This window comes from Butyricimonas faecihominis (assembly GCF_033096445.1).
GTDB lineage: Bacteria > Bacteroidota > Bacteroidia > Bacteroidales > Marinifilaceae > Butyricimonas > Butyricimonas faecihominis.
Genome location: NZ_AP028155.1, coordinates 4,116,495 through 4,231,837, shown reverse-complemented (window position 1 = coordinate 4,231,837; position 115,343 = coordinate 4,116,495). Strand labels below are relative to the sequence as shown.

General features: G+C 42.7%; 93 protein-coding genes and 3 rRNA genes (2 of these 96 cut by a window edge). 19 read left to right on the top strand and 77 right to left on the bottom strand.

What is annotated here, in order from left to right; genetic code table 11:
* A protein-coding gene (locus R8806_RS17515) for a DEAD/DEAH box helicase (protein ID WP_164719602.1) crosses the window boundary here: on the top strand, positions 1 to 512 show its 3' end. 2,713 nt of this gene lie to the left of the window's left edge; 512 of the gene's 3,225 nt are visible here — the last part of the coding sequence; its start codon lies off the left edge, out of view; it ends in the stop codon at positions 510 to 512.
* Between the two features lie 66 nt (positions 513 to 578).
* Here the strand turns inward: R8806_RS17515 and R8806_RS17510 are convergent, their stop codons facing one another.
* The 12 genes from R8806_RS17510 to R8806_RS17455 all read right to left on the bottom strand — a co-directional run bounded on the left by R8806_RS17510 (position 579) and on the right by R8806_RS17455 (position 17,937).
* Positions 579 to 2,963, bottom strand: a complete 2,385-nt coding sequence (locus R8806_RS17510) for a zinc-dependent metalloprotease (protein ID WP_124316414.1) — start codon at positions 2,961 to 2,963, stop codon at positions 579 to 581.
* Between the two features lie 7 nt (positions 2,964 to 2,970).
* On the bottom strand, positions 2,971 to 5,463 hold the full coding sequence (locus R8806_RS17505) for a zinc-dependent metalloprotease (RefSeq protein WP_124316415.1): 2,493 nt from the start codon (positions 5,461 to 5,463) through the stop codon (positions 2,971 to 2,973).
* Positions 5,464 to 5,494: 31 nt separating this feature from the next.
* Positions 5,495 to 6,430, bottom strand: a complete 936-nt coding sequence (locus R8806_RS17500; RefSeq protein WP_124316416.1) for a hypothetical protein — start codon at positions 6,428 to 6,430, stop codon at positions 5,495 to 5,497.
* A 4-nt stretch (positions 6,431 to 6,434) separates the two neighbouring features.
* Positions 6,435 to 8,000: a RagB/SusD family nutrient uptake outer membrane protein gene (locus R8806_RS17495; RefSeq protein ID WP_151411540.1), complete on the bottom strand. Its 1,566-nt coding sequence runs from the start codon at positions 7,998 to 8,000 to the stop codon at positions 6,435 to 6,437.
* Between the two features lie 10 nt (positions 8,001 to 8,010).
* Complete coding sequence (locus tag R8806_RS17490; protein WP_221230325.1) at positions 8,011 to 11,670, bottom strand: SusC/RagA family TonB-linked outer membrane protein; 3,660 nt, start codon at positions 11,668 to 11,670, stop codon at positions 8,011 to 8,013.
* Between the two features lie 108 nt (positions 11,671 to 11,778).
* Positions 11,779 to 12,930, bottom strand: a complete 1,152-nt coding sequence (locus R8806_RS17485) for a FecR family protein (protein ID WP_164719761.1) — start codon at positions 12,928 to 12,930, stop codon at positions 11,779 to 11,781.
* 42 nt (positions 12,931 to 12,972) lie between these two features.
* Positions 12,973 to 13,557: a sigma-70 family RNA polymerase sigma factor gene (locus tag R8806_RS17480; RefSeq protein WP_124317568.1), complete on the bottom strand. Its 585-nt coding sequence runs from the start codon at positions 13,555 to 13,557 to the stop codon at positions 12,973 to 12,975.
* Between the two features lie 50 nt (positions 13,558 to 13,607).
* Entirely contained in the window at positions 13,608 to 14,210 is a 603-nt protein-coding gene (locus R8806_RS17475) for a rhomboid family intramembrane serine protease (RefSeq protein ID WP_124317569.1), read from the bottom strand.
* Positions 14,211 to 14,234: 24 nt separating this feature from the next.
* On the bottom strand, positions 14,235 to 14,930 hold the full coding sequence (locus R8806_RS17470; protein WP_124317570.1) for a murein L,D-transpeptidase catalytic domain family protein: 696 nt from the start codon (positions 14,928 to 14,930) through the stop codon (positions 14,235 to 14,237).
* A 15-nt stretch (positions 14,931 to 14,945) separates the two neighbouring features.
* A complete protein-coding gene (locus R8806_RS17465; protein ID WP_229782953.1) occupies positions 14,946 to 15,389 on the bottom strand; it encodes a L,D-transpeptidase in 444 nt (147 codons plus the stop codon).
* Between the two features lie 7 nt (positions 15,390 to 15,396).
* Entirely contained in the window at positions 15,397 to 15,867 is a 471-nt protein-coding gene (locus tag R8806_RS17460; protein WP_229782952.1) for a hypothetical protein, read from the bottom strand.
* 123 nt (positions 15,868 to 15,990) lie between these two features.
* Entirely contained in the window at positions 15,991 to 17,937 is a 1,947-nt protein-coding gene (locus R8806_RS17455; RefSeq protein WP_124317784.1) for an alkyl/aryl-sulfatase, read from the bottom strand.
* A gap of 175 nt (positions 17,938 to 18,112) precedes the next feature.
* On the opposite strand from R8806_RS17455, the gene R8806_RS17450 reads away from it, so the two are divergent.
* Positions 18,113 to 18,964 carry a helix-turn-helix domain-containing protein gene (locus R8806_RS17450; protein WP_124317785.1) on the top strand — a complete coding sequence of 284 codons (852 nt, stop codon included), beginning with the start codon at positions 18,113 to 18,115 and terminating at the stop codon, positions 18,962 to 18,964.
* A gap of 67 nt (positions 18,965 to 19,031) precedes the next feature.
* On the opposite strand, the gene R8806_RS17445 is transcribed toward R8806_RS17450, so the two are convergent.
* The 38 genes from R8806_RS17445 to R8806_RS17260 form a co-directional block, all read right to left on the bottom strand.
* Complete coding sequence (locus R8806_RS17445; RefSeq protein ID WP_027201691.1) at positions 19,032 to 19,487, bottom strand: ATPase; 456 nt, start codon at positions 19,485 to 19,487, stop codon at positions 19,032 to 19,034.
* A gap of 41 nt (positions 19,488 to 19,528) precedes the next feature.
* On the bottom strand, positions 19,529 to 21,376 hold the full coding sequence (locus tag R8806_RS17440) for a V-type ATP synthase subunit I (protein WP_124317786.1): 1,848 nt from the start codon (positions 21,374 to 21,376) through the stop codon (positions 19,529 to 19,531).
* A 3-nt stretch (positions 21,377 to 21,379) separates the two neighbouring features.
* Positions 21,380 to 21,970, bottom strand: a complete 591-nt coding sequence (locus R8806_RS17435) for a V-type ATP synthase subunit D (RefSeq protein WP_027201693.1) — start codon at positions 21,968 to 21,970, stop codon at positions 21,380 to 21,382.
* A 36-nt stretch (positions 21,971 to 22,006) separates the two neighbouring features.
* Positions 22,007 to 22,387 (bottom strand): four helix bundle protein, encoded by a 381-nt coding sequence (locus R8806_RS17430; RefSeq protein ID WP_118260754.1) that lies wholly within the window; start codon positions 22,385 to 22,387, stop codon positions 22,007 to 22,009.
* 35 nt (positions 22,388 to 22,422) lie between these two features.
* On the bottom strand, positions 22,423 to 23,745 hold the full coding sequence (locus tag R8806_RS17425; protein WP_118260753.1) for a V-type ATP synthase subunit B: 1,323 nt from the start codon (positions 23,743 to 23,745) through the stop codon (positions 22,423 to 22,425).
* Between the two features lie 102 nt (positions 23,746 to 23,847).
* Complete coding sequence (locus tag R8806_RS17420; RefSeq protein WP_124317690.1) at positions 23,848 to 25,608, bottom strand: V-type ATP synthase subunit A; 1,761 nt, start codon at positions 25,606 to 25,608, stop codon at positions 23,848 to 23,850.
* 9 nt (positions 25,609 to 25,617) lie between these two features.
* Positions 25,618 to 26,457 (bottom strand): DUF2764 family protein, encoded by an 840-nt coding sequence (locus R8806_RS17415; RefSeq protein ID WP_124317691.1) that lies wholly within the window; start codon positions 26,455 to 26,457, stop codon positions 25,618 to 25,620.
* A gap of 55 nt (positions 26,458 to 26,512) precedes the next feature.
* Positions 26,513 to 27,121 (bottom strand): V-type ATP synthase subunit E family protein, encoded by a 609-nt coding sequence (locus tag R8806_RS17410; protein WP_124317692.1) that lies wholly within the window; start codon positions 27,119 to 27,121, stop codon positions 26,513 to 26,515.
* A gap of 284 nt (positions 27,122 to 27,405) precedes the next feature.
* Entirely contained in the window at positions 27,406 to 27,570 is a 165-nt protein-coding gene (locus R8806_RS17405; protein WP_158571966.1) for a hypothetical protein, read from the bottom strand.
* A gap of 10 nt (positions 27,571 to 27,580) precedes the next feature.
* Positions 27,581 to 28,213 (bottom strand): hypothetical protein, encoded by a 633-nt coding sequence (locus R8806_RS17400; protein ID WP_124317693.1) that lies wholly within the window; start codon positions 28,211 to 28,213, stop codon positions 27,581 to 27,583.
* 215 nt (positions 28,214 to 28,428) lie between these two features.
* Complete coding sequence (locus R8806_RS17395) at positions 28,429 to 29,034, bottom strand: N-acetylmuramoyl-L-alanine amidase (protein ID WP_124318494.1); 606 nt, start codon at positions 29,032 to 29,034, stop codon at positions 28,429 to 28,431.
* 155 nt (positions 29,035 to 29,189) lie between these two features.
* Positions 29,190 to 29,564, bottom strand: coding sequence for a 3TM-type holin (locus R8806_RS17390; RefSeq protein ID WP_151411541.1), 375 nt, complete (start codon positions 29,562 to 29,564; stop codon positions 29,190 to 29,192).
* Positions 29,561 to 30,196, bottom strand: a complete 636-nt coding sequence (locus tag R8806_RS17385; protein ID WP_124318362.1) for a DUF6266 family protein — start codon at positions 30,194 to 30,196, stop codon at positions 29,561 to 29,563. The genes R8806_RS17390 and R8806_RS17385 overlap by 4 nt, the downstream gene beginning before the upstream one ends.
* A 200-nt stretch (positions 30,197 to 30,396) precedes the next feature.
* Positions 30,397 to 30,804 carry a HEPN domain-containing protein gene (locus tag R8806_RS17380; RefSeq protein WP_124318363.1) on the bottom strand — a complete coding sequence of 136 codons (408 nt, stop codon included), beginning with the start codon at positions 30,802 to 30,804 and terminating at the stop codon, positions 30,397 to 30,399.
* Positions 30,801 to 31,109, bottom strand: a complete 309-nt coding sequence (locus R8806_RS17375; RefSeq protein ID WP_124318364.1) for a nucleotidyltransferase domain-containing protein — start codon at positions 31,107 to 31,109, stop codon at positions 30,801 to 30,803. The genes R8806_RS17380 and R8806_RS17375 overlap by 4 nt, the downstream gene beginning before the upstream one ends.
* Before the next feature lie 184 nt (positions 31,110 to 31,293).
* On the bottom strand, positions 31,294 to 31,674 hold the full coding sequence (locus R8806_RS17370; RefSeq protein WP_124317132.1) for a hypothetical protein: 381 nt from the start codon (positions 31,672 to 31,674) through the stop codon (positions 31,294 to 31,296).
* Positions 31,568 to 31,909 carry a hypothetical protein gene (locus tag R8806_RS17365; RefSeq protein ID WP_124317131.1) on the bottom strand — a complete coding sequence of 114 codons (342 nt, stop codon included), beginning with the start codon at positions 31,907 to 31,909 and terminating at the stop codon, positions 31,568 to 31,570. Before R8806_RS17365 ends, R8806_RS17370 begins: the two co-directional genes overlap by 107 nt.
* Positions 31,910 to 31,997: 88 nt before the next feature.
* A complete protein-coding gene (locus R8806_RS17360) occupies positions 31,998 to 32,696 on the bottom strand; it encodes a tyrosine-protein phosphatase (RefSeq protein WP_124317130.1) in 699 nt (232 codons plus the stop codon).
* A gap of 5 nt (positions 32,697 to 32,701) precedes the next feature.
* The gene (locus R8806_RS17355) at positions 32,702 to 35,041 is read right to left on the bottom strand and encodes a GumC family protein (RefSeq protein WP_229782951.1); all 2,340 of its coding nucleotides are present in this window, start codon (positions 35,039 to 35,041) and stop codon (positions 32,702 to 32,704) included.
* A gap of 18 nt (positions 35,042 to 35,059) precedes the next feature.
* Positions 35,060 to 35,830: a polysaccharide biosynthesis/export family protein gene (locus tag R8806_RS17350; RefSeq protein ID WP_124317133.1), complete on the bottom strand. Its 771-nt coding sequence runs from the start codon at positions 35,828 to 35,830 to the stop codon at positions 35,060 to 35,062.
* Between the two features lie 48 nt (positions 35,831 to 35,878).
* The gene (locus tag R8806_RS17345; RefSeq protein WP_124317129.1) at positions 35,879 to 37,030 is read right to left on the bottom strand and encodes a DegT/DnrJ/EryC1/StrS family aminotransferase; all 1,152 of its coding nucleotides are present in this window, start codon (positions 37,028 to 37,030) and stop codon (positions 35,879 to 35,881) included.
* Between the two features lie 108 nt (positions 37,031 to 37,138).
* Positions 37,139 to 37,747 carry a sugar transferase gene (locus R8806_RS17340; RefSeq protein WP_124317128.1) on the bottom strand — a complete coding sequence of 203 codons (609 nt, stop codon included), beginning with the start codon at positions 37,745 to 37,747 and terminating at the stop codon, positions 37,139 to 37,141.
* 8 nt (positions 37,748 to 37,755) lie between these two features.
* The gene (locus R8806_RS17335; protein ID WP_124317127.1) at positions 37,756 to 38,742 is read right to left on the bottom strand and encodes a glycosyltransferase family 2 protein; all 987 of its coding nucleotides are present in this window, start codon (positions 38,740 to 38,742) and stop codon (positions 37,756 to 37,758) included.
* A 147-nt stretch (positions 38,743 to 38,889) separates the two neighbouring features.
* Positions 38,890 to 39,810, bottom strand: a complete 921-nt coding sequence (locus R8806_RS17330) for an ATP-grasp fold amidoligase family protein (protein WP_124317126.1) — start codon at positions 39,808 to 39,810, stop codon at positions 38,890 to 38,892.
* Positions 39,811 to 39,814: 4 nt separating this feature from the next.
* Positions 39,815 to 40,828 (bottom strand): CapA family protein, encoded by a 1,014-nt coding sequence (locus R8806_RS17325; RefSeq protein ID WP_124317125.1) that lies wholly within the window; start codon positions 40,826 to 40,828, stop codon positions 39,815 to 39,817.
* 1 nt (position 40,829) lies between these two features.
* Positions 40,830 to 41,870: a glycosyltransferase gene (locus R8806_RS17320; RefSeq protein WP_164719686.1), complete on the bottom strand. Its 1,041-nt coding sequence runs from the start codon at positions 41,868 to 41,870 to the stop codon at positions 40,830 to 40,832.
* Entirely contained in the window at positions 41,867 to 42,406 is a 540-nt protein-coding gene (locus tag R8806_RS17315) for a hypothetical protein (protein ID WP_151411543.1), read from the bottom strand. The genes R8806_RS17320 and R8806_RS17315 overlap by 4 nt, the downstream gene beginning before the upstream one ends.
* 522 nt (positions 42,407 to 42,928) lie before the next feature.
* Positions 42,929 to 44,050, bottom strand: a complete 1,122-nt coding sequence (locus R8806_RS17310) for a glycosyltransferase family 4 protein (RefSeq protein ID WP_124318397.1) — start codon at positions 44,048 to 44,050, stop codon at positions 42,929 to 42,931.
* Between the two features lie 67 nt (positions 44,051 to 44,117).
* On the bottom strand, positions 44,118 to 45,383 hold the full coding sequence (locus R8806_RS17305; protein ID WP_151411544.1) for a hypothetical protein: 1,266 nt from the start codon (positions 45,381 to 45,383) through the stop codon (positions 44,118 to 44,120).
* 115 nt (positions 45,384 to 45,498) lie between these two features.
* On the bottom strand, positions 45,499 to 46,422 hold the full coding sequence (locus R8806_RS17300) for an ATP-grasp fold amidoligase family protein (protein WP_124317967.1): 924 nt from the start codon (positions 46,420 to 46,422) through the stop codon (positions 45,499 to 45,501).
* Positions 46,419 to 47,576: a hypothetical protein gene (locus R8806_RS17295; protein WP_124317966.1), complete on the bottom strand. Its 1,158-nt coding sequence runs from the start codon at positions 47,574 to 47,576 to the stop codon at positions 46,419 to 46,421. The genes R8806_RS17300 and R8806_RS17295 overlap by 4 nt, the downstream gene beginning before the upstream one ends.
* Entirely contained in the window at positions 47,576 to 48,103 is a 528-nt protein-coding gene (locus tag R8806_RS17290) for an acyltransferase (protein WP_124317965.1), read from the bottom strand. The genes R8806_RS17295 and R8806_RS17290 overlap by 1 nt, the downstream gene beginning before the upstream one ends.
* Positions 48,104 to 48,118: 15 nt before the next feature.
* Positions 48,119 to 49,555 carry a lipopolysaccharide biosynthesis protein gene (locus R8806_RS17285; RefSeq protein ID WP_317715723.1) on the bottom strand — a complete coding sequence of 479 codons (1,437 nt, stop codon included), beginning with the start codon at positions 49,553 to 49,555 and terminating at the stop codon, positions 48,119 to 48,121.
* A 321-nt stretch (positions 49,556 to 49,876) separates the two neighbouring features.
* Complete coding sequence (locus R8806_RS17280) at positions 49,877 to 51,142, bottom strand: nucleotide sugar dehydrogenase (RefSeq protein ID WP_124316033.1); 1,266 nt, start codon at positions 51,140 to 51,142, stop codon at positions 49,877 to 49,879.
* A 25-nt stretch (positions 51,143 to 51,167) separates the two neighbouring features.
* On the bottom strand, positions 51,168 to 52,139 hold the full coding sequence (locus tag R8806_RS17275; protein WP_124316031.1) for an SDR family oxidoreductase: 972 nt from the start codon (positions 52,137 to 52,139) through the stop codon (positions 51,168 to 51,170).
* A 10-nt stretch (positions 52,140 to 52,149) separates the two neighbouring features.
* A complete protein-coding gene (locus R8806_RS17270) occupies positions 52,150 to 54,066 on the bottom strand; it encodes a polysaccharide biosynthesis protein (RefSeq protein WP_124316030.1) in 1,917 nt (638 codons plus the stop codon).
* A gap of 137 nt (positions 54,067 to 54,203) precedes the next feature.
* Positions 54,204 to 54,959, bottom strand: a complete 756-nt coding sequence (locus R8806_RS17265; protein ID WP_124316029.1) for a hypothetical protein — start codon at positions 54,957 to 54,959, stop codon at positions 54,204 to 54,206.
* Positions 54,960 to 54,968: 9 nt separating this feature from the next.
* Positions 54,969 to 55,490, bottom strand: coding sequence for a UpxY family transcription antiterminator (locus R8806_RS17260; RefSeq protein WP_118260720.1), 522 nt, complete (start codon positions 55,488 to 55,490; stop codon positions 54,969 to 54,971).
* Positions 55,491 to 56,224: 734 nt separating this feature from the next.
* Between R8806_RS17260 and R8806_RS17255 the strand changes: the two genes are divergently transcribed.
* From R8806_RS17255 to R8806_RS17215, 9 genes are all read left to right on the top strand, one after another.
* Complete coding sequence (locus R8806_RS17255; protein WP_124316028.1) at positions 56,225 to 57,127, top strand: LysR substrate-binding domain-containing protein; 903 nt, start codon at positions 56,225 to 56,227, stop codon at positions 57,125 to 57,127.
* A 102-nt stretch (positions 57,128 to 57,229) separates the two neighbouring features.
* Positions 57,230 to 58,171, top strand: a complete 942-nt coding sequence (locus tag R8806_RS17250; protein WP_124316027.1) for a YeiH family protein — start codon at positions 57,230 to 57,232, stop codon at positions 58,169 to 58,171.
* A gap of 245 nt (positions 58,172 to 58,416) precedes the next feature.
* Positions 58,417 to 59,562 (top strand): COG1470 family protein, encoded by a 1,146-nt coding sequence (locus R8806_RS17245; RefSeq protein ID WP_124316026.1) that lies wholly within the window; start codon positions 58,417 to 58,419, stop codon positions 59,560 to 59,562.
* A 3-nt stretch (positions 59,563 to 59,565) separates the two neighbouring features.
* Positions 59,566 to 60,306, top strand: a complete 741-nt coding sequence (locus tag R8806_RS17240) for an ABC transporter ATP-binding protein (RefSeq protein WP_124316025.1) — start codon at positions 59,566 to 59,568, stop codon at positions 60,304 to 60,306.
* Complete coding sequence (locus R8806_RS17235) at positions 60,299 to 61,255, top strand: ABC transporter permease (protein ID WP_087422533.1); 957 nt, start codon at positions 60,299 to 60,301, stop codon at positions 61,253 to 61,255. Before R8806_RS17240 ends, R8806_RS17235 begins: the two co-directional genes overlap by 8 nt.
* Positions 61,256 to 61,519: 264 nt before the next feature.
* On the top strand, positions 61,520 to 62,188 hold the full coding sequence (locus R8806_RS17230; protein WP_124316024.1) for a MotA/TolQ/ExbB proton channel family protein: 669 nt from the start codon (positions 61,520 to 61,522) through the stop codon (positions 62,186 to 62,188).
* A 31-nt stretch (positions 62,189 to 62,219) separates the two neighbouring features.
* Complete coding sequence (locus R8806_RS17225) at positions 62,220 to 62,612, top strand: ExbD/TolR family protein (protein WP_027201730.1); 393 nt, start codon at positions 62,220 to 62,222, stop codon at positions 62,610 to 62,612.
* A 195-nt stretch (positions 62,613 to 62,807) separates the two neighbouring features.
* A complete protein-coding gene (locus R8806_RS17220; protein ID WP_027201729.1) occupies positions 62,808 to 63,464 on the top strand; it encodes a DUF4136 domain-containing protein in 657 nt (218 codons plus the stop codon).
* 41 nt (positions 63,465 to 63,505) lie between these two features.
* Positions 63,506 to 64,114 (top strand): outer membrane beta-barrel protein, encoded by a 609-nt coding sequence (locus R8806_RS17215; protein WP_087422527.1) that lies wholly within the window; start codon positions 63,506 to 63,508, stop codon positions 64,112 to 64,114.
* 80 nt (positions 64,115 to 64,194) lie between these two features.
* On the opposite strand, the gene R8806_RS17210 is transcribed toward R8806_RS17215, so the two are convergent.
* From R8806_RS17210 to R8806_RS17115, 20 genes are all read right to left on the bottom strand, one after another.
* A complete protein-coding gene (locus R8806_RS17210; protein WP_087422521.1) occupies positions 64,195 to 64,929 on the bottom strand; it encodes a LytR/AlgR family response regulator transcription factor in 735 nt (244 codons plus the stop codon).
* Between the two features lie 153 nt (positions 64,930 to 65,082).
* Entirely contained in the window at positions 65,083 to 66,426 is a 1,344-nt protein-coding gene (locus tag R8806_RS17205) for a RagB/SusD family nutrient uptake outer membrane protein (protein ID WP_229782950.1), read from the bottom strand.
* A gap of 13 nt (positions 66,427 to 66,439) precedes the next feature.
* On the bottom strand, positions 66,440 to 69,760 hold the full coding sequence (locus R8806_RS17200; protein ID WP_124316023.1) for a SusC/RagA family TonB-linked outer membrane protein: 3,321 nt from the start codon (positions 69,758 to 69,760) through the stop codon (positions 66,440 to 66,442).
* A gap of 37 nt (positions 69,761 to 69,797) precedes the next feature.
* The gene (locus R8806_RS17195; protein WP_124316022.1) at positions 69,798 to 72,368 is read right to left on the bottom strand and encodes a zinc-dependent metalloprotease; all 2,571 of its coding nucleotides are present in this window, start codon (positions 72,366 to 72,368) and stop codon (positions 69,798 to 69,800) included.
* Positions 72,369 to 72,492: 124 nt separating this feature from the next.
* Positions 72,493 to 74,022 carry a histidine kinase gene (locus R8806_RS17190; protein ID WP_151411545.1) on the bottom strand — a complete coding sequence of 510 codons (1,530 nt, stop codon included), beginning with the start codon at positions 74,020 to 74,022 and terminating at the stop codon, positions 72,493 to 72,495.
* A 94-nt stretch (positions 74,023 to 74,116) separates the two neighbouring features.
* Positions 74,117 to 74,227: ribosomal RNA gene (gene rrf / locus R8806_RS17185) — 5S ribosomal RNA — on the bottom strand.
* Between the two features lie 142 nt (positions 74,228 to 74,369).
* Positions 74,370 to 77,256 (bottom strand): 23S ribosomal RNA (locus R8806_RS17180).
* 307 nt (positions 77,257 to 77,563) lie between these two features.
* A 16S ribosomal RNA gene (locus tag R8806_RS17175) occupies positions 77,564 to 79,088 on the bottom strand.
* Together the 16S, 23S and 5S rRNA genes form the textbook arrangement of a ribosomal RNA operon.
* An 808-nt stretch (positions 79,089 to 79,896) precedes the next feature.
* The gene (locus tag R8806_RS17170; RefSeq protein ID WP_229783042.1) at positions 79,897 to 81,009 is read right to left on the bottom strand and encodes a TlpA disulfide reductase family protein; all 1,113 of its coding nucleotides are present in this window, start codon (positions 81,007 to 81,009) and stop codon (positions 79,897 to 79,899) included.
* Between the two features lie 56 nt (positions 81,010 to 81,065).
* Entirely contained in the window at positions 81,066 to 82,211 is a 1,146-nt protein-coding gene (locus tag R8806_RS17165; RefSeq protein WP_124316473.1) for a hypothetical protein, read from the bottom strand.
* 155 nt (positions 82,212 to 82,366) lie between these two features.
* Complete coding sequence (locus R8806_RS17160) at positions 82,367 to 83,038, bottom strand: hypothetical protein (protein ID WP_151412230.1); 672 nt, start codon at positions 83,036 to 83,038, stop codon at positions 82,367 to 82,369.
* A gap of 253 nt (positions 83,039 to 83,291) precedes the next feature.
* Positions 83,292 to 83,945, bottom strand: coding sequence for a hypothetical protein (locus tag R8806_RS17155; protein WP_151412229.1), 654 nt, complete (start codon positions 83,943 to 83,945; stop codon positions 83,292 to 83,294).
* Positions 83,946 to 83,963: 18 nt separating this feature from the next.
* Positions 83,964 to 84,692, bottom strand: coding sequence for a hypothetical protein (locus R8806_RS17150; RefSeq protein WP_124316475.1), 729 nt, complete (start codon positions 84,690 to 84,692; stop codon positions 83,964 to 83,966).
* A gap of 23 nt (positions 84,693 to 84,715) precedes the next feature.
* Positions 84,716 to 85,801: a TlpA disulfide reductase family protein gene (locus tag R8806_RS17145; protein WP_124316476.1), complete on the bottom strand. Its 1,086-nt coding sequence runs from the start codon at positions 85,799 to 85,801 to the stop codon at positions 84,716 to 84,718.
* Between the two features lie 71 nt (positions 85,802 to 85,872).
* Positions 85,873 to 87,576, bottom strand: coding sequence for a DUF4998 domain-containing protein (locus tag R8806_RS17140; RefSeq protein ID WP_124316477.1), 1,704 nt, complete (start codon positions 87,574 to 87,576; stop codon positions 85,873 to 85,875).
* Between the two features lie 12 nt (positions 87,577 to 87,588).
* The gene (locus R8806_RS17135; RefSeq protein ID WP_164719609.1) at positions 87,589 to 89,067 is read right to left on the bottom strand and encodes a DUF4959 domain-containing protein; all 1,479 of its coding nucleotides are present in this window, start codon (positions 89,065 to 89,067) and stop codon (positions 87,589 to 87,591) included.
* 27 nt (positions 89,068 to 89,094) lie between these two features.
* The gene (locus R8806_RS17130) at positions 89,095 to 91,047 is read right to left on the bottom strand and encodes a RagB/SusD family nutrient uptake outer membrane protein (protein WP_124316479.1); all 1,953 of its coding nucleotides are present in this window, start codon (positions 91,045 to 91,047) and stop codon (positions 89,095 to 89,097) included.
* A 19-nt stretch (positions 91,048 to 91,066) separates the two neighbouring features.
* Positions 91,067 to 94,531, bottom strand: a complete 3,465-nt coding sequence (locus R8806_RS17125) for a TonB-dependent receptor (RefSeq protein WP_124316480.1) — start codon at positions 94,529 to 94,531, stop codon at positions 91,067 to 91,069.
* 64 nt (positions 94,532 to 94,595) lie between these two features.
* Complete coding sequence (locus R8806_RS17120; protein WP_124316481.1) at positions 94,596 to 95,759, bottom strand: FecR family protein; 1,164 nt, start codon at positions 95,757 to 95,759, stop codon at positions 94,596 to 94,598.
* Positions 95,760 to 95,779: 20 nt separating this feature from the next.
* On the bottom strand, positions 95,780 to 96,361 hold the full coding sequence (locus R8806_RS17115; RefSeq protein ID WP_124316482.1) for a sigma-70 family RNA polymerase sigma factor: 582 nt from the start codon (positions 96,359 to 96,361) through the stop codon (positions 95,780 to 95,782).
* 198 nt (positions 96,362 to 96,559) lie between these two features.
* Here R8806_RS17115 and R8806_RS17110 point away from each other — a divergent pair, with 198 nt between their 5' ends.
* On the top strand, positions 96,560 to 97,351 hold the full coding sequence (locus R8806_RS17110) for a 4Fe-4S binding protein (protein WP_124318407.1): 792 nt from the start codon (positions 96,560 to 96,562) through the stop codon (positions 97,349 to 97,351).
* 65 nt (positions 97,352 to 97,416) lie between these two features.
* Here R8806_RS17110 and R8806_RS17105 read toward each other — a convergent pair whose 3' ends face one another.
* The 4 genes from R8806_RS17105 to R8806_RS17090 all read right to left on the bottom strand — a co-directional run bounded on the left by R8806_RS17105 (position 97,417) and on the right by R8806_RS17090 (position 103,286).
* The gene (locus tag R8806_RS17105) at positions 97,417 to 98,034 is read right to left on the bottom strand and encodes a cytidylate kinase-like family protein (protein ID WP_151412228.1); all 618 of its coding nucleotides are present in this window, start codon (positions 98,032 to 98,034) and stop codon (positions 97,417 to 97,419) included.
* Positions 98,035 to 98,113: 79 nt separating this feature from the next.
* The gene (locus R8806_RS17100) at positions 98,114 to 99,463 is read right to left on the bottom strand and encodes an MATE family efflux transporter (RefSeq protein ID WP_124317694.1); all 1,350 of its coding nucleotides are present in this window, start codon (positions 99,461 to 99,463) and stop codon (positions 98,114 to 98,116) included.
* Positions 99,456 to 101,312 (bottom strand): (E)-4-hydroxy-3-methylbut-2-enyl-diphosphate synthase, encoded by a 1,857-nt coding sequence (ispG, locus tag R8806_RS17095; protein WP_124317695.1) that lies wholly within the window; start codon positions 101,310 to 101,312, stop codon positions 99,456 to 99,458. Before ispG ends, R8806_RS17100 begins: the two co-directional genes overlap by 8 nt.
* Before the next feature lie 57 nt (positions 101,313 to 101,369).
* Positions 101,370 to 103,286, bottom strand: a complete 1,917-nt coding sequence (locus tag R8806_RS17090; RefSeq protein ID WP_373289787.1) for an AMP-dependent synthetase/ligase — start codon at positions 103,284 to 103,286, stop codon at positions 101,370 to 101,372.
* A gap of 81 nt (positions 103,287 to 103,367) precedes the next feature.
* Here R8806_RS17090 and R8806_RS17085 point away from each other — a divergent pair, with 81 nt between their 5' ends.
* Positions 103,368 to 103,526 (top strand): thioredoxin-like domain-containing protein, encoded by a 159-nt coding sequence (locus R8806_RS17085; RefSeq protein ID WP_262707607.1) that lies wholly within the window; start codon positions 103,368 to 103,370, stop codon positions 103,524 to 103,526.
* A 274-nt stretch (positions 103,527 to 103,800) separates the two neighbouring features.
* Here R8806_RS17085 and R8806_RS17080 read toward each other — a convergent pair whose 3' ends face one another.
* From R8806_RS17080 to R8806_RS17070, 3 genes are all read right to left on the bottom strand, one after another.
* Positions 103,801 to 104,940, bottom strand: coding sequence for an AAA family ATPase (locus tag R8806_RS17080; protein ID WP_124317697.1), 1,140 nt, complete (start codon positions 104,938 to 104,940; stop codon positions 103,801 to 103,803).
* A gap of 278 nt (positions 104,941 to 105,218) precedes the next feature.
* Positions 105,219 to 106,607 (bottom strand): MFS transporter, encoded by a 1,389-nt coding sequence (locus R8806_RS17075; RefSeq protein ID WP_124316930.1) that lies wholly within the window; start codon positions 106,605 to 106,607, stop codon positions 105,219 to 105,221.
* A 208-nt stretch (positions 106,608 to 106,815) separates the two neighbouring features.
* Positions 106,816 to 107,361, bottom strand: coding sequence for a cupin domain-containing protein (locus tag R8806_RS17070; protein ID WP_124316928.1), 546 nt, complete (start codon positions 107,359 to 107,361; stop codon positions 106,816 to 106,818).
* Between the two features lie 155 nt (positions 107,362 to 107,516).
* Here R8806_RS17070 and R8806_RS17065 point away from each other — a divergent pair, with 155 nt between their 5' ends.
* The 6 genes from R8806_RS17065 to R8806_RS17040 all read left to right on the top strand — a co-directional run.
* Positions 107,517 to 108,029: a TlpA family protein disulfide reductase gene (locus R8806_RS17065; protein ID WP_124316927.1), complete on the top strand. Its 513-nt coding sequence runs from the start codon at positions 107,517 to 107,519 to the stop codon at positions 108,027 to 108,029.
* 7 nt (positions 108,030 to 108,036) lie between these two features.
* A complete protein-coding gene (locus tag R8806_RS17060; protein WP_118303970.1) occupies positions 108,037 to 108,612 on the top strand; it encodes an RNA polymerase sigma factor in 576 nt (191 codons plus the stop codon).
* A gap of 119 nt (positions 108,613 to 108,731) precedes the next feature.
* Entirely contained in the window at positions 108,732 to 109,907 is a 1,176-nt protein-coding gene (locus R8806_RS17055; RefSeq protein ID WP_124316926.1) for a FecR family protein, read from the top strand.
* A 69-nt stretch (positions 109,908 to 109,976) separates the two neighbouring features.
* The gene (locus R8806_RS17050; protein WP_229783043.1) at positions 109,977 to 113,525 is read left to right on the top strand and encodes a SusC/RagA family TonB-linked outer membrane protein; all 3,549 of its coding nucleotides are present in this window, start codon (positions 109,977 to 109,979) and stop codon (positions 113,523 to 113,525) included.
* Positions 113,526 to 113,530: 5 nt separating this feature from the next.
* On the top strand, positions 113,531 to 115,096 hold the full coding sequence (locus R8806_RS17045) for a RagB/SusD family nutrient uptake outer membrane protein (protein ID WP_164719653.1): 1,566 nt from the start codon (positions 113,531 to 113,533) through the stop codon (positions 115,094 to 115,096).
* 27 nt (positions 115,097 to 115,123) lie between these two features.
* Positions 115,124 to 115,343 carry the 5' end (the start) of a hypothetical protein gene (locus tag R8806_RS17040; RefSeq protein WP_124316924.1) on the top strand. It continues 431 nt past the right edge of the window, so 220 of the gene's 651 nt are visible here — the first part of the coding sequence; it begins with the start codon at positions 115,124 to 115,126; its stop codon lies beyond the right edge, outside the window.

Sequence of the window (115,343 nt, the reverse complement as noted above, 5' to 3'; positions counted from 1 at the left end):
CCTCCAAGGTGGAAACCTTTTTAAACATCGTCAACGAACTCAAGGCAAACAATCACCGGGCTCTCGTGTTCAGCCAGTTCACCTCCCACTTGGCACTTATCCGCCAAGCGCTTGACCAAACGGGTATTTCCTATTTATACTTGGATGGTAGTACGCCTATCCGTCAGCGGGAGCAACTCGTGGCTCAATTCCAGGAGGGAACATCCCTACTGTTTCTCATCAGTCTCAAAGCGGGGGGATTGGGACTAAATCTCACGGCAGCCGACTTCGTGATCCACATGGACCCGTGGTGGAACCCCGCCGTCGAGGATCAAGCCTCAGACCGGACCTACCGGATCGGCCAAACCCGTCCGGTAACGATCTACCGCCTGATAGCCAAGGGTACCATCGAAGAGAAAATCATCCGCCTGCATCACACGAAAAAAGATCTCGCCGATTCCTTACTCGAAGGTACGGATCTTTCACACAAGCTGACACGGGAAGAGATTCTGGAGCTGTTGAGGCAGGAGTAGGTCATAAAAGAGACCGAGGATCAAATCCCCGGTCTACTTTATCTGTTGAAACAAACACTAAACATTTTACTTCGTAACAGAAGCTATTAATTTCATATCCTGTTCTATCCGGTACATCATCGCTCTGTAATGATCACGCACGGTTTGATTAACATGTTGCTCCGAAAGTAATTTTGCCTGTTCATGAATATCATTTATCCAAGCAATCATATTTACCCCGTAAGTTGTCAACTTGTTATTATTGGAAAGAACCATATGTTTTACCATCAAGTCCATGAAAGTCATGATAAACATGTTCTCCACGTGACATTCATACTCTGACAAAACCATGTCTTTACTAAAATTTTTAAAGATCAGACGACGTATATCCTCCCAATAATCAATCAAAGAATATGCTTTATCTCCCTCCACACGGGTAGCCCGTTCCATGTTTTCAATCACTTTGGGATTCAGTAAATAGCTAAAAACAATCTCTTGCAAACCAAAACGTATGCCTTTAGGCCCAATCCCAAATTCTTTCGTCAAAACCTCATCATACATCCATTCCTGTGGTTCGGCAAAAACATTTTCAGCTAAGAATTCCATGGTTTGTTGCTGCAACTCTTTAGAAGCAAAAACTTCATCCCGTTCTAATTTCATCCGGGAGCCCAAGTTCTCCATCACCTTATACACCAGATTCTGGTACAACATTCCCAAGGCATTTTGTCCCCCGGTCATGTAAGTTTGCCAATTATTCGCTTTCAAATCCTCCGTGGCAGAGAGTTTGTTTAAGTTCTTGATAAACCTTTCCATATTACGAATCCCCAACCGGGAAGCCTCGATTTTATCGGAAGATAAATCCGAAGGTAACGCCCGCAGGTCGTAACTGGTATTTTTCATGTAAAGAAGAGTTTTATTCGTCAAACGCTTATCTGCCAAATTCTTCAATAATTTTTTATCGTTATCGGCAGTCTTACTGTTCGGGAACACCCGGTATCCCCATTCAATCGCCCAACGATCGTAAACCCCCACGTGGTATATTAATTCATCCGTGGTCATCTTGTCTTCCGGCTGAGCAATAAAATTGAACGAGCAATCGTCTAAGATAGAAGCTGAAAAACTATTTTTTTTCACGAAATTACGATCCCGAATCTGGGCTGGGGTATAAGCATAGCTACCCGCCGCATTAGGAAGTAATCCTAAAGCGAAACCGACCTGTCTCGCCACGAACATGCGAACAATTGCCCCAGCAACATGAGGATCATAAATATTCTTTGCCATACGAGGATCAATGGCCCCACAACGGGCAAAATAAGTATCCAAATACCCCCCAAGAGTCACGTGATTCAGGTTCACGTTACATGCCAATATCTCCCCTGTACGAATATCCCGTTCAAAAGAAGTAGAATTGGTCCCGGCATTGATACTATAAGAAATGACCGCTTTGGCCGAAGTCATCTCGTCTTCATTCTGAGCCTCTCTTACTTGAATTGCATTTTTAAACCCGGCTTTCTCAAAAGCAGACTGCCACTCCAAAACTCCTTCTTTGGCATATTTTTTCAATTCTTTGGGAAAGCAATTATCCAAATAGAACACGATCGGCTCTTTAGGTTCAGTCAAAATTCCCTTGACATAGCGATTCATATCCTTCGGCTCCAGATTCCATTTCGCAATGATCGTTCTTTTTTTGATCCCGTAAGGATTACTTCCGAAATCATAATAATCCAACGTCTCGTACCCCACCCGTTCATCGGCATAACGAACTCGCATACGTCTTTCCGGCAAAAGATCGACATGACATTCAATCCCGGCAACATTTTGATCCACGATCCAGGTCAGCGTGAACTTCACTCCATGATTTTTTTTCAACACTTCATTCACGAAAATCATTTCTCCACCACCGGATTGTTTGTTCCCTTTCAATGCAGCACTGGTTCCTTCATCTGACAAGCGATACCAATTCCCGGTTCCTTTTATCAAGTTGGTAATCTCGATAATCACGCCCGTTGAATCTTTTCCCCAAGCCACGATAGGAAAGACGGCATCTACCGGTAACAATGTTTCTTCTTCTAGAATACGGGCCACTTCCGGTTGTTGTTCTGATCCCCGGACTCCCCCGAACTCACAATACATATACAGCTTATCCTGAGGGCCTTTCTTAAAATTTACCACCCCGGCAGATTCCAAACCTGAAGCACGCACCCCGATACCTTTCACCATTTGTCCGGAGATAAACATATCCCTTCCAAGGTATTTCTCTGCTATCTCCATGTAGTATTTATCATCCAACTCGTACACGGGGAAGGTGGCATCCACTTGCTTCATGCCTTTTTTAAAGAATTTATCAAAGGACATGGGCCCCTTTTTCTCTGCCGCAGTCGTTTTTTTATCTTCCGAAGCCTTTTTCTCCTGCCCAATTCCAGGCAAGCAAACCATAAGGCACAGTACAATACTTAATATACAATTTCTCATCCTGGCTTTATTTTAGATACAGACCACTTTTTTCTCCATTCAACCAAGCTTCCACCGTCTTCACGATTGTCTCCGCATGCATCTCGGAAGCCTTGTCCGGAGCCTTCATCTTATACGCCTCGGCAGTTTTAGCAATATTCTCCAACTGCAACGTAAACAGGGTTAACAAATTAGAAGTTTTCCGAACCTCCGAATATTGTGTAATTGCCATCACCTGGCGAAGGTATTCCATTTGCAAGTCACGACGATAAGCCGGAATAGCCTCTCCATTCTTCAAATCTGAAAAAATTCCGTTTTCCAAATCATTGAAATAATCTTCTGGGGTATAATTTCCTTCACGTCCATATAAATCCATACAAGAGGACAAAAAGGCTGTCTTTGGCAATAAGTTCTGGATAACGAATCGTTGAATATTCCCCTGAGTTCTCAATTTATCGATACCCGACAAGCCAACAATCCGTTTCTCGAACAACCATTCCGGACTCGTGAACACGTGTTTTGTCAAAAATTCCATGGCCTCTTGTTGCCGTTCCTTTTCCACCATTCGAGATTCTGCCTTACCATTTGAACGTAAAGGCATCTCGCTATAACGACCTCCTACATTTTTCAAAACATGAGAGATGAAATACATGTATTGATTTAAAACTCCATTATACATCATTTTCAAGTAAGTAGCGTCATCGTCATCGCCCTTTGTCCAGCCTTCCAGATTATTCATGATCAATTTCAGGTTTTTGATACCGTACTCGCCTGCCTTCATGCTATTATCTCCTAAATCCTCATTTTGGAAACGGGGATCAGACATATCCAATTCGGTTCCAAACATACATTTCGGTTCTTCTTTGTACTTCTGAGTTACCCAATTCCGAAGATACTCCGTTTCCTCCTTCAAGTCCATACCCGGGAAATAACGATATCCCCATTCAATAGCAAATTCATCATAGATACCAATGCGCGGAATCAAATCTTTCACATCGATATGATCTTCCGGTTGCGCAATATAATTCATACGGGCATAGTCCATGATAGAAGCCGTGTGGCCATTCTTTTTCACGTACTCTTTATCTCTTAATTTTTCAACCGGGTACAAGCTACTAGCACCAAAGTTATGACGCAATCCCAAAGTATGTCCCACCTCATGAGCGACAACAAAACGCATCACGTCACCCACTACATTTTCCGGCATAGGACATTGACGTACTCTAGGATCAGAAGCCGCAGCCTGACAGAAATACCACTGTTGAACCATCTCCATCACGTTATGGAAAATACCAATGTGTGAACAAAGAATCTCTCCCGAACGCGGGTCTGCCATATGAGGGCCATATGCGTTAGGAACCAAAGAAGCCTTGTAGGAAATCACGGAATAACGCACATCTTCCATCGAGAAATCCGGATCTTCTTCCGGGGTTGGAGCCATCTTTCCGATAATCGCATTTTTGAAACCGATTTTCTCAAAGACAGGTTGCCACAAATTTACAGCCTCAACGAAATAAGGTTGCAAAAATTTGGGGGTATTCCGGTCAATATAGAAAACGATCGGTTTTACAGGTTCAACCAGTTCTCCACGTTTATATTTTTCCATATCTTCCGGTTTCGGTTCCAGTCTCCAACGACTAACAAGATACGTCCGTTCAGCTTTATACGGATTAGCTCCCATATCCGATTTCATGTTCGTGAAGTATCCCACCCGGATATCTTCAAACCGGGGTCGCATGGGTTCCTCAGGCAAGAGGGCTATGGACACACCGATTTCCCAACGCGTAGGAGGAGTTGGTTCACTCCCCCCCTTCGGATTTGCCGGACTAGGAGGCAATGATCTGGATCCCGCAGCATAACTCTTCACGGAACGGAAAATGATATTGTTTTTGAAACAACTCGTTTTCGTCATATAAGAACGATCTGCCTGAAAACCTCCCAATCCCAATTTTCTAGCAGAAGCTTTCAACGAAAAGATATCATTGTCACCCGTCAACGCCGCAGTCATATCGATCAACACGGAGTTTTCACTCTTAGCTTTCACATCGAACACGTATAACACGGGAATCAACGTGGAGTTCTTCACAGCCTGATATACCCCCATCGTCGTATCGGTTACAGCATAACCATAAGATGGTTTCTTCAAAAAGATTTTATCTTTCGGCCCTTTCTCAAAACTGATAATCGTGTGAGACAAGGCATCACCCGCATAACCATACATTTGAGTCGGTGTCGGCTTGGGCATCTCAGACCCTTTGATAATAGAAACCATCGTGACAAATTCCCGTTCCATCATCGCATCGGAAATTTCCATGTAATATTTATCATCCTGCTCGTACACGTTGAACATTCCTTTATGTACAACGGCCTCCGGTTTGATAAATTCCGATATTTCAGGTAACCCTTTTTTCTGTTGTGTTGTATCAGTCTCCACGCTCTCTTTCTCTTGAGCAGAAACCATGGGCGCACACATCCCCCAATAGCATATGAACAATGCTATTAATTTACATACAATTTTCATACTGTGATATTTATTAATTACTTTCTTTTATTTATTGCAGTCTTTCTATAATTTCTTTTATAAGACCATATTTTTTAAGAACATGCGGTTTATTTCCATAGGTTTCTTGTACTTCTGCCTCCGTGAAACCTAAATACAAAGCCACATAATCTTTCACATCTTGATCTCGTGAAGGGAAATAATATAAACTTCCTTCTATAATTTCCTTGTCTTGAGCAGGTTTCAAGAAACCATAATCTTCACAAGGCGCATAATAAGGGTTATATTTACTCGTATTATTAATATCCACCTTTTGCCCATAACTATAAAATTGATTTACATCCTGGGTCAAAACTTTGAAAAATTTAGCATCAAGATCGGATTTATAATCGGAATAAATATCTGAAGCAATAGGTGCAGCCAAAACTTCACCACCGAAAAGCTGTTTTTCTGAAGCAGTCATTTCCTTAATCTCACCCAACTTTCCAACAGCAACAGCAGTCATTCCCGCATATGCAGCAGAAGAATAACGCACTTGTCCTGTTGCAAGTCCTTGCCACAAAGTATCAACTAACAAATAACTTTTCGGAGCTGGAAGATAATCCGGCAGTTTGGGCAACACATAATCTCGTAGAAATTCAACTCCATCCATGATATCTTCCTGATTTTTTGACAAAGAATACTCTACAACTTTAGCATCACTAACTCCACCTAAAATTGTGTAATCCAATTTAATGGTCTCATAATAAATGATAGAATTGCCAAAAGCATCTTTCTCCTCCCGTGTCCCCACGGTATCTGTATAGAAAATAGGAACGTTATATTGTTCATATACCCCAAAGATGAAGTGATCCAACGGATCATCCGGATTATCAACATTTACCCACCAGTTGTTGTCCAGTGAACTTGGAGTCAAGTCATCTTCGCCACTACAAGCTACCATGCACATCAACACAACAAATCCTAATACATATATTATCTTTTTCATAGTCTTAGTTATTTATTTTACGATCTTCTCTCTCGTTTTGTACTAACGCACCATTATTATATGTCATGGCATACTCGGGGATTGGTAACACATAAGCCGTTTCCTCGTTATATTTTTTCAATCTATAATTCCCGGTAAATTGATATTCATTTCTTTCATCCCCTACACCGGAACCAGAACCTGCCCAACGGTCATAATGTGGGTGAATGATCTCTTTCGTAAAAGGATGTGTAGTAGATACGGCATAACGTCGTAAATCAAACCAGCGATGTCCCTCGAAACATAATTCCCGACGACGTTCATCCCGTACAAAAGTGATATAATCATCTCCCGTTTCAACCACAGATTGCAAATCCGCCCCTTTGAATCGATTACTTCTCAACTCTTGCAGACAAGCTTTAGAGTCATTCTCCCTTCCTAACATAGCAAGAGCCTCAGCCTTATTCAATATCACTTCCGGATAACGCAACAGAAACATATCAGACACGTATCCATCTTTATTCTTATCTTTCAACTTGATACAACGGAAAGTTCCGTCAGTTGTTCCCTCCACTCCCGGCATTCTTGTCGGAGTATGATAAATACTTCTACGCAAATCTTTTTCGTTATAGATTTTCAACAAATCATCTGATACCACCCAACCATAATGGTAATAAGGACTATAGTTCGTTTCAGACATGATAAAATCCATACTGTAAGTTCCTTGTGAAAATATTGTTTCGGGAGAACCTGCATACGTACTACTTTTAGACGCATCTACCGTATTAAAATCCAAACAAGAGTATTTATCCAGAAGCATGATAGAATCACATTGAGCCACGGCATTCTCCCAACGCTCCATGTAAAGATACACACGACTTAACAATAGACGGGCAGCAGCCTCGTTTGCTTGATAAACAGTAGTTTGTTCTACTCCTTTCAAAAGAAGGACCGCTTGTTTCAAATCATTCTCTATAGACTCGAAAACTTCCTTTACCGTATTACGAGAATAATATTTATCTTCAATATATTCAGTCAATTTTAAAGGTACAGACAAATCCGTGGTTGCCGAAGCCTCCCGGTAAGGAAGTCCATAAAAATTCGTCAACAAGAAATAAAATCCTGCACGCAAGAAAAGTGCTTCCCCTTTTATCCGGTTACGTTCCTCTTCCGGATCATCCAGCATATCATTAACTTTAGGAATTACCACGTTGGCGATAGCGATACGCGCATACCAATCTTTCCATGCAGCATCATCAAATGTCTTTCCCTCATTCTGGAACGGATTCTTTGCCCAATGATGAAACTCTTCAAGTTGATATACAGCTCCCGAGTATTGTTGTTTCCGATCCGGTTCGATAGCATCATCATCCATAACATGAATCCATGGACAAGAAAAACTATTGTCTCCAGTCACCGTAAAAGATGTTGACACATTTTGTTTCATGTAGCCATTCCCGATAAGTAATTCCTCCAAATCAGCACAAGAAGAAGCATAGGTCAAATCTTGAGAATAATCTTCCAAAAAATCACCACACGAAATGGTAAATAGTCCCAAACACACGATCCAATATAATATTTTCTTTTTCATAACTCTAAACTTAGAAAGTGATGTTAATACGACAAGAATAAGTAGGACGAAGGCTCATGTTAATTGTATTTGCCGACCCGGATTGAGTGGCTGGATCCTGTCCTTTCAGTTCTTTAGCACTAATTGTAAATAAGTTTGTTCCCGTCAATTCAAAATAAGCCGATTTTAAACGTAAAGCTTTCAATACTTTTTCCGAGAAAAGATAACGAAAACTCACGGAAGATAATTTCAAATAATTACCACTCACAACACGTATATCTGAATTATCATACATCGACCAAATATTATCCGCAAAAGAGTAAGAATACCCCGACCACCAGTTGGAAACGATTGTTGCACGGAATGCTTCTCCCGATAAAATACCCGGAATATTCGTGTAGGCCTCATCACCCGGATTTTGCCAACGTTTCAAAAATTCCCGACGAGCATTCTCGTGTGGCTGCGGAGCAATTGTACCATAAGAACCATTCACGTTCGGGTATAATTTCAACAAACGGATCTTGGAACCCAAACTATAAGCCAAGTTAAAAGCTAATACACAACGTTTATATGACAATTTATTGGAAATGCTTCCTTGTAACGTCGGTACTCTACATCCGGAATAATCCATCACGTACTTATACACCTCTTCTTTATCCATATCCGCAAATTTTTCCTTATTTTCCACGTCCACATCATAGAACATGGGACGGCCGTCAATTGGATCCAATCCTTTGAATTTATACGAGTAAAAAGAATCCAACGGGCGTCCAGGAATTTCCACGTTACCAGACAAATAATCAGCATATTTTACCTCATCACGAATTACTTTCTCTTGATTATTAATCGCTTTGGCTATCAATTTATTCAATACCTGACCAATCTGTGGGTCTATACTCCAACGAAAACTATCCGTCCCACCCTGCGGATTAAAGGGTACAAAATTCAAAGCGAACTCCCATCCCTGATTTTCCAAAGTTCCTTTATTTACCATATAATTAGTAATACCATTGATCTCGGAAATGGTTTTACTCAAAAAGGCATCTTTTGTCTTTTTGTAATAGTAAGCAACAGTTCCTTTGATTGCATCATTCAAGAACGAGAAGTCCAACCCAATATTAAAAGAAGCCGTTTTTTCCCATTTCAAAAATGGATTCGGGAATGAACTCACGGTCGATTCATATTTTCCGAATTGCGTGTTCATCGTTCCTTTCTTAATGATCAACTCGGGTGTTTGCGAGTCCAACATATTTCCTTGATAACCGAAAGAAAGACGCATTGCCAATAAATTCACCCAACTACGATTGGCAAATAAATCATCCTTCACATTCCAACGTCCCGCAATAGCCCAAATAGGTAAGAATTTATCGTTACTCTTGCTACCAAATTTATTGGACGCATCTCCACGCATGTTGAATGTCAAAACATAACGATCTCGATAACTATACGATGCCGTGAAATACCCAGATATCATGTTCGTTAACGAGTTTGTACGTTTTCCTAATGCCGCTTCATCATTAGCCAACCATTCCATGTACAGGGGATAAGCCGCCACGTCCACGGGAGCGTAAGATTCTCCTCTTTCCGGCATATAACAACGACGTGTTTGCGAGAAACCGCGGTAACGTGAAGAAGAAAGTTCTCCTCCCACGGAAGCCGTAATCATGTGAATATGATTTTCATCCAAGAATTTATTGAAGTCCAATTGTAAACGAGCCGTATAAGAGTTATTTCGAGAATCTAACAATTGTAATTCACCTCCATAAGGCATGTAATTTGCTACTTTTCCCTGTTCTGTGAATCCTCCATCACGTAAACAAGCTGCATAAAAACTCTTTTCCCCAAAATAAGTTTCCTCGTTCGTATTACTAACCTGATAGGACAAAGTGGCCGAAGCCTTTAAATAATCTGTAAATTTATAATCGACAGAAGTATTTACAGACAACGAACTCGAACGAATCTCGTCTGAAGTATTTTCTATTTCATTCAAAATACTGAAAGGATGCGTAGAGCTAGAACCTCCTTCCAACGTGGAAGTTCTATCGTAATAAAACAACGTCCCATCTTCATTGTATGCCGGAATTGTTCGAGAAGTATTGAATGCATAACTAAACAATCCTACATCTGACGGAGTATATTCTTTTTCTCCTACGTTAGCTTGAAACGCAAAACGGGCAGAGAAACGATTATAATTAGCAGTCAAATTCAATGCCGCTGAATACGTTTTATTTTGTTCTCCCTTATTGACCCCTTTCTCGTCATTAAATCCCAAAGACCCATAATAACGAATATTATCAGTACCTCCGGAAAGACTCAACGTATGCTTATGAGAAAAAGCATCCCGAGTCAACAAATCGAACCAATCCGTGTTAACCGTTTCATAACGATCCACCGTCTTTTGGAATTCATTATAATTCATTTTTCCATTCCAAAAATCATAAATCGCAGACTCGTAACCAACCCAAGAATTTAATGCTGTAAACTTGATTCCTTTCTCCACCAATTCACGAGAAAAAGCCATACGTTCTTTGGAGTTCATCACATTCACCTCCCGATCCGTATATCTTGGACGACGAGATAAACTTCCGGTAAAAGAGTAGGAAATTGAAGGAGGTCCGATCTTACCTTTTTTCGTGGTAATCACAATCACACCATTTGCTGCACGCGTACCATATAATGCCGTGGCAGAGGCATCCTTCAACACGTCAATTTGCTCAATATCATCCGGATTCAAGCCTGAAATAGCATTACCCAACAAATTCACAAAATCCAAATCATTAATTTGAGAAGGATCAACATTTACCGGATCATGTAAAATGATTCCATCCAAAACCCAAAGCGGTTCACGAGAACCCAACACAGTCGAAGAACCACGGATACGTAATTTCGGAGCCGCTCCCACCTGACCTGAATTTTGCATGAAAATCATACCCGGTACGTGTCCCTCCAACATCTTGTCAATAGTCGATATACCGGCCACATTAATATCATCAGCCTTCAAAGTTGTCACGGCACTGGTTAAATGACGTTTGTCAATTTTCTGGTAACCGGTAATCACAACCTCTTCCATCTGCTCCACATCATCCTCCATTACAATGTCTAACTTTTTGCCCGGCGTGTACTTTACTTCCTGTCTTTTCATCCCCACAAATGAAAAAACAAAAGTCACGGTATCCTTGGGTAAGGTAATCTTAAATTTTCCGTCTACATCCGTAACCACCCCTACTGTAGTCCCTTTTATCAACACGGTAACCCCCGGAAGAGGATTTTTTTTGGTATCTTTCACCGTCCCGGAAATAGACCTTCCTTCCTTTTTCTCCGGTTCATCTTTTTGTTTGTTCACGATATAAATAATATCGTTCTCAAAGAAATAACGCAATGAGGTATTTTTAAATACTTCATCCAGCACTTCCTGTACTGTTTTGTGATCTGCTTGCACATTAAACGCTTGAAGTGCCTTAACATGCTCTTCATTGTAAATAAAACGTAACCCCGTTTGTTTCCATATTTCCTGACACAATGTATTCACATCACACTGCTTCAAGTTTAAAGAAACAACCTGCTCCTGCGAGTAGCCATTTGCCATTACTCCAGGAATACAAAAGAAACAGAAAATTAAGAAAAATCTCATACTCTTAAAAGTCTTTGATTTTTTCACGCTAAAAACAGCGTACTTCCAATTAGATTTCATAACTTTGTCGTTAAATATTACACATGATGAATAGGAATCCGCTTGCCAATGGACCCATTCATTTATTGTTCAATAAGGTGAAGATGAGGGAAACATCTTCATCTTTTCTTATAACTTACTTATAAATACAGTATTTCCTTGCACCTTAAAATGAGTGTCCGAAATCTTCTCAAAAGAATGGAACAACTCTTTCACATCTTTATATCGTTTCAAATTACCAGATAATCGTACGTCACGCAACTCCCCGTTTTGATAAAATACCTCCAAGCCATACCATCGGCTCAATTTATCCATAATGGAACCTAAAGATTCATTCTGAAAAATAAAATCACCATTTTTCCAAGCCACGTAAGGCAATACATTGACATTTTCTACCAGAATTTCTCCTTTTGACGGATCAAATACGCCCTTCTGATTCGGTTTTAACATCACCTCCCGATTGCCTTGATTCATACTCACGGCCCCCGTTACCAACACGGTCTCTACCCCATCATAAGTATTCATGTTAAACTCAGTTCCATAAACCTTGACAGCAACATCTCCTACTTGAACCAAGAAAGGCATATCCTGATTTTTTGCCACCTTAAAGTAAGCCTCCCCCTTCAGTTGAACGACACGTTGTTTTCCGTTAAACCGAACCGGATAGAGAAGTTCTGTTTCTGCATTCAACCACACACAAGTTCCATCCGCCAAGGTTAAGCTAAATTCACCTCCACGAGGCACCAGTAAACGATTCATGACGTCCTCTCCTTTTTCTTCTGCCACTTTATCATCTTTACCCGAATGATAAGCGATCTGACCGTTTTCGCTCACTTGCAATGCAGTTCCATCACGCTCTTCCAACTCACAAGCTTCCGCTCCCATATTTACTTTTTCCCCGGATGATAACACCAAAACCGCTTGAGTTTTTCCCGGTTGAATAGAAACTTCTTGTGCTAATTGTTCTGGTTGATCAACACGATTCCACAAAAAGACACCTCCTACACTTAACATCAAAACCAAAATGGCAGCCACACTATACCACATCCGAATACTATAACGTGTTTTCAATTTTCGACGTAAAGTATTAAAGTCCGGCTGCATTCCGTAAGCATACGTACCCCATTGTAATTCCAAGTGTACTCGCTGAAATTTTCTAAAGTACTCTTGGTGATCTTTGCTCTCACGTAGCCAGTTATCGACCTCATCCCGTTCGATATCACTCGCTTCGTTTAAAATATACAAAAGTAACTTTTCGTCTATTTCATCTTGAACCATCATAGTCATTAGTTTTACAACTATAATACAGTTCAGAATCAAAAATCATTTACTGGAAAACAATCTTTTTTCAAGAAAAAATAAATAAACTGCAAGTTCACTCTCATTATCAGATTGTTGTCGTAATTTTTTTAATGCTTTTACCAAAAGAGAATTGACCGTCGCAACTGAAATTCCTAGTTTTTCCGCCACCTCTTTATATTTCATTCCCTTTAAATAGACACAACGAATGATCTCTTGCGTTCTAGGTGGTAATTTTTTTAGTTCCACTTCCACTCGCTGAAACACTTCTTCTTCAAAGTTATCATATTCTTCCCATGGACTCTCGTAATACGCTATATCACAAGCTTGTTTTAACGGATCTAACCGTTCCAATTGGTTTAACGCCAAATTGCGCACAGAAGCAAACAAGTAAGATTTCAACGAATCCGGGAATAATTTATCCGTCAATGACTTTTCCCACAATTTGACAAAAAAATCCTGCACGATATCTTCTGAACGTTGAACATCAGACACAAAAGTAGCACCCCAAACCACCAATGGTTTGTAGTACTCTTTAAAAAGAAGCTCCATCCCCTCTATTTTCCGAACCCTCAACAATTCACAAATTCGTTGATCTATCTCACGCATATCTTTTTGCTATTGAGACACAAATATAAGGACTTTTTTATTAAAGCCAATTAATGCCTTAAAAGTTGCTGAATGAACATCTGTAATAATCTCGGTTCCAGTAACACGGGAAAGATCAAGCCGAACACTGCTCCATAGAAGTGGGCATTATGATTGATATTATCGCCGTCTCGTTTTGCCATGTACTGGCAATAAAGCAAGTAGATGAAACCAAACACGATACCGGGAATCGGAACGATCGCAAAGAAGTAAATCTTATCCCAAGGATGCAAAAATATCGCCGTGAACAAAACAGCCGAAACCGCACCGGATGCCCCGATGGAAGAATAATATTGATTGTTCCGGTATTTCCACACGTCATAGACCGAAGCGGCCACCATTCCCCCGAAATACAGGATCAAGAAACTGGAACTACCGAATCCCCACGCGACAAACTGGTTCTCCACGTATAACCCGAAAGAGAGAAAGGTGAACATATTCACGATCAAGTGCGTCCAATCGGCATGGACAAAACCGTGAGAAATAATTCGGTACCACTCTCTGGAATGTACCATCCGGTAGGGGTTACACGACAATTTATTGAACAGGGAATAATTGTTAAAACAAGCAATTGACACGACAACCGTGACAATAAGTATAACATAAGTCATCATAATCTACTCTAAAAAATAATGTTATTAAATATCCGCCCGATCCTTCTGTGCCTCATCTTGTTTTATGAACGTACTCAGGCTCGCGTAAGTTTTGTCATCTCCATGAATATACAGAAGGGTCCCACCTTTAATTGTATCTATAATTTTTTTGCTCACGGCTAATGGTAATGCCGGACATCCCAAGCTACGCCCCAACCGCCCACATGACCGAATGGTTGACGGGTCTGCGTATGCCGCCCCGTGCATCACGATCGCCCGCTCTTTCGCCTTGTCATTAATTCCCCGCTCCAAACCGTCCAACACCAAAGAATACCCGTTCTTCCCGTAATACGTGTTTTCCGTTTTGTAAAAACCCAACGAACTCTTGAAAGAGCCTTCCCGGTTGGAAAATGACGTGGCATATTTCTCCCCGCTATTCCGACCGTGAGCCACGTAAGAAATAAACAGGATCTTTTTCAGTTTCAGATCAATCACGAACAAGCGTTTTTCCGTGGAAGGTTTCGTGAAATCAATCACCGTAAGGATGTCCTTGTCGTGACCGCCCATCCGGTTGTACCCCGCGATAGCCCGCTCGAACACCGCATAATCAATCGTTCCGGCTAACGCTATCTCGTGATAAAGCGCCCGACTATTCGGTACAGACGACCTCTCTGCCGCTATCCCCGATAGCGATCCCCAACAAATTCCCCCGATAATCAAGATAAGCGATAACGCACGCATAAAGTTATTTTTATATCAATCAAACACAATTACCAATGTCTTTTCCACCTCCGCCCAATCGTACATGAACTTGGCATGTGATGTCGCATTCCTCACGCACATATGAGACCGGGGTGTCGTTCCGAGCGTCCAACTATATTCAATCAACTTGTTATCGGGATAATTGACCGGAACCCCATGCAAATAGGCACCTCCGGTAAAACGACAAGCATAAGGAGCAAAACCACCTTTCTCATCTGTCCCGTCCTTCAGGTAAAGCATCTCCGACAATTTCCGCTGTACAAAATAAATTCCCGGTGGTGTGGCTTCTTGATAAGGTGGTCGATTAGCTCCCGTCGTCACGGGATTCATACTTCTCACCAACCAAGTCGCTCCTTCTTGTTCCAAAGTTGCAATATTCTGATTCGTTCGGTCTACAAATATAACTTTTTTAATCGAAAGAGGCCCTATTAACTTCATGTATTTTTTAGGAACATACCATTCCCCCTGCAAAAGTAGCCGAACTCACCTGAAAACAACCAGCACTGTCACTAATCACGGCAACATAAGCCCCATCCCGTCCATAACGTTCCGGCACGCTAAAATTTCCCCGTCGATATAAAGGAATTCCTTGAGAACGATCCACGCCGAACGAATCCCGAGTCTGTTTATATTTGTTAATTTTGTATTTTCTCGAAAGGGGTGGCATCCCGTTCACGTTTTTATAATTCCGAAGTACCCCATACCCGTCATTCTTCTCCTGAAAGACCATCAATGAATCAAGGAATGCCGATATCTTATCCCATTGAAATCGTCGTTCCTGTTTCCTGTATTTATAGGTATCATGTAGCGTGTGCCGGTCATATAACAAACGTTTCTCTATTTTTACAGTATACCCAACACTATTTAAACAAATTAAAAAGAACAACAACGTATAACATTTTATCCATATCATCATCTACAACATTTTTTAATGATAATACGTCAAAAATTGAATTTTGTTATGTCTTATGTTATCATCGGAGAGAGACTGTCTAACAAGTTTATTTTTAAACGACAATCTCTCTCTTACAATCATCCGTCAAGGTTCTATAATATTAAACATCGGATCAAAACTATCCAACAGAGAAAGCAAAACCTTCAACTCATTAAGATCCCCGGTAATCTTCATTTTCCCCGTATCTATCAACTCTTCCGGACGAACCTCTTTTAAGATTAAGCGGGCAAAATCATTTCTAGTCACTTGTAGACTCAACAATGCGCTTGCATCCGTGTAACCCATCCGATGATTCAGTGCTCCATTGTTCAACAGTAGCATGGCCTTCTCTCCGCAATCCTTAAAAGTCAGATTTATACAAATACGTTTATCCCCAGCCTTCATCCCGTTCACTTGGATGGCACAAAAATCCAGTAACATGTCCGCACCCAAATTACTTACAGAACTAGCATTCACCAAATTCGGTACCTGACGATTAATTTCACCTCTTAACTCTTTTGCCCCCGTGAGGTAAAAGTTTCTCCAAGGGCCAGATTCTGCCTGATATCCCAGTTGCGTATACACATCCGCCAGTAATTGTCTGGCAGTTTGATTTTCAGGTTCCGCAAACACTAAATTATTCAACAAAGTAGCACACCAACGATATTCCCCCTCATCATAAGCTTTCCGGGCAACTTCAATCACTCGTTCTCCCCCTCCGATCGCCTCCACGTATTTACGTCCCAACTCCACCGGGGGTAACGGATTCAGATTAGCCGGATTACCATCAAACCACCCGAAATACATTTGGTACTGAGACTTCACATTATGACTCAATGAACCATAATATCCCCGGCACGCAAATAAAGAATCCAACCCGACAGGCAATACAAGTTGTTCGGCGATCTCGTTCGGAGTCAATCCTTGGTTTGCCATGCGTAAGGTTTGATCGTGTAAATACCGGTACATATCTCGCTGTGCGGCCCAGTAAGTATTTATCTTCTCATTCCCCCACGTAGGCCAGTGATGCAGGGAGAAAGTCACCTCCACGTCATTCCCATAGCGAGCAATCACGTCATCAATATACTTACTCCACAATAAACCATTACGAACCTTGGCGCCTCGCAAGGTTAACAAATTATGCATCGTATGCGTAATTTCTTCGGCAGCACAGAAAGCCTTGTATTTCGGGAACCAAATCATCATCTCCACCGGAGCTTCCGCTTCCGGAACAAACATAAACTCCATCTCCAACCCATCTATCACCCGACGTTCCCCCGTGGTTTCGATCTCATCCGTTGGCCGCACAAGCATACTCTTACCCCGGGAATTGGTTGTTCCCAACCCGGTCCCGATATTTCCCCCGGCATGACGGGGTAATAATAGCCCGTACATGTAAGAAGCCCTTCGCCCCATAGCAGTTCCCGCCATGACGTTCTCACTCAACGCTTCTTCATAAAATCCCTTGGGAACAATGATCTTCATGTCTTTATTTGAAACTTCCCGACAAATGGCGTCCATTCCCCCGTAATGATCAATATGGGGATGAGTGATAATCAGTGCCCGCACGGGTAAATCTCCCAAATGTTGCTTAACCAAACGATAACCGGCCAAGGCCGACGCTTCCGAAGTGGTCGCGTCAATAATAATCCATCCGTGATCCGTTCGTACAAAAGTTATGTTGGCCAAATCAAATCCCCGAACTTGGTAAATAGCCCCGGGAACCACCTCAAAAAGCCCGTGAATGGCATTCAATTGAGACTGTCTCCACAAACTCGGATTTGCCGTCGCCGGGGCTTCTCCTTCCAGAAATTTCCACGCATTTAAAGGATAGGAAACACTTCCATTTTCATTTTTAATGGCTTCATCTTCCAATGTCGCGATAAACCCCCGATGCGCATCTTCAAAATCCGCCCGATTATTAAAATTCAAACGAGTTTTCACCGCCATATTTTCTTTTTCTGTGTAAGAAGTCGCTTTCTGTTGGGCATTCCCACTCATAGCCAAACAAAGCATTACAGCTATTCCCCCGGTAAACAATTTCCTCTTCATAATACACTTTCATTTAAACATAAAACATTATCTATATAACAAAGATAAAACCAGACGGAAAACACGTAAAGGTATATTTTTTACTTTTATTGGTCTATTTGTATGATTTGCTCCGTACAAATAGACCAAATAAACCCAATAATTGGTATTTTTATACCCATAAACAAGGAACGACATGGAAACAAAACCCACATTCAGAATCATCACCCGACGCTTGCAGGAAACCACGGCGAACTCTTTTCTCTTATGGGAAGAAGACGATCTTTTCCCAGCACTGGGATATCCCGTGAAGATTAATTTTACCGGAATCTTCATCTGTTCAGCCGGAACTTTAGATGTAGAAATAAACCTTACCCCTATGCGAATGGATGAAAATCATATTCTCGTTTTCACCCACGAACATGCCGTGCGTATCGTTAAGCGTAGCGAGGACTTCAAATGTGTCGGGATCATTCTTTCCAAAGCATACTGGGAAGAAACATTACTCCACACCCATGCATTCAACGCCTTGACCCGCACCGTCCCCTGTCTTCCAATAGAACCCGATCAGAAGAAACCATTACTGGATTTTTTTTCCATCATCCGCACGCATACCAAATTAAAGGATGCTGAAAACCGAAATGAGATCATCAAACATCTAGTGATTAGCATGTTTTATGCCGTCGGAGAAGTCTATAAACAGCAATTGGCACAAAAACGAACGACATCACAACACGAAAAATTGTTACATGACTTTCTGGAACTAATCTACCAACATTACAAGACCCACCGAGACGTGGCTTTTTATGCTCAATGCCTATCCTTGACGCCCAGATATCTCACGACAACGATAAAAAAAACCAGTGGAAAAAATGCCTTACAATGGATAGAAGAATATGTCATTCTTGAAATCCAAATCCTTTTGCGTCATTCAGATATGACAATTAAGCAGATTGCTTACGAGATGAATTTTTGTGATCAATCTTTCCTAGGCAAGTATTTCAAACGAATAACCGGAATGTCTCCCGAACAATATCGTAATCTGTAAAATGAACAAGGGAGGTGTGACAAACGACCACACCTCCCACCTATATCATCTATTCGACCGGATCCCCTTATGCAGGAATCAACCCGGTAATCAGGATCAATACCAACAATCCCAAGATGGCGTACAACTCCGGGAACACGGCCAATACCATCGTGGTTCCGAACACGTTGTAACCGCTACCGATTGCCACGATACCGTTAGCACATACCTGTGCTTGACGAATAGCAGAGAAGAAAGCCACTAAACCAAGTCCCAATCCGGCACCGAAGATAGCTGAAGCAGGCCCCCAACCCATATCCACGTTCGTCAAGAAACTACTTAACAGGAAATATCCCACGAAACCATACAATCCCTGAGAGGAAGGCAACGCGGACAAACCAATATACTGACCCGATGCAGTCGGGTTTTTCTTCAAAGCACCTACCGCGGCATTACCGCAAATAGTAACTCCATACGCACTACCGATTCCTGATAATGCCACCATCAATGCAACACCTAGATAAGCTAATAAAATTGGTTCCATAATTCTAATCTATTTAATTGTTATTTTTATAATCTTTATTTTTAATCATTTACTTTTTTTCTGAACGGGGCGTATTGTTTACCCCCGCCTTCAAATCCGGCATTCTTGTAGAATTCCACGAAGGTCAAACGCATCGGGTGTACAAAAGAACTGATCATACACAACCCGAAGTTAATCGAGTGACCGACAAGCAGAATCAAGAACACGGCAATGAATTTCACGATAAACGGTAGTCCATCCGTAAGCTGGAAAGCCAGCGTGTTAAACACACCTCCCAAGATACTTCCCGTTAACCCGATCGCGAACAACCGGATATATGAAAGCGTGTCTCCCAGCAATCCCGTAGCCATGTTGTACGTTCCCCACAATCCTGACCCAAAATTAGAGAAGATCCCTTTTCCCGGAGAATTGTAGAAATAAATCGTCAACGCGGAAAGGCCCAACAAAGCGTAAAGCACGTATTTCAAACCTTCCGGGATCACGACTTTTAGCATCGGTAACCCGATCAACACGCCCAACAGGATAATGGCAACGACCCAACCTAACGTCGATACCGCATATTTAAATCCAAACTGTTTCGTTAACCTTGCGGCATTCAAGCACATCCCGTAAAGAATCTGGATAATACCCACGGCAACCGCGATAATCATCATCGGGTTATATCCCCCCAGATATTTCCCGTAGTTCGCTTCCGTCAGGAAGAGTGACTTCACGCCAGCCAACCAAGGCCATTCCACGGAATCCAAAGCGATACCAAAGAATGAACCCGTCAGTAAGCCGACAATAACCGTCATGATTCCCAAATATTGCCCCAGCACAAGGTAACCCTTCACCGAAGGCGAGGCTTTCCGGCCAATAATGAAACAAGCCAGCCAGATGATCAACCCGTAGCCGCCATCACCCATACACATTCCGAAGAACAGCATGAAAAACGGGGCCAAGAAAGGCGTCAAATCCAACTCCCTATATTGCGGCAGGGCAAACATTTCCGTTACCGGTTCAAACAACTTGGAGTAAGCATTGTTTTTCAGCTGCACGGGAACATCATCCTCCGGAGTAGGCCGGGTGAATTCGAAGTACACATCTTTCGTTTCCAGAAAACTTCTCATTTCAGTCTCTCTTTCCACCGGAACCCATCCTTCCAAAGCAATGACTTTCTCGTCAATCAGATGTTGAGCGGCATCCTCCACTTTAATCTTGTCTGCCACCTCGGTAATCTTCAAACGATACTTTTTCAGCCGTTCAATCGCATCCTGAGAAACAGCATCCAACTCTTTCCCGATGTTCACGGATTCCTCTCGCAAAGCCGTAATTTGCTTTGCCAACTCTTCTGCCGTGGCTTGAGGGAAAAGATAAGGATCAGCCTCCAAGTTCACGCTTGTCCCAGCAGGAGTAACAGTAACAAAATATTTCTGTCCCATCATCTCGCTGATTATAACAGCGTCATACATCTCTTCCCATTCCGGCTGATACTTCTGTTCCGGCACGGAAAAGAAATGAAATTCCCAACCGGCAGTCTCCAGTTTTTGGATCATCTCCCGGGAAAATTTTCCCCAAGGACGATAAGCCGCATGGTCCTTCTCCAAACCTGCCAATTGTTGCTCGATCTGATCCTGCCGACTATACAAACCTTCCAGATAATCCAGCAAATGCTCGTCATCCACCTTCACTTTTTCCACCTGCTCCACGTCATTCCGACTCTGCATGCGCGTGATCATCTCCCCAGTCCGCCTGATCAACATCAATTTCGCCTGTAGATCCGTATCTTCTGCCGTACGTTCCGTATTCTCATGAATATGAACCATTCCCTTTTCCCGGAGTTCTCCGAGAAATGTTTGATATTCCTTGTAAAATATCAACAGGGACAATTTCATCATAGGTACTATCATAGGCTATTCCTCCATCAATTTACGGGTTTTCACGATCTTCTGTGACGACTTGGAAAGGTTTTCCTCGTCTTCCAAGAACCGCTTGATCTTGCGAATCGCCTCTTGGAATCCCGGAATCTGCACTTTCTCGTACAAATTCACCTTCTGTGTCGTTTTCTTTCTCGCCCTATCCAACAGCTCCATTTTCCGGGTGAAAAATTCCCTCTCCAAAGCGATACTTACTACCTCTTTGATGTATTCCACACCATCGAGTAGCCACCCGGGTTGATTAAACAAACTGAAATCCTTCACCTCATAATCCACCCCGTCGAGAACAGGCGTCTTTACCCCGGCAATCTTTTTCACCGACATCCTGACATCCTTCACGACAAGTATGTCTTCCTTATACTCGTCATAAAGTTGCAGCATATCGTTCAATGAATTCAGCGTTTCTTCCAACTTCACATTAAACTCATCCGCCACCTGTTTCGCCTTCTTCACCTCCGAACGCAAAGCTGACTCCTTATTTTTGATGGTAGGCAATGCCCTCACTCGCATCTTCAACTGCTTATCCAGCCCTTGAAGCGATGTCTTATTATATTGAAACTTTATCACCTTACCAAATTATTAAATTATTCTGTGATTTGCGATTTAATGATTCTGTGATTGCTGCTCTTTGTTAAGCCCGATACTTTTAGTCCGGATAGAAGCCACAACCATAGCCACTAATTCATTTACTTCTCTCTTGAGTTCTCTCAAATCATCTGATTTTAGTAAATCAGACTCTTCAATAATTTCAAGCCAATAAGCTGTTTCATCCGCTTCCTCTTCAACGATCCTCATTTTATTGATGAAATCCTTATCCGATTTTGCTCGACACACAGCCCGATAGTTAGCACCAACCGATAAAGCCGAACGTAAAATCTGATCTTTCACGACCCAAGCTAACCGTGTCTCCGGAAACTTTTCTGTCATCCTGATCACGGCTAACCCCAACTGTTTTGTTCTACGTTTAAACTCTATCTGATTCATAAACTGTATTAATTAATCACTGAATCGTCAATCACCTAATCACTAAATCCTCCAAACTCTTCCACGATTTCCTGCTTAATTCCCAATTCCGCCTTGTTAAAGTATTTGCGGAAAAGATCCCAAGCGGTATCCAACATCTGATCGGTACTGATGTTTACATCGATAGCAAGCAAGCTGTTGGAATAGTCTTTGGCGAAATCTAGGGTACGGCGGTCGTAGTCCGTCAGGTCGAAACCGTTCTCCATCTTGGTCCGGGCGTTAGCGGCATCGGCATATAGACGGATGGCGGCATTCATCACTTGCGGGTGATCCTTACGGGTTTTCTTACCGATCACGAGCTGTTTCAAACGAGACAAACTTCGGAACGGGTCAACAATAACCTTACCAATCTCCGTGTCTTTACGCAGGAACAACTGTCCCTCCGTGATGTACCCGGTGTTATCCGGGATAGCATGGGTAATGTCACCGCCAGACAACGTGGTCACGGCTATGATCGTGATAGAACCTCCGGCAGGGAACTGCACGGCCTTCTCGTAAATCTTCGCCAAATCGGAATACAATGAACCCGGCATGGAGTCCTTCGACGGGATCTGATCCATACGGTTGGACACGATACTCAGAGCATCGGCATACAACGTCATGTCCGTCAACAACACCAATACTTTCTCGTTCTTGTCCACCGCAAAATACTCGGCAGCCGTCAATGCCATATCCGGTACCAACAAACGCTCAACAGGCGGTGCCTCCGTGGTATTCACGAAACTAACGATACGATCCAACACCCCGGCATTGTCAAACAAATTTTTGAAATACAGGTAGTCATCGTTCGTCAACCCCATACCACCCAAGATGATACGGTCTGTCTGCGCTCTCAGTGCCACGTTCGCCATCACTTGGTTGTAAGGCTGATCCGGGTCGGCAAAGAACGGAATCTTCTGACCGGACACCAACGTGTTGTTCAAGTCGATTCCCGCGATACCGGTTGCAATCAATTCCGACGGTTGTTTACGACGCACCGGGTTCACCGAAGGTCCCCCGATCTCTCTTTCTTCCCCGTCAACTGCAGGCCCCCCGTCAATCGGGTCGCCAAAGGCATTGAAAAAACGCCCGCATAAATCGTCTCCCACTCTCAGAGTAGGCGCTTTTCCCAAGAATGTCACTTCTGCATTCGTCGGAATCCCTTCTGTCCCGGAGAACACCTGAAGGGTTATATCATTTCCCCAAATCTTCACGACCTGCGCCAACCGTCCGTCTACAATAGCCAGCTCGTCATTCCCGACGCCCTGGGCATTCAACGTACACGTTGCTTTCGTGATCTGGGTGATCTTTGTATAAACTTTTTGAAAAGCAGTCGTCATATAATTTATTTTTTGATTCTGTGATTTTCGATTCCATGATTGTGTGATTCTTCTCAATATAAAGTCAAATCACTTAATCATTATATCACCTAATCACTAAATTTATTTCTTTTTTCTTTCGTTAATGATCTCGTTCACTTCTGCCTCATACTTTTTAAACGCTTCCGATTGATATTCGGAATAGTTCATCTGTTTGAAACCATTAATGATACGTTTGAAATAGGGGTTAATCTCTTCGAACGTGTCAAAATTAAATTCGGAACGAACCACACCCAGTACCATGTTCAGCATATACTTCTGACGCTCCATTGCGGTAGAACCGTCAATGTTGTCAAAAGCATCCTGTTGCAGAATCACGAAGTCGATCAACTCGGACTTCCAGTATACCACGTGATATTCCAAAGGCACACCGTCATCCCCCAAAATGTCGATCTGTTCTGCCGTCTCGCGACCGCGAACCAACATATTACGAGCCTCGTTCACATCAGCAATCCACGTATCGGAAATATTCTTCTTGGCGAACTCGATAAATTCCGGATATTCCAAGTATTTTGAGTAAGATTCCAACGTATCAATTGCCGGGTAACGTTTCGCATCCGCACGAGCTTGAGACAAGGCATAGAAACAACGTGCCACTTTCTTCGTGGACTCCGTCACCGGCTCTTTCAAGTTACCACCGGCAGGAGATACCGTACCGATAAAAGTAACGGATCCCGTCTTACCATTATTCAAATACACCATTCCCGCACGAGCATAGAAATTTGAAATGATAGCCGACAAGTCCATCGGGAACGCATCCTGTCCCGGTAACTCCTCCATACGGTTGGACATCTCACGCAAAGCCTGCGCCCAACGAGAAGTCGAGTCGGCCAGCAACAACACTTTCATGCCCATGGAACGATAGTACTCCCCGATCGTCATAGCCGTGTACACGGAAGCCTCACGGGCAGCCACGGGCATATTGGACGTATTAGCAATAATCGTGGTTCTCTCGTACAACTTACGACCGGAACGAGGGTCTTCCAATTCCGGGAACTCGGTAAAGATCTCCACCACCTCGTTCGCACGCTCACCACAGGCAGCCATGATAATAATATCAGCATCGGCAAACCGGGACAAAGCGTGTTGCAACACGGTCTTTCCCGTTCCGAACGGCCCCGGGATAAAACCGGTCCCCCCTTCCAGTATCGGATTCATCGTGTCGATAACACGTACACCTGTCTCCATCTGACGGGAAGGACGGGGTTTATCCATGTAATTACGGATAGCCACCTTCACCGGCCATTTCTGGATCATCGTAACAGGAATTTCTTTTCCGGCCTCATCTTTCAGCACGGCAATCGTGTCCTTTATCGTGTATTCCCCGGCAGCGGCAATTGATGCGATGGTATATTCCCCTTTCAACTTGAAAGGTACCATAATCTTATGATCCAGCCAGTTTTCCTTCACGTTGCCCAACCAATCGGCACCGGTCACCTTATCACCGACCTTGGCCAACGGGGTAAAACTCCATTTTTTATCTTCTTCCAACGGGTTCGTGTACTCTCCTCGTTTCAAGAATACACCCGTCATCTTATCCAGGTCATTTTGAAGACCGTCAAAATTCTTTGACAGCAAACCGGGACCCAACGTAACTTCCAACATATGGTTTTCGAACTCCACGAGGGAACCGGGTTTCAATCCCCGGGTACTTTCAAAAACCTGTACATAAGCAATATCCCCGACAACCTTGATCACCTCGGCCATCAACCGCTCGTTTCCAAGTTGGATAAAGCAAATCTCATTCTGAGATACCGGTCCTTCGGTACGCACAAGTACAAGGTTGGAAATAATACTATGAACTTTTCCTTGTGTCTTATTCATGTCTCAATTTTAATTTTTAAATTCTTCCGCAAACTCGAAACTCTTTCTGAACTTATCCACGACTTCCATGAAGACTTTTCGTCCCGATTCGGAACTCATCTTGCTCCATCGCTCGACGATCATCAGCTCAAGCATGAAACTCAAAACTTTCTCCATGGAGAAATACTCGTAAACCACGGCCTCTTCGATATAATCCCAAAGAAGTAAATCCAGTCCTCTCTCCCGCTCGACAAGGTTTGTATTTCCCATCAGAGAAATCACTTTTTCCACGTACGGGAATTCCATTCCCAAACCGAAATCTTTTGAGTTCGAAGTTCTCAGCGCCTTAGAAAATGCGTTATTACCAATAATCTCCGGGGCAACCTCTTTCCCGTACTTCCGACAAGTCAAGGCTGTCTCCAGATTCTTCACGTTCATCACGAATTCCGCGTAATTCCGGACAAACTTACTGCCACTCTTCATCAAGTGATCGTAATACATCCAACTCAACACATTCTCCGGAGAAACATCATATTTCAAATGTTCCCCTTTAAAATCTGCGATAAATCGATTGAGGTAAGTAGGTAAAGAATTCGTCGGTTCGGTGATTTCGTCTTCCAGACGTTGTAATGGATATACTGTTTCAAGATTGGTATCGGGAGCCATTTTATTTAGCAACCGCAGAACTTGTTTATTATCGGCAGGCAGAAAAAACAACTCCATCAACTTCACATCCTCCTTCTTCAGAGCCTCCCGAGCCAACTCCCGAAACCCGTTCACGGACAACGCTAGTTTCCGATCATCCAGAAAGACCTCCGGTAGTCCTGCAATAAAACAGTAGTAGTTATTTTTTAATATCATATTATTCATTCTGTGATTTAATGATTCAACGATTTTGTGATTCAATCACTTAATCTATAATCACTCAATCCTTAAATAACAGTTTTTTCGTGAAGCCCTTCATGTACTGATTAAAGAAAGCTTCAAATAGTTTTTCGGAGAAAGCAATCTGGAAACCACCATCTTTAGGCCGGATCACAAACCCTTCTTCTAAATTACCCACCTTTACATCAAGACCTTTATCCAACAGATCCTTGTACTTGGCCGCAACAAATGATTCGAACTTTGCCTTTTCATCCTCGGAAAGAAGAATTTCCATGTTCAAGTTTCCTCCGGCTACATCCCACTTCTTCACGATCGTCATAAGCAACTCCTGAATAAAAGCTTTTTCCTCGAACCCGATCTTGGCAACATCACCGGCAACATCACCGGCAACAAGATTCGTGATTGCCTGTTTTAAAGCCGTGATAGCTTGGCGTGCACTTAACGTCATTTCAGACTCGGCCTTCTTTTTCAAGTTAGAAACCTCTGTCTCCGCATCAGCATTCATCTGTGCTACTTTCGCTTTCGCATCGGCAATAATCTTTTCGGCCTCTTGCTTTGCCTGGTTGATGATATTCTCCGCCTCCTGGCGAGCCTTATCTACCCCCTCGTTGTAAAGCTTTTGGGTCAAAATATCTAATTTATTCTCCATACTAAAAACGTATTATATATTAATTTTATCTTACAAATTTTCATTAAAACTAAGTGTCAATAAATGTGCCAGTAATCCAGAAAAACGGCGTCAAGATATTAAAAAACATTGACAATAACAAATAAAAATTATACAATAGGACACTTGAAAATATCCCCGTATCAGATACGAATTCCATCGTCAAGGGTTCCACTCAAACCATAAAAGAGACAAAATTCATAGCACAACGAAGCCGCGTTATAAACGATAAGGAGTGGCAAAGAATCTCTGCCACCCCATCCGCATCAATGTTGTTCCCATCGACGTTTGCACCAAGCCACCACGACCGAGCTGATCACTCCCCCCACGATGCTTAACACACCCGCGACAAAATCATTTGCCAACTGCGTGAAAAAAGCATTCAAACTCAGTGTGAAAAATATTCCCGTGAAAAAGTATAAGCTCATCATAACCTTAAAATCACTCAACCGTGAGATACTGGCTAGGCGAAATACTTTTCCCGTTCTTCGAGGTTGCAAAACAATAGATCTTCACGTTTGCGTGGTTCCAATTTTTCGGAAGTGCCACACTGGTATTTCCATTCTCCCCCCGACTTCTTAACGAGATCAATTTCACCCGCATCAACACGCTCTCGAACACCACGGCATACACCCGATCGTCAACCAAAGCGAACCCGTTCTCCTCCGTCTGCATCTCCTGTTCGAAAGAATACATTTTATTTTCCGCGGAATACGTGACCGAGACTTCCGGAACATCCTGAACTCCAGTAGCCATTTTCAACCGTTCGTAATCTATCGTTGCCACGTGTTTCTCGTCCACGTCTACCGCCTTCATATTTTTCGCAACGAAAGCATTCGAAGTCGTTCCGTTCCCAATTCCCACAAATCCTTTCTGCACAACCGGCAACAAGAAACGGGACAACTCGATCAACACCTTCATACGGGCTCGCTGGTCCAACATCTCCGAAGTCGGCTTATCCTTTCTTGAGAATATCCTCGCCCTAGCGATATTCTGTTTGTTCATGTAACACATCGTCACGTTACCAAGGGTTTTCGATACTTTACCCAATAAATAAGAATCAAATTTTGCCATAATAATAAAATTTAAAAATGAATAAATCAGAAAATTTAAAATGATCCCGCACTCCCCGCATGGGCCCTACACGAAGAATGGAATTTAGAATGTAGAATTTAAAATTTAGAATGAAAAGTTTCCCAAAAACAGCGAGTATTCCAACTCTCCCTCTGTTTATAGAGGGAGTACGGCGAAGCCGGGAGGGAGTTCAATCTAAAATCTAAAATCTAAAATCAATAATACTGAATCCAGTCCGCCACCCTCAACGCCGGTCCCGGATCAACTTTCCTCGACGTCACGTCCGAATGTCCCACGATATCCCCGATGGGATAAGTATCCACCAGCAAGCCACACACCTCGTTCAACACCCGCATCTGCACGTTCGTGTAATCATGCCAGTACGTCGGCTCCTCTCCTGAATCTTCCGTGTACACCTCCCCCACGGGAACCTCCTTTCCACATTCCGCCACGAACTTCCCCCCTTCCAGTCGCAACTGCCCCAGGTTATCCAGCTCGATCCCGATAGAGTAATGATTCAGCTCGTTCCTTCCCCCGTAACTACTCTTCCCGGCATGCCACGCCTCGATACTAAACGGCACCATTTGTATCACCTGCCCGTCCCGCCCGATCACCACGTGAGCCGATGCCTTCACGTCCGGCCTCACCAAGAATTTTGCTGAAGACATGGCATCCATACCTGCCGTGTAATGTAAAATAATCATATCCGGCTCTCCTAGTCCCCGTCTATTCTTCGGGCATTCTAGATGAATCACCCCACCACCCATTAACCGGTGATTGACAATTGAAAAAGATGAATTAGAACTTGAAAATACATCCATAACAAAAAGTTTAAAATTTAAAATTTAGAATGAAAAAGATTCCGTGATTGCCGATTCGATGATTGGGTGATTAAAATCACTTAATCGAAAATCATTAAATCACTTAATCGATAGGATCTAAAGTCATAAATCTAAAATTGATCCGTTTTTATCTTTTAGTTTTTATCTTTTATCTTAAAAATGGCCCCCGCCATTTTTTCCCCGCTCCTCCCCACCACGTACCCGCCCAACCCAATCTCCAGCAAATCCCAGAACCGGGAAGTATCCGCCAACATGGGCAAACTCGTGAAAGTGCCAATAAGCACAATAACAGCAAATATCAACATCACCAATGGCCGCCACGAACGCTGTAGCCAATTTCCGGTAGCCTCGGCTCTTATCACGCCAGCCCGAGCTTCAATCATTTCACGTTCCCGCTCGTACACCAATCTCAGTATCTCCGCCTGTAACTCTTTCTTCTCCCGTGCCGGGAGCGTCACGCCATTAATCACCCCGCTAATAGCATTGACAACATCTGCTATCGGTTTCATTTCCTTCCCTGTAAACGTACATACTGACTCATAGATAACTGCTTCTCATCAGGCGAAATAAAGAGACAATACAAATGCAACGTTTCCCCCTTCCACCCGTCAATCGTAAAACTCGCCACACCATCTTTCCGCACTCCCCCTATATTCTCCAACACCCTCGGACAAAACGCCCGCCCTTCATGTAACACGACCACCATCAAACGATCATCATCCTCCACAAATCCTCGTCCACCCACCTTTTCCCATTGTAATAAAACACGACCTTCCGGATCAATCCCTCCTCTTAAATGAAACACTCGTTGCCTCTTTCCCGCGGAAAACTGAAGTTGAGAGAAATCTCCGATACGCCCATCCGCACAGAACACCTTCATATTTTTTTCAAGATAAAACGTATAACCATTGAAACTGTTTCCTTGAGCAGACACCTTCAATATTCTCCTTAACGAAGTCTCTTTCAACTTCTGGTAAAACCGGATTGCAACTAAAAATCTCGCCCTCACTTCCTGTTGTTTCATTGTCTTCGGATTATTCGCTCGAAACGTTCTTCTTGCATACGACTTGTTACCTATTTGATAAATAATCACATCCCCCAATTTCCCGTTTAATCCAAAATCATTTTTAAATGATGCCATAATTTCTCGTTTTTTAAATGAATACTCTCTCTCATTTTTCTAACGACAAAACTACAACACCTTCGAAACTTCATCACTACACACCATCCCACGTGTGTTTCCATCTTCCCACAAACCATTGATTATTATCAATAAAAAAAAGAGGCCCAAGCACATCGCCCAGATCTCTTTTTATTAAGTTTTTATTGAGTAAATTATTATTAATCTAACTTATTAGAAACAATCCGCTCTCTGATCAAATTTATAAACTCACAAACCAAAGGATAAAATTCTTCCACCGTAGTCAAGTCAAAATTCTTAAAATCTTCATAATCGGCTTCAGAACGATTATTATATATGATCGTGTAAAATCTACCCCATTCTTTAGGCACTTTTCCCGTTAAAATAAAATGTTTCCCAAACATTTGGCGTACACCTTCATGTGTTTTGACACCATCAATTTCAGCATACAACAACAAAGCACTTGCAGCATAAAAACAAGCATAGTACATACGATTCATCGCCGTGTTATAGAATCCCCGTTCGATATGCGATTCGATCTCTAATAACAAGTTCCTCGCAGAATCAAGTCTATATAATATTATATCCGACCTTTGTTCTGGTGTCATAATACCACTCCTTCTTTCATTACATTTTCATAAAATGGTGTAAAACGCTTTCCCCATTTGCGCATAGATTCTATGAACGGATTAATTTGTATACCCGTTTGTAATTCTATATCATACAATGGAGCAGTCAAGGCCATTCGATCTTCCAAGGTAATAACGTCTTTATCTAACAATAACAACAAATCAATATCACTATCTGGGCGAGCATCCCCCCTTGCCTCACTTCCGTAAAGAATAACCCTAATGCCCGGTGCAAGCCGATGTAGAGCCTCTCTAATTTGAGATATAACTTGTGATCGATTCATGATAGTCCTCCTTATAAATCAGTTATCACACAAAATTAATATTTTTTCTCAGATATACAGGCAGCTAAAACGTGTTTTATTCATTATAAATAAATATTTATTGACTTAATGAATTCTTTCAGAACCGATATTAAACTGTATAAATTAAAGGCGTGGCAAAAAACTTTTACCACGCCTTCCCCTGTCAAGCATCTTTCTTATCCCGTTCCTGTTCAATCAAAAAGATCAACCGTTTCAGGAATATCACCAGCTCGTTCGTCCGTTTGAAAATATCCCGCTTCAACTCCCTGTGATTCGAAATTTTTACCCCGAACGCCCGTTCGGCCAACCGGATAACCTCTCGATACTCCATCAACATCCCATCCGGAGTGTGTAACACCTTCGCTAGATAAATCCCTAACATCAGTTCCGCTATCTCCATCTTGTTATTGTTCGATGTCCAGACCGCCAACGGCCCGTCATCCGAACTCCCGGCATACCTCTCCGGGTATTCCTGTCGCTCTCGAGCAAACCGGATCTCGACCTCCACCCGTTGCAACACGGCCTCCACGCAATACCCGAGCATTCCCTTTTTTCCCCGATCCGTCACTCGCTTGGCACACTTCATCCCAAACGTGCAGGCGGATTCGTACTCGTTCCAACACCCGCACCTCTTCCTTGTAGTTCTTTTCCTTGTCACACATCCGTTCCAAATCCGCCACGAACTCCCCGACTACCAGTTCTACCTCATCTTTCGTGACATCTTTCCCACCACACTCTTCCAACCAAGAGAAAAACCTTGCATTTAATAACTCTTTCATAACTTAAATATTAAAATTTATAAATTAAAAAACCTCGGACACTCTTCGTCCGAGGTTATATCTCCGCTTAAACACGAATTTGTAAATCTTAAACCAATAACTTTTCCGATTCTTTCGATTTCAAGAATTTTTCCAACAATTCCACCTGTTTCACCGAGTGTATATCCCCGGAAAAATAATCAATCAACCTTGCCACCAATAACTCCCTCGCCCCTGCCATTGCCTCTTTCCCGTAAAAACCCACAAACGACAGCAAGTTCACTTGTATCCGGCATCCCCGTCGTTTCAACTCCCACACCCGTTCCGTCAGATGTTTTGCGTAAAACGGGTAACGCTCCGGGTGTGCCAACACGGGCGTGTAGCCCTTGTCCTGCAGGCGAAAAATCACCTCCTCGAAAGCCGGAGACGGGGCCACGAAACTATGTTCCACCAGCACCTTTCCTCCGTGAAACGAGGCGATATTCCCTTGACGGATCAAATCTATCATGTATTCACCGATCTTGTACTCCGCCCCGGCATCCGCCTCAATTTCAATTTTCTCCTTCAATAAACGTTCTTTCAGCTCGTTCAGTTTTTCAAGAATTATCTCCGGCGTGTTCATCGGTGATGGAAAAGAAATATGAGGAGTAAAAGAAAACTGTTTCACCCCCAGTTCCAGCATCTTTTTCACGATCACCACGGAATCCTCTACCCGTTTCACCCCGTCATCCAATCCCGGTAAAATATGAGAATGGATGTCATGATCATAAGAAAAATATTGCTTGTTCTTTCTTTTAAACCAGTCCATGATCGTTATTTTTTCTTCTTTTTATCCTTGCCATCCTGTCCGTAACCATAGCCATACCCGTAGCCATAACCATACCCGTAACCACCGGAACGACTGACCTTGATCCCGTTCACCACGATACCCAGGTTCGCCAAACGACCACCCTTCTCCAGGTCGGCAACAACCCTCAGACCTTTTTTATCAAGCACGTTCGCACGAACCACGTAAACACAAGCATCCGCGTACTCGCTCAACGAGAATCCGTCAGCCAGGATACCCAGCGGCGGCGTGTCAAGGATAATACACGAGAACTCGCTCTTCAAACACGCCAGCAACTCTCCCATCCGGGGACTAGCTATCAACTGTGTCGGGTTCGGGGGGACCGTTCCTCCAAATATCACGTGCAAGTTATCGTTTACCTTCTCAACCAGCATCCCCGGGGCATCAACCATCCCGGCCAGGTAAGCCGATAATCCCTTCCGGCCTTCCCTCTTGAAGTACTCGTTTAACCTCGGGTTACGCAAGTCACAACCGATCACGATCACTTTCTTTCCCGCCCGGGCGTAAGCACTCGCTAAATGCGCTGCAACCAAAGATTTCCCTTCACTCGGTATCGTCGATGACACCATGATCACGGGCGTGTCCTTTCGCTTGATCAGGTAATTCAAATTCTCCCGGATCAACTGCATCGACTCCGACATCATCCAGTCCTCACTCTCTATCGACGTTTTCTCTTCCGGCAATTGCGGTAAAGTTCCCAGTAACGGGGCGTTCACCACCTTTTCAACTTCCTCCGCTCCTCGTACCTTGGTATCCAGCATATCCATGATCAAAATTCCTCCCGTTGGCAACGCAAACCCCAGCATCAAGCCGATCAACATGATCAATGCCTTACGCGGGGCGATAGGCCCCTCTCCCGCGTCGGGATTCTCGATGATCTTCGCCATCGGCACGTACATTAACTTGGCGATCTCCGATTCTTCCCGTTTTTGCATCAAGAAAAGAAAAAGGTTCTCTTTCAACTCCTGCTGCCGGGCAATCGAACGATATTGTTTTTCTTGCGTCGGCACGGATGTCAACTTGGCATCCACGGCCTCTCTTTCCCGTTGTAAACTCTTGATCTTGATATCCAACCCTTTCTCCACGTTGGCAATCGCCAACCGGATATTATTTTTCATGTCCCGCAACTGCATCTCCAGCCCGGTAACGATCGGGTTACTTTCCCGTGCCGAGAGTAATAATTTTCCCCTCCGGAGAACCATCTCGTTATACTTGCTGATCCCGCTGTTCAACGACTCGTCCGTCAGCCCCAGTTGCTCCGGCAATAACCGGAACTCCTCGCCCTCCCGGCTATCCAGGTAATCCCGGACACTCTTCACCACGTCCAACTCCGTTGCCAGTTTCAACAATTCCATCCCCGCCGCTTTCTTCCGTTCCATCACGAAAGCCGCGTCCGACGTGATATCCGTTAACTGGTTCTGTTTCTTGAACATCTCTGCGTCACTCTCGATATCCCCTAGTTCACGATTAATCACTTTCAAACGGTCGTTGATAAACTCCACCGTCTTGGACGACACCAGTTGCTTGTCCGTGATCCCGTTATTGTTATACCCTCGTATCAGGGCGTCCAGTATGTCCTTACCCCGTGCCGGGATGGCGTCTTTCACGCTCAACCGAACGGCACTCGTGTTTTTTTCCAGGATACTAACGGCCAGTTGCTTGTAAACCCTATTTGTTACGGTCTTGTAAGATAACAAGTCCACCCGGATCTCGTCTCCCTCCCTAGCCAGTGAATCCTGTTTCTCGATCGACACGTTGTACGTCCCGAAAGAAATCACGTCCGAGAACCCTCCCTCGAAAATCACTTCCCGATCCTCGTTACATACCTTCACTCCCTCCCCGACAAGGCTCACGTACAAAACCGTGTCCTTCACGTGCTCCGGCATGTCCACCAAAACCTTGATGGGCGAGTCCTTGTACAACTTCCTGTCACGAGGAAACCTTTCTCGTGTATAATCGACATTCAACTCCAGTTCCCGTACAACTTCTTGCACCAGATTTTTGGATTTCAACTCCACGATCTCGTTCTCCACCGCCATGTTTCCCTGAAACAATCCCAGCTCCTTCATCATCGGGTTTACCCCGATCTCCCCTTTTTTGGTATCACTGATCATGACCTTCGTTTCCACCTGGTACACGGGAGTTGAACTTAAACAAATATAAAAAGCGATCATTACACAGAGAGACACGCTGATAACAAACCACCACCAGTGAGCCAGTAATTTGAGGAAGAAAGCCCGTAAATCAAAATACTCTCCTTCACCCGATGGTGAAAACTCTCTATTCATGTTATTCTCGTTATTCATCGTTCTTTCCTCGTTTAATTATCTTGTAATTAATGATATCACGGCGATCAAGGTCGACAAGCTTGACAACACGTAAGGAAGGAATGTCCCGGCATTTCCCCCGGCAATCCGTCCCTTGTTCGGCTCCACGTAAACCACGTCATTTTGCTGCAAGTAAAAGAAAGGAGTGTTTATGTAATCACTCGAAGTCAAGTCCACCCGGGCAAATACCTTCTCGTTCCCTTGCTCTCGCATGATCAACACGTTCTTCCGCTTCCCGTTGATTTGCAAGTCTCCCGCCATGCCTAACGCGTCAAGAAGTGACACGCGTTCGCTGGACACTTGATAACACCCCGGGTTCTTCACTTCCCCCAGTACTGTCACCTTGAAATTTTGAAACTGAATCGTCACGATCGGGTTCTTCAAGTAAAGCGATAATTTTTCCTTCAACATCTCGGATAGTTCGTTACGGGATATCCCTTCCACTTTCAACTTTCCAAGCACGGGAAAATCGATCTCCCCCGCTTTGTCAACGAGGTAACCCCGTGGGATCTGTTGAGATGACGAGGTAACTTGATTTCCAAGCCCGATCATCGGGGTGTTGAACGGGAGGGCGGATTCCAAGTCATCACATGACACCACGATCGACAACAGGTCATCCGGGTGGATCACCGTCTTGTACTCTATCTCTGTTTTCACCCGCCTGTTCACGTCCGCATCTTGCAGGTAAACTACCTTTTTACTAGAACCACAAGAAGACAATATAATCAATCCCTCTAAAAACAAAATAACTTTATCCCAATATCGCATTTTTCTCAAAATAAAAATTAATTACTTGATTCATATAACGTATCATTTTCAATATTTTCTTCCCATCCGAATAATAACCTGTCCTACTCTTTCTATATCTTCGTTCGTCAACGTCGGTCCTGACGGTAAACACAACCCAATCTCGAACAGCCGTTCACTCGTCCCGTTCCCGTAAAACGGGGCATCCTTGAACACCGGTTGCAAGTGCATCGGTTTCCACAAAGGCCGACTCTCTATATTATCCGCATCCAAAGCCAACCTCACGTTCTCTCTCGTGAAACCTGCCACTCCCGGCTCCACCGTGATACACGTCAACCAGTAATTCGAATCAAAATCACCCCCTTCCGGCTGGCACATCACCTTCACACCCTTCACCCCATCCAGCAACTTCACATACAAATCGTGAATTTCCCGCCGCCGGGCAACGTGATCTTCCAACACGAACATTTGCCCCCGACCGATCCCGGCACAAATATTACTCATCCGGTAATTATACCCGATCTTCTCGTGCTGGTAATGTGGAGCCTGCTCCCTCGCCTGCGTGGCATAAAACAAAGCTCGTTTAGCCCGTTCTTCGCTCGGGCAAACCAACGCCCCGCCACCGGAAGTCGTGATAATCTTGTTCCCGTTGAATGATAACGCCCCGAACTCTCCGAACGTCCCGCACTTCTGCCCCTTGTACTCCGAACCTAACGCCTCTGCCGAATCCTCCAACACGGGAATATCATAACGCTTGGCAACTTCTAAAATCTCATCCAACTTTCCGGGCATACCATACAAATGTACCGGAATAATAACCTTCGGTAATCGTCCGGTCTTCTCCAAACGATCCTTGATCGCCTCTTCCAGCAACACCGGATCCATGTTCCAAGTATCCTTTTCACTATCCACGAATACTGGCGTTGCCCTCTGATAAGCAATCGGGTTTGCCGATGCAGAAAACGTGAAACTCTGGCAAATCACCTCGTCCCCCTCACCAACACCTAAAAGTATCAACCCCAAATGTAATGCAGCTGTCCCCGCACTTAACGCCACCACCTGTTTCTCCCCATTTTCAATTAAAAAGTCTCGTAGGGCTTTTTCAAAAGCATTCACATTTGGCCCTAATGGTACTACCCAGTTGGTGTCAAATGCTTCCTGTATAAATTCTTGTTCCCGCCCACCCATGTGAGCGAGAGACAACCAAATTCGATCTTTCATAATGCACAATTTTACGTAATTTCCGTTCCAATTCTTTTGTTGAAACACTACTCTATATCTACCGCCATCCCATGTGATATAAATTCAAATAAGAATAGGCATAAACATTCAGATCAATTCATCATTATATCTCATTCTCTTCCCCAACACCGTACATATAATCATCTGAAGATCTTTCAGAAAAGAAGGATGACGATAATAATAAAGATTTATCCTCACCTTATCTGGAAATATCACCTCATCATTATACTTTTCCGGATCAGAAACCCCAGCAAGAATTGTTTCCTCGTTACGATATTTCAATGATGCGGGCCCCGTGATTCCTGGCCGAGATTTCAATATCAGCATATCATCACCTTTCAAATTATCAGCATATCCAGGCACATCTGGACGAGGTCCAACAAAACTCATATCCCCAACGAATACATTCCACAATTCAGGCAACTCATCAAACTTGTATTTCCGAAGAAATGCACCTAAGGGTGTTATCCGACTTTCTCCAGCCACAGACACAGACGATCCACCATGCCCCACTTTCATACTTCGAAACTTGTACATCGTAAACACTAGTCCATTTAGTCCCACACGCTTCTGCTTGAACAACGCTGGGCCATCAGGCATTTTCACTCGAATCATCCCCCACACCACAAGCAACACAGGCCAAAGACATAACAAACCAATAAGGGCCATTATGCGGTCAAAAATAAATTTAACCATTCTAGATACTATTTTAAAAAAGGTAACTTGAAAATACCAATAAGAGATCCCCATCCATAAGACAGATGTAACGTAATAAAACAAGCTAAAAGGTAAATGAAATTCAACTTTTCACGAAAAGCTATCAAAAAACTAACCCAGCCAAATATCATCAAGTATAAGCTTGCAGATAGAACGCTAAGCCATACCAATGAACTCCACCACAAACTACCTACGAGAGGCAAAAGTAACGACAACAAAAAAAATAATGGTACAAAATGGCGAACAGACAGTGAGTCGAATTGCCTTGTATAAAAAACTGTCAAAATATTCCATTTACCATTCCCATAATTATTTTTAGCAAGAGCTTCAAATGTTTCCCTTGCCAAATACGTACAATATGTATCTGGAACTATATAAATTTTTCCTCCTCCCCGAATAATCCGTTTATTCAGTTCTATATCTTGATTCCGAACCAATCTTGTATCATAATACCCATATTTATCAAACACCTCCCGTCGCCAACAACCAAAAGGCACTGTATCCACCTCCATTATCCTGTCAATTCCCGTTCGAAATACAGAATTACCGACCCCAAACTTATTACTCAAGACTTCTCGTATAGCAAGAGTTTTTACATTCTTGTTCAACACATTAGTTCTACAAACCGCGCCAACATTATCTGCTTGTAATTGCCCAAGTTGCTTAACAAGTACTGAAAAATAATTTTTTGCATATAACGTATGCGCATCAATCCTAACAATAACCTCACCTCTAGATTCCACAATTCCTTTATTCATAGCACAAGGAACTATTTTTTCAGGATTATCAAGCACTCGCAAAAAAGAATACTTCAGCAAGTAAGTTTCAATAATTTCTCGAGTCCGATCCGTACTCATCCCGTCCACAAACAAAACTTCCATGTCATTTCGTGGATAATCTTGTTGTAAAATAGACTCAATACATGAAACAATATACTTTTCCTCGTTGTATACAGGACAAATAACAGAAAGCATAATTAATAAATAATTTGACACATCAGAACTCTGACAATAACAAAAACGACCTTACAAAAAGGCTACAAAAGCCTTTATTCGCTATTACCCTTCAATCAGATAATACGCTAAAATATCGGAATTCATGAAGCCTAAAATTTCATTATATCACATACTATAATTTAAATCAACCATCCCACCCATTTTCAATAGAAACTCCGGTGTATAAAAGTCCATCATACCTCCAAGAGACGTAAAAGTTATTTCTCCAAAATAAATTTTCCCATTCACATTATATAAATCCAATCGAACTTCAGGAAATGGTTTTGCAAGACATTCCGCCACTGTCAGCATTTCGTTTAAATTTTGAGGTTTAACCATTACTTTACCCTCACGATAACGAGAGTCAAACACACAGACTTCCGGCATTGGCTTCCAGTCTAAATCATATGTCATAACTTCTGTCCCATTGTTATCTCTATCACTACACGTCCAAATACAATATGGTTTACCGTTGAAACACCATATCTTATAATCTACAAGAGATTTACCACCTTTTTCCAACGGTAATAATTCCTCTGCAATAACACATGGTGTCATTTTTTTATATTGAGGTTCTGCTGCTAATGCTCCGATATTTTTTTTACCAAGCCAAGTCTTAATGATATGTCTCAATTCATCTTCTTTCCAATCAAACTTATTTTTCACGACCAAATTAGAACCTTTCCCATCTCCATTATTAGCTTTAAGTATAAATGAATCCGGTAAATCTTTTAGATGAAAATCATCAACACAAAACCAAACACCATATAATTTGACCAAATAGTTTTCTAATCCACATTTCTCGACATATCCTCTTACTCTATACTTATCGGCACAAACAGACCATCGAGATGTATCAGTAAACAATTTTAGATATAATATCTTCTCATTTAAATCCCTTGGATTTTTCAAATTAACACACTTATGAAAACGAAAAAAATAACGAATTTTAATAAGCGTAACAGGAAAATGAACACCCATCCACTCCGTAAGTTTAATTAATGGAGCAAAAAGAATTCTTGTACTCCTTTTAGTAGTAATATGCATTTTGTTATTTTAATCTTCTATTAATAAAATCTTTAATCACGACCATAGCATCCTTAAAATTTAATTTAAGGAAGTGGGTTGCTATATCTCTTCGGTTTTCTTTCTTATATTTCCTTGTGTATGCAAAAACCTGTTTATAATAAATCTCGTTCTCATTCGAAAGAGTAATAAACTTATTCAAATCTTCCATACGGTAACCCGATGGAACATCTTTCACTATCTCTGGAAAATAATCATCCCCAATTTTAAGATACTCATAAGAAATTATCGCATCACCCGACAAATCAACTTGAAGTATAATTGAATATTTTGTGGGTTCCCAAGCCATATTAAAAACACAATTACCTAATGAATAAAAAATATATTTACCATGATAAATTTCATACCCTTGAAGGATGTGTGGATGCATTCCCACGATTAAATCCGCTCCACAATCAACCATAAAACGGGCAAAAGCCTTTTGATCCAAATAAGGATAATTTATAAATTCATTTCCCCAATGAACAAAAACGATTCTAAAATCACAATCAGCCAATTTAGCTAATTCACTTTGGATCTCGACGTATTCTGGTAAACACCAGTATAATGGACGTTGAGAGAAATTTTCAGGACGTTGACTAAAAGCCATTATTCCAACTTTTTTTCCTTCATGAAAAAAAGTTGTACTTTTCCTTTCTAGACTACCAACATACTGAACACCATGATCACCCAAATACCATAACATTTCACGATAAGCACTTTCTCCATGTTGCATCACGTGATTGTTTGCAACCCCATAAAGATCAAGATGTTTCACACACACCAAGTCTCTAGGAGAAATTAGAAACTGCTTAGCATATACCCCCCGTTTATCGGAAGTATCCGCACAAACACATTCCAAATTACCGATCCAAAAATCCGTCTTTTTTCTATACAATTTTACAAATGGATCGAAACCTTTCTTAATGGCAGAACCAACACCAAATCCCATATCAAAAAAGCCATCAGAAAAATTTATATCTCCCAAAATTTTTAACATCTTACAGATATTTAGAAAGAACTTGCCAACCGTTAGTTTCAGTAAAACGCAACGCTTCTTTTTTAGCATTACATTTCATCACTGAAAGTTTCTTTCTATTGTTATATAATTCCATGATTCTTGCGTCAAATTCTTTTTGACAATTATCAAATCTCACAATAAAACCAGTTTCTCCATCCTTGATAAATTCACGAGCATGTTTCCACTCGGTTGCAATTACAGGAAGATTCGCAATATAGGCATCAATTATTGTTCCAGGCAATCCTTCCGTATAGTATCTTGTCGGAAATAGCATCAAGTCATAGTTTACTAAGGTTCGAGATATTATCTCTTGTGACAAAAGGCCTCCATAAGTCACAATATCAGGAAATTGACTTACACAAAACATAAAATCTTCCTTATCGTCACTTTCAACCATTCCATAAAAAGTAATTGTAATGTCTAATCCGTTCTCTCGAACATATTGAGCAAAATTAAAAACAGTTGGATATCCCTTTTTTTTATTGATTCTTGATAAAAACACTAACTTCAATGTCCTCGTGTTATTCCTATTTACAATAGAGATATCTATTTCCCTAAAATTTGTAAGGACCACCGTGTTATTAAAACCAAATTCTAACTTTAGATCATTATCTACCTTTTCCATCTCCGGCATAAATGCCTTTATCTTTTTACTCAAGCTTAATTGAAAAGGATGAGAAGCAAATCGTTCATCACCTTTAAAATACTCCACCTGCCATCCTCCAATGCATATATGAATTATCTCATAACCAAAAATTTTTGACAAGTAATATACAACAGGGAAAATATAAGTTAAATTATTCAAACAAGGAATAATAATAAGAGTATTACATTTGATAAGTTTCCACAACAAATCCAATAATAACAGAGGATTCTTTTTTAATTTAAGAGTATCCGCCCTCCATACTTTCCCGGCATATCGCTCGTGTAACAAATTATACACATTTCTAGTTTTTATGGTTTGCCCATCAAGTTGATTACAGAAATAACCAAAGGCTCCCAACACTAATACCTTTTTCATCTTGACCATTTATACATCCTTATAAAAGACAAGACCACTTTATTTTTTATACATTTCTCAAATGGAATAATCAATATAATGACTAATTTCAACCACCATTTAAAACATACATTCAATTCCGTGAACGCTTTTCTATATCCAAATTTGTTAACAAGGAAATCTTGTACATGGGAATGTTCCGAAAAAGAACGATTTCCATCATTAAGGTATTTTACTCCATTTTTTTGCAAATAATACTCGGTCATTTTATAAACCAACCCATAAGCTGGGTAGAAATTTTTATATTTTTCGTAATTACATTTCCAAGTAACTAGATCAACAATCTCGTCATAACTCTTTGCAACGCCATATGCTATAACCTCATCCCGATAAAACACTCCCCAAAACTCCTCCCCTCTCTCTGCAGCATTTCTTATTCCTCTCTCCCAATTTTCAAATGACTTTACATTTCCTCCAAATCCTTTTCTATCGAATCTCCGACATTCAGATAGATACACTTCAAATCCCCCCCCCTCGAGCAATTTGCTGATAATCAACTATTTGTACCACACATTCACTTATACATCGACGAACCATGTTCCTTGTTTTCGAGGAGATCGTATCCATCGAAAAATCCCCATCCTTTATAACAAAATAGAACTTTTCAGACTCCGCTTTGTCGAAATTCGAATACCAACGAACATAACACCCACTTTTGAAATACTTGAACAACTCATCAACTTCAACTTTAAGTGGAATATGAGGTGCTCGCTTCGAAATTATACCCTTTTTGTATATTTGCCAATCTGAATAATTCATGATCAAACATTTTATAAAAAACACATCATTTAATTATTTTCTGATTCTCAAAATTTTAGCGAGAACTCCAACTACGATAAAATAGATGTTATGTATTTGGTAACTATAACTTCCGTACCAGTATTGCCCCCCGTAACCAATTGCACCCCATGGTAAAATTATCATCCTAGGATCAATCCTGACACAACCTTCTTCGAATTCGTTATTCTTCAAATTTATTGAAATGTCTATCCTCGATGTTTTATAACATCTCCCAGAAACTACTGAACTTTATATTTATCACTGATTAAATTAATCCAAGAGTTAATTACTCGCTCACGTGAAAATAATTCTATTGCTTTTTGCCTTGAGCAATCCCCCATACACAATAACTCATCACAATCAAGACGAACGACTTTCATTAGAACATTCTTAATTGATTCCACGTCATTCCAATCACACAAAAGACCATTCGTTTCATCTATTAATACATCATAATCCGAAACCCTTGTCATCACTATGGGTTTACCTATTGTCATTCCCTCGCAAATAGCATTTGGTAATCCTTCCAACCGTGAAAATAGGGCCACGACATCTGCTTCGTTCATTTTATTTTGAATATGATCTGTTGAAAAATTAAGACGAATTACATTCTGTAACCCATGCTCTTGAACCAACCGAACAGCTTCATTATAACATCGAGTATCACCTTTGGTTATTTCAGCTCTTCCATACCAATCTACAACAAGCTTTTCTTTATCTTCTGCACTCATCATGGATATAGCTTTTATCAAACCTATCGGATTCTTCAAATACTGGTAACTTGCAGCAATCAAAATATGGAGTTTCCCTTCCCGCTTGGGATAATAAGTTGATGTTACCGGTTGTAAATTTACACTATTATAAATAACGAACAGTTTATCTGTATAATTCGGGTAATACTGTTGCCACATATTTCTAGCATTTTCCGAATTACACACGACACAATCAGCAAAACGTTGAAACCATGCAAACACTTTTCCTCTCCTTGACAAAAAATGCTCCTCTTTTGCACTCCTTTCACCCGTGATCACTTTCCAGTTCTTACCCCCAAACGCAGCAAAATTATTTAAAAAATTCGGTGTTTCAAGAAAAGAAATCACAACATCATATTTACCTTTACGAATAAACTTCCTCACAGAAATCATTCGTTTCCAATAGCTTGATGAAATTTTCCAATATACCGGTATATGTTGCTGCTCTAAAATATAATAATAGAAATCACCATCACAATAACATAAAAACTCCACCTCATAACCCCTATTTTTCAACAAACATGCAATAGTTACAATCTGTCTCTCTGCTCCTCCACCCCCACTTCCAAGGTTAGGTGAAACGAACAATATTTTTTCATAACAATTCATATTAATATTCCCCCCAAAAAATCAGCAATAAGAATAAATATGTCCAAAACAAGAATACTTCAAACATCTAAAATTTAAAACATAAATACATCAAAACCATACAGCTCCAACAAACAAATACCACAATTTTATTACCTTGAACAACTTTTGCAGGTATGCAATATTCTTTTACATATGCATATACCAAAAATATAATTGGATAGGCACACATAATCCGTCTCTGATTAGGGTTAGATAGATTCAAACATATAAATATAAAAACGATTATTAGCAACCATCTCATATCAAGAGGTAATTCCTTGAACTTTTTATCAAAAATCAGCCATTTTACAGTCAAAGCAAATACAAAAAACCAAAATAATTGATATATCACTGGAAGAATTTCAACGATACCGTTAAAAATATTTATTGATTCTAATAACCCATTCCATGAAGGAAAGGGTTGAAGCATAAAATTGAGAAAGGAAACTGTTTCTTTAATTCCAGAAGGAAGTTGTACTATAACAGCAGACAATCCCTGCTCCGTCCCTATTGCCTCTTCAGTAAACTCCATGTACCTATTCATTGCTTGCACTACAGAGTAATAATCTTCCCAAAAATATTTCAAAAATATTGAGATGACAATTATAATAAATAAAGGTAAAAGCCATTTATATTTCCGAAACTGCTTATAAAAATAATATACTAACAGCGCAAGACAAAACAACCCATTTGCAAATCTTAACTGAAAAACAATTATAGTTATCAAGATCAAAGTAACAACACCTTTCACTCTAAATCTATCAAGTAAGATATTAAAGGCCACCAAATAAAAAAAGTAAATATGTATATCTCTTAAAAGCTGAAAACTATAAAAGAATACGACAGAACAAAATGATAAAATCCATGTATTAGTATAAGCCTTTTTAGCATTCAAATATCTCGAATATATTTTAAATAATACAATAGAAGCAAGACTCCCAAACAAACCGCTCCCTAAAAATTGTAACAACAGATGATTTCCATCAAAAAGACTATTTGCAACGTACGCTAATGCCGTGATATAAAATAGATAGCCTTCATCTGTAATATGAATTCTGCGAATAAAACAATCATAAAACAAACCACCTATATCACTAGCACTTCCCCCTTGTGTGAAGGACCAAAATTTATATTCATCTTTCCAATCAATAGCGAAATCATTCCAATCCACAACTGTATCCAAATAATGAATACATGCAAACACGGTTGTAAGAGAAAAAACAATATTAAATGCCTTACGAGCCCAATATCTATCGTAACAATTTACAGTATTACAATACAAATGTCCGAGAGTAAAAGTAAATATAGCCATACTACACGAAACAAATGAACCGGATACCAAAATTGTCAATAATATGGCAATTACAGCAAACGCCAAAGAATAGATCATATTAAAAAGAACAACTCTTCCTACACATTATAGAAATTCAATCCGTTGGCAATTTTATCCAATCCCCCCAAATACTATTATATTTCTCAGGAATAAAATAACAAAATCCTCCATTTTCAAAGAAGGTAAATTCTCCGACATAAATCTGTCCATTTACTTCATAAAAATCGACCCGCAAAAAATATGTTCCATTTGACAAGACCCGACTTAATTCTATCATTTTATTCAAATTAGTTGGAATAGGAGCAATTTCTAATGATTCTCGGGAATGTTCTGCATCTTTCACTTCCAACAGATTCCCTTGAAGATCAAAAAAATTCAATATTGCCCCACCAATAGCATTATTTCTATCTAAACAACTTTGATAAAATTTCGGAATACCATTAAAACAGAAAAATTTATATTCTTTTAATTCTTTAGGATCAGCAATTAATGATTCTGCAAGAATTCTATGTTTTAGTCCCTTATATGGCCATTCTCTACTATAGCAATAATAATCGTGTTTCCAATTTACAAGCAAGTGTTTCTTAATTTCTTCTTTATTCAGCTTGGATTTATCCTTACATATATAATAAGACCCACTATCAAATGAACATTTCAGTATAAATCTATCAGGAAGGGCATCAAAGTCAATATCTTCAAATCGCTCCCACATTCCCAACATTGGAATTACATATTCTTCACCAATTTTATCAGCTATAAATTTTTTCGCTTCAATTTTATCAACCATTTGATGGTAGATAGGCTTTCTGTCATTCAATTTTATCCATTGCAATTTTTCTTGAAATATTTTTGGAGCATCTAAATTACACTTCCTTTTCAAATTTAACCTATATTTCATACGAATGTACATTCTATCGTTTAAAATATACGGGGCTAATTGACCAAGTATGAAATGCAAAATCAAATTGGGATGCATTAAAGCTTTAAAGGCTTTATTAATGAATGTTTTCGTTGTCATATTTGAAATTTTGTATTATGATCCATCGAAATCACATCTCCTAATTCATCAGAAGACATAAATTCTACGTCCGGATACTTTTGTACTATTGCTTGCAACAATCGTTTGAATTCAAAAAGATTCTTATCCCGGTTTTTAACCTCTAACTCTCCTACAAAATTCAAACGATGCGTTGATATAATTGCAGGTTTATTCAATTCGAAACAACATGTTAAATCATGTAAACAACGATCAAAACCAAGTGAAATATCTTGTGTCGGTTCAAAAAAACAATTTCGAGTTAAATAATATTGTCCACATTTATTTTGCTCTCCCATAAAGTGATATTTCAAAGAACTTTTCTCTAATACAGATTGGGTCTGAACAATTCCTCCTTGTAAATATTGAATCCCCACCTGTGCCGCAACTTCTTCTATACAATCATCCCAAATATAACAAGGTGCAATCATAGATTTTGACCGATAGCCAAACAATTGCTCAAACAAATCACCTCCTTCTCTTATTGATTGCACAACAAAATTTCTCTCTTTTTCATTTTTAACATTATAAGCAGCAAGTACATGTCCCCTGGCATCAATCCTTTTATCTATATCCATTGAAATAACACCCTTATCAAATGCTTTCATCACCTCTGGTTGCTTATCTTGTAACAACATCAACCACAAGTATGCATTCAAATGCTCCCTTCCATGAAATTGAGGTTTGAACACATTATGTCTAATCCCCTCTTTCCACAATTCAAAAACTCTATCATGATGAGGATAGCGTTTCAATGTTTCTGTAAATAACTCGTACTCATATTTCACAAAACCATTAGCTTTTATCCTTTCAAAATCAGGATTAGCCACCACGCAATCTAAAGTCATCTTTGCCGGATTTCCACAGCCATCTTTTACAGAATCCAATACTTCCATCAACAACTCTAAATCCGTATTCGCTGCTAATGTATCAATTTTATCATATATACAAGAAGCTATACTTACGCCCCTAGATATTAACTCGTTTCTTACTTCCAAAGATGGCATTCGAATACTTCCCCAATCATCACTTTCAATTACCACTATATGTCTATTCGTTGTCCATCCCCTACGTTTATAGAGATAAGTCATAGCACGCACACAAGCAGCAAGCATATAATATTTAAACGATTTCATCACCCTCTTGGTTTTATTTCTTTGATTACTTTCGCAGGATTTCCTGCCACAATAGTCCATGCTGGAACATCCTTGTTCACAAGAGAATAAGCACCGACAACCGCTCCTTCACCAATAGTTACTCCTGGCATAATCATAGCCCCCATACTTACGCAAGCTCCCTTTTTTATAGTTACAGGCATACGTTTATGAGGCAACGATTTATAAGATTCTCCTTTATAATACAAAGACATCTCTCTCTTATGACATAAAATCAAGGCACGACTCGCTATCCAAACATCATCCTCTATCGTTATTAATTTAGCATTTCCAACATCCCAATACACGTCCCATCCGATGCAAACTCGTTTACCTATATTACAACCTGTACATCGCCACAAATAAGCCGTAAAATATTCTATTTTAAAAATACTTAAAAAAGCAGACAACGTAGAAAACCTCGCTATATAATTTAGCACCCAACACCACCACGTAAACACTTTCTTGAATTGATTACCTATCTTCCATATAATATACCTCATTTTCATATTACAGCAAATTAATCACCTTTTTCTTATCGCTCGTATAATATCAAACCATTCACAGGTTCTGTCCCTATTTAATAAATAAGATAAAAATAAATATCCGCAAAAAACAAAAATTCCCCCCATTATGATATACAATCCCCCCAACTCTATATTTATCAAAATAATATACAATAATAACGACACTCCAAATGAAAGCAATACAATTTTTCCATTATCACACAAAAATTCACCCAGTGTATAGCCAAGATATTTCATTCCAATATATATATATAATAGCCCTCCCAGAATCCCTGTTAACATAAATCCCCAAGCCAATGCCAGAACTCCTCTATAAACGAACAAAAACATCACTAATATTCTCAGAGTCTGTTTAATTAATGCCATGTATAACATCTGTCTTGTTTTTCCTTTTACCATCACAATATTTTCACAAATTTTTTGTAATGGATAAATCAAACTACCTATGGCAGAAATTTTCAAAAAAATTCCCGCATCGCTCCACTTTTCTCCCAAAAACATCACGATTACAGGATTTGAGAAAATAATAACAAAAAAAACGATTGGCAAATAAGTAAATAATGTCATGGTGATAATTTTTCTATATCCCTCTTTAAGCCTTTCTTCATCATTTTTAATTTTAGAAAGAATTGGATAAGTTACTTTTTGTAATACCGACACTATGGGAGTAATAACATAACTATCCATTTTTCCACCCTGTGAATAATATCCTAGTTCACTTTTAGTATAAAATTTCCCGATAAAGATCGAGTTCAAATTTGTAACAACGACATCTATAAGTCCTTGAATCGTTAAAAATATTCCAAAATGCAAATATTTTTTCAAAGACTTAAAACTAAATGTAAACAATGGTCTCCAAGAAGATTTTACCCATAAAATAATACTCTTCGCAAATGGAGGAATAACCATATTAGCAACAATGGCCCACACGCCAAATCCCAAAAATACGATCACTACAGAGACAATACCTCCTATAACATACGAAAGAGCCGTAGCCCCTGCAACCCATGCAAATCTTAATTCTCTATTAAGCATCGCATTCTGTATGATAGAAACCGAATTGAAGACAATCACTAAAAAAACGACTTTTGATAACAATTCCAATTCTGGAGCATCAAAGAACGTTGCAATATAGGGAGATAGACAAAACAATATCGCATAAAGTATTATTGACATTATGAAGTTAAAGAAAAAAACTGTCGACAGATCTTGTTGCGAAGGGTTATCATCCCGAATAATTGCCTGCGTAAATCCACTATCAATTAAAACATTGGATACTGCAACAAAAACAATTAATAATGCTATTAGTGCAAAATCATAAGGTTCTAACACTCTTGATAAAACTATCGTAACAATAATACTTATCAATCCATTCACCAACGTTCCTGCAGAAGTCCAAATTAATCCAAAAATTGTTTTTTGTTTTAACCCCATATATCAATGCGTTATAGTTCTTTGATTTTCTCTACTAGCATTTTGGTAAACCTTTGTGCACCATTGTCATTCAGATGGGCGTTGTCTTTAAAAAAATGGGATATTTTTTACAGCAATTCTTATTTTTGAAATATTTTCAGCAAATTGCTTGTAAGTATAAAAAATATTGTCAATACAAAAAGCATTTCTATCTGAAAATTTTTGTATTGAATCAAGAATTGAAGTAATAATCGTTTTCGTAAACATCTAAAATTTATATGTAATAAGTTTCTTTTCTTCTAAACATTTTGATCGACTAAAATTATCTTTACTCTAAACTTGTTACAATCTCGCATCTACAATATCCCGATTTAAAAATCCCTTCACATCAAAAATAACATGTTTCCCATGCAACAACGAACTAGTATCTATCCTTCTGAATTCCTCATGGGCTACCGCTAAAATCACTGTATCGAATTTCTCTACTGGAGACTCGTTCGTTATCTCAACGCCATACTCATACAAAGCTATAACAGGATTAGCCCATGGATCATAAACAGTAATATCAAGATTATACTCTTTCAAGGCTTTATATATATCGACCACTTTCGTATTTCGAACATCTGGACAATTTTCCTTAAAAGTAAAACCTAATACCAAAATTTTTGAATTCAACACTTGAATCCCTTTTTTCAACATCAACTTAACAACCTCGTTTGCCACATACTCTCCCATTCCATCATTCATTCGCCGGCCAGCCAAAATAATTTCTGGATTATATCCATGTCGTTGAGCACATTGAGCCAGATAATAAGGATCCACTCCTATACAATGCCCCCCTACAAGTCCCGGCTTAAAAGGTAGAAAGTTCCACTTGGTACTGGCAGCTTCAAGGACATCTTGCGTGTCTATTCCTAGCTTATTAAAAATTTTTGACAACTCGTTCACGAAAGCGATATTTATATCTCGCTGAGAGTTCTCGATTACTTTTGCAGCCTCTGCCACTTTTATTGTAGGAGCCAGATGTGTCCCTGCAACGATCACCGAAGCGTAAATTTCGTCGATTTTTCGACCTACCTCCAGAGTTGATCCCGAGGTTACTTTTTTGATTTTCTCCACGGTATGCAACTTATCACCTGGATTTATACGTTCTGGAGAATAGCCAGCAAAAAAATCCTTGTTGAATTTTAATCCAGACACTTTTTCCACCACAGGAATACACTCGTCTTCCGTTACCCCAGGATAAACGGTCGATTCATAAACCACGATATTTCCCCGAGAAATCACCTTACCCACGGTCGTACTAGCTCCATATAACGGGGTCAAATCAGGATTATTATTATCATCTACAGGTGTCGGTACCGCCACCACATAAAAATTACAATCCCGTATTTTTTCAATATTCGAGGTACAAATAAAACCATCAGAAATAGCCGTTTGTAATAACTCATCGCTCACCTCTAAGGTTTCGTCATGCCCTGCCATTAAAGCATCCACCCGTTTCTGGTTCATATCAAAACCTATCGTTTCATATTTAGTTGAAAACAACCGAGCGAGAGGTAACCCCACATACCCCAAACCTATCACGCAAATTTTCACATCTTGCATCATAATTCGTTTATATTGTTTTTACTTATAGATTATTCCAATACCATTTCACCGTTTCCTGCAAACCTAGCCTCATACTATATTGCGGTGCGTATCCCAACAAGCTTTTTGCTTTATCAATGCTCGCCAAGGAATAGGGAATGTCTCCTACCCGATTCGGTCCGTGCAATATTTCGATCTTTCTTATCTCTTCGTCAAATTCTCCCAGGAATTCTTTTAAATACCCCACTAGTTGATTCAAGGTAGTTCGTTCCCCAAATGCCGTATTATAAATTTGATTTACCGCATCAAAATTCGTTGCGTCCAAGGCAAGTTGATTCATTTGTATAACATTATCTATATATGTGAAATCCCTACTATATTCCCCATCCCCATTGATCACCGGATTTTCGTGCCTCATTAACTGTTTCACAAACAAGGGGATCACTGCAGCATAAGCACCGAAAGGATCCTGCCTTCTCCCAAATACATTAAAATAGCGCAACCCGATATATTCCATACCGTAAGTTCTGGCAAACACATCTGCGTAAAGCTCATTCACGTATTTCGTTATCGCATAAGGAGAAAGCGGTTTACCGATTACATCTTCCTCCTTAGGCAAGGATTGACTATCACCATAAGTAGAAGAACTAGCAGCAAAAATAAAACGTTTGATTCCCTCATCTCTAGATGCAATCAACATATTTAAAAAACCATTTATGTTGACCTCGTTACTAGTAATGGGATCTTTGATTGAACGCGGGACTGATCCTAAAGCAGCTTCATGCAAAACATATTCCATTCCTTTTACCGCTTTACGACAATCCTCTAGCTTACGAATATCTCCCACGACTAATTTGAAGCAATTGGGATATTTTTCAATCAACGGTAACAAGTTCTCAATATGCCCTGTGGCAAAATTATCCAAACAAGTTACGATATCACCTCTTTCAAGCAACGCCTCGCAAAGGTTAGAACCAATAAAACCGGCACCACCCGTGACTAATACTTTGATCATAAATTCTTATTTATTTATCCAACTTTTCGTACACCGAATTCCTCGACTTAAACTCCGGCACCACCTGTTTCATCAATCGCACGGAATCTTCCACCTTCACCGCCAACGCCAATTCTGCCAACTGATCGTAAGCCCCCAGCACCTCTTCTCGCTTGTACTCCCGGACTTTAGCCACCCGAATCTTATCATGTCCCGTGGGTACCGTATTTTCCTCGTTACTTAGTACTTCCTCGTACAACTTCTCTCCCGGCCTCAGACCGATGAATTTGATTTTGATATCTTCATTTGGCGTATATCCGGCTAATCGAATCATTCTTTCTGCCAAGTCAACAATTTTCACGGGATTCCCCATGTCAAAAATAAAGATCTGATTTCCAGTACTCATCGTCGCCGCATCCATCACCAAACGACATGCCTCCGAAATCGTCATGAAAAAGCGAGTGATTCTCGGATCGGTTACCGTAACCGGCCCACCTTGTTCTATTTGTTTTCGGAAATACGGTATCACACTACCGTTACTTCCCAGCACATTCCCGAATCGGGTGGTCACAAACCGGGTCTTTCCCCTGATCTCTCCTCGTTCCATCGCCAGTCCCAAACTCTGCACATATATCTCTGCCAAACGTTTCGACGCCCCCATCACGTTAGTCGGGTTTACCGCCTTGTCCGTCGAGATCATCACCATCATGTCCACCCCGTACTCCACACAAAAGTCAGCCACGAGTCTCGAACCAACCACGTTCACCCGAACGGCTTCGCAAGGGTTCTCTTCCATCAACGGAACGTGTTTATAGGCCGCAGCATGAAACACCACCTGCGGATGAAATTTCTCAAAAGCTCCTTGCAAACGCTCTTTCTGCCGGACATCACCGATAAAAGGGGTAAATTTTAAGCTTGAAAAATTCCGTTCCAATTCAAGACGGAGTTCATGCATCGGGGTCTCGGCATTATCAAACAATACCAAATGAGCTACACCCAAAGTTGCCAGTTGACGACACAACTCGCTACCGATACTCCCGGCTGCCCCCGTTACCATCACGACCTTTCCGGCAAAATTCGCTTCAATCTCCTTTGTGTTTATCTCGATTTCCTCCCTACCAAGCAAATCCTCGATCCGGATTTCTCGGATAACAGTTTTCTTCAACCCGTCCCCCAAAACGTCTATGGGTGGAGCCACCAAGTTTTTCACTCCATGAGCCTGACAGTAACGTACCAACCCTTCAGCCTCCCGGTGAGCTGTCTCCGGAGAAGGAAATAGCAGACCATTTATATTGTATTTCTTCACGAAACAAGCAAAATTCGCCTCGTCTTCAAAATAATAAACCGGCAGTTCCGAAATGGAGTAAGACTTAAGCTGCTTATCCGAATTCACGAATCCCACCACGTGATAGTGCTTACTCGTGTGCATTCTTTTCTTCAATGCCACACTTTTATCATCCGTCCCGTACACCAGCACCCTCGTTTTACTTGAACGATACAGAGATATTACCAAATCATAAACAAGTACAAGCATCACCCGAAACCCGATAAGAACCACCGTTGTTACTAGAAAATCAACAAGAAAACAGGCGAAAGCATGGTTATTGAACATCCGGGAAACAACAAGAGAAACTAATCCTAGTAAAAGCACCTCCTTAAAAAAGATCGCAACGCCCATCTTCCCGATACTTTTTATGGTGGCATGGCGAATTATATTTTTGTTCACCCCCAACGCCATAAACACAAGAAGACTGATCAAGAACGATCCTACAATGACGAACAAGTAAGCATTCTTTGACAAGTCGACAATAAAATTGTCTACAAAAAGAAGAGCCACGAATGAACTTCCCACGGACAACAAAATGTCCACGAAAAGAACCGTCCAAGAATTAACGTACTTCTTTCTCTCGCACAAACGATCACAAATGGAATGAATGGAGTATCTCATTTATACCAAACTTCAAAAAGGAGCGTCCCCTCCGGTATTAATAGCTGATCCGGCTTAGAAGTACCGTTGAGGGAGACGCTATAACCGGGGGTTGCATCTCCCGGAATCTGAGATTTATATTGTGAATCACGTCTAAATTATTCCTTCCTACCATACAATTTGTCATTGGTGGCAAACTCCCGCCTGGCCAAGATACAAAACACCCGGCCGAATAACTCCAAATCGTCACGGGTAGACAGGACAAAACGTTCTATCATTTCCTCCTCCTCCTGCTTTACACTGACGGCCAACCGAACTCGCTCTTCGGCCAATCGTACCCGTTCAGGTTCCGGCAACTCCATTGCCCCAACAACATCTTCATAAAAACAGAATGCATCCCACCATACCATCGATCCCTGACGGCCCAAATCACGAATAGAGCCAAGCGCCTCGGAAATCAAACTACCGGCCAAAACCCCGTCCTCCATTTCACCCGTGAAATAGTAACAATTACATAACAATCGGCAAATATTCGGGGTACGACACGGTAAAACAATTTTGTCACTTCCCCACGGGGTAAGTATGTCATAAGCCGCATCCAACGCCGTATTTAAGAAATTCAAGTCTGAATATAACTGGTAAGCATCCATCAAATCCACCACGTAACCGGCCCGAACATCTGCAGGGAGATTTTTGTTTCCAGCCAGAGGCTCTATAAACCGGGCGATCTCACGCACTCGTTCATGAATTTCATACGTCTCCCCAAAACTTTCTTCCAACCAAGGATAGACGCGAACCATCGAGTACACGGACAAGTAACCATGCAAGAATCCTGACAACGCCGGGGAGGGACAACGCCCCATTTCTAACTCACACGACCGTTTATACAATTCGTGAAATAAACCTTTTTCCATTATTTTGTATCACTCTATTCTTTCAAGAAACGAACTTGGAATATAAGAAGTAGCAATAGAGGCCACCCCATCCAAACGAATAATTACACGTTTATGATTTTTCAAACGTACCAACTCTCCTTCCAATCCTTGCAAGGGACCTTTAATAACTCTTACCCGATCACCCCGTTTGATTCCTTTGTTCAAAACCTCCACGCTACCAGTTGAGAAATCCAACAAAAACATGAAATCCTGCATTTGTTTATCCGGAACTACCAGCGAATGGCGTCCCTCTATATCTTTCAAATAAACAATATTCAACGAATGATCATTTATCAAGGAAAAACTTGTTGCCTTATCCGTCCGGATAAATATTAACCCATGAATCAAAAGCACCCGGATCTTTTTACGTCCAACGGGTGTTTCTCGTACCTGTTCCTCCTGGGGCAAAAAATTCTCGATCCCCAGTTCATCCAGCTTTCTTTTGATCAATAATTCCTGATTTACACGGGTATAAGCAGCATACCAGTTTAACTTGTTACACGCAACCATTATTTTTATTCTTTCCCTATTTTCTAGCGAACGATGATTTTCTTTGTCTCTGTAATCCCCGGACACACGAACCGCCCGGACGCGCTTCGCGCACTAACCCTGTCACGGGTCCTGATTTACGGCCATGTGTTCCACGCACTTCACTCTACACAGCAACAATGCATGAAAGCTGTCTGCACGAACGATTCATTCAAATTAAAAAACGATCGTTTAATGCGCTGCAAATATACATCAATTTTAAATATCACCATCTATTTGTCAATTTTTTTTGGATTCTTGTAATTAGATATTTACACTTTTAGGTTATCAATTTAACAGTTCTGCTTTGTTAATATCATTAAACGATCGTTTTTCGATCTTTACAGCATACTAATAAACAACAAATTACCCCCTTTTCCTACCCAAAAATTCTTTACAAAAAACAAATAATATTTTTCAAGAAAAAAATTAGCCATTTAACACTATATATTCTCCATAAAAACATACAAAAGCCACCGTAATAATCTCCTCTCTCCCATCTCACACCCTTTCATCGCCCTTTCATCGCCCATTGTCAATAGAACTACAAGTGCGAATGAACTCCCCTCAAAGACTTACATCAGATTATTACATGATTATTACTATCTTTTTACCAATAATGACGTCAAAATAGCCACGATGCAAAGGAACGTGTACTTTAAAGCAATAGATTGACCATTTTTCTCTACCTTTGTTCAGAATTAAAAGTAAACAAGATGCTAGACCATAAACTCACGATCTTTTATCACACGGCAAAGCATTTGAACACGACAAAAGCTGCCGAGATATTACGACTTTCCCAGCCGGCCATTTCCAAAAGTATCAAGGAACTGGAAAAGGGATTGAGGATCACTCTTTTTGATCGTGAGAAAGGGCGGTTGATGCTTACCCCTGCCGGGAAATACCTCTTGGAACAAAGCGAAGAACTGATTGAACGGGAACGCATCATCACCTTCAACCTGCAGCACATGAAAAAAGAGTTCTCCGGGACTTTACACATCGGGGCCAGTACCACGCTATCCCAGTACATATTACCCGAATACTTGGCCCGTTTCCGGGAAACTCATCCCTATATCGAAATAAACCTGATCAGCGGTAACACCTACCAGATCGAGCAGGAATTACTGGATAAAAACATCCAACTCGCCTTCATTGAAGGTGTACCCTCGCAAACGGACATTCACTACATCCCTTTTTTAAGGGATGAAATCGTCCTGGTTACCTCGGCCAAAAATGATTCCCCGGAATCGATCACGAAAGAACAACTGAAGACGTTAAAATTCGTCGTTCGGGAAGAAGGCTCCGGAACATATAATATTATCCAGCGCCAGCTATCCGCAGCCGGGATGTCTATCAACGAGCTAAACCAACAGATCGTTATCGGAAGTACCGAGGGAATCAAACAATACCTCAAACACTCCAATTGCCATGCCTTGGTCTCCGTGTTTTCCATCCAAGACGAACTGGCCTGTGGCTTGCTAAAAATCATCGACATCGACAACCTCGAAATCTCCCGCACGCTCTATGCCATTCACAAGCAGGGTACCATTGACCCCTACGCCGAGCTACTCCTGAGATTCTGCGAATCCCGGAATCGGAAATCGAAACATAAAATATAGAGGTAATTGAAGTATAACTAAAAGTTATACCATCTGAATATTTCTTATTTCCAAGATTCATATATTTGAGAGAATTTTGCACCGAACAAATAACTAAAGATTATGAGCAAAATTCAACTGAACAAAAATCAAAAGGAAGTACTTTTCATCGTAGCTTTATTTCTTGTACCATTTCTTGATCCGGGCTTTGCCCTTTTACTAGGTCTAATTTTATCGCTGACTATCGGTCACCCGTTCTTGGCAATCAATAGCCGGATCACCCATATACTTCTCCAAATATCCGTTGTAGGACTAGGTTTCGGTATGAACGTGGAACAAGCCATCGAGGCCGGGAAAACAGGAATCCTATTCACCATATTTTCTATTGTCGTTACCATCGGTTTGGGATTATTCTTTACCAGCAAACTAAGAGTCAACCGGGACACCGGATTCCTCGTTTCCGGGGGAACCGCCATCTGCGGGGGAAGTGCCATTGCCGCCTTGGCTCCTGTCATTAAAGCCAAAGACAAGGACATCACCGTGGCCATGGGAACCATTTTCATGCTTAACGCCGTGGCACTATTCATCTTCCCAATAATCGGACGCTGGCTGGAAATGGACGATCATCAATTCGGATACTGGTGCGCTATCGCCATCCACGACACGAGTTCCGTGGTAGGTGCAGCTAAAACGTACAGTAACGAGGCTTTGGCTATCGCCACCACGACCAAACTGATCCGGGCGCTTTGGATCATCCCGGTTTCATTGATCGCCGCCTTCTTCTATAATAAAGGAACAAACACCAAATCAAAAATATCCATTCCTTACTTTATTTTCTTCTACATTGTCGCCATGATCATCGCTACCTACACGCCGCAATGGGGACATCTCTACACTCAAATCGTGGGATTCGCTAAAGTCGGAATGTTATTCACACTATTCCTCATCGGTGCCGGACTCTCTAAAGATACCATCAAACAAGTTGGTTTCAAACCGATCCTGTTAGGCATCATCCTTTGGATTTGCATCAGCACACTATCGGCTAGCGTGATCATGCTACTATGATGGGGTTATAAAGTTCATAAGGTTTATAAGGTTCATAAAGTCAAAGCGTCCTTACAGGACGCTTTGTCTATTGTAGCTAGAACAACCATTAAACACGGTTCGAAGGACTCCCGTCACTTTACGAACCTTATGAACCAAAATAATTTTTTTTCAAATCTTTTAAAAATAAGTAATACAGATAGTATATATATTTGGAAACGTATTGAAAATCATATCAAAATTATCTAATGAAAATTTTTATGACAATGCGTGCAAATTATTTTAATCTGTTACTGGTACTGCTGATGGGTGTTCTTCCCATACAATTGCAGGCCTCGGAATCCGACAAGAATGTGATTCTGTACACTCCCTACACGAAAATCGCTGTTCCACCGGGAGAATCTGTAAACTACAGTATTGACGTTATCAACAACTACGATGTAGTTAAAAACGTGAACTTATCCGTGAAAGGACTGCCACGAGGCTGGAATTACGAACTAAAGGCCGGCACGTGGACCATCAGTGAACTTGCGGTCCTACCCCACGACAAAAAGAACGTTTCGTTAAAAGTGGACATCCCGCTAAAAGTCAACAAAGGAACTTACCGTTTCACGGTTGTTGCCGAGGGACTTGGAGAACTCCCCATCGCGATCACGGTCTCCAAACAAGGAACCTACCAAACCGATTTTACCACGAATCAACCCAACATGCAAGGGAACTCCAAATCCTCGTTTACCTTCAACGCCACGCTGAAAAACCAAACAGCAGAACAACAGCTCTACGCGCTGATGGCACAAGCTCCCAGAGGCTGGAACGTGGTCTTCAAGGCAAACTACAAGCAAGCCACATCGGCCCAAGTTGAACCGAATGCCACCCAGAACATCACGATTGACATTAACCCTCCGGCCAACGTTGAAGCCGGAAGTTACAAGATTCCGGTACGTGCCACGACAAGCACCACCTCTGCCGAGCTAGACCTGGAAGTCGTGATCACGGGAACCTACCAGATGGAACTGACAACACCCCGTGGCCTGCTCAGCAGCGAGATCACCGCAGGAGATAACAAAAATATAGACTTAATTGTCCGGAATACCGGATCGGCAGAACTAAAAGACATCCAGCTATCTGCCAACAAACCGGTTGACTGGGAAGTAACCTTCGAACCGGCAAAAATCAATCGCTTGAAAGCAGGTGAAACCGCTAACGTCACGGCCACGGTAAAAGCATCCAAAAAAGCTCTTCCGGGAGACTACGTGACTAAAATATCGGCCAAAACTCCGGAAGTAAACTCCTCGGCAGATTTCAGAATCGCAGTGAGAACACCCATGATCTGGGGTTGGATGGGCGTACTGGTCATCCTTGTCGCCTTGGGATGCGTGTACTACCTGTTCCGCAAATATGGAAGGAGGTAAATCATGAGCGAGCCTATCATCGAACTTCATGAACTGACGAAAAAGTACGGGAAATTCACCGCTGTTGACCACATAAATCTCGCCGTCCAAAAAGGGGAAATATTCGGGATTCTCGGCCCGAACGGGGCCGGTAAATCCACGACAATCCTAATGATGCTCGGATTGACGGACCCGACTTCCGGAACGGTACAGGTCTGCGGGATCAATTCAACCCGGAACCCGATACAAGTACGGGAAAAGGTGGGTTACCTGCCGGAAGACGTCGGATTCTATGATGACATGACAGGTATCGAAAACCTGTTATACACGGCCCGCCTGAACCGGATCCCGGAAGCGGATGCAAGAAACAAGGCCGAGGAATTACTCGAACGGGTAGGGCTACCGGTTGACACACAGAAGAAAGCCGGGAAATACTCCCGGGGTATGCGCCAACGTCTCGGACTGGCGGATGTGCTGATCAAGCAACCGGAAGTGATTATCCTTGACGAACCGACATCCGGTATTGACCCAGCAGGGGTTCAGGAATTCATGGATTTGATCCGGCAATTAAGAGAAGAAAACGGGCTGACCGTACTATTCTCTTCCCATCATCTGGATCAAGTTCAGCAAATCTGCGACCGGGTAGGCCTGTTCGGGGGAGGTAAACTCTTGGCAGAGGTCAACGTCAACGAGTTACAAAACGAGGAACACGGGCTCGAAAATATGTATAACCGTTATTTCGGAGGAGGAAAAAGCCATGAATAAAATACAAAGTCCGTTCTGGGTAATTGTCCGTAAAGAAGTGGCCGACCATGTCAGAAGCTGGAAATTCATCATCCTGATAGCCATTATCGCGCTGACTTGCATGGGTTCCCTCTACACGGCATTAACCAATATCGGGGCAGCCATCAAACCCAATGATCCCGACGGTTCATTCTTGTTTTTGAAACTATTCACCGTATCCGACGGCACCCTGCCCTCGTTCGTGATTTTCATTAACTTTCTCGGGCCGTTATTGGGCATCGCGCTCGGGTTTGATGCCATCAATTCCGAACAAAGTAAAGGAACGCTTAGTCGCATCCTGTCCCAACCCATTCACCGGGATTACCTGATCAACGCCAAATTCGTGGGAGCCTTGATCGTCATCGGGAGCATGTTACTAGCCCTTGCACTTCTGGTTATGGGATTCGGGCTAATAGCGATAGGAATACCGCCGACAGCGGAAGAGTTTTTGCGTATTATAGCCTTTGTAGTGGTTAGTATTATTTACGTGGCCTTCTGGCTGAACTTATCCATTTTCTTCTCGATAAAGTTCAAACAGGCCGCCACCTCGGCTTTGGCATGCGTGGCCGTATGGTTATTCTTCAGCGTCTTTTACAACATGATTATCAACTTGGTCGGTAAAGCCATCAGCCCCTCGGCCATGGCTAGCGCCTACCAAGTCATCAGTTACCAGAAATTCATGCTCAACCTATTGCGTTTTGCCCCAAGCATGCTCTTCAACGAGGCAACCACAACACTACTGATGCCCTCGGTTCGTAGCTTGGGTCCCTTGACCATGGAACAGGTTCATGGGGCAATCCCCAGCCCGCTACCACTGGGACAAAGTTTAATGGTTGTCTGGCCACAACTCACGGGACTGATTGCCGCCACCGTCATCTGTTTCGCACTCTCGTATGGTTCTTTCATGAGAAAGGAAATCAGATCCCGATAATGCAAGAGGTGTGTCAAAAGACTTTTGGCACACCTCTAGTTTGTAAAGTTATAAAGTTGAACCTTCGGTTCTAAAAGTTCATAACATCCGTTAACTTTAGCGGTAGCTTTGTCGATGGCAGCCAAAGCTGCCGCTAAACATTGTTCGAAGGCCTCTATTAACTTTACAAACCTTATGAACTTTATAGACTTTACAAACTTTCTCCCCTCTAATTTGTGAATTCATAAAAACCACATTATCTTCGCACGACTATAAAAAACGAGTATGATTAGAACTTTTATACTGGCAGTGCAAACTGCACCCGCGAACAACGCTGGAATGAATCTATGGGATATGGTCGTAATGGGCGGCTGGTTGATGATCCCCATATTTATACTGTCTGTTATCATTATCTACATCGCTTGCGAAAGATTCTGGCTTATCCATAAAACAGGGCTAACGGATGTCCCTTTCATGGAAAAAATACAAGAAACCTTGAAAACCGGAAACACACGTGCTGCGCTCGAAGAATGTGAAAAAGAAGGCTCGCCACTGGCACACACTATCGCCAAGGGAATCAAAATAAGCAACGAAGACCCACAAGAAATTCGTCAGGCCATGGAAGACACGGCCAATTACGAGGTCGCCAACTTGGAACGAGGTCTTCCGACCCTAGCCACTTGTGCCGGAACCGCTCCCATGATCGGATTCTTGGGAACCGTGGTCGGGATGGTACAATCTTTTTACGATATGTCCATGGCCGGAAACAGCATCGACATTGGTCTTCTCTCCCGGGGTATCTACACCGCCATGATCACCACCGTGGCCGGGTTGATCGTCGGAATCATCGGCCAACTGGCCTACAATTTTTTGGTTGCCCGTGTTGACAAAATCGTTTTCCGCATGGAACACTACTCCTCTGAACTTATCGAATACCTCCGTCCCAAAAAATAATTTTCAATTCTCAATTTTCAATTATTTCGTCATGGCCATAAAACGTAAAAGCAAGATCAACCCGAATTTCAACATGTCGTCCATGACCGACATATTCTTCCTATTGTTGCTATTCTTCATGATATCCTCGACGTTGATCAATCCCAACGCATTGAAATTATTATTACCCAAAAGCACGAATCAAACTTCGGACAAACCTGTCACGGTCGTGTCTATCGACAAAAACTACACGTTCTACTTGAACGAAAAAGTAATCCCTTTCTCCATGCTGGAGCGCCGCCTCGTGGAAGAACTACGGGAATTGGAAGATCCGTGTATCTCTCTTCAAGCAGATAAATCTGTTCCCTTGGAACAAATCGTGAAAGTGATGAATATCGCCAAAGATCACAACTACCGCCTTATCCTAAGCACGGAACCCGAATAGCCTCTAAAAATTCATACTACCGGATTAACACAGAACAGGTTCACGAAAAAAAATAATCGTGTAGCTGAAACCTATCGCCCAAGTCGGCGTATAAAACCTCACAAGTGAGCAAAACTTGACATTCATCGCTTGTAATGATTATCTCGTTGTAGATAAATATATTAGCAACAATTGTTAAACTAAAACTAACACAGTATGAAACGTTTATTATTTTTATCATTCATCGGGCTGTTTGCACAGTTTCTGGTATCATGCTATCCCGGAGGCGCTGACAACGTGGAGGAGATGGACGTTGCCATAACGAATTATGACAAAAATGCGGACTTCACCAAGTACACCACATTCTCGCTCCCCGACACTATTGTTTATTTCGTGGCAAAAGGAGAAACTCCGAACCACGAATTCGATGCCCAAATCTTACAACTGGTAAAAGACAATTTTACCCAACTCGGATACTCGTACATCGAACCGACTAGCGAGGAAGATCAACAACCGAGTTTCATTGTCACCGTATCAGCTTTCTCTAACGTGAACTACTATTATGGCTCTGACTACTGGTATAACTACTGGGGTTGGTATCCGGGCTGGAACTGGATCTGGGGTCCGACATGGGGTCCGGGTTGGGGGCCTTCATACCCGTGGTACCCGGTAACAGTATATTCTTACAGAAGCGGTTCCATCGTGATCGACATGATCGCGACCAATCAGGAAGCCAGCTCAACCAAGAAAGTTCCTGTACTCTGGAGCGGCATCGCCGACGGTTTGTTACAAGGATCAAAACAATCTATTATTGACAGAATGGAAACGACGATTGACCAGTGTTTCATCCAGTCACCGTACTTGAAAAAATAGTAGGATAGATCATTAATTGTCAATTTTAAATTTAAATGATTATGAGAAAGTTATTAATTATATCGCTCATACTATTCGGGCTTAGCCCATTAGTAAAAGGACAAATGCTGAACTTAAACTACCAGATGTCTGTTCCACTTGGAAAAATGAATGACTATGCCGGCAAAATGAGTTTCCGAGGTATGGATCTTGAATACCATCATTTCCTAAACGAGAAATTCTCTATCGGGGGTATGATCGGTTGGAACACGTTCTACAAGGACAAAGGTAAATTAACGGGAGACTTCCTGTTCAAAGGTAGCAAAGATATTCACACGATCACCGGTTATCAATACCGCTACATCAACACGGTACCCATCATGGTGATGGGACGTTACTGGCTGACAGATCAAAACACCATGTTCAGACCTTACCTAGGACTCGGATTAGGTACCAGTTGGACAGAACTAAAAACCGATCTGGGACAATTCACTGCCACGAACGCAAGATGGCAATTCGCTTTCGCACCCGAAATAGGTACCATTATCCCCGTCAATGACCAATTTGCATTCAACATCGGGGCTAAATACACCTACGGAACCAAATCCGGGAAAGTGGAAGCCATGCAAAACTTCACGATCAGCGTAGGTATCGTCTTTATGGGAAATTAAACAGGTTAAACAACTAGGTAATCAATAGGGAGACGTGTCAAAAGGAACTTTTGGCACGTCTTTAGTTTATAAGTTTTACTTCATTGATTCAGCCATTGCTTAAACTCTTGAATCCTCTCGGAACTCACGATTGCCTCAATTCCGGCAGGAGGCGCCGGGGTTAACACGATCTTGATTCTACTATTGGAGTATTTCACCATTTCCTTGATCGAATTATAGCTGATAATAAATTTCCTATTGATCTTGAAAAACTGTGCCGGATTCAATTTCGTCTCTATACCACTGATCGTTTGATCCAAAATATAATTTTGCCCGTCACGGGTGAAAAGTACCAGATATTTCCCATCCGCCATGAAATAGGCAACATCCCCCACCGTTACGGATTTCATCTTCGTCCCCACGGTAACCAGAAAACGCTCCTGATACACGGTCAACGATGCCACGGGGAAAGGAGCATTTACCGGGGAAAGCGATTCCAGTTTATTCAATGCTTGCTGTAATTCCTCTTTATCAAAAGGCTTTAATATATAATCAATCCCCTGATATTTGAATGCCTTGAGCGCATATTCATCATAAGCCGTGATAAAAATAACCGGTACCGTGATCTCCACCTGCTCGAAAATATCAAAACTCTGCCCGTCCCCCAGATGAATATCCATGAAAATCACATCGGCCTTATTCTTCTTCAACCATTTCACACTCTCGCTCACCGAATCCAGTTTCGTCAATATCGTGATCTCCGGGGCTACCTCTCCCAACAACCGTTCCAACTCTGCCGCTGCAAGATATTCATCTTCAATTATAATTGCATTCATAGGCTATTTTTATCAATACTTTCTCCGGATTCTTTCATCCATCATTTCAGTATTCACAAAAATAACGAAAATAATTCATGAAACAATAAAAATAGCCGTGGGGAACCACCCCCACGGCCTTCCAACTACTAGATCAACCTAGTAACATACAAATTAGTCTCTTAAATTCGGGTTATTTGTTGTAGCCTCCAACGGGAATGAGATCGTATAACGGGGATCATCTTTCCCCAACGTCTTAGTCTCCGTCTTCCCTTCTTGATTCGTATATGTCTTTACAATCTCAGGACGTGTTGTTCTACGCAAATCATACCACCGATGTCCTTCTAAAGCCAATTCTCGAGCCCTCTCATTTGCTATTTCATTTATTAACTCCTCTTGTCCCATTCCATCAATTTCAGAGGCTTTCCGAGAATAATATGCAGGAGTCAACCTGTTCTTTACTAACTCTTTTAATCGAGTTTTAGCGAGATCCAATTTCCCATTCACATGAGCGGCAGCTTCTGCAGCAATCAAATAAATCTCACCACTACGGAATGTTACTTTCATGTTATCTCCATTACATTTGTTCGGAACAAGATCATCTCCATTCGATGTAAAGTAACGACTTACACGTAAATCTTCCTCCAGATTATATTGATTTTTCAACGCAGGTAAAATATAAGTCTCGGTTGCTAAATCATGGCTAACAACTCTTTCCAATGCCAATATTGCCTCTTTAGAAGACACATCATAAGGAGAAGTCGCTGCAGCATCATTCAAATCCTCCAACTGACACGTTGGTATCAATTCCTCGGCCAAAGCTAAAGCCTTATCCCATTCTGCACGGTACAACCGAACCCGAGCCTCCAAAGCCAAACCTGATTCCTTCGAGAAACGATATTTTACACTTACCGGTTGCTCATCAACTTGTAGTAAACCACGTCCTTCTTCTATATCAGACAAGATTTGCGTGTACACGTCTTCTACCGTTGCCCGAACAAAATCCTGTTCTATATCAATTCTCGTTGATATTGGAATCCCCTTATCGGATGCCGCTGTTGAAGCATTATAGGGAACTGCATACAAATTCAATAATTCAAAATGTGCATAGGCTCGTAATAATAAAGCTTCTGCTTTTATTTGCTCTTTCGTGTCATCATAAGTATCCACCTCCGAACTCATCACATCATCTATCACGCTATTCGTGTAAAAAATGGTATTATACAACGTCACCCAAGGATAAGTTTCCGTCATACTGGGAGAATTATCATTCCAAATAGCAAAATCAACAAACCGATCATATGCACTGTATTCTCCCGTAAAAGGAAATGTTTCATCCGCACGTAAACTCAGCAAATGTTTATAATTAGGAAACTTACTATATGCAGACGTCATCATTGCCCTAAATTCCGTCACTTTTTCCGGGATCACTTTTCCTGTTGGTTCTACATCCAGGTAATTACACGAGGATAGTAGAACGAACGATATGATATAAAATATATTCTTTATTTTCATCATTGTCTAGTTTTAATTAAAATGTAAGATCTATACCACATGAAAATGTTTTCGGTAGAGGCTGAGTATAAATATTCCCCCAAGTTTCCGGATCAAAATACCCTTTATAACTCGTTGCGACCACAAAAGGATTCCGTGCTTCAAAACTAATTCTTGCAGCACCTAAATGTAGCTTCTTTGCAATCTCAGAAGGTAATGTATAACCTAGACGAATACTACTTATTCTCCAATAACTCATATCCTTGAACCAATAATCGTAATTTTTAAACGAGTTACCGGAATCTCCAATATTCATCCACACATAAGCCATCACAGATTCAACATCTTCCATTGATCCACTCACTAGCTTCGGATATTTACCCGAAGGATTAGAAGGAGACCAAATATCTGCAGCTCTTTTAGAATAATTCGATCCTGGCGACATTTCTGCCGGACGATAGAATGGAGTTTCCTGCATAGTCTGTTTTATAATAAAGCTAGAACTAATCGTTAAATCAAAATTTTTATAATAGAAACGATTAATAAAACCTCCCGTAAACTTGGGTTCCGATGTTCCTGCATAAGTATATAGATTACGAATTTCCTCGTTCGTCAGTGTTGATCTCGTTCCATATCCCCACCCGATATCATCAACCAAACCATAGAAATCCACGTATGATACTTTTTCTCCATTCTTCCAGAACATTTGTAACCCATTCTCATCCAATCCTGCCGTGTTCAACTTAAACAAAGCCCCGATAGAATGTCCCTCGATAGATGGAGTCCACGAGTCATCTCTGACATTAATTTTATCCACATTACTTACGTTGTGCGCGATATTAAAATCCATCACCCAACGGAAATCTTTTGTACGAACGTTCACCGTCGACAAAGAGAATTCAAATCCCTTATTCGTAACTTCAGCCCAGTTCACCGTGGAAAATTGGAATCCGTTTTCCTGTGGCAATGATCTCGTTCCAATCAAATCCTCGCTCTTCCGGTAATATCCATCCACGCTGAAAGAAATACGATTATTCAAAACTCCCATATCTAAACCGACATTCCAGTTCTTAGTCTTTTCCCAACGCAAATTCTGATTGGGAGGTGATGTCACATTTATAATAGGTTCATCAACTCCTGGCAATATCGACGTGTTATTCCAAGTACCAACAACATAAGGTGAGGTATTCTTATCTACATTACCCTGCAATCCATAAGAAACACGCAATTTCAAATTTGTCAGCCAATCAGCATTTTGCATGAACTCTTCCCGGTTAATATTCCAAGCGGCAGAAAGCGCCCAAAGAGGAAGATATTTGTATTTCTTCGCAACACCAAACAAATTGGAACCATCAAAACGCATACTTCCGAATACCGTATAACGATTATCGTAAGAATAAGACGCTGTCATATAGTATGAAAGATAACGGTTCTCATTCTCTGTTTTTTGATATTGCTTGAATTTTGCATCATTGGCAGAACTTACACTTTCTGGAATAATTAATGGTTTCGTTGTCAACGCCCTAGAATCAAATCCAAATCCCTTTGTATGTATCTGCGTACTCTTATTCCCACGCATTTCCATTCCGGCCATCACATCTACCGAATGTAGTTCGTTAAAAACTTTATTAAACTCCCCTTGCAGTTTCCACTGGTATTGTGACATCTCATCATCCCAGTTCTGAATTATGCCGCCATCAGGCAAGAAATACTTTTTATTATTATAACTACCATATTCAGTATATTGTCTATATTTTCTAACATAGTACGAATCTTGATCTGCAAACTTCTCCGTTTTTGAATTTTCCAGTTGCATACCAAATTGCGTGGACAAACGTAACCAAGAAACCGGTTTATACTCCAATGTTAACATGGGTTTTATGGCTAAGTTTTTCAAAGAATAATCTGTATTCTTCCTCTCTTCTAAAATATTGAATTGAATATACGCTTCATTTAGTCCATCTATATCCTGATCATATATATAACGTCCATCTTCATCCTTTACATTCAAATAAGGATTCACGGTACGAGAATATTGAGACGGATTCGTGTAAGCATCCAGATCTGTTATATAACTCTTCCTTGTACTTTGAGTTAAAAAGAAAGAAACTCCTAACTTCAAATTATCAAGAAGATCAAAGTCTGTCTTCATGGTTGCATTGAAACGTTCGAAACTAGTTCCTATAGTCGTTCCCTGCTCATTATAATACCCGGCTGAAACATAGTAACGTGCTTTTTCAGATCCTCCCGATAGACTCAGATTATATTGCTGATTCACGGCACTTTGGTATAATAAATCGCCCCAATCACTACCTGTATTTCTCAAATTATTAATCGCCTTCTGAGCATCTAAAGATATTGCATCGAATCCACCTGTTCTAAATACATCCAATTGATCGAATTCACTCAAAATCCTAGCAACGCTACCCTTATCTGTTTTGTAAGTTAAATCCGAAATACCAGCCATTCCTAGCTCGAAGTCAACTTTCTCAGACGCATTCATTAAATTCAATTTCCCTAAATCAGGTTTTGTTGTTATAAACATTGCGGCAGAAGCATTTACCCGCATCTTCCCAGTAGCTCCTTTTTTTGTAGTTACAACAATAACTCCGTTAGCCGCCTTCGCACCATAAATAGCTGTAGCTGCAGCATCTTTCAAAATTGTGATGCTCTCTATATCCGCCGGATTCACTCCTGCAATTGAAGTATTATAAAGATTATCAATATTATCTTTATCACTGAAATTTGCCGGAATATCATTCCCTTCCAAAATCATTCCATCCAACACCCAAAGCGGGTCTGTACTCCCCGTCAAAGAAACCGTACTACGAATACGCATCTTATTCGGGGCTCCCGGGGCTCCATTCGTGGGGATAGATGTCATTCCGGCAACCTGTCCTTCTAACAATTGATCAATACTAGCAACACCGATGCTCTTTATATCATCCATCTTTACGGTCTGAATTGCCGATGTCGATTTACGTTTCTCGATCTGTTGGTAACCCGTCACCACCACCTCGGTCAACTGCTCCTGGTCCGGTTGCAACATAACCTTAAATTCCGTGGTCTTCGTCACGTCCAGTTTCGCATTTTTATAACCGACAAAACTAACCACCACATATTTCACCGCTTTCGGCACTTTCAATTCAAACTTTCCGTCAAAATCAGTAATCGTACCCTTGGGGCCGAGATTCTTAACCTCTGCCGCATCCGGGTCAATCATTACCGTAGCTCCAATCAAAGTCTCGTTCGTCACGGAGTCCATCACAACTCCTTTGATCGTACGATAGTCGCTCTCGCTTTGGGCAAACAGCCAAAGCGGACACAATAACGCAATCAATAATAAACTTTTCTTCATGCTAACTTATTTAATTTGTATGTTATAAGGTGTAAAATCATCTCATATTCAACGCCTCTTTAATCCGGATAATCAAATCCTCGTAATGATTACGAGTTTCTACATTACCTGTGTTTCGTTTATTTTCTGCTAATTTTAAAACTTTCAATAATTCGCCTCTCTTCACCGATACAGCCTCGGAAACTCTACCCATAGAAGAGAAGTGTAAGGTCCTCAATTGAACCTCTTCTCTAGGCTCAATCGTAAATTCGGGGGCTTTAGAGGCAAAACAACACGTGTTTGAATGATGCAACGCTTTCTTGGTCGTTTTCTCCACAGCCCTGTTCGAGCTAACGATGATCGCATCGATAAAATTCTTTTGTGTCATCCGCTCGTAGATAGATAAGTTACGCCCAGCCTTACTGCTGGCAAATATCACGTTATGAATATCCGCGAACATCTCTTCCGGCGTGTAACTCTTCGCCCGACCTAAAGTCGCTTCAGAATCAAACATACGCAACAAACGCTCGTCCTTCAACAGATTATAGAATGTAGCGTACTGTAACTCACGTGCAACCGTGTAAGGAGAATATTCCACGCCCATCTGGATCGGGTAACTCTTCTTCCAGACCTCAGCACCGAACAACCATTCCGGAACGATAAATACCTCTTCAATCAAGTACTTCACGCTCTCTTTCTGAATCTCTTTCGGCACCGGGATATACCGATCCTCCGGACTTCCCTTCACCGGGTTATTAATATAAATACCTCCCACGTTAGCCGTAACATGCCCGGCATACATCTTCCATTGGTTTATCACCGCCATCAATAATTTTCCTGCCTCCGCAAAAGATTCTCCGTCTTCCTCTGTCCAAGCGACAATATTCGGAACAATCCGTTTCAGATTCATAATCCCGTAACGATTGGCTTTCACGATGTCATCTCCAAGGTCTTCATCCTGAGAACGAGGATCGATCGGATCTTTCGGGTCTTGTTGCTCGCCATACCAGTACATCGGGTCACCTTCATGCTCTTGAATCCATTCATTCAATATCGGCAACTCCTCTTGAGGTGTCTCCGTGTCTAGCCAACGATAAGCCCAGTTAATCGCGAACTTGTCATACGTCCCGATTTTAGGAGTAATTTCCTTTACCCCGTCTCCCGGTTGTGCCACGTAGTTAAAACGCGCATAATCCATGATAGAACTTGCCGTTCCACCCATTTTTGCCGTAAAGCTCGGCGATCTCAAAGAATCCACGGGGAAAGCATGAGAAGCACCCATGTTATGCTTCAACCCGAAAGTATGCCCTACCTCGTGAGAAGAAACAAAGCGGATAGCGCTGGCCATATGCTCGTCGCTCAATTTATTTGCACGGGCTCTCGGATCTATCGGTGCTGTCTGTACTCGCATCCAAGTATGCAATAATGACATCACGTTATGCCACCAAACCACGTCAGCCTCGATAATCTCTCCTGAACGGGGATCAACCACGGACGGCCCCATAGCATTAGCCTGCTGGGATGCTGCGTAGGTGATGACCGAATAACGAATGTCGTCTATGTCAAAATCTTCATCACCTTCCGGAGCATCCTTTGCGACAACAGCATTTTTAAAACCTGCCGCCTCAAATGCAGCCTGCCAATCCCGTACTCCTGCTTTAATCTCTTCTCTCCACTGTTTCGGGGTAGAAGGATCTATATAAAACACGATCGGTTTTACAGGCTCTACGACCTCTCCTCTTTTATATTTCTCTATATCTTCCGGTTTTGGTTCCAATCTCCAACGATGAACGAATTCCCGTTTTTCCACTTGCTGTTGCTCGTCTGTAAAATAAATATGCTCCGTGGCAAAAAAACCTACACGGGGGTCGGCGAAACGTGGCTTCATAGGTACCTTAGGTAATAACACCAAATTTGTTGTCGTTTCAACCGTAAGAGGTACCGCCACGCCGCCATCAACCACCTGCGTCGTCATCAACGCCTTTACCACCACATTCTTGGGGAAAACCTTCACGCCCAATATCTTCGACAAGTCCTTCTTTACCGAACCGCCTAAAGAAATCTCATTATATATATCATTAAAACTTTTCTCGCTCCCATCAAAAATCTTGTTCACCTTGATAACCACGGAAGTCGAATCCTTCCCGTAAGCCTCGATCGGGAAATACTCGATCACAGACTCGCGATAATTGGCTTTCACAGACTCACTGATCGCATCTCCCTCGGGTACACTTACCTTTCCATTGTAAGTTGTCACCCACACCTTGTTCATAGATTTATCTTTATAGAAACGCACGAGTTTGTCATTCGACTCCATTCCTCTATTCAAGCCTGCATCATTCAACTCGTAAGGAACTCCCGACACTTTATTAACGATTAGAAGATCACGTCCCATCAACGAATCAGCCACCTCGAAATAGTAATCATTCTCAATCGTTAAAATCTTTACCATACCTTCAGTAATCTTGGCTTTTTTCACCAAATCCCCGTAAGCATCCGGTTTAGACACTTCCGTTGTATCCTTGGCATGTTTTTTCTTTCGTCTTTCCAGAGAATATCCCGGTTCTGACAATAATGATAGGGCAACAAGGGCTATCGCACCTAAAATGAATGTTTTTGTTCTTACCATACTTCTTTTATTCATTAAATCTATCTGGTTAACTGATTCTTTACAATAATAAGACAGATTTCAATCAATAAAAATAAAAGGGGAGTGAAACCCCGAAAAAAAGGAGTGAATCATCGTTTTTTTGTTATAAACGATTTTTCAAAAGAGGTAGTCGACAAACGTAACATCCATTTTCACAATTACATACAAATTTCTCACCAGAATAAAAGTCATAAATGGCCTGAATGCGTTCGAAACCCACGCCCATGGACTCCTCGCTAGATTCTGCACGGGGCTGATAATTATTCTCCACGATTAAATATTCATCCCGATCATAAATTTTAATATGCAAGGGATTTTGCAAAGTCACCTGGTTATGTTTTATAGCGTTCTCTACTAACATCTGTAAACTGATCGAAGGAACCTTTGCTTCCAAACAATCCGGTCTCACATCTATGGACAAATCCAACTGATCCCCAAAACGAATCTTCTGCAAAAAATAATACTGCCGGGTAAACTCGATCTCTTCCTTCACCGTGGACAAGCTTTCGTTTCTTGTCTCCAGCAAATAGCGATACACCTTTGATAACTTCAACACGAATTCCCTCGCCAAAGTCGAATCCGAACCAATTAACACACTCAAGGAATTCAAGGAATTAAACAAAAAATGAGGGTTAATCTGATTTTTTAATTGTTGTAAATGTAGTTCCATTGACTCCTGTTCCAAACTACGCCGCAAACGGTATTCCTTACGCCATTTATGCTGGGCAAAAAGTAACAAAATCGCGAATATAACTACCGTAATCAAGGCAATCATCGCCGTGTAACGATGAAATTCATCCAATATCTCCCGATTTCCATACTGCGGCACGTTAACGGCAATCACCCACTTTTCACTCCCGACAAGTAGGGGATAGTAAATTCGAAGCACCTGTGAAGATAAGAAATTAGAATGAACCATAATTTCCAATTCACTCTGACTTTTTAATACTTCCTTGATAGAATCCAACTCTTCTTTTTGGAAAGGTGAGGTTCCCAATAAATTTTCATCGGGATGCGAAAGTAATATACCCCGTTCATTTACAATAAACACGTAGCTTGACACCTTCCCTGTAACCTCAGCAAAATATGAATGTAAGTCTGTCAACGAGATATCAAATCCAAAAAGAATACGTCGGGTAGCTGTAGGCTCAATAGCCTCGATTGTCGTCCAGTAAGTCTTTCCATCCTCGTGGTACGTACCACTAAAATGGTGATCCGTATGTGAATCCAACAATGTATACATATACTTTAACTCGATCCCGGAAAGTTTCATCTTACGTAACTCGGAACTATTCCGTTCCAATAACCGTAGAGAATCATTGGTGCCCCTGAAAAACCAAGTTCTACTTAATTTCGGGTCCAATTGTTGCATCGTCTTCAAAAGCGAAAATAAATCCTGCTCCCGGTAAGATTCACTTTTCCAAAAAAACTCTCTCGCCAATCGCTGTAATTCTTCGGTTTTCTTAAATTCATATGCAACAGATTCTGCCCGGTATCGACAAGCCTCTCGTGCATTCGCATTATTCATATCGTTCCCCACGTCACTAATCTTTTTCCCTATTAAATAAATAGCGGCAATGAATAAAGCTAACAAGATTAATCCTATCGATATTATACTGGTCCGAATTCTCATGTACACAAAGGTAATGAAACAATTGAAAATTGAAAATTGAAAATGAGACAAAATAAAAAAAGGGCGAGTCACTTGAACTCGCCCTCTCTTCTAAATTCGGCATCGACCTACTCTCCCACCTGTCGGCAGTACCATCGGCGCTAACGGGCTTAACTTCTCTGTTCGGGATGGAAAGAGGTGGATCACCGTCGCTATAGACACCTTTTAATGTTTTCCAGTCACTTCATCGAGCCCTCCGGCCGCTCGTGACAATATCTTTAAAGTTTCTTCATCTCATGCTTTCTATCGACCGTCAATCAACATGATTGACAATCGCTTGGAACGTTAACTGAATCATCTCACCCACCGAACGTCAACTTTCGGGTGATTAGTACCACTCGGCTTTGCCGTCACCGGCTTTACACCTGTGGCCTATCAACGTCGTCGTCTACGACGACCCTGTAAGGAGATCTCATCTCGAGGCAGGCTTCGCGCTTAGATGCTTTCAGCGCTTATCCCGTCCGCGCGTGGCTACCCTGCCGTACGACTGGCGTCATAACAGGTTCACTAGCGGCGCGTCCAACCCGGTCCTCTCGTACTAGAGTCAGGACCTCTCGAATCTCCAGCGCCCACGACAGATAGGGACCGAACTGTCTCACGACGTTCTGAACCCAGCTCGCGTGCCACTTTAATCGGCGAACAGCCGAACCCTTGGGACCTTCTCCAGCCCCAGGATGTGACGAGCCGACATCGAGGTGCCAAACCGCCCCGTCGATATGAGCTCTTGGGGGCGATCAGCCTGTTATCCCCGGAGTACCTTTTATCCTTTGAGCGATGACCCTTCCACGCGGGATCACCGGATCACTATGCCCTGCTTTCGCACCCGATCGACTCGTTGGTCTCCCGGTCAAGCACCCTTGTGCCATTGCACTCTACGGTTGATTACCAACCAACCCGAGGGTACCTTTGGAAGCCTCCGTTACGCTTTTGGAGGCGACCACCCCAGTCAAACTACCCACCACGCGGTGTCCCCATTACAATGGGTTAGATCCCAGACAAGAGAAGGGTCGTATTTCAACGATGGCTCCTCGATTCCTGGCGAAACCGATTCAATGCCTCCGACCTATCCTACACGTCCCGTGCCCGGGAACAACGCGAAGCTGCAGTAAAGGTTCACGGGGTCTTTCCGTCCCGTCGCGGGTACCCGGCATCTTCACCGGAACTACAATTTCACCGAGCTCATGGTCGAGACAGTGCCCAGATCGTTACACCATTCGTGCAGGTCGGAACTTACCCGACAAGGAATTTCGCTACCTTAGGACCGTTATAGTTACGGCCGCCGTTTACCGGGGCTTCAATTCAAACCTTCTCGTTTCCGATGAGCTCTCCTCTTAACCTTCCGGCACCGGGCAGGTGTCAGGCCATATACGTCATCTTTCGATTTGGCATAGCCATGTGTTTTTGGTAAACAGTCGCCTGGGCCATTACTCTGCGGCTCTATCACTAGAGCGTCCTTTATCCCTAAGTTACAGGACTATTTTGCCTAGTTCCTTGACCATGAATCACTCGAGCGCCTTGGTATATTCTACCCGACCACGTGTGTCCGTTTACAGTACGGTTCCTCGTCACTTGAAGTTTAGCGGGTTTTCTAGGGGGTAAATTGCCTGGACGCTATCCACTCGACCGGGGTCTCGTGGTACTATCGGCTCTCGCCTCCGGTGGCGTGCTTGACTACCACCGTCAAAGGGTACGGCCTTCAACGCGCTATTCCGTCAGCGCGCGGTCCATTCATCACCCCGTCACCGCGTCACGGTGACGAGAAGCACGGGAATGTTAACCCGTTTCTCGTCGGCGTCCCCGTTCGGGTTAGCCTTAGAGGCCGGCTGACCCCCGGCTGATTGACATTGCCGGGGAATCCTTGGTCTTGCGGCGTGGGGGGTTCTCGCCCCCATTATCGTTACTTATGCCTACATTTGCTTTTCATGCCGCTCCAGTCACTCTCGCGGGTGACCTTCAAAGCTGGCAGGAATGCTCTCCTACCGGTTAGCTCATCACTAACCCCACGGCTTCGGTTGACAGTTTGATGCCCGTGTATTATCCACGCGGGATCGCTCGACTAGTGAGCTGTTACGCACTCTTTAAATGAATGGCTGCTTCCAAGCCAACATCCTAGCTGTCTCAGCGATCCCACCTCGTTTGATCAACTTAACTGTCCATCCGGGACCTTAGCCGGTGGTCCGGGTTCTTTCCCTCTCGTCCGCGGACCTTAGCACCCGCGGGCTCACTCCATGATTTCGTGTTCCAGCATTCGGAGTTTATCCGGATTTGATAGGCGGTGAAGCCCTCGCGTCCAACCAGTAGCTCTACCTCTGGAACAGAACATCACAGGCTGCACCGAAATGCATTTCGGAGAGTACGAGCTATTTCCCAGTTTGATTGGCCTTTCACCCCTACCCGCGAGTCATCCGAAAACTTTTCAACGTTTACCGGTTCGGTCCTCCATCACGTGTTACCGCGACTTCAACCTGCTCGTGGGTAGATCACAAGGTTTCGCGTCTAGCGCCACCAACTTAACGCCCTGTTAAGGCTCGCTTTCACTTCGGCTAACGGGCCTGAAGCCCTTAACCTCGCTGGTGACGACTAACTCGTAGGCTCATTATGCAAAAGGCACGCCGTCACCGGATTACCCGGCTCCGACCGCTTGTAGGCGCGCGGGTTCAGGGTCTATTTCACCCCCCTGCTCGGGGTACTTTTCACCTTTCCCTCGCGGTACTGGTTCACTATCGGTCTCTCGGGAGTATTTAGCCTTGCCAGGCGGTCCTGGCGAATTCAGGCAGGATTTCTCGTGTCCCGCCCTACTCGGGATACCGCTATCTTCGAAAGAGGTGTCGTGCACGGGGCTGTCACCCTCCACGGCTTACCTTTCCAGGTAATTGCACTTCGTCTTCCGTCGAATGTCGCGGTCCCATGACCCCGCTGTCGCCGAAACGGCAACGGTTTGGGCTCTTCCCCGTTCGCTCGCCACTACTGGGGGAATCACATTTTGTTTTCTTCTCCTGCGGGTAATGAGATGTTTCAGTTCCCCGCGTTCGCTTGCATTACTGCATGACCGTCATCTAGACGGCCGGGTTGCCCCATTCGGAAATCCACGGGTCAAGGGTTACTTGCACCTCGCCGTGGCCTATCGCGGCTTATCGCGTCCTTCATCGCCTCCGAGAGCCTAGGCATCCACCGCGCGCCCTTAATTGTTCACGTTCGTTAGCGTCGTGTTATTAAATAATTTTACCTTGTCCCCTGTATCACTACGGGGACGGCTCTGTGTTATTCTACTACATTTTTACTTCGTGGATCAAATGATCCATTAACGTTCCAGCATGTCAAAGAACTTTACAATTTTAAATTTAGCCATTTTAAATTTTAAATTGAAATCTAGAATCTAAAATCTTTAAATCTAAAATTTAACGCCGGGACCAAGGCAACGAGCCTCGTCTCTAAAGATCCCTCGAGGGAATCCCGTTGATAATGAACTGCCGGTAGCGAGCCACATGAGCTCCTGCTCCAGAAAGGAGGTGTTCCAGCCGCACCTTCCGGTACGGCTACCTTGTTACGACTTAGCCCCAGTTACCGGTATTACCCTAGCCCGTTCCTCGCGGTCACGATCTTCAGGTACTCCCGGCTTCCATGGCTTGACGGGCGGTGTGTACAAGGCCCGGGAACGTATTCACCGCGCCATGGCTGATGCGCGATTACTAGCGAATCCAACTTCGTGGAGTCGGGTTGCAGACTCCAGTCCGAACTACGACCGGCTTTAGAGATTCGCTCCGGGTCACCCCGTGGCTGCCCTCTGTACCGGCCATTGTAACACGTGTGTCGCCCCGGGTGTAAGGGCCGTGCTGATTTGACGTCATCCCCGCCTTCCTCGCACCTTACGGTGGCAGTCTCGACAGAGTGCCCGGCTTGAACCGATGGCAACTGGCGATAGGGGTTGCGCTCGTTATGGGACTTAACCCGACACCTCACGGCACGAGCTGACGACAACCATGCAGCACCTTGTAAATAGCCCCGAAGGGAAGAAGTGTTTCCACCTCATGCAATCTACATTTAAACCCGGGTAAGGTTCCTCGCGTATCATCGAATTAAACCACATGTTCCTCCGCTTGTGCGGGCCCCCGTCAATTCCTTTGAGTTTCATCGTTGCCGACGTACTCCCCAGGTGGCTCACTTAATACTTTCGCTTGAACCCTGGCAGTGTATCGCCAAGATCCAGTGAGCATCGTTTACGGCGTGGACTACCAGGGTATCTAATCCTGTTCGCTACCCACGCTCTCGCGCATCAGCGTCAGATCGAGCCTGGGAAGCTGCCTTCGCTATCGGGGTTCCAAGTGATATCTAAGCATTTCACCGCTACTTCACTTGTTCCGCCTCCCTCGTCTCGTCTCCAGGTCGCCAGTTTCAACGGCGTGCTACAGTTTAGCTGCAGTCTTTTACCGCTGACTTGGCGTCCCGCCTACGCGCCCTTTAAACCCAATAAATCCGGATAACGCTCGCATCCCCCGTATTACCGCGGCTGCTGGCACGGAGTTAGCCGATGCTTATTCGTCAAGTACTGGCAAGAAGGTACACGTACCTTTTATTCTTCCTTGACAAAAGAGGTTTACAGGCCATAGACCATTCTTCCCTCACGCGACTTGGCTGGTTCAGGCTCGCGCCCATTGACCAATATTCCTCACTGCTGCCTCCCGTAGGAGTCTGGACCGTGTCTCAGTTCCAGTGTGGGGGACCTTCCTCTCAGAACCCCTAGACATCGTCGGCTTGGTGGGCCGTTACCCCGCCAACTACCTAATGTCGCGCGTGCCCGTCCCGTACCACCGGAATTTTAAATCCAGAGCCATGCGGCTCTAGAGTCTTATGGGATGTTAGTCCACGTTTCCGCGGGTTATCTCCCGGTACGGGGTTGGTTGCACACGTGTTACTCACCCGTGCGCCGGTCGCCACCAGTGTATTGCTACACCGTGCTGCCCCTCGACTTGCATGTGTTAAGCCTGTCGCTAGCGTTCATCCTGAGCCAGGATCAAACTCTTCATGGTAAAAGTTATTTACAGAAATTTTGTTCTGGCCGGGTCATGTGTTTCATGAATCTCGACTACCGTCGATTTCGATTCACGCTCGCTACGTTTTGTTCATTTCAATATCTTAAAGAACTCTTCTTTTCATCTTGTCGCTTCCGTCATCCCCTCGTGCCCTCCTCTTGAAAGCGGCTGCAAAGGTAAGGCTTGTTTTTCATTCTCCAAATTTTTTTCAAGCTTTTTTTCAAACTTTTTTTCTCGCCCCTCGTTTAACCTCTTTCCCTCGTGCCCTCTCTCTCGAAAGCGGGTGCAAAGATAAGGCAATGATTCCCCCTTTTCCAAATTTTTTCACCATTATTTTTCATCTTTTTTTCAAGCCCCCGACCAATACCGTGACTGGCAAAACGTTAGGAAGAAAAAATTTTACCGGGAAAACGGGAAAGACCACCGGGAAAAGGGAGGGGAAGGCGGCAAGACCGGGAAAAGGGACCACGCTCTCGCCCGGCAAGCACCTTTCATGGACACCCGTGAACGTCTTTGAAACGTCTTTGATTCGAATTTGATACGCCTTTAATCCCTGTCTTCCCCCTGTTTTCAACGGGAAAACAACGGGAATAACAACGTGGCCCTGACGATTCTTACCCGCCGAACGAACGCCCACGAGCGACCTTGTACCGAAGGTGAACCGAAGATGTACCGTGATTGATTGCTGTCTTCATCCTGTAATCTACGGGTATTCACGTAAAGTGATCGAAAATATTAAAAATAAGAGGGAGTCAATATTTTTTTCAACTCCCCCTTTCGCACGCACCTGAAAATAAAAAGCACTTTATTTCTTCTTTTTCTTCTTCGTCAATTCTGCCATTTTAGCACGAAGTTCTGGAAACGAGAGATCACGGGCAACGATACGATTCTCGGCATCCAGCAGGAAATAAGCCGGGAGATCTCGTACCAGATAGAGACGGACAATCTCAGAATCCATTCCTTTAAGGTCGGAACCATTAGTCCAAATCATCCCGTCAAGTCCGATAGCCTGTTTCCACATGGCAGCACTTTCATCCAGTGCCACACTGACAATTTCAAGACCTTTCGGGCGATATTGCAGGTAAAACTTAACCAAATCAGAATTATCCTGCCGGGAACTACCTTGTTGTGCAGCCCAAAAATGTATAACCTTCCATTTAGCGGGCAAACCGTGTACGGTAAACGTATTACCATCAGGTTTCATCAAGGTAAAATTAGGTGCAACTTCACCCTCGACCAATTTACCATACCGATCCAGCATAGCCGCAATAGCTTTGCCGGGAGCTGTGGCACGAGCCGACGTTCCCAATAATTCATATTTAGCACGAAGTGTAGTCTCGTCGTCAGCTGACATATTCAAGGCGATAACGTAAGCCGAGACATAATTGTCAGCATTAGCCTTGATCAATTCCTGTGTTTTAAGCACCGATTGCTTGTAAGCATTATCAAGACGGAGTTGCAGACTTTCCACTTTCGCTGGATTGCCCCCGCCTTCCAAGGCCTTGTACTCGGCCTCTACTTTATTCTTCTCCACAGCATAATCATGGCCGATACGTTCAAACTCTTTCAATAGTTGTACCGCAGGTCCTTCTCCCTCGATAGCCGCCCCTTGAGCCGTGACAGAAATCTGGTAATTCACGTCGTTCTCTAACAACAACGGGACCCGACCGTCCACCCCTGGAAAAACCAAGATCACGGCACGAGCATCCCCCGGCAATACACCTCTGAACATAAAGCTACCATTCACAACCTCAGCCGATGCCAGCGTGTCCGCCGTCCCGAAATCAGCCGCCACTGCGTGTACTCTCGCAACCGCCAGTCCCCGTACTTTCCCGGATACCATATAGCCGCCCTGTGCTAGACAAGTACCACCAAACAGTATCCCGGATAACAATAATAACATCATCTTATTCATCATAATCAATTTATATATTACACAATCTCTTATTCCTAAATTATCCGAACATTCCGATTTCAAGGAGCTACCACGGATAGCTTCATCTTCAAATTCAACTGAAGCAGGGGTAGGGCAATGACGCCGCGCTGTATGGATTTCAGACTCTTGTCATTCTCATAGTAATCGCTTAAATCGAACTTATACAGTTTGGGGCGTATCCGCTCCCGACCGATGGCGACATAAAGTTCGCGCAGTTCATCGTCGCTCAGCACATCGAAAATCTCCCGCGATAGGGCAAGCGTGTAATCCTCCAAGCTACCGCCATCCCGTTCTGCTTCCGCGTAAGCATACACGGAAAGAGGACGTTCTTCCTGCTCAGCCAACTTTTGCAAGCGAACAAGCACATCTGCGGGGAACGCCCGCCCGACAATTTCCGTCATCCACCGCTCCAATTTTTTCCAGTTTTTCACGGGAAGCGAAGGCAAATGCGTCTTGACTACAGCATTTGTTTCTTTGCTCCTCACAAATATCCGACCATGTTTCTGTTTTAACTCCAATCCCTCCACTTCACGCTCCAGCACTTCTGGCTCCTCGTCACCACGCCCATCGTCCTCCAGAATCAAGCCGTACGGTTTTTCTTCCGTCGTATCGCGCTGATATAGGCCCAACAGAAAGAGCGAAGCATAAAGTCCATCGCAGTCATTCCATTCATGAAACCAATCACGACGGCAGGGAAAATTGTACTCATCCTTCGCAAGCTTTTTCCATTCTCGACCGACGGCAACATAAAACTCACGGACTTCATCATCGCTCAACGCATTGAACAGAGCCTCACCAATAGTAATACTGTAACTTTTGATACGCCCATTCCGTTCGGCTTCCGCATTCACAAAAATCGTTGCTAAAGGATTGCCTTCCTGCCCCTCTATCTTCCTCAAGCGATCGAGCACCCCGGTAGGAAACACTTTCACGACGAGTTCTGCCCTTCTCCGTTCCACTTTTTCCTTATCAGTCTCCCACAAAGCGTATAGCTTGGAAGAACGCACGGGCTCCATCTTTTCACCTTTGATAAGAACCACCCCAAAACCCATCGCTTCCCTCCTCTCTATCTCCAATCCATCAATCTCACGGTCTGTATTTCCACGTCCCTTCCGAGCATCTTTCGTTTGCCCCGTAGTCATTCCCACTACCGCAAGCAATATCAATATTGCCACCCATTTCATATCATTTCTTTTTAAATACTTCGTTTTCAATCTTGTCCAATCGATCAAAATCACCAATACGAGCACTCAGCGTTTTCCTACAGCAACGACACCTTGCCATCGATACCTTCAAAAATCAATGTCACGGCACAGGCATCAACCGCCACCACACGAACCTATAACAACACTTCCTTGTATTTTTTCTTTTTCATCCATCTTGCATTCCACTCCTCGGTGACATCTCGAACTTCGATATCCTCTTTTTTCCAAGTTTCCATTGCTCTTTTTCTGCGTTCTTTCATTTCTTTAACATATTTAACATCCTCAATATTAAAAACATCAAAGAAAACTCGAAAATCATCTTTAATATAAGTTTCCTGCAATTTATACGGCAATTCCAATTTTTTCATGATAAGTTGTTCCAGCTCGTACAACCTATCCGGTGAAAGATTTCCCCAAAATGAATTTGTGGCACTTAGATAGAAAAAATTCGTCACTTGCAACAATTCCTTTTTTGAGGCATCCAATCGCAAAGTTATTCCTGCTACCACAGGTAGGCACTCTTTCAATTCGTCCGCAGAAAGAAAATCATGTAGAATTACAGCCAATTGAGCCTCAAGATCTACCATTTGAGCGGGTATTACATCTCTTTCGGGAACCTCTTTACACGTGGTGTCCGGGTTATTCACGTTTTGTATGTACGTAAATAGTTTCTCGAATCTTTCTTTTCCCCGTGATACTCGATACGTCACATTCTTACCTTTCACGATGCCTTCCTCGTACAATATTTGTGAAAACAAGGTATTCACGACAAACAAGGCTATAAATAATAGTGTAATTTTTTTCATGGCCTATTCTTTTTATTATTATGATTTCATCAATTTTGAAAGATTTGGGAACGGATTTGCCCCCTTATCTAGTCTAATAGAATACCATCCTTCACTACTATACTCCTGAACTAGTTCAAGATAAGCTAATGCCGCATTACAATTCTTATAAAACAAATCAAGTTCTTTCGCAGTCAAGGAATTTTTACGAAAATCATCAGCAAGCTTTTTCAACCAATGTCACGGCACGGGCATCAACCGCCGCCACACGAACCTATAACAACACTTCCTTGTATTTTTTCTTTTTCATCCATCTTGCATTCCACTCCTCGGTGACATCTCGAACTTCGATATCCTCTTTTTTCCAAGTTTCCATTGCTCTTTTTCTGCATTTTTTTGCTTCTTTAATATCTTTAATAAAAAAACCAACAAGAAAATCATCTTTAATATAAGTTTCCTGCAATTTATACGGCAATTCCAATTTTTTCATGATAAGTTGCTCCAGCTCGTACAACCTATCCGGTGAAAGATTTCCCCAAAATGAATTTGTGGCACTTAAATAGAAAAAATTAGTCACTTGCAACAATTTCCTTTTTGGGGCATCCAATCGCAAAGTTATTCCTGCAATCACAGATCGGCACTCTTTCAATTCTTCCGCAGAAAAAAAATCATGTAGTATTACAGACAACTGAGCCTCAAGATCTAGCATTTGAGCGGGTATTACATCTCTTTCGGGAACCTCTTTATACGTGGTGTCCGGGTTATTCACGTTTTGTATGTATGTAAATAGTTTTTTGAATCTTTCTTTTCCCCGTGATACTCGATACGTCACATTCTTACCTTTCACGATGCCCTCCTCGTACAATATTTGTGAAAACAAGGTATTCACGACAAACAAGGCTATAAATAATAGTGTAATTTTTTTCATGGTCTGTTCTTTATATTATTATGATTTCATCAATTTCATAAGATTAGGAAACGGATTTTCCCCCTTATTTAGTCTAATAGAATACCATCCTTCACCACTATACTCCGGCATTATCTCAAGAAGAATTAATGCTGCATTATAATTCTGATAAAATAAATCCATTTCTTTCTCGGTCAAGGAATTTTTACGAAGATCGTTAGCAAGTACTCCTAACGCTATGGTGAATTCGGTATTAACAATAGTCGTTTGTTTGCTTTCTCCGTATATATACTGGGCTAAATAAGCCTCTAATTCATTATTCCTACTTTTTTGGGGCTTTAAATCACCCGTCTGAAAAACGTGGAAAAATTCATGAAACAATAGTTCTTCATTAGTCTTAAGTCTCAAAGCATTACGATTATAACCGATTACTCCCATTCCATAATACCTCATTTCTCCAGCTTCATCCACGATCTCTCCATCTTCATCTATTTTCCCAAAAAAATGGAAACGAATAAAAGGACCATTAGGATATCGATTTTTAAGTTCACGAAGTAATATTTTTCCCATCCTACTACCCAATACCTTCTTCGTTGCACGCACAAGTTCTTCAGGTGCTCCTTCCAAAAGAATATCTTCAACCGTTAGATCTTCAATAGGCAGATTCATTCCCGTAGCAGAAAACACATCCTCCTCTACGCCTACTTCCATATTCGAACACCCCCAGCAGAAAATAATAAACAGTAAAACAAATGCGCAATTTTTCATATCTTACTATTTCTTAATGCATTTCATTTATCCCCTAGTAACTCGGCAATTTTCTTCTCCAAGGTCTTGCCCCGTAAATTTTTGGCGATAATGCGGTTATTCTCGTCGAGCAACAAGGTATGGGGAATACCCCTGACAAAGTAGCGGGTAGCGATTTGCTGCTGCGCGTCCACAATATTCAACCACTTCATTTTCTCCACCACCATGGCTTGCTGCCAATCTAGGATTTTGGAATCCAACGACACACCGATGATTTCCAATCCCTTGTCATGATACTTCTTGTACACCTTGCACACGTTCGGCATTTCTTGCCGACAAGGAGCACACCACGAGGCCCAAAAGTCCACCAACTTCAATTTTGCTTTCACCCCGTACAGGGATAGCGTATCATTATTCACCATGCTCCCTTTAAAATTCGGCGCGATGGCACCAATTTCTACGTCCTTCATTGCTGCCAAACATTGTACAATCATCTGCCCGAACAGACTATTCCTAGCAGGCTCGCCCAATTCGTCGAACACGGTTTGCAGGGAAACATAATCCATCTGCCCCATTCCCGAGGCAACGATAAATGCCGACACGGGAGAATCTTTGTAGGTTTTAAGCAACTCCGCCTGTTTCTCCCCCGCCTCCTGCATTACTTTCGAAAATTGCTGCTGCAAGGCCTGTAATTGCATCTGGTTCTGCTGGGCGTAAGCCGCTTTCATTTGCTGTTCCACGAGCATTTTCTCCCGGGCAATCCGCCGGTTCACGGCTTCAAACTCGTTCAATACTTTCTGCGAATCGCCACCACCCTGCACCTCGATACCATTCTCACCCGCCACTAACAAATACTCCAAATTCTCCAACATCAAGGTTGCCACCGGTTGCCTCTCTTCGGTCAAGATATAAGCCAAGATCATACCATCCACCTTTCCCGTGAATTCAAAATCACCATCGATCATGACAGTTTCACCCAAAGACACAGCCCCCTCGGCTCCATTTCCCACCAACACCAATTTGCCACCAAGATTCCCTCCCAGCGTGCCCGTGATTTTAAAACCGTCTTGGGCATACGCAGCCACGCATGCCCCCCACAGGAGGCACAAAATAAAAACTATTCTTCTCATACTACGTTTGTTTATAAAAATCCTCCCGCGACAACTCCGCGGTTCCCAACGGGAGGATCTTCACGTGTTGATTACGGTTCGGTATAAGGAATAAAATCCCCTAATTTAAGACTGTACGTCGCAACTCCGTCCATTTCGTCCACCTTGTTATTCGCCATTGATAAACGTATGTACCGCACCTCTTGCCTCAATTCCTCCGGGATCGTGATATAAGTTGCCTCACCAGCATTATTGCCCACGGTGATATAGCCATCCACATACGTCGCATTCGTCCACGAAACGGCATCATTCGACACCTCGATCTTAACGGCTGAAAGCAAGTAACCCAATACTTTTTTGTAATCTTCCGTAATAGCATCGGGGTGAGCTTGTACAAACTTGAAACCATGCACCATTTGCGGAGTCTTCATATCGAACGTCAACTCGTACGTTTTAATTTCAAAACGCTTTCCCGGAGAGAAACATTTCTTACTGTCATCATCAAGTAACCATCCCATGCTACCGGTATTATTGTTCCCGCTATACGTGGTATCGGAGCACATCAACCCCCAGTCTTCCCACGCCAAGGGGACAATCTCCGGTTGTGTTTGGTCGGCAACCGCGTAATGATTTAACAAATCAGCATCAATCTTTCCTAACTGCTGTAAAAATTTAGTATAAGACATTTCCCCTAAATTAGGATCCCCCAATTTACCGGAAAAATACATTCCATTATACACATTTGTTTCCACTCCCCGGGTTGTCTTCAAATATTGCAGGGTCATCAACGCCTTGTACTCGTCCGTGAGGCTCACGTAATCTTTTTCCACCCCTTTCATCCCCCACATATCCAAAGCTTCACACAAATACCGGTTCTTTCCGAGATTCACCTGCTTCAACGCCGGCAAATAAAACAAGTCTTCGAACGTCGCCAAATCATAATCCAAATCGATTTCCTCGATTGTATTCACCCGACTCTCCCAATCCGGCCCATAGAGTTGGTTCATCCACAAGGTAAAATGAGTGGACCACACCCGTTCGCCCTTCTCCAATGTAACCTCCGTGAAAGGGATCTCATCCAAACATTCCGCAACCCTTCCCTTTCGGGTAATTGTCAATGGTTCGTTAAAGTTAATTCCCCAACTGACGCCCTCCTCGGGTAACAAAAACATATTTCCCACCAACTGTATCATCGTTCCCCACTGATCAACTTCCAATGTGTCACTCATGTTCTCAAGAATATCCCATTCGTGTTTATTCCCATCAGTACCGATGTAATGCAACATCACTTCTTTCAAATAATCGTTCTTCTCGTCCAACGTCACGGCCATTCGATTCCCTAACGGATAAAAATTGATAATACCGCGAGAAATCACGCTCAAATTCTCATGCTCACTCGTGTAAGGTAATCCGTAAACCTCCCGCGTAAACGACTCGGTGCTGTCCGCAGTCAGATTACTCACTCGTATTGTGTAAAGTGCATTATCCAAATTCTCTATCCACAATGTGTCTGATGCCTTGTCCTTTTGCAAAGGAATATATTTTTCCTTCAGCCCGCTTTCCTTATCCGATTGCCAAGTCACTTTCGTGTACTTGACATTTGCATCATTACCGTTCTTCCACGTCACGCGCAGGCGTTCCCAACCCGGCGCAACTTCCACGTCCCCTGCCTTACCCACATAACGCACCATGCCATCACCACTCCACTCGTCGTAGGTATCCTCCAAATCCTCGCAGCTCATCATGAAGAACACCGCAAGTAATCCGATTCCATATAATAATTTTCTTTTCATCATCTTCTCGTCTGTTTATTGATTTGACTCCGCTTTCACACATACCTCCAATTCATTCAATGTCACGTATTGCCCTTCATTAAAGTTTCGTTTAATAAAATTAAATCCGGCAAACGTATCTTCAACAATCATGATCAAATAACGGTAGGTTGCTCCCGTGTAATTGAATTGCAGATTCAAGCAAACCGGTTCTTCTTCATCAAACCTCGCTTCTCCCAAATCCAACAACGTGGTCATCATCCCGAATTCATCACTCGCATAATTACCGTACACATCCGATCTATAAACCCAAGTACCCTTAAATTCTTTGATAGCCGCTGCCATAAAATCAAACTCATCCACAAATAAAGGTGCAGTCAGAGCACATATATCTTTATCTTCCGCATGCGATGCTAAAAGAACCGCAGAGCTCTTCACGACCTCATTATCTGCATTCAGTAACGAAGCATCGTTCGTACCATACACTTTCACCACACTCGGGAGACGAGTTTTGTAATTTTCCCCACTTTTAGACCACCATTTACTCAAATTCGCATCCGACGAAGTATAATAATGACCATCTTTCCCCATGCAAACAAAAGCGTACAAATTAATTGCTGCCGGCACTTTCTCCTCTTTCAAATCAATGATGAATTTTTCATCGAAAGTTCCACCATCGGTCAAAAAGGTGTAATACTCGTACTTCCGGTTATCCTGACGTGCCAAGAATGCCTTTTTACCCTTTTTGTCTCCATCGAAAAGGTATTCTACTCCCAATTTATAGGTATCGTCTTCCACCGCTTGACCCGTGTAGCGGAAATCAAACTTATCTCGCATCAAAGTATCCTGTAAGAGAACAGTCACACCTTTCACCACTTCCTGCTTCACCCGCCTACCTTTAAAATCATCTGTTCGCACCACGACATCAACAGCATCCATCCGTTGTTTTATCGGAATATTGATTGTATCTCCCCCCTCGACAATCGCCAAACTCGCCATCAATATCGAATCCGGTTCGTGCGTCTTGGGATTCTCGCCGATATAAAACACGTGGATCAAGCCGTTCACCGTCTCGGGTGCATCATACATCACACTAAAACCGCCCCAGAACGAATTTACCTTTATACCATCAAACAACGCCACTGTTGCAGACTTTTCCGTGGCAAAGGTTACCTCCACAGGTTCCGTTTCCACCATCGCCCGGTTGAAATAAGAAACCTGTGCAGACACAGCCGATTGCATTTCCGTGAAACCATCCAACAAAAGCGAATCATTTAAATAACTACCATCCTTCACAACCGTTTCTCCCCACACACTATTATAACGCACCCGAATACCAAACACCTCCTTATCCTCCGGCAGCGAATAGTGCATCACCGCACCTCCGGGAGCCGGGGTGAAACGAATCGCCTCTTGCGAAACATCCACGGGCAGATCAAACCCGATCTTGTCATCGTCCGAGCAGGCTGCAAACACGCTTGCCACAAACATCGCTATCAATAATTTACATTTCATAGTCATTCATTATTAATTCATTCATCATTACCACCCTAGATTTTGCACGATACCCGAAATCAGAGTTTCCTCACTCTTGATAGGCCAAAAATAATCCCGCGGGGCGACAAACTCGCGATTACTTTCCACCACGACCGGACCGTTTCCATTGTTATAAAAAGCTTTTTGATCACTAGCCGCCACTTTCCAACCGAAAAGCTTATCATTCAATTCCTTTTCCGCAATTTTCCAACGGCGTAAATTCCAAAAACGCATTCCCTCAAACATGTACTCGATATTCCACTCCTGACGGATGATCTCGCGCATCCCGGCCTTAGTTTTCACGTTATTACGATTCCTCGCTCCTGCCCACGAAACTTCCACATCCGGTATTCCGGCACGTTTACGCACCACGTTGAGTGATTTATACACGTGTTCCTCATCCGGAGCATCGAGGTACTCGTTCCATGCCTCAGCGGAAATCAGGTAAAGCTCCGCCATACGAATTAAGATCATGGGATTTTCACCAAAACCGGCAATAGTACTGCTGTAATTAAACAATTCCGCCTCCGAGCAAGTACCTTTTTTCAACCAATAGCCGGTGAGGTTCTCAGGCGCCGTACCCGTGATACGTTTGGCTCTCAACCCGAATTCCTCTCCTTGCTGGGCCTCCACTTTAAAATTACCGCTTGAAGATCGACCAATCCGCCAATAGCAACGATCGGCTCCAATACTAGCATAGAAACGAGGTTCGCGTTTGGTATGTAACACCGGAATATCCTCGTTCAACGCCACCACCTCTGAATACTTCGGATCTTTCTCTTGGGTCATGCCATAAATGTTTCCGCTATAAGCACGATCCTCACCCAACGGCAGACCGTTCTCCGTGTAGAACATTTCGACCATTTTCATACTTGGGGCCAGTTGAGTTCCGGGAATGCCCCCTATGGGATCAGAAATCAAACGGGGTAACGCCCAATACCACCACTCACTGTCAGAGTCATCTACCCTTCTGATCATCAGCAACGCCTCCGTACTACTAAAATTCGCAGCCCGCACGGACTTTTCAATATTAAGCATATGGGTCTGTAACACTGACGTAGCCTTACTATTGTCTATCAACATTTTTCCGGCATTACGACATGCCTCAATTGCCTCGTCGGCAGCCAAAGCGGCACGATGCCATTTTTCCTTTTGAGCTACCGCATCCCCAGCCTCGGGAAACAGCAATTCTCCTTTCTTGTTCTTAAAATCGGCATACACCGGATTATTGGCAAACAAGTCGGATGCCTGATAACACAATGCCCTTGCCTTCAATGCCATCACCGCCTCTTTATTGAAATATCCCCAATGAGTTGATTGTTGCTCGACAGAAGAGGGGATGCCCACCCGGACCGCCTCATCACACAAGTTTACAATCATTTGGAAACAACTATCCACATGGCTACGAGGTAACTTCAGCGAGGCTAGATCCTGATTCGGATCCATAAAATCCGGCACCAAAACAATGGGACCATAATGACGCACCAACTCGAAATAATAGTAGGCTTTCACGGCAATCACCTCTCCCTTCCACTCTTTTTTCTCCTTCTCTTCCATGTTGTACACTTGGTCGATTTTATCGATAAAAATGTTACACAAATTAATCGCCGCATAAAAATCGGATCGGGGGTTCATACCGTTAATCCAGCGATCGGCATAGGGTTGAAACACATTTTGCTTACCGGAAATAATCTTATCTCCAACAAAATACCCGGCATTTTTCAAGTATTGGCACATCACCACCTCGTCGGTAGCCGTGTATTCCACTAAATCCCGTACCGATGTACTACTGAGATTCAAAGGGGCATAGCAACTTTTAAACCACTCGTAGGCATTATCGCGCGTCTCGAAATCCGTGTCGATAGTCGTAATATCCTCTTCCGGCACCACGTCTAACCAACTGTCGCAAGCTGTTAGCAGGAAAAACGGCAATAGTAGTAAAGTATATATTCGTTTCATACACATTATATATTTAAATTTAGAAACTGATGTTCACGCCCACGGCGTATGTTTTCTGTATCGGGTAATTGAATCCATCCTCTCCCAACTCCACATCCCAAATCTTAAAATTGGAGAACATGAACGGATTATTGGCGCGGGCGAATACCTTCACCGTTTGCAAGCGTAACTTCTTACGCCATGCTAACGGCAGGTTATATGCCAACTCCAGTGAGGTACACCGCAAGAAACTACACTCGCGCATGAAGTAGGTGGACTTTCGTTCTTCCACACTGCTATCCCAATCCTCCTGCGGGTTAGTTTCAGTGATGCTACTCGTGGAAAGCCGCGGCCAAAAAGGACGGTTTGCCATATTGTCTTCACTCCAGTGACTCTCGTAGATTTCCTTCAGCATGGCATGATCGCCTACAAACGGGGAGATGGCCTTCGCGTTGATAAAGAACCCACGGTTACCGGAACCTTGGAAGGAGAAGTTAAACTCCCAATTTTTATAATTGATAAAACCGCTAAACCCATACACCAATCGTGGCGTTTCGGGGAAACCGATATGCACGGCATCCTCCACGTCAATTACGCCATCATGGTTAATATCGCGGTAACGAATATCACCGGGTTCAGCCGAGGGTTGACTAGCCGAGTTATCAATTTCCTGTTGATCGCGAAACAATCCTTCAGCGATGTATCCTACTTGTTGTGAAAGTTCGTATCCCGTCTTTCTTTGGTAAGCCGGCTTGTCAACAGCTTCCTCCAATTCCTTATAAATAGCCTTACTATACGTGAGCGTACCGTTCAAGATAATCCAGCAATCATTACTAAAGGCATGCTGTATTTTCGCTGACAGGTCGACACCGCGCGAGCGGGTTTTGCCCATATTATCCAACGGGGAAACCTCTACCCCCACATGAGCGGGTATCACCTCCCGCAACTCAATAACATTATGGCGAATTTCTTGATAGAAATCAGCATTGAGTTCTAATTTATCTTTAAAGAAACGGGTTTCCAATCCCAAATTAATCTGCTCGGACACCTCCCACTTTACATCGGGATCGCCATAATTCTTTATCATCTTTCTCGCAAAAGACTGATTACTTCCTACTTCCGGATCCTTCATATCCTGACCTTTGCCTAGTTCTTGCATATACACGAAACGGGGAGTCGATATAATCCCATCGTTACCGACCTTACCCCAAGAGGCTCGCACCTTCAAGAAAGAAAGCGTGTTACCAATCCCCTGAAGGAAATTTTCCTTGCTGGCAATCCATGCCACTCCGGCTGCAGGGAAAAAACCCATCCGGTTGTTCTTGGTAAACCGCTCGGAGCCGTTGTACCCGAAACTCGCCTCCACGAAATAACGATCCAAGAACCCATAGCTACCACGCATGGAATAGCTCAAATTACGCTGTTCCAACCCACTGAACAAATTGCTGACGGGAGCATAACTACCTTGTTGTGCCTGGAACACGGCAGTCAGTGAAGTCTGGTGTTTATTTGCTTCTGCACCGCCCCAAGCTGCCGTGTGTAATAAAGTGACATTATACACCCATTGCGTGGTACTTTGCGCCTGCGATCCATCCGACTCCAACGTTCGACGAGGTTTTCTAGTAGTATTCACATTCGTCAACTTATGCGTACCTTTTTCAAAATCGTAATCACCTGCCTCCGGGTTCATGTAATAATAATAAGGGATTGTCACGTAATCCGATGATTCGTATCCTGTCTTCGAAAGAGCCACGCTTCCCCGAAGTTCTAACCCCTTCAACACAGAGGAAAGATTGTGGATATACTCCACCTTTGTCGTGGCAGAATACCGTCCGCGTTCCTTATATCCTTTCTGCAACATGGCATACGGATTTGCTGCTTTCCCCGTGGCGTCATTCCCGAAACGCAGGTGAGGCCAACTATATTTTTCGTCACCCGGATAAAGCGGGGCAAAATTCACCGGTGATGCATTGAATGCCAAATAATAGGCTTGTGTCACGTCATAAGACGGACCGTGGTATTTATCGACACTGATCGATACGTTCGCCAGCATACGGATGGCACTGCTCAAGTTCACGTTCAAATTAATGCGCGAGGTCAAGGTCGAGTTCTTGATATTCACATCGAACTGGTTCAAGCGGTCGGTTTTCAACATACCTTGGTCGTTGGTGTAATTGACCGAAGCGTAATATTGCATTAACTCGGATCCACCACGGACATTCACGCCCACGCGGTGATTGACGGACATATCCTTGAACATGATTTTGTACCAATCGTTGGCAGGATACACCCAAGAAGGATATCTTGGGTCACCCGTCCGCTCAATCTTGGTCAAGGAGTAAGCGGGACTAGCCAAAGGATTACGGGTCGTCTGCGCCTCATTGTACATCCGCATATAAGTTTTTGGATCCACCACGTCAATGTCACTCGTTGGCATGGAAGCCACCGCCTCGTAACGAACGGAGGTATATACGCTCCCTGCCTCCCCTTTCTTCGTAGTCACCAAAATCACCCCGTTCGCCCCTCTGGCCCCGTACATCGCCGTAGCTGACGCATCCTTCAATACAGAAAGACTCTCGATATCCTCCGGTACCATACGAGCCAAGTCCAAACGGGAAGATTCCACCCCGTCAATCAGAATCAACGGCTCAGACGCACCATTGGATGAACTGATACCCCGGATATAAAACTTTGTGTTCATCTCCTCTTCAGTCAACGCCCCGGGAGCACCTCCTGTCTGCCAACCAATGATACCAGCAATTTTACCGGCAAAAGAGGAGGTCAAGTCACTACTGGAGGATTTTAGGTCCATCGGCCGAATCGTGGTAATGGCAGAAACCACACTTTCCTTTTTTTGCGTACCGAATGCCACAACCTGTACTTCATCTAAGTTCTGTTCCTCGGGATTCAAACGTACATTTACCTTCGTTTTCCCTTTCAATTCCACAATAGCCGTTTTGTAACCAATAAAAGAAACCCGTAAAGCATCTGTCGGTCTCACATTAATCGTGTAACGCCCATCCATGTTAGTGGCTACACCTTGAGATGTACCTTGAATCAACACCGTCGCTCCGGGAATGGGATTCCCGTTCTCGTCAACCACCCGACCGGAAATCTCGATCAACTTCACATCCGGCTGTTTTCGTAGCGTAATCACCACGTTCTTGTTCACGATCTCGAAACTAAAGCGTGTACCATCCAGACATTTTGTAAGAATCTGTTCCAACGTCACATTCTTAAAAGATTCGGTAATCTTTTTCGTTTCGTTTTTCACGTTCTCGCTGTTGTACGTGAACTTGTAATCACTGTTCTTTCCAAAATAATCAAACACCTCTATTAAAGAGGCATTTTTAAAATCCACGGTAAATTTCGGGACTTCTTGAGCCATAACAACACCTATATTGCCTATGACAAACAAAGACAACAAACTCAGGAATCGTTTCAAAAACCTGTCGTTTCCAAAAATACACTCTCTAAAAGTGTAATAAATCGGTTTTTTCTTCATAAATTTGCTTTTAATTATTACAATTAATGAGTAACAATAGGTAAAGGGAGTGAAGGCTCTTTGCCTATTTTTCTTTTATAATGATCATATCACCTATTCTCGTGTACCGGAAATCTCCCGTTCCCGCTAGTATTTGTAACACGCTATCTATATCTGAATACCTTTCCACCATTGTCGTGTAAGGAATATTCTCCAAGGTAGAGGTCTCAAAACGACATTCACACCCATACCACTCCTCCAACACGTTGGCAATCTCCCGCAATGGAGTTTCCCGGAAAGCAAACATATTATTCATCCAACTCGTGTAATATCTCGTATCTACCTCCTGCACATGAATTTTCCCGATCCCGGACACACAAGCCTGTTGTCCCGCATGTAACTCCACGCTATCCTGCAGCCCGTGCTTCATCCGCACGAGGCCTTCCACTAAAGTCGTAACACATGAGTTTTCACGGGCATTCACGTTAAAACTCGTTCCCAGTACACTGATTTCAGATGCAATTGTCTTCACGATAAAAGGATGAGACTCGTCTTTTGTCACGTCAAAATAGGCTTCTCCTTTCAAGTATACCACTCTTTGATTCTCCACGAAAGAGTTCGGGTATCTCAGTTCACTTCCAGCATTCAACCACACGTGACTGCCGTCATACAAGACGACTTTTATATTTCCCTGTTTCGAGGTCGTCAACACGTTATATTCTACCTCTTGCTTAATTTCTTGTGGTAACACCTCTCCATTCCCGCTTTCTTCCTGTTTTAAAGACTCTTTATTGCTCGCTTTCAAAGATTCTTGCTTTACAGAGTCTTCCAAGTAAACCACTTTCCCCGTCGTTGTTACTAACGTCGCGAAAGGTTCCATCCGTTCTTTTGACACAGAAGAAAGTAACACCTGCCTTGTCGGTTCAGTCTTGTCCTCCATAGAAAGCATAAATATCACTCCAACCAATAGTACGGCGGCAATTCCTGAAATGTATTTCAGAACACGCACGTGCTTCTTTTTCTTGATTTTATCATTCACCTTTTTTAAAGGCACATTCGTATCCACGTTATACATATCTGTTATCCCCTCGTAAAGATGATCCGCTTCCTGAAACTCTAGGAATAATTTTCGATTCCTCGACTCCAGACACCACGCCTCCAACAACTCGTCCTCATCCTTAGAGGTTTCTCCCCGTAGAGATTTGTAAATTAAATTACTGATTTCTATATCCTTCCGTATCCTTTTCATGAATATCTACCTTTTATCTATTAACAAAAACAAGTGACTAACAACGAGATTAACACCAAAAGACACTGGTTATAATCCGACAAATGAAGCTTCAAATCTTTATAGGCTTGCTTTTTATGCGTTTTTACCGTGTTAATACTCAAGGATAACTCTTCCGAGATCTCATCATAGCTATATCCCTCCATTCGCAACAACATGATATCCCGCTTCACATCCGATAATTTGTTGATCTCTTCCAATATTCTAGCCTTTAGTTCATGTTCGATAATCAAATGATCAACTAAGATATCATCCACGAAAACATCCTTCAATTCTTCCATGTTCCGTTCCACCTTGTGATCCCGAATATAGTTCAACGTCTTATTTTTCAAACAACTGTATAAATAAGATTTAAACGACATCATATCCGGAAAACGATATGCTTTCTCCCACATATAGAGAAAAGCTTCTTGAGTAATATCCGCACTAATGACCTCATCCCGGAGTAACTTTAGCGTGAAAGTATAGGCCCGAGGATAGAACATATTAAAAATAGCCTTGAAAATCTGAGTATCTTTCAAGTCTATTTCAGATGTCTCTATTTGAATTTTTTCCAAAACCATTATTCAACTATTAGTGCCTTTTTCCCCTAAAGCACCAAAACGATAGAAAAGGGGTGAGGCAAATACGACTTTTTTTTTAGAATACGATTATTTTTTTTTACAAATCACATATAAAACGTGAAAATTAGTGATAAAAATCGAATATCCTAAATAATCCTTACCTTTGCTGAAAACAATAATCTAGCAACAAAGAACATTATGCGAGTAAAGAATATTCAACCTGTATATTTTTCACCGACTCATACCTCTGCAAAGATTGTCACGGCAATAGCAGAAGGAACTGATATCATAGTAAATAAAGAAATTGATTTAACCTATCCATGTGCGGATCAAAAAGTCATATCAACAGATTCGTTGGCAATTATCGGTGTTCCAACCTATGCGGGGAGAGTTGCCCCAACGGCATTGGAAAGGCTACAAAAAATAAAAGGAGATAACACCCCGGCTATCATTGTTGTTCTTTATGGAAATCGGGATTACGAGGATGCCCTACTTGAATTACGGGACTCTGTGAAACAACTGGGTTTTGTCCCTGTTGCCGGTGGAGCCTTTATCGGGGAACACTCGTATAGTACAGAACAATTCCCCACGGCAGCCGGACGCCCCGATGTATCCGACATACAAATAGCCTCTGAATTCGGAAAAAATATTATAAAGCTACTAAATCAATATGCAGATATAAAAGAATTACCCGCTTTGGAAGTGAAAGGGAATTTCCCGTATAAAGAGAATAAACCTAAAACTCCGGCAACCCCGATCACCATTGACGAATTGTGTACACAATGTCAATATTGCATCGAAATCTGTCCTGTTGAAACAATCGAATTAAAAGAAGAGATCGTGAGCGATCCCGAAATTTGTATTAAATGTTGTGCTTGCGTGAAGGAATGTCCTAACGGAGCCAGAGTTTTCAACACTCCTTTTTCAGAATTTCTCTTCAAGAACTTCCATGAGAGAAAAGAACCGGAACTTTTCTACTGTACTCGTTAAAATATTTCTTGATTTACGATTTATGATTGGCTAATTTCAATCATAAATCATAAATCAAAAATCATTCAGTCTTTCAGTGCTTCTTCCACAAATTTCTGGATAAAGTCCACCGTTTTGTGTACTCCCAATAGACCTGAATCAACAGACAAATGGTAAGATGATGCCACGCCCCACTCTTTGTCCGAGTAGAAATTATAATAATTCGGACGAGTTTTATCCATCTTGCGAATCAACTCACGGGCTTCCTGTTCCGATATATGTTGACGATTCATCACGGTCTTCACGCGTTCTTCTATATCTGCATGAACAAACACGTTGATACAACGTTTATTGTCACGCAAAATGTAATCGGCACAACGTCCCACGATCACGCAGGAATGTTCGCCTGCCACCTTACGAATCACGTCCGACTGGATTTGAAAAAGCTTATCATTAGAAAGAAAATCATTGTACTGGAAGGGCCCGAAGGTAAATCCGGCAGCAAAAGCCTGTAACAAGTTTCCGGAATTCTTTTCATCCGCCTTCTCGAAAAACTCCTGACACAAACCGCTTTCTTTCGATGCGAGAGAAATTAATTCCTTGTCATAGAAGGTAATCCCGAAACGTTTTGCCAACTCTTGTCCGATCTCTTTACCACAACTTCCGAATTGGCGGCCTATTGTAATAACAAATTTATTATCCATATTTTGATCTTTTAAATCTATTCTTCTACAAAGCTATCGATTTTTTTTGAACCTGTAACCCGCTACAATATAAATTTCTTCACGCTTTCAGATGTTTCAATTGCCATCTTAACATACAGGCCGCAACGATCGTCGCAATGGCATCCGCAACCGGCATACTCATCCAGACTCCGACCGTTCCCCAAATGGATGGAAACACCAATAATGACGGGATCAAAAATAGCAACTGTCGTGTCAACGACAAAAAGATCGCCTTCTTGGCCATCCCGATAGATTGGAAGAAACTGGATGTCACCATCTGGAAACCAACAACCGGAAAGCATATCAACACGATACGCAGACCTTCCACGGCAATATTAGTTAAAGTTTCGTCCGATGTGAAAAGGTAAATCAATGGCCGGGGAAAAATCTGTCCCGCCAGAAAACCGACTGTCGTAACAGTCACGCCACAAAAGACGGTATATTTCAATACTTGAATCAAACGGTCGAACTGCCGGGCTCCGAAATTATACCCCGCGATAGGCTGCATTCCTTGGTTAAATCCCATCACGATCATGATGAACAAAAAGACGATCCTGTTTACAATACCATACGCCCCGATAGCCAAATCCCCTCCATACGTTTTCAAACTCTTGTTGATCAAGATCACGACGAAACAAGCACAAAGATTCATCAAGAAAGGGGATAGCCCGATGGCCAACATCCCTCCCACGATCTGGCGTTTCAACCCGAAGATTCCACGTTGGAAATGTAAAAAACTCTTTTTCCTTGAAAAATGGTGCAATTCAAATCCCAAAGCGATAATCTGTGCTGCGATAGTAGCCAAAGCTGCACCCCGGATTCCCCAGCCGAAACCTAAAATAAACAAAGCATCCAACCCACAATTCACAATAACAGCCGTCAATGTAGCAGCCATCGCTTTTTGTGGATAACCCGAAGCTCTTAAAACCTCGTTCAACCCCATATAAATATGCGTGACAAGATTTCCCGCCAGAATCACCTGCATATATTCCCTTGCATAAGGTAACGTGTCCGGACTCGCCCCGAAAAAGAGCAATATCGGATCAAGGAAAAGCAATGCCACGGTCATAAATACCAAGCCGATAATCCCGTTCAGCATCACCACGTTCCCCAAAACATGAGTAGCACTCTCCTTGTCTTTCTGTCCCAATTTAATAGCAACCAACGTCGATGCTCCTACCCCCACCAACGACCCGAAAGCCGCTGCCAGATTCATAAACGGGAATGTAATAGCCAATCCCGCAATCGCCAATGGTCCCACTCCATGACCGATAAATATACTATCTACCATGTTATAAAGTGAAGAGGCCGTCATAGCAATAATTGCCGGGATAGCATATTGCATCAATAATTTTCCGATCTTCTCGGTTCCTAAAACTAAAGGTGCGGTATCTCTTGTATCAGTCATTCCAATCTCCGTTCTCTTTTATTAATTGTTTCAATGCCTCAATGGCTTCTTCCTCCGGCACGGCCACACGCACCATCTCTTTTCCCCGGAATAGATTCACTTTCCCGTTTCCGGCACCCACATAACCGTAGTCCGCATCCCCCATTTCTCCGGGCCCGTTCACGATACAACCCATCACGGCAATCTTCAAACGACTCAGATGAGCAAATGCTTTCTTTACTTTCGCCACGGACTCCTGCAAATTATATAATGTTCGTCCACATCCGGGACAACTGATAAACTCTGTTTTATAACGACGCACTCCTGCCGATTGCAATATATCCTGACTCAAATGTACCCCGTAGAACATATCCGGAATACCGAGACATGACAACCACAAGCCATAAACCAGCCTGTCAAGGAATAAACCTCCTAGATGAGCAGCCATCCACAAACTCAACCTGTTGGAATCCGACTCGTCAAGCATGGCCCGTACAATTACCCGGTTCATTATCCCTAAACGTTTCAACTCTCCCAAGTACAAACGATACAAAGCACTAGAAGGACGCTCAGGATTCAACACCACGATCGCATTTTTCTCCCGTTCCAACTTTCCAGCAAGCTCAGTATTTATGACTTCCCCGTTACGGATTTCCACGAAAATACTATCTCCTTCCACGGGTTTCGATAGCCGAACGAAATCTTTGGCATCAATCAAGGCGACCGCCTTACGATTATACACGTGGGCAATATCCAGACTATCAAAAGGAACCACCACGGTCACGGAATCCGGCAATTTCGTCAACTCCGGTCCCAATGCCTCCGTGTAGATCATCTCCGGAGACCGCATCCCACCTTGCAACATATCGCCATACACGGGATCATTCTCTGTCGCCACGTGAAAATCCAGACCGGCCATCACAGCCTCGTCAAGACATTCTACCTTAGAAATATCCGCTACAATCACGGGATGAGAGTAACGCCCTACCAAATGAATCGGTTCCGTTTTCAAATCCTGTAAACAACAAATCTCATTTAAAAGATTCGCCACGGGAATCTCCTGTTCCGGTTCCTCAGTCAAGGATACCCGGATCGTATCGCCTAATCCTTCATTTAATAAAGTACCAATACCCACGGCAGAACGAATTCTTCCGTCCTCTCCTTCTCCGGCTTCCGTCACTCCCAGATGCAACGGGTAATCCATCCCCTCTTTCTCCATCTCCTTCACAAGCAAACGCACAGCCTCAACCATCACCCGGCAATCACTCGATTTCAAGGAAATCACAACATCATCAAATTTCTCATCCCGGCACACCCGCAGGTATTCCATGGTTGCCTCCACCATCCCGGCAGGTGTATTCCCGTAACGGCTCATAATCCGGTCAGACAAAGATCCATGATTCGTACCTATCCGCACCGCCGTCCCGTATTCCCGGCACACGTCCAGAAATGCCGTGAACTTTTCACGCAAACGCTCTAACTCCGCGGCATATTCCTCGTCCGTATAAGTCAATGTTTTGAAAGTAGCCCGTTTATCCACAAAATTCCCCGGATTGATACGTACTTTCTCCACGTGTCTGGCAGCCTCAATCGCCGCCTCCGGGTTAAAATGAATATCCGCGGAAAGCGGAGTCGTGTAACCTCTCCGACGTAGCTCCACGTGAATATTTTCCAGATTTTTAGCCTCCTTTATCCCGGGAGCCGTGATCCTCACCAACTTTCCTCCCGCCTCGATAATCCGTATAGCTTGTTCCACACAAGCTTCCGTGTTCATCGTATCGGTATTTAACATGGATTGTACCAAAACCGGATACTCCGATCCAATATATATTTCTCCAATCTTAACTTGTTTCGTAGATCGACGCTTCATAATAATTGAAAATTGAAAATTGAAAATTGAAAATGATGACACTTTCAGACTTCCAATTCAAGATATTAATTGCTTTAAATTCTGAAGGTTACGTTTATTCGTAATTTCTTTTCCTTCCGGGGTGTAAAGATAATCGATTTCTTCTTTAAATCGGTCATAAACTTTAGCTCTTACGACTTTCATGGTCGAATTTATCATGCCATTCTGTTCGTTCAGCGCCTCCGGCAACACGGCCACGACGGCAGGCAGCCACCTTTCCGGAAATAAATGAGCGTGTTTCCCACCTACCCGGTAAGCCATCAGCTCACTCTGGATCTTTTTCAACATAACCCGGTAAGCATCCATGGAATCCGGTTCAACATCCTGTTTCTCGATATACTCCCGTAACGCCATTTTATTCGGGACAATCAACCCGGCCGTGTACGGGGATTGATTATTATATAATATACAATAATCTATATATTTCGACTGTTCGGCAATGGTCTCCTCGATTCCTTCCGGGCTGTATTTCTCCCCGTCATTCGCGATCAGTAAGGATTTGAAACGTCCCAGCACGTACAACCAGCCATCGGGATGTAAATACCCCAAATCGCCTGTATGCAGCCAACCGTCCACGATCGTCTCGGCCGTACTCTTCTCGTTTCGCCAGTATCCAGCCATCACGTTTCCTCCTCTTATCCACAACTCCCCTTTTTGTCCTTGAGGTAATTCCTGTCCTTCCTCATCACAAACTTTCAAATCAATCGGCTTTACCAATATCCCGGAAGAACCGAAACGATAACGCCCGGGGGTGTTCGAACTGATCACGGGAGAGGCCTCCGACAAACCATACCCTTGAAACATCGGAATTCCCAAAGCCGCGTAGTAACGCTGTAATTCAATATCCAGCAAGGCTCCACCTCCCACGAAAAAACGAAGGTTCCCGCCAAATACCTGTTTCCGAAGTTTAGAGAATAAAAGAGAATCCCATAATTTCACCAAAGGTTTCAGCAACACCTTCCATCCTCGTCCCCGATCGTCCCCGAAACCATTATATGTATAAGCAATCTTCAATCCCAGATGATAAAACCGATCTGTAAAACGTCCTTTCGCTTTGATCCCCGCCTCGATATTCTTGCGGAAATTTTTCGCCAAGGCAGGTACGCTCAATAATATATGAGGTTTCACTTCCTGCAAATTCACCGGGATATTACGCAAATACTCCATTCCCGACTGCCCGTAATCGACAGAAGCCAGCGAGGCCCCGTTATACATAAAAGAGTAAAGCCCTACCGTATGGGCAAAACTATGATCCCATGGTAAAAACAATAATATCCGATAATATGCCGGGATTTGTATCAAGGAATCTGATTGTAACACGTTCGTCACGTAATTCCGGTGGGACAACATGATTCCTTTCGGCTCCGCCGTCGTCCCCGAAGTATAAGAAATATTTACCAGATCATCCTCCGTCACGGCATGAATCCGGTCATTCAACAACTTCTCGCGTTCTCCCCGCCAAATCTCCCCCTCTCGTTGTAACAACTCAAAGGACACGTATTTACCTTCATTTATATCTGAATGTATCACGATAATCTTTTCCACCCCTCCGATTCGCCCTTCAATTCCCCGAACTCGATTCAAAAAGTTTGCGGACACGATCAAAAAACGAGCTTGAGAGTGTTCCACCCGAAAAACAATTTCGTTATCCGTCAACTTAATGGATAGCGGCACATTCACGCCTCCGGCGTATAACATTCCCAATTCCGAGTACACCCAAGCATTACAGCCTTCGCTTAACAATGCAATCCGGTCTCCCCTATCCACTCCTAATTGGCACAAAGCACCCGCGAAGTTCAATACTTCTCGCTTTACCTCCATATATGATGTAGCCGCGAATTTCCCGTTTTTCTTTTCCCATAAATAAGGATTATCCGGAAACTTTTCGCAACTTCTTTCAAATAAATCTATAACCGTCTTCATATCTTTCATCATTCCCACAAAGCTAACAAAGAATTTGGAAATTCTTACGAAGAAAGCCGACCATTCGTTACCGTAAAGAACTTTTCATTCTAGATCTGCCGGGAAACAAATCCGGAAATGATAGCCCTCTACAATGAATTCAATTCCCAAGGCTTGGAAATCATCAGTATTTCTCTGGATAGCGACAAATCCGAGTGGCTGGAAGCATTGAAGAAGACGGTTTACTATGGCCTTATCACGGTTCCGAACTAAAATCATCGCTATCAACCTAAAAGGTGAATCCTTAAAACAAAAAATCAAAGAACTGATGGAGTAAACACCGCCAAAGGCCTGCATTGTAACCTTATTATCGCATTTCCCGTAAAATCAAATTCACCAAAAACCGAAAGCTATGATAAGAGCATTAATCTTAGCTATCGTTCTTTTCCTTATCGGAACAACGATAGCAATAAATAATTATATCAAAACTCAAGACCAAGTACCCTCGTCAAAGGAAGTGTTTCAACCAGATGAATTCCATGTCTCATCACAGATTACCATAGGGCAACGAACGCAACCACAATTCCATGAAACGATCGTACACGCAATACCCTCTCTCCGATCTAAAAACGTACTCTTTGTCCAACAAAAACTTCAATGCCGTATTAATACTACTGGTACCTTTCAACCTGTATTTCTTCACGAAAGCGGAACTATTGATGGCAGCGACGATACCCTCTCTCGCGATAGCACGCAACAACGTGGACTGATTCTCGGTCAACATCCCGTATAGTAACTGATACGAATCAATCTCCGATTGTATTATACTCGTCAGACAAGCCTCAACCACCCCTCTGTCAATCACTGATTTCGATTGTCCATAAAGACGATTCAAGATATATTGCACATACCACGTATGTCCCCCGAAACGTTCATAGATTTCATCAAATACGTCTTCATCCAGTTGCTTATTTCCTCGTTTCATCCAATCACGAGCAAAACGAGAATAAGCCTCCTTAGCAATAGTCTGCAAAGTCATCTTTTCCGTACTCCTGTAAAAAGGTCGTTTCACGGAGGAAAAAATTTCATTCATAAGATGTTGCTTGCTACCTGAAAAAATAAAATGTACATGAGGAAGAAATTGGATATAAGATCGTAGTAACCCCTCCACACCCTTTTCCTGGTAATCAACAATTTGCTGAAACTCGTCAATAGCGATATAACATTCTTTCCCGGACATACCCAAATAATCAAAAATCTCTTTCAGCGTAGCCTGAGCCTGTGTAGGTTGGAAATCTAATGTCACTTGGGGGACACCACTCAACGGATCAGAAGAAAATACCAAATGACAACTTTTAAAAAAACCGGTTAACGATGCCAATGTCCGCTGTGAGAAGGAGTCCAACTTTCCTATAACCGTTTGCCCTAAAAGAATGATAAAATCATTCAAGCAAGTGGTAGAATAAATATCCAAATAAAAACAGGCAACCTCCGGTTTCTGACGAGCAACCTCATAAAAGACATTTTTAATCAATCCAGTTTTCCCCATACGTCGAGGACTCATCAAGGTAACATTCCGACCATTCTGCAATGCGGAAATAAGTTTTTGGGTATCCTCCTGCCGGTCACAAAAATACTTGGGACTAACATAACCATACACGAGAAAAGGATTCGCTATATCACTCATAATAAATCATATAATTATTGCGTAATTTGTGCAGCACTTTTTATGCTACACAAATTACGCAATAACTTTTAAGAATAACAAGAGGTTTAATAATATTTACGCTTTCTTTAATATCTCCTCCAAAAACAATCAACATTTGCACGAATCCAAACATAAACCACCTGATATTTGTCACAAATCCAAACATGAAACGATAAAATTTGTCACAAATCCAAAGTAAGACAAGATAAAACGTCGATAGGAAAACTACCGACGCTTTACTATTTAATAAATGAATTTTATCGTGTTACTGCCGCTTTCTTCGCATCCAACCGACGTACCACTTTCCCGTAAATAATCAGGGCCACGGCTGATACCAAAGCAATTGCCGCAAAGTAATACCAGATGTAATGCGCATTTGCAGAGGCAGCCATCCAATCGGCCTCGCTACTAAATAATTCACGGGCAGGGCAATATTTACTCAGCAAGAACCCGGACAACCCGAACCCGAAAATGGATGACAAAAAGGAGTGTAGATGACTAAAACCCAAATACATTCCTTCTTCTCCCTTCGGTGCTTGTAAAGAGAAATATTCCAAGAAACGAGGAGAAATAAACACTTCTGCCAATCCTTGGAACACGATTCCCACGATCATCATGAAGGCCACCGGATGCAATCCAAGAATCTCACCACCACCCAACATATTCCCGGAAGCCATACACAAAGCCGAGATCGGCATGATGAACATACCACAAGTCATGGAGAACAAAGCTGACTTTTTACGCATCAGCGAAGTCACCAGATTCACCGTCAACACGACCACCAAAGGATTCACGTTAGCATACCACCCGATGGCACTTGCCTCTCCCGCCAAACGGGTCACGTATTTCGGCATCGTGGCATACAACTGATGTTGTACCATCCAGAACCCGGTAATAATCAAGATCAAAACAATCAACCGTCCGTTAGTACAAACTTTCACCAAAGCCGTCCATATCTGTCCGAAAGTCTTTCCCTCCCCGGCATGTTTATCACTCTTGTAAAATAAATAAATCGCGATCAACGCAAGGAAAGTCATTCCCGCAGAGAAATAATTTAACACGATCATCCCCTCATGCCCCATGGCATCACGTAACGGGGTGACAAGAACCTTTCCGGAGAAAGCCCCGATATTCACCATCCCGTAAAAAATAGCAAACCCTCTTGCCCGACTTTTCTCGTCCGTCTCTTTGGCCACCGTACCGGAAATCACACTCTTGATGAATGATCCTCCCACAATAATCAGAATCATGATCGGAATAATCCCGTAGCGATAACCGCTTTCCTGCAATCCCGTAAACTTTGTCACGTAACCGTACTCTACCAATCCCGTCGAAGCCAGAAAATTCGGGAATAATCCCAAACCCAAATAACCTAACGACAATAAGGTAAACGCCAATAACATCGACTTACGAAAACCGATCTTATCGGCAAGCGCACCCGAAAATGTCGGCAATAAATACAAACAAGCGGAAAAAACTCCCGCAATAGTAGCCGCCTGAATATCCGTGAATCCTAAGACGTTACTCAAATATAACGTGATCACGACGAACACCCCGTAATAAGCGGCACGCTCTAACAATTCTACCGTGTTGGCAACCCAAAACGCTTTACTAAACTTTACTTTCTCTTTCTTTTTTGTTGTCACACTCATACTATCAATTTATTACTAATATTTACACACGCCGACAAAAATAATATTTTACAATTGAAAATGAAGAAAAGTTTAAAGTAATGTAGAATTTAGAGTTTAGAATGAAAAAGATTCCGTGATTGCCGATTCGATGATTGGGTGATTAAAATCACTTAATCGAAAATCATTAAATCACTTAATCGATAGGATCCAAAATCTAAAATTAATATATCATTTGTTCGTCCAACTTCTCCCCTTTCAATGCGTCATCCGAATACACGTGTAAACTGTGAGCCGTATCGCTTAAACAGGTAATCCGGTGAATATGATTGTTGTATTTACCAGCCTTGCCGATAGCATATACCCCGTGAATATCGCTAATTGTCATCTCTTGAACCAGACAAATCCCCTCTTTAAAAGGTTCAAAAACCTCAACCAAGAACTCCCCATCGGCAAACGTGTAACCAGCAAACTGGGGATGAGCATGAATGGCCGTACGGTTTCCTTTCTTCCACGACATCACGATAGCCTCCCAACCGGATTTGTCCCTGCCAATATAATTCCGCGTATAGGTCTCATCCGAAAAGCAATCAAAAGAATCCAACGGGTGATTTTGAACAAAATCCAGCACATACGACTTGATCCGTTCACCCACGCTCTCGCAAATAGGCCCGGAATGTACGATATTCAACAAACCATCCATAAAACTTTCATATCCGGCAACCATACACGGAGCCAAGTCAAAATCTTCTTGCAATATCTTATTCATACTATTCTTCTTTTTTACCGCATACAAACATACACGATTTCCAAGCTTCTCGCTTGTGTATATATACTTACTTCACGGCAAAAAATACGTAATATTTTTATAATTCGATGTTATTCGCTAATTTCACGGTCTAATTGAAACAGAATTCGTAAAAGATGAAAACAATATTCGTCACGTTACTCGCATTTACATTACTTCTTCTTTCCTGTATTAAAGACGAAAAAGAGGATGTCATAAATTACATCGAAGAAAACGACAAATTACCGGAATTCACCGTGAAAAGCGCAACCGGAGAAGAACTTCATAGTGAAGATTTATCAGGAAACACAACCCTGTTGGTTTTCTTCGTTACCACCTGTGGCGATTGCAAGCGGGAACTCCCGAAGATTGACAGCGTGTGGAATGAACTGAAAGACCAACCCACCTTCCGACTCGTCACCATCTCCCGCGGGGAAACAGCCGAAGTCGTCAACGCATTCTGGAAAGAACAAAACTTCACTATGCCGTTCTACCTTGACCCGGACAAAAAAGTCTTTTCCCTTTTTGCCAATAGCACCATTCCCCGTGTCTATCTCGTCAACCGGGAAAACATCGTGACCTGGATGGCCGTTGAGCAAATGGATCTTTCCGCAAAACAACTAATCGGGAAAATAGAACAAATCATGTGAATAGGATATGAGTGTCAGTGATGCACAAATAATAGCTTTGCTACAAGCCGGTAAAAGACAAGGTATGAATGCACTGTTTGACAGGTATTACAAACCTTTAGTCGTGTTCGCCGATGACCTACTCCACGATCTACCGGAAGCTGAGGACACGGTACTGGAACAATTCGTGAAACTATGGGAAAAAGAACTTTATGAACATATCCATCCAAACGCTTTGTCAACATTCCTTTTCACGATCGTGAAAAATGCCTGCATGAACCAGATAACCAAAAAAGGACTACCCACGGAGCAATTAGATTTACCTCATTACGCCATAGCTCAAGAGGAATCCTATCTACTGGATGAAACCGTCATCGAAACCGTTTTAGCTGCCGTCCGGAAACTTCCTGAAAAGACACAACAAGTTGTCCAATCTGTTATGTGTCAAGGACACTCCTATCAAGAGACTGCGGATGAACTGGAAGTATCCATTAATACCGTGAAAACATTACTGAAAGCCGGGATGAGAGAATTACGTTCAGAATTAGAAGAATACAAGAAAATGTTCTTGCTTTTCATGTTATACCCCCAGGATTTTCAATAAAACAACGCTTACAACACACTGTTTACCAGAGATATTTAAAAATATATTTCTTTTTTTTCTTATTTCATTCACCCGTCAGGACCAAAAATCTGTTTAACTAATAAAAGATAAACAGAAACATGGAAATAGATGACAACATATTTCAAGCCATTCAAGCTTGTTGGACTGGAAAAGCCTCTCCGGAACAGATAGAACTCATCCGAGACTGGCTTGACACAAGTCAAGAAAATCGGGATCTATTTGAAAGATTAAGCAAGACCCATTATCAGCTCGCACACGTTCAAACATGGAAACGTATCGATTCCCTGCAAGGAAAAGAAAAATTGAATTCCCGTCTAAAAAAACAAAAGAAATCCTTCCATTGGAAATACCTTGTATCCGGTGTAGCAGCCGCTTGCTTAATTCTTTTTGCGGTAACGAGATTCATTCCTCACGAACCCTCCCCGGAAAAAACGATCCTCGACTTGGCTCAAGTGAAAAGTGGTAGTCCTAAAGCCACCTTAATCTTTGACAATGGGAAAAAGATTCAATTAAATGCTGATGATACCTTCGAAATAAAAATCAAAAACACCATCGTTAAAGATGGTGAAAACACCGGACTAAAATACGAGCTTAGTGACTCTCTTTCAACACGGGCAACAAATGAAACCGTCGAGTACAACACACTTGTTGTCTCCCGCGGTGGAGAATACATCCTTACTCTCTCGGATGGAACCAAGGTATGGCTAAACTCCGAAACCGAACTAAAATACCCCGTCCGGTTCACGGGTAACACGAGAGAGGTCAGCGTGAAAGGAGAAGCCTATTTTGAGGTAAAACGAGACACGCTCCGCTCCTTTGTCGTCCACACCCCGTACTCCAACACGAAAGTTCTCGGAACTTCGTTTAATGTCAGCGCTTACGAGGATGAAACGACCACAGCTATAACTCTCGTGAGTGGGAAAGTCGAGGTGTACAATCAACATGAAAAATGTATTCTAAAACCGGGATGGCAGGCCGTCACGGAGAACAAATCCGGGACGCTGAAAACACGGGAAGTAGATGTCACTGGCTATGTCTCTTGGAAAGACGGGATGTTCGAATTCAATGATATGCCGCTGGAACAACTTGTATCACAGTTAAGCCGCTGGTACGACGTGGACTTCTTCTTCGCAAACAGCGATATACGAGACTTCAAGTTCACGGGTGCTATCAAACGGAGTAACACGCTGTTATTCATGCTTGAATTTATTGAAAAAACATCTAATGTTTACTTTAAAGTGAATGGAAATGTAATCCAGATATACGAGAAATAAAAAAAAGACCGTCAGGTGTTCGCACCACCTTTCGGTCCCAGTTCAGTTAAAACTTAATATTACAAATGTATGAAAAAAAATCCATTAACAGGGTTCGCTTTCAAAAAAAGCGAACGTTGGAAAATCTTTTTGATTATGCGACTAACAATGATTCTACTTGTAGGCTTCATATTCGGAGCAAGTGCCAACTCCCTGGGACAATACCAGATGAAGGTGAACATGGGCGAAACAACCTATGAAGAACTATTCCGGGAAATCCGCAAACAGACGGGATGTATCGTGATGTATAACAACGATATGCTCGATAAAAATGCCAAAGTCAAGGCCGATTTCGACCAGATCGAATTAAAAGACCTGTTACATCGCGTGCTGACAAAGCGGGGATTGACTTTTGAAATAAACCGGGAGTTCATCATAGTCATGAAAGCCACTCCCAAAACAGACGACGTGAAGAAATACAGAATATCGGGTATCGTGAAAGACAAGAAAGGCGAACCCATGCCGGGGGTGACCATCAAACTGGACAGTATGCTACTGGGAACCGCCACCGATGTCAACGGTAAATTTGTCCTCGAACTTCCTGTATCATCCGGAAACCTCGTATGCTCGTTCGTCGGCTATAAAACCAAGAAAGTTCCATTCAAAGGAAATAAAGACCTCGTGGTTATTCTGGAAGAAGACATTTCAGAACTGGATGAAGTACACGTTGTTGCCTACGGACAAACGAACAAACGGGAAATGACGGGGGCCATCTCTGTCGTGAAAGCAGAGTCCATCAAGGGAATTCCTTCCCCAAGCATCGCCAACCTTTTACAAGGACGGGTAGCTGGTATGGACGTAACCAACATCACGGGAGCCCCCGGTGGCGGTGGAACCCAAGTCACCATTCGCGGGTACAACTCCCTCAGCGTGGAAAGTGGACGACGATTCTCTAATCCCCTATGGGTTGTTGACGGGGTTCCCATGGCCTCTTTCACCTCCCCGGTAACCGGAACAAACGGGTTGGCCGACTTGAACCCGGAAGTGATCGAATCCATCCAAATTTTGAAAGATGCTTCCGCCACGTCCCTTTACGGATCAAGAGCCGCTAACGGGGTAATCATCGTGACCACTAAAAAAGGCCGTAAAAACCAATCCGCTCAATTTGATGTCAACTTTTCATACACGTACAACGTGCTACCGGAATACCCCGTGCAAACCGGAGGGAAAGCAGAACGCAATTTCCGGCTGTTACAACGTTTCAATGCCCGTAAAGCTTATAAAGATCAAGATAAAAATATGTATATCTATCCCATCTCTTATGAAGAGGCTTACACCAAGGGCGGTTCATACGATGCCTACTGGGGAGATGGGACTGTTTCCGGGAACAAGAACGGGGATGAATTACAAGATAGCTTAAACCCTTTCTACAACAACTCTACCAACTTCTATAAATACTATTTCCAAGCCACCAAAACACTGAATGCCAACATACAAACATCCGGTGGTTCGGAACGAATGACTTATTCCGTGGGATTAGGTTACTACGATGAAGAAGGTATTCTGAAAGGAACCGGGTACTCCCGAATAAACTTGATGGGAAACTTCATCATGAACCCGATACCCATGTTAACCGTGGACTTCAGAAATTATCTAGCCTTCTCCGATCGTAGTCGGGGCGTGAAAAGTTCCGGATTCTCTGCCGGGAACGAGGTGGAAGTCATTCCGGGTGACCCGCTATCGCAATCCACCCTACTACCGGGCAACAACTCGGTCACCGAAGAGGTATTAAAAGGTCTACGGGGTGTAGAGGAAAAAAACAACACCTACCGCCTACGCAGCACCTTCGGTTTAAAACTGGACATTATGAAAGGTCTGAATATTTCCAACACGATTTCTCTCGACTATTCACAAAATAACCGAAATTACTTCTCTCCTTCTTGGCTGAATGACCCGAAAGAATCCTTAACCAACGGAGAGGTTAGCCGGGAATACACGATTCTAGACGAGGCCCTGATCAATTACCAGCAAATCTTCGGTGAACGTCACAAAATAGATGTCATGCTGGGATATTCCTACCAGTACGACCAATATAATTATATCGGGGGAACCGCCCAAAACGGTCCGAGTGACTACGTGCATTACGCCACGAAATACGGGTGGCCCTCTCTCGCAGATAGAGACTATTACACGCAAGCCCTGAAAGACTACCAATCTGACTTCACCGAGAAAAAGATGATGAGTTATTTCGGCCGTCTTAACTATGTCTTCGAGGAAAGATATATGCTAACCGCCACGTTAAGAAGAGACGGAAGTTCCGTATTCGGGAGGGATTTACGCTGGGCCACCTTCCCGTCGGCTGCCATAGCCTGGAACTTCTCGGAAGAAAACTTCATGCAATGGTTCGAGGCATTAAGTTTTGGTAAACTTCGTTTCAGTTACGGGGTCTCCGGAAACCAGTTCAACCAACCTTATTTGGCTTACGGCTTACTTTTAGGCGGCCAAGGTTCTTACGAGGGCAACCCCATCATTACCCCAGATTTACAGGAAGGATATTATAACCCCAAACTAGGTTGGGAAGAAACCAAGCAATATGACCTTGGTCTTGACATGAATTTTTTCAATTATCGTCTTTCCGTCACAGCCGACTATTACTACCGCCGCACGGACAAAATGTTAAGCAAAACCCCGATACCGGGAAATCATTCCGGCTACTCTGCCATGTGGAGAAATGCTGGAGCCCTTTCAAACGAAGGTATTGAATTTGACATTAAATATGACATCATGCGGACGGATGATTCTTTCTGGACCATATCTGTCAACTTTGCCAAAAACTGGAACAAATTACTGGAAACCTACAACGGGAAAGATATGAACATGAGTGACATGACCGGGAATAGTCGTAGCTACATTATCGGAAAGCCCGTCGGAAACATCATGGGATACAAGACAACGGGATACATCCAGTCCGAGGAAGATATTAAATACTACTATCGCCAAGACGGCACGTACCGGGCCATCGAGAAACAATACTTCTCAGATGTATTCTACAAACCCGGAGATTTACAGATCGTTGACGTGAACGGGGACGGCTACATCAACAGCACATCGGACGTCGTGTACATCGGTAGCAGTTTGCCCGTACTATACGGTGGTATCGTGAACGAGATCAAATGGAAAAACTTTGACCTGAATATGCTGTGGTCCTACTCCCTAGGAAGAGACATGATCAACCTGCTCCCGATCGTCTCAACCAGCAAGGAAACCTCCCTGTTCCCCATCTTTGAAGACATACAGAAAGTATCTTTCTGGGAGAAAGAAGGCGACAACAGCACCTATCCCAAAGCAGAACTCAACAATTTCAATGATAGCTGGTCTCCGGTGATAGATCGCTACGTGGAAAAAGTAAATTATCTAAAACTTAAAACCCTGACTATCGGTTATACACTCCCTAAAAATCTCCTGAAGAAAATATACATTAAAGACATTCGCGTGTTCTTCAGTGGAGAGAACTTGTTGAACATCACGAACTACTCGGGACTAGACCCAGAAACCGTGGATATAAACACCGGACTCGACGATGGTAAAAACTACCCGTTGGCACGTAAACTCACTTTAGGTATAACGATTAAACTATGATAGCCATGAAAGCGAACAAAATATTATTCATACTAAGCATATTATGGGGCTGTTTTGCCTGCACGGACGGATTGGAAGTAATTCCTGAAAACTCCGTTACTTTTGAGAACTATTTCAAAACGGAAAAAGACATTGAAACCTCCCTGAATGCCCTCCGGGACGAATTTAGAAGTACTTGTGCCTTTAACGCAAATAAGACCCCCATCGACCTCGGTTTTGTACACGACACGTTAAGCAGCACCTCCGCACAAAAGAGTTTCAACTGGGATGCCTCACAATTCACCCCGATTTACGTTGACTTTTTCTGGAACTCACACTACGCAATAATCTGCTACGCCAACATTTTATTGGAAAACATTGACAAGGCCGAGATTACCCAAGACAGAAAAGATTATTACATCGGACTGGCACATTTCTACCGTGGATTCACCTATTTCCGCATTGCCCAAAAATGGGGAGAGGCACCTTTACAGACTGACAGCCGAGATATTTCTAAAAAAGCGAAATCATCCGTTGCAGACATCCTACAATTCGCCCTAGATGAAACCAACCTAGCAATTAAACTTCTGCCCCTGCGCGATGGCTTGATTGATGCCAACGGATCACAGGTAACCGACAAAGCCACCCCGTCCAAGGAGATCGCCCAGGCTCTCAAGGCAGACCTTTGTGCGTGGAAGGCTGCCATCAATAACGAACCAGAATTATGGCAGGAGGCCATTAACGCCGCCAACTTCGTGATTGACTCCTGTCATTACACCCTAGCTACCGACCCCGAAGAAGTATGTACCAAAGTCCTACCCGGTGGAAGTGACGAAGGAATCTTTGAAATTAAATTCAATTACGTGGAGGCTACCCGTAATCCATGGACACCCATGGAAGAATTCGTCACGTTCCCGATTCGACCGGAAGACGGACGGGGAGACATCAAATACTGCTACGCCCGCATGTTCGAAACAACCGTGGATAAAATGTACCCGGGTCACTTTGAAGGGATGATCGCCGAGGGTGTGTACCAAGGAGACAAACGCCGATTGGCCTATTTCTATGACCTCGACACAATCCGTAAAAACGCCGAATGGCACGCTTTGGCCGAGGGATATGCCTACCCTTACAAATTCCGGAAAGTACAACTAGGAACAACTTCATGGAGCCAAGGTAAATTCGAATGTTTCGCCTGTGACCACATCATTTATCGCCTAGCAGACCTCATTCTCCTCCGGGCCGAGTGTTACGCTCGCATCAACAAGAATGATCTCGCCACAAAGGACCTGAACCGCATCCGAGAAAGAGCCTACGGGAACCGGAGTCATGATTACAATGCCGCCACGGAAGGAAGCGACCTAAGGTACATCATTTTCAAGGAACGGGAAAAAGAACTTTTATGGGAAGGGAAAAGATGGTATGACATCGTCCGTAATGGATACTGGAAAACAGAGTTGTCCAAATTCCATGCCACTCAAATGACTCAACAAGACGTGGATAACGGGGCCCTATACATGCCTGTCGGTTACCCGGCTTTCAACGAGAATTCACTTATGACCCAAAACAAATATTGGCAAGCACGCTATTAACATTCACCGGAATAAAAATTGAAGATTATGAAATACATTTTATTAAGCATATTCACCATTGGCATTCTAACTAGTTGTGATCCCAAAAGCAATTACATAGATACCGGTATTTCCAACGGGAAACATGACTGCTCCATGCTCGAATACTTCCATACCAGCTCCTACAACTGGGACTCCCTGCTGGTTATGATTCAACATGCAGAACTGGAAAGTCTTTTTGAAGGCCGAGAACCCGGCTACGAACAAA

Excerpts from the sequence above, each read along its gene's own strand:
- R8806_RS17385 (WP_124318362.1), bottom strand. The coding sequence starts at position 30,196 with ATGGCATCATTTAAAAATGATTTTGGATTAAACGGGAAATTGGGGGAT.
- R8806_RS17495 (WP_151411540.1), bottom strand. The coding sequence starts at position 8,000 with ATGAAAAAGAAAATATTATATTGGATCGTGTGTTTGGGACTATTTACC.
- R8806_RS17080 (WP_124317697.1), bottom strand. The coding sequence starts at position 104,940 with ATGAGTGATATAGCGAATCCTTTTCTCGTGTATGGTTATGTTAGTCCC.
- R8806_RS17200 (WP_124316023.1), bottom strand. The coding sequence starts at position 69,760 with ATGAAGAAAAGTTTATTATTGATTGCGTTATTGTGTCCGCTTTGGCTG.
- R8806_RS17390 (WP_151411541.1), bottom strand. The coding sequence starts at position 29,564 with ATGAAACCGATAGCAGATGTTGTCAATGCTATTAGCGGGGTGATTAAT.
- R8806_RS17500 (WP_124316416.1), bottom strand. The coding sequence starts at position 6,430 with ATGAAAAAGATAATATATGTATTAGGATTTGTTGTGTTGATGTGCATG.
- R8806_RS17210 (WP_087422521.1), bottom strand. The coding sequence starts at position 64,929 with ATGAATGCAATTATAATTGAAGATGAATATCTTGCAGCGGCAGAGTTG.
- R8806_RS17400 (WP_124317693.1), bottom strand. The coding sequence starts at position 28,213 with ATGGCAAAATTTGATTCTTATTTATTGGGTAAAGTATCGAAAACCCTT.
- R8806_RS17145 (WP_124316476.1), bottom strand. The coding sequence starts at position 85,801 with ATGAGAAGAATAGTTTTTATTTTGTGCCTCCTGTGGGGGGCATGCGTG.
- R8806_RS17225 (WP_027201730.1), top strand. The coding sequence starts at position 62,220 with ATGGCCATAAAACGTAAAAGCAAGATCAACCCGAATTTCAACATGTCG.
- R8806_RS17125 (WP_124316480.1), bottom strand. The coding sequence starts at position 94,531 with ATGAAGAAAAAACCGATTTATTACACTTTTAGAGAGTGTATTTTTGGA.
- R8806_RS17120 (WP_124316481.1), bottom strand. The coding sequence starts at position 95,759 with ATGAAAAGGATACGGAAGGATATAGAAATCAGTAATTTAATTTACAAA.
- R8806_RS17440 (WP_124317786.1), bottom strand. The coding sequence starts at position 21,376 with ATGATAGTACCTATGATGAAATTGTCCCTGTTGATATTTTACAAGGAA.
- R8806_RS17110 (WP_124318407.1), top strand. The coding sequence starts at position 96,560 with ATGCGAGTAAAGAATATTCAACCTGTATATTTTTCACCGACTCATACC.
- R8806_RS17470 (WP_124317570.1), bottom strand. The coding sequence starts at position 14,930 with ATGCGTGCGTTATCGCTTATCTTGATTATCGGGGGAATTTGTTGGGGA.
- R8806_RS17365 (WP_124317131.1), bottom strand. The coding sequence starts at position 31,909 with ATGAAAGAGTTATTAAATGCAAGGTTTTTCTCTTGGTTGGAAGAGTGT.
- R8806_RS17045 (WP_164719653.1), top strand. The coding sequence starts at position 113,531 with ATGAAAGCGAACAAAATATTATTCATACTAAGCATATTATGGGGCTGT.
- R8806_RS17275 (WP_124316031.1), bottom strand. The coding sequence starts at position 52,139 with ATGATCAAAGTATTAGTCACGGGTGGTGCCGGTTTTATTGGTTCTAAC.
- R8806_RS17270 (WP_124316030.1), bottom strand. The coding sequence starts at position 54,066 with ATGAGATACTCCATTCATTCCATTTGTGATCGTTTGTGCGAGAGAAAG.
- R8806_RS17310 (WP_124318397.1), bottom strand. The coding sequence starts at position 44,050 with ATGAATTGTTATGAAAAAATATTGTTCGTTTCACCTAACCTTGGAAGT.
- R8806_RS17485 (WP_164719761.1), bottom strand. The coding sequence starts at position 12,930 with ATGATGGTTCAAGATGAAATAGACGAAAAGTTACTTTTGTATATTTTA.
- R8806_RS17190 (WP_151411545.1), bottom strand. The coding sequence starts at position 74,022 with ATGAGAATTCGGACCAGTATAATATCGATAGGATTAATCTTGTTAGCT.
- R8806_RS17160 (WP_151412230.1), bottom strand. The coding sequence starts at position 83,038 with ATGAAAAAAATTACACTATTATTTATAGCCTTGTTTGTCGTGAATACC.
- R8806_RS17135 (WP_164719609.1), bottom strand. The coding sequence starts at position 89,067 with ATGAAATGTAAATTATTGATAGCGATGTTTGTGGCAAGCGTGTTTGCA.
- R8806_RS17430 (WP_118260754.1), bottom strand. The coding sequence starts at position 22,387 with ATGAATCAGATAGAGTTTAAACGTAGAACAAAACAGTTGGGGTTAGCC.
- R8806_RS17420 (WP_124317690.1), bottom strand. The coding sequence starts at position 25,608 with ATGAATAAGACACAAGGAAAAGTTCATAGTATTATTTCCAACCTTGTA.
- R8806_RS17480 (WP_124317568.1), bottom strand. The coding sequence starts at position 13,557 with ATGCGTGAGATAGATCAACGAATTTGTGAATTGTTGAGGGTTCGGAAA.
- R8806_RS17265 (WP_124316029.1), bottom strand. The coding sequence starts at position 54,959 with ATGGAAAAAGGTTTATTTCACGAATTGTATAAACGGTCGTGTGAGTTA.
- R8806_RS17395 (WP_124318494.1), bottom strand. The coding sequence starts at position 29,034 with ATGGATGTATTTTCAAGTTCTAATTCATCTTTTTCAATTGTCAATCAC.
- R8806_RS17205 (WP_229782950.1), bottom strand. The coding sequence starts at position 66,426 with ATGATGAAAATAAAGAATATATTTTATATCATATCGTTCGTTCTACTA.
- R8806_RS17170 (WP_229783042.1), bottom strand. The coding sequence starts at position 81,009 with ATGATGAATAAGATGATGTTATTATTGTTATCCGGGATACTGTTTGGT.
- R8806_RS17150 (WP_124316475.1), bottom strand. The coding sequence starts at position 84,692 with ATGAAAAATTGCGCATTTGTTTTACTGTTTATTATTTTCTGCTGGGGG.
- R8806_RS17240 (WP_124316025.1), top strand. The coding sequence starts at position 59,566 with ATGAGCGAGCCTATCATCGAACTTCATGAACTGACGAAAAAGTACGGG.
- R8806_RS17295 (WP_124317966.1), bottom strand. The coding sequence starts at position 47,576 with ATGAAATCGTTTAAATATTATATGCTTGCTGCTTGTGTGCGTGCTATG.
- R8806_RS17130 (WP_124316479.1), bottom strand. The coding sequence starts at position 91,047 with ATGAAACGAATATATACTTTACTACTATTGCCGTTTTTCCTGCTAACA.
- R8806_RS17140 (WP_124316477.1), bottom strand. The coding sequence starts at position 87,576 with ATGATGAAAAGAAAATTATTATATGGAATCGGATTACTTGCGGTGTTC.
- R8806_RS17410 (WP_124317692.1), bottom strand. The coding sequence starts at position 27,121 with ATGGAGAATAAATTAGATATTTTGACCCAAAAGCTTTACAACGAGGGG.
- R8806_RS17290 (WP_124317965.1), bottom strand. The coding sequence starts at position 48,103 with ATGAAAATGAGGTATATTATATGGAAGATAGGTAATCAATTCAAGAAA.
- R8806_RS17155 (WP_151412229.1), bottom strand. The coding sequence starts at position 83,945 with ATGAAAAAAATTACACTATTATTTATAGCCTTGTTTGTCGTGAATACC.
- R8806_RS17230 (WP_124316024.1), top strand. The coding sequence starts at position 61,520 with ATGATTAGAACTTTTATACTGGCAGTGCAAACTGCACCCGCGAACAAC.
- R8806_RS17300 (WP_124317967.1), bottom strand. The coding sequence starts at position 46,422 with ATGACAACGAAAACATTCATTAATAAAGCCTTTAAAGCTTTAATGCAT.
- R8806_RS17490 (WP_221230325.1), bottom strand. The coding sequence starts at position 11,670 with ATGAAATCTAATTGGAAGTACGCTGTTTTTAGCGTGAAAAAATCAAAG.
- R8806_RS17355 (WP_229782951.1), bottom strand. The coding sequence starts at position 35,041 with ATGAATAACGAGAATAACATGAATAGAGAGTTTTCACCATCGGGTGAA.
- R8806_RS17195 (WP_124316022.1), bottom strand. The coding sequence starts at position 72,368 with ATGGTAAGAACAAAAACATTCATTTTAGGTGCGATAGCCCTTGTTGCC.
- R8806_RS17235 (WP_087422533.1), top strand. The coding sequence starts at position 60,299 with ATGAATAAAATACAAAGTCCGTTCTGGGTAATTGTCCGTAAAGAAGTG.
- R8806_RS17285 (WP_317715723.1), bottom strand. The coding sequence starts at position 49,555 with ATGGGGTTAAAACAAAAAACAATTTTTGGATTAATTTGGACTTCTGCA.
- R8806_RS17450 (WP_124317785.1), top strand. The coding sequence starts at position 18,113 with ATGGAAACAAAACCCACATTCAGAATCATCACCCGACGCTTGCAGGAA.
- R8806_RS17105 (WP_151412228.1), bottom strand. The coding sequence starts at position 98,034 with ATGGATAATAAATTTGTTATTACAATAGGCCGCCAATTCGGAAGTTGT.
- R8806_RS17050 (WP_229783043.1), top strand. The coding sequence starts at position 109,977 with ATGAAAAAAAATCCATTAACAGGGTTCGCTTTCAAAAAAAGCGAACGT.
- R8806_RS17510 (WP_124316414.1), bottom strand. The coding sequence starts at position 2,963 with ATGAGAAATTGTATATTAAGTATTGTACTGTGCCTTATGGTTTGCTTG.
- R8806_RS17065 (WP_124316927.1), top strand. The coding sequence starts at position 107,517 with ATGAAAACAATATTCGTCACGTTACTCGCATTTACATTACTTCTTCTT.
- R8806_RS17370 (WP_124317132.1), bottom strand. The coding sequence starts at position 31,674 with ATGCTCGGGTATTGCGTGGAGGCCGTGTTGCAACGGGTGGAGGTCGAG.
- R8806_RS17060 (WP_118303970.1), top strand. The coding sequence starts at position 108,037 with ATGAGTGTCAGTGATGCACAAATAATAGCTTTGCTACAAGCCGGTAAA.
- R8806_RS17380 (WP_124318363.1), bottom strand. The coding sequence starts at position 30,804 with ATGACACCAGAACAAAGGTCGGATATAATATTATATAGACTTGATTCT.
- R8806_RS17305 (WP_151411544.1), bottom strand. The coding sequence starts at position 45,383 with ATGGCTATATTTACTTTTACTCTCGGACATTTGTATTGTAATACTGTA.
- R8806_RS17345 (WP_124317129.1), bottom strand. The coding sequence starts at position 37,030 with ATGAAAGATCGAATTTGGTTGTCTCTCGCTCACATGGGTGGGCGGGAA.
- R8806_RS17425 (WP_118260753.1), bottom strand. The coding sequence starts at position 23,745 with ATGACGACTGCTTTTCAAAAAGTTTATACAAAGATCACCCAGATCACG.
- R8806_RS17320 (WP_164719686.1), bottom strand. The coding sequence starts at position 41,870 with ATGAAAAAGGTATTAGTGTTGGGAGCCTTTGGTTATTTCTGTAATCAA.
- R8806_RS17165 (WP_124316473.1), bottom strand. The coding sequence starts at position 82,211 with ATGAAATGGGTGGCAATATTGATATTGCTTGCGGTAGTGGGAATGACT.
- R8806_RS17465 (WP_229782953.1), bottom strand. The coding sequence starts at position 15,389 with ATGAAGTTAATAGGGCCTCTTTCGATTAAAAAAGTTATATTTGTAGAC.
- R8806_RS17090 (WP_373289787.1), bottom strand. The coding sequence starts at position 103,286 with ATGATGAAAGATATGAAGACGGTTATAGATTTATTTGAAAGAAGTTGC.
- R8806_RS17055 (WP_124316926.1), top strand. The coding sequence starts at position 108,732 with ATGGAAATAGATGACAACATATTTCAAGCCATTCAAGCTTGTTGGACT.
- R8806_RS17405 (WP_158571966.1), bottom strand. The coding sequence starts at position 27,570 with ATGATGAGCTTATACTTTTTCACGGGAATATTTTTCACACTGAGTTTG.
- R8806_RS17445 (WP_027201691.1), bottom strand. The coding sequence starts at position 19,487 with ATGGAACCAATTTTATTAGCTTATCTAGGTGTTGCATTGATGGTGGCA.
- R8806_RS17260 (WP_118260720.1), bottom strand. The coding sequence starts at position 55,490 with ATGGTTGCGTGTAACAAGTTAAACTGGTATGCTGCTTATACCCGTGTA.
- R8806_RS17360 (WP_124317130.1), bottom strand. The coding sequence starts at position 32,696 with ATGGACTGGTTTAAAAGAAAGAACAAGCAATATTTTTCTTATGATCAT.
- R8806_RS17455 (WP_124317784.1), bottom strand. The coding sequence starts at position 17,937 with ATGAAGAGGAAATTGTTTACCGGGGGAATAGCTGTAATGCTTTGTTTG.
- R8806_RS17325 (WP_124317125.1), bottom strand. The coding sequence starts at position 40,828 with ATGTTAAAAATTTTGGGAGATATAAATTTTTCTGATGGCTTTTTTGAT.
- R8806_RS17215 (WP_087422527.1), top strand. The coding sequence starts at position 63,506 with ATGAGAAAGTTATTAATTATATCGCTCATACTATTCGGGCTTAGCCCA.
- R8806_RS17115 (WP_124316482.1), bottom strand. The coding sequence starts at position 96,361 with ATGGTTTTGGAAAAAATTCAAATAGAGACATCTGAAATAGACTTGAAA.
- R8806_RS17460 (WP_229782952.1), bottom strand. The coding sequence starts at position 15,867 with ATGATGATATGGATAAAATGTTATACGTTGTTGTTCTTTTTAATTTGT.
- R8806_RS17335 (WP_124317127.1), bottom strand. The coding sequence starts at position 38,742 with ATGCTTTCTGTTATTTGTCCTGTATACAACGAGGAAAAGTATATTGTT.
- ispG (WP_124317695.1), bottom strand. The coding sequence starts at position 101,312 with ATGAAGCGTCGATCTACGAAACAAGTTAAGATTGGAGAAATATATATT.
- R8806_RS17350 (WP_124317133.1), bottom strand. The coding sequence starts at position 35,830 with ATGCGATATTGGGATAAAGTTATTTTGTTTTTAGAGGGATTGATTATA.
- R8806_RS17340 (WP_124317128.1), bottom strand. The coding sequence starts at position 37,747 with ATGGTTAAATTTATTTTTGACCGCATAATGGCCCTTATTGGTTTGTTA.
- R8806_RS17505 (WP_124316415.1), bottom strand. The coding sequence starts at position 5,463 with ATGAAAATTGTATGTAAATTAATAGCATTGTTCATATGCTATTGGGGG.
- R8806_RS17330 (WP_124317126.1), bottom strand. The coding sequence starts at position 39,810 with ATGCATATTACTACTAAAAGGAGTACAAGAATTCTTTTTGCTCCATTA.
- R8806_RS17475 (WP_124317569.1), bottom strand. The coding sequence starts at position 14,210 with ATGATGACTTATGTTATACTTATTGTCACGGTTGTCGTGTCAATTGCT.
- R8806_RS17245 (WP_124316026.1), top strand. The coding sequence starts at position 58,417 with ATGCGTGCAAATTATTTTAATCTGTTACTGGTACTGCTGATGGGTGTT.
- R8806_RS17070 (WP_124316928.1), bottom strand. The coding sequence starts at position 107,361 with ATGAATAAGATATTGCAAGAAGATTTTGACTTGGCTCCGTGTATGGTT.
- R8806_RS17415 (WP_124317691.1), bottom strand. The coding sequence starts at position 26,457 with ATGAATAATATGATATTAAAAAATAACTACTACTGTTTTATTGCAGGA.
- R8806_RS17280 (WP_124316033.1), bottom strand. The coding sequence starts at position 51,142 with ATGCAAGATGTGAAAATTTGCGTGATAGGTTTGGGGTATGTGGGGTTA.
- R8806_RS17100 (WP_124317694.1), bottom strand. The coding sequence starts at position 99,463 with ATGACTGATACAAGAGATACCGCACCTTTAGTTTTAGGAACCGAGAAG.
- R8806_RS17250 (WP_124316027.1), top strand. The coding sequence starts at position 57,230 with ATGAGCAAAATTCAACTGAACAAAAATCAAAAGGAAGTACTTTTCATC.
- R8806_RS17220 (WP_027201729.1), top strand. The coding sequence starts at position 62,808 with ATGAAACGTTTATTATTTTTATCATTCATCGGGCTGTTTGCACAGTTT.
- R8806_RS17375 (WP_124318364.1), bottom strand. The coding sequence starts at position 31,109 with ATGAATCGATCACAAGTTATATCTCAAATTAGAGAGGCTCTACATCGG.
- R8806_RS17255 (WP_124316028.1), top strand. The coding sequence starts at position 56,225 with ATGCTAGACCATAAACTCACGATCTTTTATCACACGGCAAAGCATTTG.